This is a genomic window from Bifidobacterium parmae (genome assembly GCF_002860365.1).
Classification (GTDB): domain Bacteria; phylum Actinomycetota; class Actinomycetes; order Actinomycetales; family Bifidobacteriaceae; genus Bifidobacterium; species Bifidobacterium parmae.
The window spans coordinates 111,512-223,376 of the sequence record NZ_NMWT01000028.1 but is presented as its reverse complement, the minus strand read 5'-3'; the positions used below and the strand labels follow the sequence as shown (position 1 = coordinate 223,376).

Annotated in this window: 110 protein-coding genes, 4 tRNA genes and 3 pseudogenes (2 of these 117 cut by a window edge); 48 read left to right on the top strand and 69 right to left on the bottom strand. The window is 65.3% G+C overall.

Translation table 11 applies throughout. The annotated features are described in order from the left end of the window. The 4 genes and pseudogenes from Uis4E_RS10205 to Uis4E_RS10190 form a co-directional block, all read left to right on the top strand. Nucleotides 1-679, top strand: the 3' portion of a protein-coding gene (locus tag Uis4E_RS10205; RefSeq protein WP_101623038.1) for a hypothetical protein. The gene continues 320 nt to the left of window position 1, outside the view; only the last 679 of its 999 coding nucleotides appear in the window; its start codon lies off the left edge, out of view; its stop codon occupies nt 677-679. A gap of 69 nt (nt 680-748) precedes the next feature. Beyond that, nucleotides 749-1,132, top strand: a pseudogene (locus tag Uis4E_RS10200) (VOC family protein); the annotation flags it as partial. Between the two features lie 611 nt (nt 1,133-1,743). Next, on the top strand, nt 1,744-2,235 hold the full coding sequence (locus Uis4E_RS10195; protein WP_101623036.1) for a hypothetical protein: 492 nt from the start codon (nt 1,744-1,746) through the stop codon (nt 2,233-2,235). Nucleotides 2,236-2,317: 82 nt separating this feature from the next. Continuing rightward, complete coding sequence (locus tag Uis4E_RS10190; RefSeq protein WP_101623035.1) at nt 2,318-3,178, top strand: deoxyribonuclease IV; 861 nt, start codon at nt 2,318-2,320, stop codon at nt 3,176-3,178. Between the two features lie 51 nt (nt 3,179-3,229). Here Uis4E_RS10190 and Uis4E_RS10185 read toward each other — a convergent pair whose 3' ends face one another. Beyond that, complete coding sequence (locus tag Uis4E_RS10185) at nt 3,230-3,637, bottom strand: hypothetical protein (RefSeq protein ID WP_165784956.1); 408 nt, start codon at nt 3,635-3,637, stop codon at nt 3,230-3,232. A 127-nt stretch (nt 3,638-3,764) separates the two neighbouring features. On the opposite strand from Uis4E_RS10185, the gene Uis4E_RS10180 reads away from it, so the two are divergent. Then, nucleotides 3,765-4,379 (top strand): NAD(P)H-dependent oxidoreductase, encoded by a 615-nt coding sequence (locus Uis4E_RS10180; RefSeq protein WP_101623033.1) that lies wholly within the window; start codon nt 3,765-3,767, stop codon nt 4,377-4,379. Between the two features lie 21 nt (nt 4,380-4,400). Here the strand turns inward: Uis4E_RS10180 and Uis4E_RS10175 are convergent, their stop codons facing one another. After that, on the bottom strand, nt 4,401-5,987 hold the full coding sequence (locus Uis4E_RS10175) for a sensor histidine kinase (RefSeq protein WP_101623032.1): 1,587 nt from the start codon (nt 5,985-5,987) through the stop codon (nt 4,401-4,403). Continuing rightward, entirely contained in the window at nt 5,984-6,655 is a 672-nt protein-coding gene (locus Uis4E_RS10170) for a response regulator transcription factor (protein ID WP_101623031.1), read from the bottom strand. The genes Uis4E_RS10175 and Uis4E_RS10170 overlap by 4 nt, the downstream gene beginning before the upstream one ends. 139 nt (nt 6,656-6,794) lie before the next feature. Between Uis4E_RS10170 and Uis4E_RS10165 the strand changes: the two genes are divergently transcribed. From Uis4E_RS10165 to Uis4E_RS11750, 18 genes are all read left to right on the top strand, one after another. Beyond that, nucleotides 6,795-7,613, top strand: coding sequence for a hypothetical protein (locus Uis4E_RS10165; RefSeq protein WP_133125452.1), 819 nt, complete (start codon nt 6,795-6,797; stop codon nt 7,611-7,613). A gap of 145 nt (nt 7,614-7,758) precedes the next feature. Continuing rightward, the gene (locus tag Uis4E_RS10160; protein ID WP_101623029.1) at nt 7,759-8,598 is read left to right on the top strand and encodes a hypothetical protein; all 840 of its coding nucleotides are present in this window, start codon (nt 7,759-7,761) and stop codon (nt 8,596-8,598) included. A gap of 31 nt (nt 8,599-8,629) precedes the next feature. Beyond that, nucleotides 8,630-9,760 carry a peptidoglycan-binding protein gene (locus tag Uis4E_RS12270; RefSeq protein ID WP_101623028.1) on the top strand — a complete coding sequence of 377 codons (1,131 nt, stop codon included), beginning with the start codon at nt 8,630-8,632 and terminating at the stop codon, nt 9,758-9,760. Next, nucleotides 9,757-10,518 (top strand): ABC transporter ATP-binding protein, encoded by a 762-nt coding sequence (locus Uis4E_RS10150; RefSeq protein ID WP_207764579.1) that lies wholly within the window; start codon nt 9,757-9,759, stop codon nt 10,516-10,518. Before Uis4E_RS12270 ends, Uis4E_RS10150 begins: the two co-directional genes overlap by 4 nt. After that, a complete protein-coding gene (locus tag Uis4E_RS10145; protein WP_101623027.1) occupies nt 10,515-11,732 on the top strand; it encodes an ABC transporter permease in 1,218 nt (405 codons plus the stop codon). Before Uis4E_RS10150 ends, Uis4E_RS10145 begins: the two co-directional genes overlap by 4 nt. A gap of 143 nt (nt 11,733-11,875) precedes the next feature. Next, on the top strand, nt 11,876-13,963 hold the full coding sequence (locus Uis4E_RS10140) for a bifunctional indole-3-glycerol phosphate synthase/tryptophan synthase subunit beta (protein WP_101623026.1): 2,088 nt from the start codon (nt 11,876-11,878) through the stop codon (nt 13,961-13,963). Nucleotides 13,964-14,002: 39 nt separating this feature from the next. Continuing rightward, nucleotides 14,003-14,875 (top strand): tryptophan synthase subunit alpha, encoded by an 873-nt coding sequence (gene trpA / locus Uis4E_RS10135; protein WP_101623025.1) that lies wholly within the window; start codon nt 14,003-14,005, stop codon nt 14,873-14,875. Nucleotides 14,876-14,944: 69 nt separating this feature from the next. After that, nucleotides 14,945-15,886, top strand: a complete 942-nt coding sequence (gene lgt, locus Uis4E_RS10130; RefSeq protein WP_101623024.1) for a prolipoprotein diacylglyceryl transferase — start codon at nt 14,945-14,947, stop codon at nt 15,884-15,886. Nucleotides 15,887-15,960: 74 nt separating this feature from the next. Continuing rightward, complete coding sequence (gene rpe, locus Uis4E_RS10125) at nt 15,961-16,629, top strand: ribulose-phosphate 3-epimerase (RefSeq protein WP_101623023.1); 669 nt, start codon at nt 15,961-15,963, stop codon at nt 16,627-16,629. A 67-nt stretch (nt 16,630-16,696) separates the two neighbouring features. Then, nucleotides 16,697-16,960, top strand: coding sequence for a phosphoribosyl-ATP diphosphatase (locus tag Uis4E_RS10120; RefSeq protein ID WP_034528235.1), 264 nt, complete (start codon nt 16,697-16,699; stop codon nt 16,958-16,960). Nucleotides 16,961-17,040: 80 nt separating this feature from the next. Next, on the top strand, nt 17,041-17,892 hold the full coding sequence (hisG, locus tag Uis4E_RS10115; RefSeq protein ID WP_101623022.1) for an ATP phosphoribosyltransferase: 852 nt from the start codon (nt 17,041-17,043) through the stop codon (nt 17,890-17,892). 51 nt (nt 17,893-17,943) lie between these two features. Further along, complete coding sequence (locus Uis4E_RS10110; RefSeq protein WP_101623021.1) at nt 17,944-18,594, top strand: CDP-alcohol phosphatidyltransferase family protein; 651 nt, start codon at nt 17,944-17,946, stop codon at nt 18,592-18,594. Then, nucleotides 18,591-19,580 (top strand): DUF881 domain-containing protein, encoded by a 990-nt coding sequence (locus Uis4E_RS10105; RefSeq protein ID WP_101623020.1) that lies wholly within the window; start codon nt 18,591-18,593, stop codon nt 19,578-19,580. Before Uis4E_RS10110 ends, Uis4E_RS10105 begins: the two co-directional genes overlap by 4 nt. A gap of 2 nt (nt 19,581-19,582) precedes the next feature. Next, nucleotides 19,583-19,915 (top strand): small basic family protein, encoded by a 333-nt coding sequence (locus tag Uis4E_RS10100; protein WP_101623019.1) that lies wholly within the window; start codon nt 19,583-19,585, stop codon nt 19,913-19,915. A gap of 1 nt (nt 19,916) precedes the next feature. Then, a complete protein-coding gene (locus tag Uis4E_RS10095; protein ID WP_101623018.1) occupies nt 19,917-20,762 on the top strand; it encodes a DUF881 domain-containing protein in 846 nt (281 codons plus the stop codon). Between the two features lie 6 nt (nt 20,763-20,768). Continuing rightward, nucleotides 20,769-21,206 carry an FHA domain-containing protein gene (locus Uis4E_RS10090; protein ID WP_101623017.1) on the top strand — a complete coding sequence of 146 codons (438 nt, stop codon included), beginning with the start codon at nt 20,769-20,771 and terminating at the stop codon, nt 21,204-21,206. Between the two features lie 51 nt (nt 21,207-21,257). Next, complete coding sequence (locus Uis4E_RS10085; RefSeq protein ID WP_101623016.1) at nt 21,258-21,908, top strand: MerR family transcriptional regulator; 651 nt, start codon at nt 21,258-21,260, stop codon at nt 21,906-21,908. A gap of 140 nt (nt 21,909-22,048) precedes the next feature. After that, nucleotides 22,049-22,420 carry a hypothetical protein gene (locus Uis4E_RS11750; RefSeq protein ID WP_133125451.1) on the top strand — a complete coding sequence of 124 codons (372 nt, stop codon included), beginning with the start codon at nt 22,049-22,051 and terminating at the stop codon, nt 22,418-22,420. A 232-nt stretch (nt 22,421-22,652) separates the two neighbouring features. Here Uis4E_RS11750 and Uis4E_RS10070 read toward each other — a convergent pair whose 3' ends face one another. The 8 genes and pseudogenes from Uis4E_RS10070 to Uis4E_RS12090 all read right to left on the bottom strand — a co-directional run bounded on the left by Uis4E_RS10070 (nt 22,653) and on the right by Uis4E_RS12090 (nt 31,136). Further along, nucleotides 22,653-23,372, bottom strand: a complete 720-nt coding sequence (locus tag Uis4E_RS10070) for an HAD hydrolase-like protein (RefSeq protein WP_101623013.1) — start codon at nt 23,370-23,372, stop codon at nt 22,653-22,655. A 140-nt stretch (nt 23,373-23,512) separates the two neighbouring features. Beyond that, on the bottom strand, nt 23,513-23,857 hold the full coding sequence (locus Uis4E_RS10065; protein ID WP_034528258.1) for an RNA polymerase-binding protein RbpA: 345 nt from the start codon (nt 23,855-23,857) through the stop codon (nt 23,513-23,515). 108 nt (nt 23,858-23,965) lie between these two features. Continuing rightward, the gene (locus Uis4E_RS10060; RefSeq protein WP_101623012.1) at nt 23,966-26,569 is read right to left on the bottom strand and encodes a DEAD/DEAH box helicase; all 2,604 of its coding nucleotides are present in this window, start codon (nt 26,567-26,569) and stop codon (nt 23,966-23,968) included. A gap of 8 nt (nt 26,570-26,577) precedes the next feature. Continuing rightward, nucleotides 26,578-26,892, bottom strand: coding sequence for an ABC transporter permease (locus Uis4E_RS10055; protein WP_101623011.1), 315 nt, complete (start codon nt 26,890-26,892; stop codon nt 26,578-26,580). A gap of 48 nt (nt 26,893-26,940) precedes the next feature. After that, a pseudogene (locus Uis4E_RS12460) lies at nt 26,941-28,050 on the bottom strand (helix-turn-helix transcriptional regulator); the annotation flags it as partial. Between the two features lie 89 nt (nt 28,051-28,139). Further along, nucleotides 28,140-28,857, bottom strand: a pseudogene (locus Uis4E_RS12455) (helix-turn-helix transcriptional regulator); the annotation flags it as partial. Between the two features lie 124 nt (nt 28,858-28,981). Then, nucleotides 28,982-30,424: a UTP--glucose-1-phosphate uridylyltransferase gene (locus tag Uis4E_RS10045; RefSeq protein ID WP_165784955.1), complete on the bottom strand. Its 1,443-nt coding sequence runs from the start codon at nt 30,422-30,424 to the stop codon at nt 28,982-28,984. 187 nt (nt 30,425-30,611) lie between these two features. Further along, a complete protein-coding gene (locus tag Uis4E_RS12090; protein WP_207764578.1) occupies nt 30,612-31,136 on the bottom strand; it encodes a hypothetical protein in 525 nt (174 codons plus the stop codon). A 204-nt stretch (nt 31,137-31,340) separates the two neighbouring features. On the opposite strand from Uis4E_RS12090, the gene Uis4E_RS10035 reads away from it, so the two are divergent. Next, nucleotides 31,341-31,417: transfer RNA gene (locus Uis4E_RS10035), tRNA-Pro, on the top strand. Nucleotides 31,418-31,939: 522 nt separating this feature from the next. On the opposite strand, the gene Uis4E_RS12335 is transcribed toward Uis4E_RS10035, so the two are convergent. Continuing rightward, nucleotides 31,940-32,062, bottom strand: coding sequence for a hypothetical protein (locus Uis4E_RS12335; protein ID WP_279324957.1), 123 nt, complete (start codon nt 32,060-32,062; stop codon nt 31,940-31,942). 60 nt (nt 32,063-32,122) lie between these two features. Between Uis4E_RS12335 and Uis4E_RS10030 the strand changes: the two genes are divergently transcribed. Beyond that, entirely contained in the window at nt 32,123-32,788 is a 666-nt protein-coding gene (locus tag Uis4E_RS10030) for a hypothetical protein (RefSeq protein WP_101623007.1), read from the top strand. Between the two features lie 46 nt (nt 32,789-32,834). Here the strand turns inward: Uis4E_RS10030 and Uis4E_RS10025 are convergent, their stop codons facing one another. Further along, nucleotides 32,835-34,106 carry an MFS transporter gene (locus Uis4E_RS10025; RefSeq protein ID WP_101623006.1) on the bottom strand — a complete coding sequence of 424 codons (1,272 nt, stop codon included), beginning with the start codon at nt 34,104-34,106 and terminating at the stop codon, nt 32,835-32,837. Between the two features lie 151 nt (nt 34,107-34,257). Beyond that, the gene (locus Uis4E_RS10020) at nt 34,258-34,920 is read right to left on the bottom strand and encodes a TetR/AcrR family transcriptional regulator (RefSeq protein WP_101623005.1); all 663 of its coding nucleotides are present in this window, start codon (nt 34,918-34,920) and stop codon (nt 34,258-34,260) included. Between the two features lie 181 nt (nt 34,921-35,101). Here Uis4E_RS10020 and Uis4E_RS10015 point away from each other — a divergent pair, with 181 nt between their 5' ends. Next, nucleotides 35,102-35,695 carry a GAD-like domain-containing protein gene (locus Uis4E_RS10015; protein WP_101623004.1) on the top strand — a complete coding sequence of 198 codons (594 nt, stop codon included), beginning with the start codon at nt 35,102-35,104 and terminating at the stop codon, nt 35,693-35,695. A 73-nt stretch (nt 35,696-35,768) separates the two neighbouring features. On the opposite strand, the gene Uis4E_RS10010 is transcribed toward Uis4E_RS10015, so the two are convergent. The 3 genes from Uis4E_RS10010 to Uis4E_RS10000 form a co-directional block, all read right to left on the bottom strand. Continuing rightward, on the bottom strand, nt 35,769-36,176 hold the full coding sequence (locus tag Uis4E_RS10010; protein WP_101623003.1) for a GNAT family N-acetyltransferase: 408 nt from the start codon (nt 36,174-36,176) through the stop codon (nt 35,769-35,771). A 121-nt stretch (nt 36,177-36,297) separates the two neighbouring features. Further along, complete coding sequence (der, locus tag Uis4E_RS10005; RefSeq protein WP_101623002.1) at nt 36,298-38,427, bottom strand: bifunctional cytidylate kinase/GTPase Der; 2,130 nt, start codon at nt 38,425-38,427, stop codon at nt 36,298-36,300. Beyond that, a complete protein-coding gene (locus Uis4E_RS10000) occupies nt 38,424-39,197 on the bottom strand; it encodes a pseudouridine synthase (RefSeq protein WP_101623001.1) in 774 nt (257 codons plus the stop codon). Before Uis4E_RS10000 ends, der begins: the two co-directional genes overlap by 4 nt. A 148-nt stretch (nt 39,198-39,345) precedes the next feature. On the opposite strand from Uis4E_RS10000, the gene Uis4E_RS09995 reads away from it, so the two are divergent. Next, a complete protein-coding gene (locus Uis4E_RS09995) occupies nt 39,346-40,302 on the top strand; it encodes an MIP/aquaporin family protein (protein WP_101623000.1) in 957 nt (318 codons plus the stop codon). Here the strand turns inward: Uis4E_RS09995 and Uis4E_RS09990 are convergent. The 21 genes from Uis4E_RS09990 to holA form a co-directional block, all read right to left on the bottom strand. Further along, a complete protein-coding gene (locus Uis4E_RS09990; RefSeq protein ID WP_101622999.1) occupies nt 40,216-40,503 on the bottom strand; it encodes a DUF3017 domain-containing protein in 288 nt (95 codons plus the stop codon). The genes Uis4E_RS09995 and Uis4E_RS09990 overlap by 87 nt on opposite strands. A 13-nt stretch (nt 40,504-40,516) precedes the next feature. Next, entirely contained in the window at nt 40,517-42,148 is a 1,632-nt protein-coding gene (gene purH / locus Uis4E_RS09985; RefSeq protein WP_101622998.1) for a bifunctional phosphoribosylaminoimidazolecarboxamide formyltransferase/IMP cyclohydrolase, read from the bottom strand. Then, on the bottom strand, nt 42,123-43,682 hold the full coding sequence (locus tag Uis4E_RS09980; RefSeq protein WP_101622997.1) for a cell division protein PerM: 1,560 nt from the start codon (nt 43,680-43,682) through the stop codon (nt 42,123-42,125). Before Uis4E_RS09980 ends, purH begins: the two co-directional genes overlap by 26 nt. Continuing rightward, nucleotides 43,679-44,602: a succinate--CoA ligase subunit alpha gene (sucD, locus tag Uis4E_RS09975; protein ID WP_101622996.1), complete on the bottom strand. Its 924-nt coding sequence runs from the start codon at nt 44,600-44,602 to the stop codon at nt 43,679-43,681. Before sucD ends, Uis4E_RS09980 begins: the two co-directional genes overlap by 4 nt. Before the next feature lies 1 nt (nt 44,603). Further along, entirely contained in the window at nt 44,604-45,806 is a 1,203-nt protein-coding gene (sucC, locus tag Uis4E_RS09970; protein ID WP_101622995.1) for an ADP-forming succinate--CoA ligase subunit beta, read from the bottom strand. Nucleotides 45,807-45,898: 92 nt separating this feature from the next. Beyond that, nucleotides 45,899-46,480, bottom strand: a complete 582-nt coding sequence (locus tag Uis4E_RS09965) for an adenine phosphoribosyltransferase (RefSeq protein ID WP_101622994.1) — start codon at nt 46,478-46,480, stop codon at nt 45,899-45,901. Nucleotides 46,481-46,482: 2 nt separating this feature from the next. Next, nucleotides 46,483-46,929: a preprotein translocase subunit YajC gene (locus Uis4E_RS09960; protein ID WP_101622993.1), complete on the bottom strand. Its 447-nt coding sequence runs from the start codon at nt 46,927-46,929 to the stop codon at nt 46,483-46,485. Between the two features lie 48 nt (nt 46,930-46,977). Next, nucleotides 46,978-48,060 carry a Holliday junction branch migration DNA helicase RuvB gene (ruvB, locus tag Uis4E_RS09955; protein WP_101622992.1) on the bottom strand — a complete coding sequence of 361 codons (1,083 nt, stop codon included), beginning with the start codon at nt 48,058-48,060 and terminating at the stop codon, nt 46,978-46,980. 35 nt (nt 48,061-48,095) lie between these two features. Further along, nucleotides 48,096-48,719 (bottom strand): Holliday junction branch migration protein RuvA, encoded by a 624-nt coding sequence (ruvA, locus tag Uis4E_RS09950; protein ID WP_101622991.1) that lies wholly within the window; start codon nt 48,717-48,719, stop codon nt 48,096-48,098. Between the two features lie 88 nt (nt 48,720-48,807). Further along, entirely contained in the window at nt 48,808-49,392 is a 585-nt protein-coding gene (ruvC, locus tag Uis4E_RS09945) for a crossover junction endodeoxyribonuclease RuvC (RefSeq protein ID WP_101622990.1), read from the bottom strand. Between the two features lie 7 nt (nt 49,393-49,399). Then, on the bottom strand, nt 49,400-50,155 hold the full coding sequence (locus Uis4E_RS09940) for a YebC/PmpR family DNA-binding transcriptional regulator (RefSeq protein ID WP_034528304.1): 756 nt from the start codon (nt 50,153-50,155) through the stop codon (nt 49,400-49,402). Nucleotides 50,156-50,284: 129 nt separating this feature from the next. After that, complete coding sequence (gene thrS, locus Uis4E_RS09935; protein WP_101622989.1) at nt 50,285-52,336, bottom strand: threonine--tRNA ligase; 2,052 nt, start codon at nt 52,334-52,336, stop codon at nt 50,285-50,287. Between the two features lie 167 nt (nt 52,337-52,503). Further along, nucleotides 52,504-52,695, bottom strand: coding sequence for a hypothetical protein (locus Uis4E_RS09930; protein WP_101622988.1), 192 nt, complete (start codon nt 52,693-52,695; stop codon nt 52,504-52,506). A gap of 172 nt (nt 52,696-52,867) precedes the next feature. After that, nucleotides 52,868-52,940, bottom strand: a tRNA-Asn gene (locus tag Uis4E_RS09925). 49 nt (nt 52,941-52,989) lie between these two features. Then, a tRNA-Asn gene (locus tag Uis4E_RS09920) sits at nt 52,990-53,062 on the bottom strand. Nucleotides 53,063-53,111: 49 nt separating this feature from the next. Next, a tRNA-Asn gene (locus Uis4E_RS09915) sits at nt 53,112-53,184 on the bottom strand. A 134-nt stretch (nt 53,185-53,318) separates the two neighbouring features. Beyond that, nucleotides 53,319-54,362, bottom strand: a complete 1,044-nt coding sequence (gene tsaD / locus Uis4E_RS09910) for a tRNA (adenosine(37)-N6)-threonylcarbamoyltransferase complex transferase subunit TsaD (RefSeq protein ID WP_101622987.1) — start codon at nt 54,360-54,362, stop codon at nt 53,319-53,321. After that, nucleotides 54,359-54,976, bottom strand: a complete 618-nt coding sequence (locus tag Uis4E_RS09905) for a GNAT family N-acetyltransferase (protein WP_101622986.1) — start codon at nt 54,974-54,976, stop codon at nt 54,359-54,361. Before Uis4E_RS09905 ends, tsaD begins: the two co-directional genes overlap by 4 nt. Beyond that, the gene (tsaB, locus tag Uis4E_RS09900; RefSeq protein ID WP_101622985.1) at nt 54,976-55,782 is read right to left on the bottom strand and encodes a tRNA (adenosine(37)-N6)-threonylcarbamoyltransferase complex dimerization subunit type 1 TsaB; all 807 of its coding nucleotides are present in this window, start codon (nt 55,780-55,782) and stop codon (nt 54,976-54,978) included. The genes Uis4E_RS09905 and tsaB overlap by 1 nt, the downstream gene beginning before the upstream one ends. Before the next feature lie 109 nt (nt 55,783-55,891). Continuing rightward, nucleotides 55,892-56,485, bottom strand: a complete 594-nt coding sequence (tsaE, locus tag Uis4E_RS09895) for a tRNA (adenosine(37)-N6)-threonylcarbamoyltransferase complex ATPase subunit type 1 TsaE (RefSeq protein ID WP_101622984.1) — start codon at nt 56,483-56,485, stop codon at nt 55,892-55,894. Beyond that, entirely contained in the window at nt 56,482-57,450 is a 969-nt protein-coding gene (holA, locus tag Uis4E_RS09890; RefSeq protein ID WP_101622983.1) for a DNA polymerase III subunit delta, read from the bottom strand. Before holA ends, tsaE begins: the two co-directional genes overlap by 4 nt. Before the next feature lie 78 nt (nt 57,451-57,528). Between holA and Uis4E_RS09885 the strand changes: the two genes are divergently transcribed. Further along, nucleotides 57,529-58,395, top strand: a complete 867-nt coding sequence (locus tag Uis4E_RS09885; protein WP_101622982.1) for a D-hexose-6-phosphate mutarotase — start codon at nt 57,529-57,531, stop codon at nt 58,393-58,395. A 135-nt stretch (nt 58,396-58,530) separates the two neighbouring features. Beyond that, a complete protein-coding gene (gene bcp / locus Uis4E_RS09880) occupies nt 58,531-59,031 on the top strand; it encodes a thioredoxin-dependent thiol peroxidase (protein WP_101622981.1) in 501 nt (166 codons plus the stop codon). A gap of 540 nt (nt 59,032-59,571) precedes the next feature. Here bcp and Uis4E_RS09875 read toward each other — a convergent pair. After that, complete coding sequence (locus tag Uis4E_RS09875) at nt 59,572-60,348, bottom strand: hypothetical protein (protein ID WP_133125450.1); 777 nt, start codon at nt 60,346-60,348, stop codon at nt 59,572-59,574. Nucleotides 60,349-60,731: 383 nt separating this feature from the next. Further along, entirely contained in the window at nt 60,732-63,572 is a 2,841-nt protein-coding gene (locus tag Uis4E_RS09865) for a CAP domain-containing protein (protein WP_101622978.1), read from the bottom strand. 416 nt (nt 63,573-63,988) lie between these two features. Here Uis4E_RS09865 and Uis4E_RS09860 point away from each other — a divergent pair, with 416 nt between their 5' ends. After that, nucleotides 63,989-65,278: an alpha-amylase family protein gene (locus tag Uis4E_RS09860; RefSeq protein ID WP_101622977.1), complete on the top strand. Its 1,290-nt coding sequence runs from the start codon at nt 63,989-63,991 to the stop codon at nt 65,276-65,278. Between the two features lie 154 nt (nt 65,279-65,432). On the opposite strand, the gene Uis4E_RS09855 is transcribed toward Uis4E_RS09860, so the two are convergent. From Uis4E_RS09855 to Uis4E_RS11975, 3 genes are all read right to left on the bottom strand, one after another. Continuing rightward, entirely contained in the window at nt 65,433-67,373 is a 1,941-nt protein-coding gene (locus tag Uis4E_RS09855) for a DEAD/DEAH box helicase (RefSeq protein ID WP_101622976.1), read from the bottom strand. 141 nt (nt 67,374-67,514) lie between these two features. Next, nucleotides 67,515-68,222 (bottom strand): SDR family oxidoreductase, encoded by a 708-nt coding sequence (locus Uis4E_RS09850; RefSeq protein WP_423734935.1) that lies wholly within the window; start codon nt 68,220-68,222, stop codon nt 67,515-67,517. 156 nt (nt 68,223-68,378) lie between these two features. Continuing rightward, entirely contained in the window at nt 68,379-68,540 is a 162-nt protein-coding gene (locus Uis4E_RS11975) for a hypothetical protein (RefSeq protein ID WP_165784954.1), read from the bottom strand. 213 nt (nt 68,541-68,753) lie between these two features. On the opposite strand from Uis4E_RS11975, the gene Uis4E_RS09835 reads away from it, so the two are divergent. Next, nucleotides 68,754-69,815 (top strand): AraC family transcriptional regulator, encoded by a 1,062-nt coding sequence (locus Uis4E_RS09835; RefSeq protein ID WP_243394520.1) that lies wholly within the window; start codon nt 68,754-68,756, stop codon nt 69,813-69,815. Nucleotides 69,816-70,187: 372 nt separating this feature from the next. Here the strand turns inward: Uis4E_RS09835 and Uis4E_RS09830 are convergent, their stop codons facing one another. The 12 genes from Uis4E_RS09830 to Uis4E_RS09775 form a co-directional block, all read right to left on the bottom strand. Continuing rightward, entirely contained in the window at nt 70,188-71,489 is a 1,302-nt protein-coding gene (locus Uis4E_RS09830) for a uracil-xanthine permease family protein (RefSeq protein WP_101622972.1), read from the bottom strand. An 84-nt stretch (nt 71,490-71,573) separates the two neighbouring features. Next, nucleotides 71,574-72,404, bottom strand: a complete 831-nt coding sequence (locus Uis4E_RS09825) for a histidine phosphatase family protein (RefSeq protein ID WP_034528342.1) — start codon at nt 72,402-72,404, stop codon at nt 71,574-71,576. A 150-nt stretch (nt 72,405-72,554) separates the two neighbouring features. Then, on the bottom strand, nt 72,555-73,259 hold the full coding sequence (locus tag Uis4E_RS09820) for a L,D-transpeptidase (protein ID WP_101622971.1): 705 nt from the start codon (nt 73,257-73,259) through the stop codon (nt 72,555-72,557). Between the two features lie 119 nt (nt 73,260-73,378). Then, on the bottom strand, nt 73,379-74,356 hold the full coding sequence (locus Uis4E_RS09815; protein WP_101623140.1) for an AEC family transporter: 978 nt from the start codon (nt 74,354-74,356) through the stop codon (nt 73,379-73,381). 58 nt (nt 74,357-74,414) lie between these two features. Then, nucleotides 74,415-74,747 (bottom strand): branched-chain amino acid transporter permease, encoded by a 333-nt coding sequence (locus Uis4E_RS09810; RefSeq protein ID WP_101622970.1) that lies wholly within the window; start codon nt 74,745-74,747, stop codon nt 74,415-74,417. Continuing rightward, complete coding sequence (locus Uis4E_RS09805) at nt 74,744-75,535, bottom strand: AzlC family ABC transporter permease (RefSeq protein WP_101622969.1); 792 nt, start codon at nt 75,533-75,535, stop codon at nt 74,744-74,746. The genes Uis4E_RS09810 and Uis4E_RS09805 overlap by 4 nt, the downstream gene beginning before the upstream one ends. Nucleotides 75,536-75,618: 83 nt before the next feature. After that, nucleotides 75,619-76,167, bottom strand: a complete 549-nt coding sequence (locus Uis4E_RS09800; protein ID WP_243394517.1) for a TetR/AcrR family transcriptional regulator — start codon at nt 76,165-76,167, stop codon at nt 75,619-75,621. 258 nt (nt 76,168-76,425) lie between these two features. After that, complete coding sequence (locus Uis4E_RS09795) at nt 76,426-78,903, bottom strand: ABC transporter permease (RefSeq protein WP_133125449.1); 2,478 nt, start codon at nt 78,901-78,903, stop codon at nt 76,426-76,428. 9 nt (nt 78,904-78,912) lie between these two features. Then, nucleotides 78,913-79,614 (bottom strand): ABC transporter ATP-binding protein, encoded by a 702-nt coding sequence (locus tag Uis4E_RS09790; RefSeq protein WP_101622967.1) that lies wholly within the window; start codon nt 79,612-79,614, stop codon nt 78,913-78,915. 338 nt (nt 79,615-79,952) lie between these two features. Then, the gene (locus Uis4E_RS09785; protein WP_101622966.1) at nt 79,953-83,141 is read right to left on the bottom strand and encodes a type I restriction endonuclease subunit R; all 3,189 of its coding nucleotides are present in this window, start codon (nt 83,139-83,141) and stop codon (nt 79,953-79,955) included. A 9-nt stretch (nt 83,142-83,150) separates the two neighbouring features. Beyond that, nucleotides 83,151-84,257, bottom strand: coding sequence for a restriction endonuclease subunit S (locus Uis4E_RS09780; RefSeq protein ID WP_101622965.1), 1,107 nt, complete (start codon nt 84,255-84,257; stop codon nt 83,151-83,153). Continuing rightward, nucleotides 84,244-85,857, bottom strand: coding sequence for an N-6 DNA methylase (locus Uis4E_RS09775; RefSeq protein ID WP_101622964.1), 1,614 nt, complete (start codon nt 85,855-85,857; stop codon nt 84,244-84,246). The genes Uis4E_RS09780 and Uis4E_RS09775 overlap by 14 nt, the downstream gene beginning before the upstream one ends. Before the next feature lie 178 nt (nt 85,858-86,035). On the opposite strand from Uis4E_RS09775, the gene Uis4E_RS09770 reads away from it, so the two are divergent. The 3 genes from Uis4E_RS09770 (at nt 86,036) to Uis4E_RS09760 (ending at nt 89,162) form a co-directional block, all read left to right on the top strand. Further along, a complete protein-coding gene (locus Uis4E_RS09770; protein ID WP_101622963.1) occupies nt 86,036-86,635 on the top strand; it encodes a TetR/AcrR family transcriptional regulator in 600 nt (199 codons plus the stop codon). Between the two features lie 190 nt (nt 86,636-86,825). After that, entirely contained in the window at nt 86,826-88,214 is a 1,389-nt protein-coding gene (locus tag Uis4E_RS09765) for an MDR family MFS transporter (protein ID WP_101623138.1), read from the top strand. An 87-nt stretch (nt 88,215-88,301) separates the two neighbouring features. After that, nucleotides 88,302-89,162, top strand: coding sequence for a LysR family transcriptional regulator (locus Uis4E_RS09760; protein ID WP_101622962.1), 861 nt, complete (start codon nt 88,302-88,304; stop codon nt 89,160-89,162). Nucleotides 89,163-89,229: 67 nt separating this feature from the next. Here the strand turns inward: Uis4E_RS09760 and Uis4E_RS09755 are convergent, their stop codons facing one another. Next, nucleotides 89,230-89,628, bottom strand: coding sequence for a cupin domain-containing protein (locus Uis4E_RS09755; RefSeq protein WP_101623137.1), 399 nt, complete (start codon nt 89,626-89,628; stop codon nt 89,230-89,232). Between the two features lie 110 nt (nt 89,629-89,738). Here Uis4E_RS09755 and Uis4E_RS09750 point away from each other — a divergent pair, with 110 nt between their 5' ends. From Uis4E_RS09750 to Uis4E_RS09740, 3 genes are all read left to right on the top strand, one after another. Next, nucleotides 89,739-90,584: a hypothetical protein gene (locus Uis4E_RS09750; protein WP_101622961.1), complete on the top strand. Its 846-nt coding sequence runs from the start codon at nt 89,739-89,741 to the stop codon at nt 90,582-90,584. A gap of 515 nt (nt 90,585-91,099) precedes the next feature. Then, nucleotides 91,100-91,678, top strand: a complete 579-nt coding sequence (locus Uis4E_RS09745; RefSeq protein ID WP_101622960.1) for a sugar O-acetyltransferase — start codon at nt 91,100-91,102, stop codon at nt 91,676-91,678. A gap of 85 nt (nt 91,679-91,763) precedes the next feature. Continuing rightward, nucleotides 91,764-92,840, top strand: a complete 1,077-nt coding sequence (locus Uis4E_RS09740) for an aldo/keto reductase (protein WP_207764577.1) — start codon at nt 91,764-91,766, stop codon at nt 92,838-92,840. A gap of 159 nt (nt 92,841-92,999) precedes the next feature. Here Uis4E_RS09740 and Uis4E_RS09735 read toward each other — a convergent pair whose 3' ends face one another. Continuing rightward, a complete protein-coding gene (locus Uis4E_RS09735; RefSeq protein WP_101622959.1) occupies nt 93,000-93,479 on the bottom strand; it encodes a flavodoxin in 480 nt (159 codons plus the stop codon). Nucleotides 93,480-93,654: 175 nt separating this feature from the next. On the opposite strand from Uis4E_RS09735, the gene Uis4E_RS09730 reads away from it, so the two are divergent. After that, a complete protein-coding gene (locus Uis4E_RS09730) occupies nt 93,655-94,092 on the top strand; it encodes a GNAT family N-acetyltransferase (protein WP_101622958.1) in 438 nt (145 codons plus the stop codon). A 116-nt stretch (nt 94,093-94,208) separates the two neighbouring features. Here Uis4E_RS09730 and Uis4E_RS11970 read toward each other — a convergent pair whose 3' ends face one another. From Uis4E_RS11970 to Uis4E_RS09720, 3 genes are all read right to left on the bottom strand, one after another. Next, nucleotides 94,209-94,595 carry a type II toxin-antitoxin system YafQ family toxin gene (locus Uis4E_RS11970; RefSeq protein WP_165784953.1) on the bottom strand — a complete coding sequence of 129 codons (387 nt, stop codon included), beginning with the start codon at nt 94,593-94,595 and terminating at the stop codon, nt 94,209-94,211. Continuing rightward, nucleotides 94,588-94,791, bottom strand: a complete 204-nt coding sequence (locus tag Uis4E_RS11965; RefSeq protein ID WP_165784952.1) for a hypothetical protein — start codon at nt 94,789-94,791, stop codon at nt 94,588-94,590. Before Uis4E_RS11965 ends, Uis4E_RS11970 begins: the two co-directional genes overlap by 8 nt. Before the next feature lie 140 nt (nt 94,792-94,931). Further along, complete coding sequence (locus tag Uis4E_RS09720) at nt 94,932-95,162, bottom strand: helix-turn-helix domain-containing protein (protein WP_101622956.1); 231 nt, start codon at nt 95,160-95,162, stop codon at nt 94,932-94,934. Between the two features lie 504 nt (nt 95,163-95,666). Between Uis4E_RS09720 and Uis4E_RS09715 the strand changes: the two genes are divergently transcribed. Next, a complete protein-coding gene (locus Uis4E_RS09715) occupies nt 95,667-96,191 on the top strand; it encodes an NAD(P)H-dependent oxidoreductase (protein WP_101622955.1) in 525 nt (174 codons plus the stop codon). A gap of 14 nt (nt 96,192-96,205) precedes the next feature. Here the strand turns inward: Uis4E_RS09715 and Uis4E_RS09710 are convergent, their stop codons facing one another. Beyond that, nucleotides 96,206-97,105 (bottom strand): LysR family transcriptional regulator, encoded by a 900-nt coding sequence (locus tag Uis4E_RS09710; RefSeq protein ID WP_165784951.1) that lies wholly within the window; start codon nt 97,103-97,105, stop codon nt 96,206-96,208. Between the two features lie 249 nt (nt 97,106-97,354). On the opposite strand from Uis4E_RS09710, the gene Uis4E_RS09705 reads away from it, so the two are divergent. Next, complete coding sequence (locus tag Uis4E_RS09705) at nt 97,355-98,557, top strand: MFS transporter (protein WP_165784950.1); 1,203 nt, start codon at nt 97,355-97,357, stop codon at nt 98,555-98,557. A gap of 18 nt (nt 98,558-98,575) precedes the next feature. Here the strand turns inward: Uis4E_RS09705 and Uis4E_RS09700 are convergent, their stop codons facing one another. Then, a complete protein-coding gene (locus Uis4E_RS09700; RefSeq protein WP_423734934.1) occupies nt 98,576-99,967 on the bottom strand; it encodes an MFS transporter in 1,392 nt (463 codons plus the stop codon). A gap of 62 nt (nt 99,968-100,029) precedes the next feature. Continuing rightward, the gene (locus Uis4E_RS09695; protein ID WP_101623135.1) at nt 100,030-100,455 is read right to left on the bottom strand and encodes a winged helix-turn-helix transcriptional regulator; all 426 of its coding nucleotides are present in this window, start codon (nt 100,453-100,455) and stop codon (nt 100,030-100,032) included. Between the two features lie 168 nt (nt 100,456-100,623). Between Uis4E_RS09695 and Uis4E_RS09690 the strand changes: the two genes are divergently transcribed. Continuing rightward, nucleotides 100,624-101,139 carry a flavodoxin family protein gene (locus Uis4E_RS09690; protein WP_165784949.1) on the top strand — a complete coding sequence of 172 codons (516 nt, stop codon included), beginning with the start codon at nt 100,624-100,626 and terminating at the stop codon, nt 101,137-101,139. A gap of 39 nt (nt 101,140-101,178) precedes the next feature. Beyond that, nucleotides 101,179-101,898: an SDR family NAD(P)-dependent oxidoreductase gene (locus Uis4E_RS09685; protein ID WP_101622950.1), complete on the top strand. Its 720-nt coding sequence runs from the start codon at nt 101,179-101,181 to the stop codon at nt 101,896-101,898. Nucleotides 101,899-102,085: 187 nt separating this feature from the next. Here Uis4E_RS09685 and Uis4E_RS09680 read toward each other — a convergent pair whose 3' ends face one another. Next, nucleotides 102,086-102,523 (bottom strand): MerR family transcriptional regulator, encoded by a 438-nt coding sequence (locus tag Uis4E_RS09680; RefSeq protein ID WP_101622949.1) that lies wholly within the window; start codon nt 102,521-102,523, stop codon nt 102,086-102,088. Nucleotides 102,524-102,699: 176 nt separating this feature from the next. Here Uis4E_RS09680 and Uis4E_RS09675 point away from each other — a divergent pair, with 176 nt between their 5' ends. Both Uis4E_RS09675 and Uis4E_RS09670 read left to right on the top strand, forming a co-directional pair. Further along, the gene (locus Uis4E_RS09675; RefSeq protein ID WP_207764576.1) at nt 102,700-103,203 is read left to right on the top strand and encodes an RpiB/LacA/LacB family sugar-phosphate isomerase; all 504 of its coding nucleotides are present in this window, start codon (nt 102,700-102,702) and stop codon (nt 103,201-103,203) included. Nucleotides 103,204-103,412: 209 nt separating this feature from the next. Continuing rightward, nucleotides 103,413-103,937: an NAD(P)H-dependent oxidoreductase gene (locus Uis4E_RS09670; RefSeq protein WP_101622948.1), complete on the top strand. Its 525-nt coding sequence runs from the start codon at nt 103,413-103,415 to the stop codon at nt 103,935-103,937. A gap of 116 nt (nt 103,938-104,053) precedes the next feature. Here Uis4E_RS09670 and Uis4E_RS09665 read toward each other — a convergent pair whose 3' ends face one another. Continuing rightward, nucleotides 104,054-104,962: an SDR family NAD(P)-dependent oxidoreductase gene (locus tag Uis4E_RS09665; protein ID WP_101622947.1), complete on the bottom strand. Its 909-nt coding sequence runs from the start codon at nt 104,960-104,962 to the stop codon at nt 104,054-104,056. 120 nt (nt 104,963-105,082) lie between these two features. Here Uis4E_RS09665 and Uis4E_RS09660 point away from each other — a divergent pair, with 120 nt between their 5' ends. Continuing rightward, nucleotides 105,083-105,733 (top strand): TetR/AcrR family transcriptional regulator, encoded by a 651-nt coding sequence (locus Uis4E_RS09660; protein ID WP_101622946.1) that lies wholly within the window; start codon nt 105,083-105,085, stop codon nt 105,731-105,733. A gap of 34 nt (nt 105,734-105,767) precedes the next feature. On the opposite strand, the gene Uis4E_RS09655 is transcribed toward Uis4E_RS09660, so the two are convergent. Then, nucleotides 105,768-106,541, bottom strand: a complete 774-nt coding sequence (locus Uis4E_RS09655; RefSeq protein WP_165784948.1) for a potassium channel family protein — start codon at nt 106,539-106,541, stop codon at nt 105,768-105,770. A gap of 116 nt (nt 106,542-106,657) precedes the next feature. Here Uis4E_RS09655 and Uis4E_RS09650 point away from each other — a divergent pair, with 116 nt between their 5' ends. Then, nucleotides 106,658-107,326 (top strand): sugar O-acetyltransferase, encoded by a 669-nt coding sequence (locus Uis4E_RS09650; protein ID WP_207764575.1) that lies wholly within the window; start codon nt 106,658-106,660, stop codon nt 107,324-107,326. A 34-nt stretch (nt 107,327-107,360) separates the two neighbouring features. Here Uis4E_RS09650 and Uis4E_RS09645 read toward each other — a convergent pair whose 3' ends face one another. Both Uis4E_RS09645 and Uis4E_RS09640 read right to left on the bottom strand, forming a co-directional pair. Then, on the bottom strand, nt 107,361-108,326 hold the full coding sequence (locus Uis4E_RS09645) for an L-lactate dehydrogenase (protein WP_101622945.1): 966 nt from the start codon (nt 108,324-108,326) through the stop codon (nt 107,361-107,363). A 55-nt stretch (nt 108,327-108,381) separates the two neighbouring features. Next, the gene (locus Uis4E_RS09640; protein WP_101622944.1) at nt 108,382-109,167 is read right to left on the bottom strand and encodes a methyltransferase domain-containing protein; all 786 of its coding nucleotides are present in this window, start codon (nt 109,165-109,167) and stop codon (nt 108,382-108,384) included. Between the two features lie 113 nt (nt 109,168-109,280). Here Uis4E_RS09640 and Uis4E_RS09635 point away from each other — a divergent pair, with 113 nt between their 5' ends. Continuing rightward, entirely contained in the window at nt 109,281-110,576 is a 1,296-nt protein-coding gene (locus Uis4E_RS09635) for a PDDEXK-like family protein (protein WP_133125448.1), read from the top strand. Nucleotides 110,577-110,682: 106 nt separating this feature from the next. Here Uis4E_RS09635 and Uis4E_RS09630 read toward each other — a convergent pair whose 3' ends face one another. Beyond that, complete coding sequence (locus tag Uis4E_RS09630; RefSeq protein ID WP_101622942.1) at nt 110,683-111,639, bottom strand: 3-hydroxyacyl-CoA dehydrogenase family protein; 957 nt, start codon at nt 111,637-111,639, stop codon at nt 110,683-110,685. A 159-nt stretch (nt 111,640-111,798) separates the two neighbouring features. Between Uis4E_RS09630 and Uis4E_RS09625 the strand changes: the two genes are divergently transcribed. Further along, nucleotides 111,799-111,865 carry the 5' end (the start) of a type II toxin-antitoxin system RelB/DinJ family antitoxin gene (locus Uis4E_RS09625; RefSeq protein ID WP_101622941.1) on the top strand. 308 nt of this gene lie beyond the right edge of the window, so the window shows 67 of its 375 coding nt (coding positions 1-67); the start codon lies at nt 111,799-111,801; the stop codon falls past the right edge of the window.

Here is a 111,865-nt window from a genome sequence, read left to right as displayed (position 1 = left end):
CATCTGGGCCGCGACCTCGATCCGATGGACGAGCGGCCGCAAAGGGCGCATCACCCGCACCCGGTTCCTCCAGATCGCCGAACCGGTGTGCGAGGCGCTCGACTTCACCTACAAGCCGGTCCCCGAAGACCAATGGCCCACGATGCGCGACGAGGCGGCCTGCGCCTGCGAGACGCTGAAACTCAAATCCGCCGCGGACGGCAGACCCGCCCCCGGCAAGCGGACCGCGAACCCGACGGCCGAACCGTCCGCACCAGCCGCCTCGCAGGAGATCGCCACGGCGGACGGGACCGCCAAGGAGCTCCGCACACAGCCCGCCGCCGACCTGCCGACGATCGGACAAGTCTGCGAATCCCTGCACCGTGACTGGGTGCTCGTCTTCGCCACCATCGCCGGACTGCCCGACGAGGCGAAAACCGACTATGCGCGCCGGCTCGTCACCGACATCTTCCCCACGGCAATCGGATACGCGAAATGGCCGCAACCCGTGCAAAGCCGGTTCCAGGCGCTCGGCCAGCGCGCATTGGACGCCATCACCGTCCAACCGGGCGACACCGACGCGGAACGCACGCTCGCCGTCGTCGCCGCCCTCCAACAGGCGTACCGCCAATGCCGGGAGCACGCGAGGACCGCGTCCCTTGCGATGGGCTCCGCGGCCGCCGCATACCGGCTCGGCTGAACCGGGGGAGCGCGGGCTGCGCGCATGCCACGCCGTCCGCGCCACGAGCCTCCGCGCTACAGTGGAGGCATGCTCGACCATCTGACGCTCAAGGTACGTGACATCGACCGCAGCATCGCCTTCTACACGCAGGCGCTCGCCCCGCTCGGTTACATCGTCAAAGCCCACCACGAGCCCACGCTCGGATTCGGCGTCGACGACGGCACCCCGCACTCCGACTTCTACCTGTCGCCCGCCGACGGACCCGACACGACGCGGCGGCCGTGCCCGATCACCCACATCGCGTTCCTCGCCCCCGACAAGGCCGCCGTATGCGCGTTCTATACGCGCGCGCTCGCCGCCGGAGGCCGCGACAACGGCGCGCCCGGCCCGCGCCCCTACCATCCCGGCTACTATTCCGCGTTCGTCCTCGACCCGGACGGCAACAACATCGAAGCCGTCACCGACTGGTCCGGCTGGTACGGTCATCCGGAAACGAACGCACGCGAACATCCCGACCAGTCTGCGGCGAATCAATCGGACACGTCCCTCCCCGATATGCCTGACAATCCATTGACCGACGCCGGCGACGGGCCGGTCACGGCGCGCAATTCGTCCGAGTGAGAATCAGGATGGAGGGAACCTGTGGCTGTTCCTCGCCGAGCCGGTGGATGCGGCGCAGGTCGGGCGCATGGGAGAGGCGTTGCTGACGGAAACCCCGGGCTTGGTCCGCATCGGGTTCCGGCCCTACGGCCGCATGCTAGTTTGAGCGGTCGCTTCGCTGGTTTCCGTGAGTTTCGTCAGTTGCGTTCTCGTTGCAATGAAGCCGATTCTGTTATCTTCGACGGATTCGCTGATTGCCGTCGATTTCGCTGTTCCCAGGGGCATCGTGTTTGAATCGTGTCTGAGCCGCAGACACGATTCAAACTACAGAGACCAGGTCGGGACCTCCCGATGACTGGAGCTCGTCGAAAGCGCCAACGAGAACGAGACGATGAACACCTGAACATGGCGACAGCTTCCATCCAATCAGAGGAAAGCCCTAGACTATGAGAACCACGAATGACCCATAAGGAGGCGGAACGATGAAGGAGCATGACCGAGGGGCACGGTGGGGAGTCGTCATCGTCGCCATCATCGTCCTGGCCGTCGTGGGACTGTTCGCGTTCGCACTATGGTGGTCGGACAGGCCGGGCGATATCGCGCACGCGCGATACACGTACTCCGCCTCTGACCGGTTCACACGGCGACAGCTCGACGCCGCCGGCAAGACGATCGCGAACGCATTCACCAGCTTCAGCGGATGCACGCTGGACAAGGTCGCCTACGACGAGACGCGGACCGATCGGATCCTGGACCTGGAGGACAAGACCAAACGCGAATCCCCAAGCTACTCGTCCAGCATCTACGAGGCGTACAAACGCTACGGCCGCGACCGCATACTCATGGCCGACGTCGATTTCACCTGCGACGGCTCCGAACCGTCGCTCGGCCACGGATCCCAAACCATGACCTGGTATCTCCTGCTCGGCGACGACGGCACAACCTGGACCGAGATAGATCACGGCAACGGCTGACGGCAACGCGGCCGCCCCGCGGCACGCGGCCACGGAACACCGCATGGAAGACCATACGCGACACCACACGAAAGGCGACGATATGACGGAACTGCTCATCGGATCGCACCTGTCCACCGCGGGCGGATGGGACAAGCTCATCGAACGCTCCCACGCGGAACGCGGCACCACGTTCGCGTTCTTCCCACGCTCCCCATACGGCAGACGGTCGAAAGCCCTCGACCCGGACGGGGCGGCCGCGTTCGGCGCGCGACTGGCCGCGGAACACTACGGGCCGCTCGTCGTCCACGCGCCCTACGTGTACAACCTCGCCGGCAAGGACCCGGCCAAACGGGCGTTCGCCATCGACGCGCTCGCCGAAGACCTGCATCTGCTCGCCCCCATCCGCGCAGCCGGCCAGGAGACCTACCTCAACATCCACCCCGGCTCCCACGTGGGACAAGGCGCGGAAACCGGATGCCGGCTGATCGCCGAAGCCCTCGACCGCGTACGCGAGCAGGCGGCCGGCACGGGCATCACGATCCTCCTGGAGACCATGGCCGGCAAAGGCACCGAATGCGGACGCAGCTTCGAGGAACTCGCCTCCATCATCGACCGGCTCGCGGATTCCGATAACGTGGGCGTCACGTTCGACACCTGCCACGTGTGCGACGCCGGCTACGACCTCATCGACGACTACGACGAGGTGATCCGGAAACTCGACGACATCATTGGCCTCGACAAGGTCAAAGCCATCCACGCGAACGACTCCATGTACGGCCTCGCCTCCCACAAGGACCGGCACGCCAACATCGGCGACGGCAAGCTCGGCCTGCCGTTCTTCACCCGCCTCGTCAACGACCCGCGCATGAACACGCTGCCGATGATCCTCGAAACCAAGGAGACCACACCCGACACGCACCGCGAGGAGATCGCCCTGCTGCGCGGACTACGGAAGAACTAATCGGTCAGGGGGAGACGCCGTCGAAGCGCGCGCCCGGCCCATGCACCGTCGTCACACGGCCACGCCGCGCAGACCATCGGTGAAATCCCGGGCCCAACGCTCCGCCTCATCAAGCTCACGGAACGAACGATGATGCACCATCGCCCCACCCACGATCAACGCGCCCGGCGTGGTCTCCCTCAACGCCGGAAGCATGCCCTCCGGCACCGTGACGGCCACATCATAATCAAGATGCGGCGTCAACCGGGTGATCCGGACACGCACGCCCTCCGGCACATCAACCGCACGCGAATCATGATCGAACGTCGAATCGACAGCGATGAATCTCATATGGAACTCTCCTGAACGAACAAACAGCCGCCGGAACCCCGGCAGACGGAACAAACGGAATAACGACGGCGATGACCAACGCTTCGAACGGCTGCCATAGCCGCGGAACCTACATACTGACACCCGCATGCTACACGCAAGCCCTGCACGAAGTCAACCGACGACCACGCCACCCCACAAAACAACCACACACGCCACGGAACCACCAGCCACGCCACCCGCCCCAACCCGTCCGGCACGGCGAGACAATGGAACCATGAACACAACCACCACACGCACCGCGCTCATCATCACCGCCAACCCCGAACACCACAGCCTCACCAACGCCGCCGGCAACGCCTTCGCCGAAGGATTCCACGCACACGGCGGCGAAACCCGCATCCTCGACCTGTACGACGCCGGATTCAACCCCGTCTACACCAGCGCCGACCGCGCCCACTACCTCGGCAAAGCCGACATGCCCGAAGACGTCGCCGCCATCCAGACCCGACTCGCCCAAGCCGACGTGATCACACTCGTCTTCCCCATCTACTGGTACACCATGCCCGCCATGATCAAAGGCCTCTTCGACCGCGTCATCTGCCGCGGCTTCGCCTACAACGCCGACGGCACTCCCGGCGCGCTCGCCGGCAAGACGGTGCGCGTCATCATGCTCACCGGCGGCCCGGAATCCTGGTACGAGTCCGACGGGATCGGCGAGGCTCTGGACAACCAGATCCGCCGCCAGACGTTCATGAAGTACTGCGGCGTGAAGGACGTCGAGATCGTCTACGTCGACAACCTCTCGATGGGCGACGACGACCCCGCCAAGCGCGAGGCCGCCGCCAGGCAGCTCGACGGCATCAGGGAGCTCGGCGCCTCGCTCGCCTGAGCCGCCTCCATCGGATACGGCCTACGCCACGGGGATTCCGTCGATTCCAGCGAGGAAACGGTCAGCTCCCTCCCGTTCTTCCCTCCACAGGCGCAGCGTCACGTCCATCGCCTCGCATGCGGCGTCGGCGATGGACAGGCCGAGTCCCACGCCGGAGACGGCGCTGATGCGGGAGTTCGCGCCGCGATGGAACGGCTGGACGAGTTCGGTCAGATCGTCGGGCAGCCGTTCCGCGGTGGTGTTGCCGATCGTCAGCCGGAGGCGGTCGTCCTCACGGGTGAACGTCACGTCGACGGATCCTCCCGAGTCCATGTTGTGCATGACGGCGTTGCGGATGAGATTGCCGACGGCGAGCCGCATCAGCGTCGGGTCCGTCTTCGCCGCGACATCGTCATGCCCGCCCGTGTCGATGGCGACGGCGATGCCGCGTGCGGCGATCTCCTCGTCCATGTCCGCCAGGGCGTCTTTCACGCAGGCGACGATGTCCGTCGATCCGTCCGTGGCGTCGCCGGCATCCGCGGTATCGTCGTGCGCGAGCTTGCCGTACGCGCCGCTTTGGATGCGTGAGAGCGTCAGCAGCGCGCCGACCAGTTCGGCGCCGCGCCGGTTGGCGGCGAGCGCGCGACGTACGGAAGGTTCCACGTCGGCGGGGAAACGCCCTTGCGCGAGGGGCGCGTCGAGGTTCGTCTCGACGGCGGCGATGGGCGTGCGCAGCTCGTGCGACGCGTTCGACACGAACCGACGTTCCGCTTCGGAGGCGGCCTGGATGCGGTCGAGCATCCCGTTGATGGAATCGCCGAGACGGGTGACTTCGTCGTCGTGCACGTCCCGTCCCATCGCCTGTCGGCGGTTCCGCCGACGGCGTCGTCTCGCTGTGTCCCCGCGTCCCACGTCGATGCGCGTGCCGAGATCGGAGGGGTCGAGCGCGGCGGCCTGGTCGCTGATGGATTGCAGACGTTTCGCCATACGCGAGGTGACGATCCAGATGACGAGGATGCTGATCGCGCCGAAGGCGACGAAGATGATGGCGGCGCTGATGCGCAGCCCGTTGGCGATGGTGTTCTGGTTCCATACGGAGACCCCGTAGGGCGTGCGGATGGTGAACGATCCGTCGCCGCCCCAGTCGACGCGGTACGGTTCGCCGTTGATCCGTCCGCTGGCGCTTCCCTCGCCCTTCCCGTCGCTTGAGGAGCCGAGGAAATCGGGGGCGTCCCCTCCCGTGGAACGGTGCGATCGGATCCATGTGTCGGGATCGGGGTCCGTGGACCAGCCCTGGGCCGACAGATAGTCGTCGTTGTCCGACGACGATCCGTTCGAGCCGTTCCCCTTCCCGTCCTGACCGTTTTCATAGGTGATGGTCATCGCATAGGAGAACATGCCGTTGATGACGAACATCTGTACGATGGTGGCCGAGCCGAGGGCGATGAGAAACACGAGACCGATGGCGAGCGTGAGCTTCGCGCGGAACGTCCTGGGACGGATCCTGTCGCGTACCCCTCTGAGGCATGCGGCGATGCGACGCCGGACACCGGGTTTCCCTCCGGAGCCGGCGACGGGGAGCGTCCTGTCCTCGGCGGTATACGTCGTCTTGTCGGTTTCGCCGGTCATGCGAGTCGGTATCCTTCGCCGCGGGTGGAGACGATCAGGTCGCGGCCGCCGAGTTTGCGCCGCAGCGAGTATACGGTGGTCTTGACCACATCGGAGGGCTCTCCCGTGCCGTCGCCGTCCCAGACGCTCCGATAGAGTTCGTCCACGCCCACGTAGCCGCCGTCGGCGCGCATGAGCTCCAGGAGCACGCCGTACTCCTTGGGCGTGAGCCTGACGAGCGTGCGCCCGTGGTCGCGGAACACGAGCCGTCGCGTCGAATCGAGAGTCAGGTCGCCGCGCGTCAGGACCGCTTGGACGGCGAGCCCTTTGCCGGTCCGACGTTGCAGGGCGCGGATGCGGGCGAGCAGCTCCGGGTAGGCGAACGGTTTGGTCAGATAGTCGTCGGCCCCCAGGTCGAGCCCGCTGACCCGGTCGCCGATCTCGGCGGCGGCCGTGAGCATGATCACGGCGACCGGGATACGGTTCGCGGCGATCGTCGCCATGACCGCGTCGCCGGAGAGGACCGGCAGATCCCGGTCGAGCAGCACGATGTCGACATCCGTGTCGGCGAGCGCCGACAGCGCCTCCACACCGGTCGAAGCCACGTCGGTCGCGTACCCTTCGTATCGCAGCGCATCATCCAACGCGGCCGTCAGCTCACGGTCGTCCTCGACGATCAGTATCCGCATCCCCGTCTCCTTCCCGTCCAGGACGGACGTCATACCCGCCATTATCCTCCCCGAACCAAGGTAAGGCGAAAGTGAGAGCGCCGACCACCCGGACGCCACCGCGGACGGTGTTCGATGGATGGTGAAGGAGGGCCGCATCATGATACGCATATCCGCAACTTCCATCGACGTGCCGGGAATGGCCGTACGGTTCGCCGCGGTCATGGCGGCGACGCTGATGACGCTGTCGCTCATGTCCTGCACGGCGCCGTCCGCACGTCCCGCAGCGGACGGCGCCGGCGCGACGGATGTTTCGGCGCAAGCCGGCTTCGACGATACGACCGACACATATCCGATCCCCACCATCACGCGCCGGTTCGCCGCATGCCTCGTCTCGAAAGGATTCGACGCGCGCGTCGTGGGGGAACGCAACGACCAGGTCGCCCTGCTGGAGATCGACGCGGCCGGCAACCCCAAACGGCCCAAGATCATCGACGGCGGCGACGGCATCATCACACGGGATTGGACCACCGACCCGAACCTGTACCCGAACATCACGTCGACGGGCACCATCAGCAACGCCGTCACCGGCGACGATTTCCCGTACATCATCGCCGACGCCGCCACCGACCTGGCCGGCTCGCCATACGCGGCCAGACAGGGTGACTACGCGGCGTGCGAACAAGCCAACCCCGACTTCACCCAAGGCGTGGCCTCCACGGACATCGACGATTCCCACGCCGGCAAGAAGGACAAGGACGCGGTACTCGCATTCGCCCGGAAAGCCCGGGCCAAAGGCTTCACCTGGGTCGCCGACCCGACCGGCGACGAACCCCTGCACATCGTCATCCCCGACACCGTGCCCGAAAACGACGTGCGCCGCTTCTTCAAGGAATGCCCCGCCGACGGAGTGCCCGTCATCTTCAGCTGGATCGGCGACTACCCATACGACACCAACGCGGTCCAACAAGGACGATGACCCCAGCCGCCAACGAAGACTCTCGCCTGTCCGCAACACATATCCCGGAATCATGCCCCTATCATGGAACCAATGGGGACAGGTATCCGCCCATCCCATCCATCTATTCCGGTGAAGATGCCGGGACGATGCAAAGGAGCACACGATGGATAATCCACGACGAAGAATCACACGCGGCACCGCCATCCTGGCGACCGTCGTCTGTCTGCTCGCCACGGCCGCCTGCTCGGCCGGGGCAACGACCGACGCCGGACAATCGAATGATACGACCGCCGGCATCGACGACAAGACGAAAGCCGAGAACACCCGGCTTGAAACCATCGCCAAACGATTCGCCGCATGCCTGACCGACAAAGGATTCGATGCGAGGACCGTCGAATCCTACGCCAGCGCCACAGTCGGCATGAAAACCAAGGACATACCGCGCACCACCGTCGTCCTCAGACGCATCGACCAGGCCGGCAACTCCACCACCGCCGGCAATTCGGACGGCATCGACACGCTGTACCCCAACGTCGAACTCCACGCCACCATCGACGACGCGCCTTGGGTCGGCTTCGCCGGATCCGACGACCTCGCCGGCACCCCATACGCGGACAGGCAACAGGACTACGCCGCATGCGAACAAGCCAACCCCGACTTCTCACAACCCCCACTCGCCAAACAGGCACGCAGCGACCCCGGCGCACAACTCGCCATGCTCGAATTCGCCCGCAAAGCCCGCGCCGACGGATTCGACTGGTACCCCGACCCCGACCCCGCAGGCGGAGGAACCACAGGCTCCGTGAATATCCCGGACACCGTCTCCGCCGAAGAATTCCGACGATTTCTCACCACCTACTACACCAGCGGGAATTGGCCCAGTTACAACGGCATCCCCTTCGGCATGAGCCTGCCGGGAGACCGTGCCGATCTCGACGAGGTCCAACGCGAGATAATCCCCGATTACGATTCCTCCCGTCACGGCCTTGACGACACGCAATGACGACCATCAGACGCAACGAAAGAAGCCCGACATGACACGAACCGCAACGAGGAAGACCGGAAGAACCCGCCGCGCCATCACGGGCGTCACGGCGCTCGCCGTCGCCGTGGGACTGGCCGTGGCGTGCGTGGCGGTCAGGCCGTGGACATTCGTCGGGCATACGGCCGGCACCGGACGCCCGACGTCGGCCGCGAAGGTCGATGTGACCACGCTGCGCACCCAGCCGGTCGTCAAGGGCGTCCTCGACGCCGAGACCCGACTGGGAGGGACCCTGCAGTACGACGCGTCGTCCGACTTCCAACCGGCCTCCGGCGTCATCACCCGGTTGCCCACGCCCGGCGCCGAAATCGCCACCGGACAGCAGGTGTACGAGATGAACGGCACGCCCGTACCGCTCTTCCACGGCGAGCGGCCCTTCTGGCGTACGCTCCAGGTGGATGCGCCGGACGGCCCGGACGTGACCCAGCTCGAACAGAACCTCGCGGAACTCGGATTCTTCACCGGAACCGTCGACGGCCATTTCGACTGGCTGACCCGCGAGGCGATCCGGCAATGGCAGCGTTCGCTCGGCCTGACCGGCGACGCCGCCAATGGCGTGTTCGAGCCGTCCTCCGTGGTGCTGGCGCCATCGGCGCCGATCCGCGTCAAGACCGTGACCGCGAAACTCGGCGACCGGGACGCCAGCCCCGGCAGCTACACGGGTACGGCCCTGCACGTGGAGGCCACGCTGACCTCCACGCAGGCCGCCACCTTCAAAGCCGGCGACAAGGTGCAGGTCATCATGCCGGACAACACGACCATCGACACCACGCTCGCCGCGGTCGACCAAGGAGGCGTGTCCACAGGCAAGGACGGGCAGACCACCCAGCCCTCCGCACGCGTCGACTTCCCCGACCAGACCCAGGTGACACGCTTCGGCACGACATCGGTGCAACTCGTCATCCCCCACACGGCCGATTCCGACCAGGCAGGCTCCGGCGAATCGCTGATCGTGCCGGTGACCGCGATCATCGCGTCCGCGGGCAGCACGTACGCGGTCGAAGTGGTGCGCGGAGACACGGTCACACGCATCCCCGTCGAAATCGGGCTGGTCGCGAACGCGCGGGTCCAGCTGACGAAGGCCGACGGACTCGAAGCCGGAGACAAGGTGGTGGTGTCATGACGGGCAGAGGAACCGCACGGCCATTGACCACGCCCCAGCCGCTCCTCACCTTGGAGCGGGCGACGAAAAGCCATCCCGGACGGGACGGCGAACCACTGGAGATCCTGCACGAGACGACCCTCTCCATCGGACAGGGGGAGCGCATCGCGATCGTGGGACCGTCCGGCTCGGGCAAATCAACGCTCCTGTCGCTGCTCGGCACGCTCGACATGCCCACCAGCGGCACGTTGCGCTACGACGGCGACGACGTGGCCGCGATGGGGGAACGGAGACGCAGCATGCTGCGGGCCGCGCGAATCGGCTTCGTATTCCAGCAGTTCCACCTCATCCCGACGGTCTCCGCGCTGGAGAACGTGACGACGGGACTCCAATACACGTCCACGCCCCGCGCAACGCGCAGGGCACTGGCGATCGAGGCCCTGGAACGCGTCGGACTGGGAGAACGCCTCCACCACCGTCCATCACAACTCTCCGGCGGCGAACAACAGCGCGTGGCCATCGCCCGTGCCCTCGCCAAACGACCGGACATCATCTTCGCCGACGAACCGACCGGCGCACTCGACACCACGACAGGACACGCGGTCATCGACCTGCTGCTCGAAGCGGCGGACGACGGGGCGAGCCTCGTGGTCGTCACACACGACCCCGGCATCGCGGCCCGCTTCCCACGCCGCCTTCACATCCAGGACGGCAACGTGCGGGACGACACCCCACAAGACGACTCCACGACGGGACCGACGGAAAGAGAACGACCATGAACGACGGCACACGACCGACGCGGCCGATCGGCACACGCGTCATGGACCTCCTGCACACCGCATGGATCGGCGCCACCGGACAGGCGTCACGTACAGTGCTCGCCTCACTGGGCATCGCGCTCGGCGTCGCCGCATACGTGGCGCTGTCCGGCATCGCCGCATCGAACCAGACGGCGCTGCTCGCACGACTCGACGCGCTCGGCGCAAACCTGCAGGTGGTCACGCCGGGACAGGACGCCGCACGACAGCCGATCCCACTGCCGCAATACGCGCCGAAGACCATCGCCCGACAACCACAGGTCGAACAGGTCGGCGTCTTCGACACCCCGCCGGAGAACGCGCGGATCTTCAAGAACGAATTCGTACCCAAATCCAACGGCAACGCGTTGGCGTTGTCCGTCATGAGACCAGGCGCGCTCGCCGCGCTCGGCGCCTCCTTCGCACAAGGCCACGGCATCGACGCGGACAACGAGGACCTGCCCGTCGCGGTCCTCGGCTCCGAAGCCGCCTACCGTCTCGGCGTGACCACGACCGGAGACCGCATCCTCATCGACGACGCATGGTACGGCGTCATCGGCATCCTCGACCCGATACCGCAGGCGCAGAGCCTCGACTCGTCCGTGATCATCGGATCGGAATACGCGAAAGCCCACTACCCGGACCAATCACCAACCATCAGTCGGATCAGCGCCATCTACGTACGCACGAAACCCGGCGACGCGGAGACGCTGCGCCGCATGCTCGCCCACGCGGCGAACTTCACCGGAACCGGGGTAACCGTCAACGCGGCCGCCGACCTGTCCGAAGCCCGCAACGCCACCGACGGCTCACTGACCGCGCTGGGACTTACGATTGGCGCAATCGCACTCGCCGTGGGAGGCATGAGCATCGCCAACATGATGATCGTCACCGTGACGGAACGCCGCGGCGAAATCGGACTGCGCCGCGCACTCGGCGCGACCCCCGGCGCCATCCGCATGCAATTCGTCACCGAGGCGGCACTGCTCTCCACGCTCGGCGGATTCGCCGGCATCCTGCTCGGCGCGGGAACGGCGATAGGCGTCGCGCTATCCACAGGACAACCAATCGCACTCGACTGGACATCCCTGCCGACGGCATGGTGCGCCGCCATCCTCGTCGGCGCGCTCGCCGGCATCCATCCGGCCTCCCGTGCAGCGCGGCTCACCCCCACGGCAGCGCTTCGCGGCGATTGACGGCGGCGGCATGGAGCCACTGCGGGCATAGCGAGAGCGTGGAATGTGCGGACATGCCCGGAATGTAGGACGCGCGGGCCGGTCGCGGACATGGTTGGCCTATGGTGGCGCATGGTCACACTTCAGACATTCAAGGGAGGACCATGTCGGTACTGGACGAATTGGTGGCGGGCGCGCTGGAGGACCAGCGGACCCGTGAGCGCACCGTGTCATTGGAGGACGTGAGGAAGGCCGCGCTGGCGGCCCCGGCCCCGATCGACGCGAAACGATGGCTCAAGCGTGCCGACGGCATCCCCGTGATCGCCGAGATTAAGCGCGCCTCCCCGTCCAAGGGCCACCTGAGCGACATCCCCGATCCGGCCGCATTGGCCCGCGAATACGAGCGGGGCGGCGCGAGCGCCATCTCCGTGCTCACCGAAGGCCGTCGCTTCCTTGGCTCCCTCGACGACCTCGACAAGGTGCGCGCCGCAGTGCACATCCCGGTGCTGCGCAAGGACTTCATCGTCACCGACTACCAAATCTACGAGGCGCGTGCGCACGGCGCCGACCTGGTGCTGCTCATCGTCGCCGCGTTGGACGACGCGAAGCTGAAGCACCTGCTCGGTCTGGCGCACGAGCTGGACATGACTGTGCTCGTCGAGACGCACACGCGCGAGGAGATCGAACGCGCCATCGCCGTCGGCGCGAAGGTCATCGGCATCAACGCCCGCAACCTGAAGAACCTCAGGGTAGACGTCAACAAGTACGCCGAACTGGCCGACGACCTGCCGGACGATGTGATCCGCGTCGCCGAATCCGGCGTGTTCGGCGCGGTCGAGGTCGAGGACTACGGCCGGGCCGGCGCCGATGCGGTGCTGGTCGGCGAAGGCGTCGCCACGGCGGACGACCATGAACTTGCGGTTGAACGACTAGTGAAGGCAGGAACAAGAGTGAAAGCATCAGAAACCACCCCGTTGAGCGAACACCACGGCCCGTACTGGGGCCAGTTCGGCGGCCGATACGTGCCCGAGGCGCTCATCACCGCGCTCGACGAGCTGGAACGCGTCTACGATGAGGCCAAGAAGGACCCCGAATTCCACAAGGAGTTCATGACGCTACAGCAGCGCTACGTGGGCCGCCCCTCGCCGCTGACCGAGGCGCCGCGCTTCGCGAAGCTCATCCGCGAGAAGACCGGACTCGACGCGCGCGTCTTCCTCAAGCGAGAGGATCTCAACCACACCGGCGCGCACAAGATCAACAACGCGCTCGGCCAGGCGCTGCTCGTCAAGCGCATGGGCAAGACCCGCGTGATCGCGGAGACCGGCGCCGGCCAGCACGGCGTCGCCACCGCCACCGTGTGCGCGATGCTCGGCCTCAAGTGCCGCATCTACATGGGACAGATTGACGCCCGCCGCCAGGCCCTCAACGTGGCCCGCATGCGCATGCTCGGCGCTGAGGTCGTCGAGGTCACGCTCGGCGACAAGATCCTCAAGGACGCCATCAACGAGGCGCTGCGCGACTGGGTCACCAACGTCAAGGACACGCACTACCTGCTCGGCACGGTCGCGGGCCCGCACCCGTTCCCCGAGATGGTGCGCGACTTCCAGAAGATCATCGGCGAGGAGGCCAAGCAGCAGCTGAAGGACTGGTACGGCATCGACCATCCGGACGCGGTGTGCGCGTGCGTGGGCGGCGGCTCCAACGCCATCGGCGTGATGAACGCGTTCCTCGACGACGAACGCGTCAACCTGTACGGCTACGAGGCCGGCGGCAACGGCCCCGAATCCGGCAGGCACGCCATCCGCTTCGCCCCCGGCACCGGCCAGCTCGGCATGTTCCAGGGCGCCAAGAGCTACCTGCTGGAGACCGACGAGGGCCAGACGCTCGACACGTACTCCATCTCCGCCGGCCTCGACTACGCGTCCGTCGGCCCCGAGCACGCGTGGCTCAAGGACATCGGCCGCGTCAACTACTCGTGGGCCACCGACGAGGAGGCGATGAACGCGTTCCGCGACCTGAGCCAGACCGAGGGCATCATCCCCGCCATCGAAAGCTCGCACGCGGTCGCCGGCTCCTTCAAGGCCGCCGCCGACCTCAAGGCCAAGGGCTACGACAAGGCCGTGATGATCATCAACATCTCCGGCCGAGGCGACAAGGACATGGCCACCGCCGGCAAGTGGTTCGGCTATCTGACCGACGACCAGGCCGCCGCACTCGAAGTGACCGGCGCGCACGGGAACACGGTCGCCTGAGCGGCATCGGGTGCACAGCATCAAGAGGAGATTTTCGATATGACAAACGCAGCAACCACACCCTCCGGCCAGCCGCTGGGCATCAGCCACAGGCCCAGCCCCACCGAGGCCATGTTCGCGAAGTTCAAGGCCGAGAACAAGCCCGCCTTCATCGGCTACCTGCCGTACGGCTTCCCGAACTCCGAGGTCTCGCTCGACGCCTTCCGCACGATGGTCGAACACGGCGTCGACGCGGTCGAAATCGGCCTGCCGTACTCCGACCCGGTCATGGACGGCCCGGTCATCCAGGCCGCGTCCTCCATCGCCCTGAACAACGGCGAGACCATCCGACGCGTCTTCGAGGCCGTGGAGACCGTGGCCAACGCGGGCGGCGTGCCGCTCATCATGAGCTACTGGAACCTCATCTACCACTACGGCGTCGAGAAGTTCGCCCGCGATTTCGAGAACGCTGGCGGCGCCGGCCTCATCACCCCGGACCTCATCCCGGACGAGGCGGGGGAGTGGATCGAGGCGTCCGACCGCCACGGGCTCGACCGCATCTTCCTCGTGTCCCCCGACTCCGCCGACGAGCGCCTCGAAGTCGTCGCGAGGAACGCGCGCGGCTTCGTCTACGCGGCCGCCCGCATGGGCGTCACCGGCGAACGCGCGAGCATCGACGCGTCCCCCGAGACGCTCGTCGAACGCACCCGCAAGGCCGGCGCGAAGAACGTATGCGTCGGCATCGGCGTGTCCACCGCCGAACAGGGCGCGAAGGTCGGCTCCTACGCGGACGGCGTGATCGTCGGCTCCGCGCTCGTGCACACGCTGCTCGCCGACGACAACCGTTCGCCGCGTGACACCGCCGAAGGCCTGAAGCTGCTCGCCGCCAAGAGCGAGGAGCTCGCCGCGGGCATCCACGGTGCTCGCGCCTGACGTCCGCCGTTCCGCACGGGCGCGCCGGCCTCACGACGCGCCCGTCGTAGGATGAGAGCGATGAAAACCATGAATCTCGCATACATTCCCTCGCCGACGTTCTCGAAGTTCCAGATCGGACCGGTGACCATCCGCATGTACGCGGTGTGCATCCTCATCGGCGTATGCTTCGCCGTGTGGATCCTCACCCGCCGTTGGAAGCGTGTGGGCGGCACCTTCGACCAGGTGCTCGACACCACGCTCGTCGCCGTGCCCTCGGGGCTCGTCGGCGCGCGCCTGTACCACTGCATCACCACGCCGTCCGCGTACTTCCCGCCCACCGGCAGCCTCGTCAACATCCTCAAGGTGTGGGAGGGCGGCATGGCCATCTTCGGCGGCATCGGTGTGGGCGCGCTGGCCGCGTTCCTGTGGTGCCGCCACAAGCGCTACCCGTTCGCCCTGCTCGCCGACTGCCTCGCCCCGGGGCTCCTCGTCGCGCAGGCCATCGGACGTCTCGGCAACTGGTTCAACCAGGAGCTGTTCGGCTGGCCCACCACCCTGCCGTGGGGCCTGAAGCTCAACGACTCGGCCGACGCCATCGGACGCACCGAAGTGTGCTACCAAGGGGCCGCATGCCCCTCCGGCACGCTGTTCCACCCCACGTTCCTCTACGAGATGATCTGGAACCTCATCGGGGCTGCGCTCATCGTCTGGATCGGCCGCAGGTTCGCCGACCGGCTCAAGGCCGGCCAGCAGTTCGCCATGTACATGATCTGGTACGGCCTCGGCCGCACCTGGATCGAGAACGTGCGCATCAACTACTCCACCGTGATTCTGGGCCTCAGGACCAACGTGTGGACCGCGATCCTCGTCTTCCTCGCCGGATGCGTCCTGTTCGCCGTGCTGCACCGCGTGGGGCGGGAGACGGCGACGCTCGCCGACCGCCTCACCGCCATCACCGCGGACGAGCTCGAACGCCAGCGCCAGGCCGAGGAGCGTTCCGGAGACGAACGCACGAGGAACGACGACTGAACATCCGCCGCCCGCGGCGCGCAACGCTCCCGGACGCCGGCCATAGTCCCATTTGATGGATAAGGTATGGAACCATGAAGAAGATTGAAATCGCCCCCAGCATCCTGTCCGCCGACTTCTGCAACCTTGAGCGTGACCTCAAGGCGATCGCCAACGCGGACCTCGTCCACGTCGATGTGATGGACCATCACTTCGTCCCGAACCTGACGCTCGGCGAGCCGATTGTCAAGCGCATCTGCGAGGTCACCGACCTGCCGGTCGACGTGCACCTCATGATCGAGGACCCGGACCGCTGGGCCCCGGAGTACGCGCGTCTCGGCGCCTCCTCCGTGTCCTTCCACATGGGCGCCGCCCACGCCCCGGTCCGCCTCGCCCGCCAGCTGCGCGACATGGGCTGCAAGGCCTGCTTCGCCGTGCGTCCCGCCGAGCCGGTCGAGCCGATCTTTGACATCCTCGACGAGTTCGACATGATTCTCATCATGACCGTCGAGCCCGGCTTCGGCGGCCAGAAGTTCCTCGACAACCAGATGGCCAAGGTCCGTCGCCTGCGCGACGAGATCACCCGCCGCGGCCTCGACACCAAGATCCAGGTGGACGGCGGCGTGAGCCCGAAGACCGCGCACATCGTGGCCGAGGCCGGCGCCGACGTGCTCGTGGCCGGCTCCGCCGTGTACGGCGCCGACGACCGCGCGGCCGCCATCGACTCCATCCGCGAGAAGGCCGCCGCCGCGTACCGCGACTGAGCGTCGGCGCGCACGGTTCCCCGCGGAATCCCATATTCCGAAACCAAGAAGAAAGCATCACAGACACATGAAGACGTTCGAATCGCTGTTCGCCGAACTGAGCGAGAAGGCCAAGACCCGCCCGGAAGGCTCCCTGACCGTCGATGAGCTCGACAAGGGCACCCACTTCATCGGCAAGAAGATCGTCGAGGAGGCCTCCGAGACGTGGATCGCCGCCGAATACGAGGGCGCGGACCGCACCGCCGAGGAGATGAGCCAGCTGCTCTACCACGTGCAGGTCATGATGATCAAGCACGGTCTGAGCCTCGAGGACGTCTACAAGCACCTGTGACGCGTCGTCCCCGCACGGGGGCGTCACGTTCGCGGCGCGGGCGGCACCGTCCGCGCCGCACATCGATCAAGGGGAAAACCATGCTGAGAATCGCCGTGCCCAACAAGGGCATGCTGTCCGAACCCGCCTGGAACATGCTGGCGGAGGCGGGCTACCGTCTGCGCACCAACTCGCGCCAGCTCGTCGTCGAGGATCCGGACAACGACATCGAACTGTTCTATCTGCGTCCGCTCGACATCGCCGTGTACGTGGGCCGCGGCACCATCGACTGCGGCATCACCGGCCAGGACCTGCTCAAGAACTCCGGCACCGCCGCGCTCGAGCACATGCCGCTCGGCTTCGGAGCCTCCACGTTCCGCTTCGCCGCGCCGAACGAATCCTCCTTCGCCAAGCTGGAGGACATCGACGGCAAGCGCGTCGCCACATCCTTCGACAAGCTCGTGCACGACTATCTCGTCGACCACGGCATCAACGCGGAGACCATCCACTTGGACGGCGCCGTCGAATCGTCCGTGCAGCTGGGCGTCGCCGACCTCATCGCCGACGTCGTGTCCACCGGCACCACGCTGAGGAACGCCGGCCTGCGCATCTTCGCCGACCCGATCATGCACTCCGAGGCGTGCCTCATCCGCTCGCCGCGACTGGACGAGAAGGACGAGCGCCTGACCATCCTCAGCCGTCGTCTCGAAGGCGTGATCACCGCGCAGCGCTATGTGCTCATGGACTACGACATCCCCGTGTCCAAGGTCGCCGCCGCCATCGACGTGACCCCCGGCTTCGAAAGCCCCACCATCTCGCCGCTGCACGACAAGCAGTGGAACGCGGTGCGCGTCATGGTGCCCAAGGCGAAGGTCAACCAGCTCATGGACAAGCTGTACGATGTGGGCGCGCGCGGCATCATCGTGACCGCGCTGACCGCGTCCCGCATCTGACCCGCGCGGACGGCACAACCCATACGACCAGAGGCAAACGAAACCGACAGCATGACCGAACGCAACACCAAGTCGACCTACAGCCCGGAACCGCGGGACATCTATCTCACGATTCCGAACCTGCTCAGCCTGTTCAGGATCGTCTCGATCCCGTTCATCGCATGGCTGATGTCGAACCATGAGATGGTGAACGCGTTGATCGTGCTGGCGGTCTCCTCCCTCTCCGACGGGCTGGACGGCATCCTCGCCCGCAAGCTCGACCAGGTGAGCAAGATCGGCCAGATCCTCGACCCTCTGGCCGACCGTCTGCTCATCCTCTGCTCGATCATCGCGCTCGGCGTCGCCGGCATCATCCCATGGTGGATGCTCATCGTCATCGGCGTACGCGACCTGTTCATGGCCATCCAGGTGCTGTGGCTCGCCCAATACGGCTACGGGCCCCTGCCGGTCCACTTCGTCGGCAAGGCGGGCACGGCGCTGCTCATGATGGCGATCGTCGCGCTCACCATCGCCGACCTCGGCACCGGATCGCTGTTCCGGCTGCTGCATCTCGCGGCGTTGGCCACCGGCATCTGGGGCGTCGCCATGTACTGGCTCGCCGGCTACATCTACTTCCGACAGGGCGTCACCGTGTTGCGTCAGGAACTGCCGCAACGGCACGAACAGCGTGAACGGGAGCGGCGCGAGAAGGCCCGCGCATGAGCGCGGACGAGCCGATGCCGGCATCCTACCCGGCGGGGGAGGAGCCGACCACGGAAGGGACGAGACGACGCCGTTCCGCGTTCTCGCGCGCATACGGCGGCCTGCTGTCCCACCATACCGCCCGGTCGTCGACTCCGTTGAGCGAGCGCGAGCGTCGTCGGCGGATTCGTCAGGACGATTCGCTGAGACTCATCGACGACCTCACCAACCGTCCACTCGATCCGATCTATCTTGATGCGAGCCTCTCCGTCCATCGTGAATCGAAGGCGATGATGTGGGCGACGCGCGTGGTCTGCTTCATCGTCTGCATCGGCGTCGGATTCCTCGGCAGCCTGTTCGTGCAGCAGCTCCATGCCGATCCGCGCAAGGCGGTGAGAGCATCGCTCGCCGCCGAACTCGAATCCTCGCAGAAGAACGTCGACAATCTCACCGGAGAGGTGAACACGTTGCGGGGCAAGATCGAAAACCAGTCGAAGCGGCTCGACGTCGCCGGAGCCTCCGAAACCGTCCGCGACGACGAGATGGCCAGCGGACAGGTGAAGGTGACTGGGGAGGGCGTCACGCTCACCGTCTCCAATCCGATCGCCGCGTCCAACGGGTCCACGAACGGCGCCACGCCGCGTGAATCCGCCGGCGGTCATCTGCGCGTCGTCACCGACGCCGACCTGCAGCAGCTCGTCTCCCTGCTCTGGCAGTCCGGTGCCGAGGCGATTGCCGTGAACGGGCATAGGCTCGGCATCCAGACCTCGATCCGCACGGCCGGCGGCACGATTCTCATCGGATTGGACGCGGTCGACAGCCCGTACCGCATCGAGGCCATCGGGGACAGGACCGCACTGTCCCAGGTCGCCAATCCCGACAGGCTCGGAACCCTGTACGACGCGTACAAGGACGCGGGCATCACCCTGCAGATGAAACGGTCGAAGTCGATTACACTGGAAGCGGCCGTAGTCGGAGACATCAGCTACGCGAGGAAGGCGAAGTAGTAATGGCAGCAGTGCTCGGACTGATCATCGGCGTGGTGATCGGCGTGTTCGTCCAGCCGGACATTCCCGTATGGATACAGCCGTATCTGCCGATCATGGTGGTGGCGGCGCTCGACGCGCTGCTCGGCGCCGCTCGCGCCTACTTCGAACGCCGCTTCTCCGACCGCGTGTTCATCATCTCGTTCTTCGCGAACGTCATCACCGCCACGCTGCTCGTCCTGCTCGGCAACCAGCTCGGCGTCGGCTCGCAGCTGCAGACGGCCGTCATCGTCGTGCTCGGCATCCGCATCTTCTCCAACGTGTCCGCCATCCGTCGATTCATCTTCCGAGGCTGACATGGCGAGACGAGGCAGGAGCAACGCGGGACGCGGCGGCAACACCATCGGCGAGATGGAGGCGCGTGACGCCGCGGAGAAACGCAACGACTCGTTGGAGACCGGATCGTTCCCGCAGGTCGCCAAACGCCGGGACGGCAAGCGGGACCTCGACGGAACCGGGCTGAAGACCAAGTTCGCCTCGACGCTGCTCGTCGTGCTCATGTGCGCCCTCCTCGGCTTCGGCTACATGACGCAGATCAACAACACGCAGTCCACCTATGAGACGATGAGCGAGGACGAGCTCGTGCGGCTCATCAACGAGACCAGCACGCAGGCCAACAACCTCGAACAGCGCAAGAACGAGCTCACCAGCCAGCTGACCAGTCTCAAGGCCGCCGCCGACCAGCGCGACCAGGCCGAGAAAATCGCCAAGCAGAACGAGGAGGCCAGCGGCATCATCTCCGGCAGGCTGCCCGCGCAGGGGCAGGGCGTGGTCATCCGCATCACCAAGGGCACGAAGCAGAACATCGACGCGGCCACCCTGTTCACCCTCATCGAGGAGCTGCGCAACGCCGGCGCCGAGGTCATCTCCATCGGGAACGTGCGCGTCGTCACGTCCACCTCGATCGTCAAAGGCGAGGACGGCAAGCTGCAGTGCGACGGCGTCACGCTCGACACGCCGTACGTGGTGCGCGCCATCGGCAATCCGGGCGACCTGCAGAACGCGGTGAACATCGCGGGCGGCATCGGCTCCAGACTCAAGGTCATGTACGGTTCGCGCGTCACCGTCGAGCAATCCGACGATGTCGTCGTCAACGCCGTGCGCGGCGAAAAGCAATATAAGTACGCAAGGACGGTAGAATAGGAAATTATGACAGAACCAATTCCCAGCGCAGGCGAGACGACCATCATCGGTCTGCCCGCAATCACCATTCCCGTAACCGCGACCGGCGACCGTCCGCTCACCACGGAGGATCTCGACACCATCGCCCGACTGTCGGAGGGCACGGCGTTGCTGATCTCCACGCGAGGCGCGGTATCCGGTTCGCGTTACCTGCTCGACGAGGACGAGGTGACGGTGGGACGCGACCCGCGCGCCGACATCCTGCTCGACGATTCCACGGTCTCGCGTTCGCACGCCGTGTTCCGCCGCAACGGGGGAGTGTTCACCGTCGTGGACGCCGGCTCGCTGAACGGCACGTATGTGAATCGCCAGCGCGTCGACCAGGCCACGTTGAAGAACGGCGACGAGATCATGATCGGCAAGTTCCGTCTCGTCTTCTTCACGAAGTCGGCCGTCATCTCCTGACGATGGTCTGCAGGGCGTGACCGGACACGGAAACGAGCGAGGGGAGTGGCGATGGACGAGGACGAGCGCCGGCTTCATCTGCATGTGCGCCTCGAGGATCGTACCGATCTCAACGGGGACGCGGTGCAGGGGGAGCTGTTCGCCACTCCCGACGACGAGGACATCATGCGCGGCTACCGCGGTTCCATCGCATCCAAGATCGCCGGCATCACCTACCGTCAGCTCGACTATTGGGCGCGCAAGCAGATTCTGGAGCCGTCGATCACGCCGTCGCACGGTTCCGGCTCGCGTCGTCTCTACTCGTTCAAGGACGTCGTCATCCTCGCCGTGTCCAAGCGCCTGCTCGACGCCGGCGTGAACCTGCAGAACGTGACCACGGCGATCAGCTTCCTCACACAACGATCCGTCGGACAGCTCGAACACATCACCATCATGTGCGACGGCCAGCATGTACACGAATGCACCACCAGCGAACAGATGCTCGACCTGCTGCAAAGCGGCAAGGCGGTGTTCGCGGTGTCCGTCGGATCGTTGTGGCATCAGATCAGAGTGGCGTTGGAGGGGGAGGACTACGTCGATCTGACGAAATCCCCGGCGAAACGTTCCACCGGTCGGCCAATCGACGATCTGACCGCCGCGCGCATGCGCAGGAAGATACAGGAACGGCGTCTCCAGCGTGAGCAGGAATCGGCGCGACGCTGATTCATCGGACGTATGGTGCCGTTCACGCGTCATACGTGGTGGCTTGTCCTGACACGACTACGTTATGTCAGATTCGTTGTACTGTTGCGCCGACACCCGGCATCGACGGTATTCGTTACGGCAATTCAAGGGGGCAGTCAATGGTGGACATCCTTCCGGCGGCGCTATGGTGCGTCGACGTGGTGCTTTCGCTCAACATCATCGTGATCTGCCTGCGTCGAGGCGGCCTGCTGAAACGGTATGCGGGCGGCGTGGCACGGGTGAGCTGGCCGGTGACGATCGCGCACGTGGCATCGGCGCTGTTGGGGTTGACGCCGTATCTGGCGTTCACCTGGTTCGCCGATGGCGGATTCGATCCGGACGTGCGTGATTTCTACGTCCGGTACGGTTGGCCGTCCGCGACCGTGGTGGTTCTGCTGATTCTCGTGCAGCTCGTGTGCCTGTACCTGCAGGCGAAGCGTGCGATGATGAGTGAGATGGACGCGCGGCTGAACCGTGCGAAGCGGAAGTGATCGGGGAGTGCGGCGTAGGCAATGTCGCGCTGATGCGATGAATGAATGGTGACGGATGCGTGCCGGGGCATACGCGTATATTGCCAATCTGACATAACGTACATTATCGGATAAACAGAGATGGTGGTGGATACAGCCGTATATATAAGAAATAAGAAAACGGCGTGGTGTGCATCCAACGAACCAACTGAATGCACACCACGCCATCCGCCATCCGAAAGAACGGCTTTCTTTACTGCGCGAAGTACTCGTTCACCGCGGTCCGCAATTCGGACACGTGGTCGATGATGCGGTAGCATCCGTGTTCGGTCAGCTCGCCGGGTTCGGCGTAGCCCCAGCCGCAGCCCAAGCAGTCGAGTCCGCACGCCTTGGCGCCGTCCGCATCGGTCCAACGGTCGCCGACCATCAGCGCGCGGTCGCCCGCGGCGGCATCAAAACCGATGTTCTCGAAGCAATACCGGATGACCTGGTCCTTGTCGATGCGCGAGCTGTCCTTGCTGGCGCCGTAGATGCCGGACACCAGCGGCGTGACGCCGAACCGTTCGCAGATCGGCTTGGCCTGGTATTCGGGCTTGCAGGTGGCGACGGCGAGATAGTATCCGTCCTCGTCGCGCAGGTCGATGAGTTGTTCGGCGATGCCGTCGAACAACTTGTTGACGTAGCAGCCGGAGACCTTCTCCCCCGGATTGTTCGGATCGTCGAACACCTGCTTGTTGCCGTAGTAGTCGCGGTAGGTCTCCACGGCGAAATCGAGCCTGTCGTCGGGGACGCGGTTGAGCGTGAGCGACGTGCTGATGGCCGGGCCGACGAAACGGTGCAGGGCCTCGTCATCGGGCACCGGGATGCCCAGCGTCTTGTACGTCTCGGTGACGGCGGCGAGGATGCCGGGCGCGGAATCGGTAAGCGTGCCGTCAAGATCGAGCAGGACCACGTTTCTCGGATGTTCGGCCATTGGTGTCGCTCCCCCTGTGTTCTCTCATATTCGTCGATTATTCGTCGATGCCGTTCGGTCACGGCTTCCATATCATGCCAGTTACGTATTATGCCCGGTCGAGTTGACCGGGCATACAGTTCAGGTGTCGTTCACCTGCATCACTCGTAATCGGGAATCCAACCTTCGCGGTGCATCTTGAGCCGCTTCTCCAGCAGCTCCTTGAGCTCCTCCTCGCTACGGCGTTCGAGCAGCATGTCCCAGTGCGTGCGGGTGGGCTTGGCGATCTCGTTGGCAGAGGCGTCCTCGCCTTCACGGTGCGCGGTGGAACCGCAACGGCACTCCCACTCGTCGGGGATCTCCGCGCCTTCCGCGAACGGCAGGATCGTGCGATGCCCGTTCGGGCAGACGTAGGCGACTTCCTCACGTGCGGCGAAATCGACGTTGCTGTCGGATTCCAGCGATTTCGCACCGATGCTCATACCACGCAGACTGCGTTCGGCCATAGTACGGGTTCCTCCTTGTTTTTCGACATATCCACATTACGCAACAGTTCGGACGTGGCGGTTATTCCATGCGTGCGCGATGCGCCGGACCCGCATGGGACGCCGCCGTCAGTCGACGCCCGAATACGCGACGACGCCGCGGTTGACCATGTCCGCCGCGAGACGCGCCCGGTGTGAGAGATCGGCGTGACCCTCGCCGATGTACGGTTCGGCGGACGCGATCTGGTGGAGGATGTCCACCAAGCGTTTCGCGTTGCGCACGAAATCGCCGCCGGTGAGCTCGGTGCCGTGCAGCACATCGGCGAGATCCCGTCCGTCGGCCCACTCATACATGACATCCAGTATCCCGGCATCGACATCGGGCAGCGGGTCGAGCCCATGATCCTCGCACGACACGTCGATCTGGTCGCGCAGGGCCTTGAGCTCGCCCGCCGCGACGGCTATCGGGCCGTGGACGGAACCGGGATAGTACCGTGGCTCTCCCCCGCCGCCGCGCCGGGCCTCGTAGACGAGCGACGACAGGACCGCTGCGAGCCCCGCGGGCGGCAGCAGGTCCAGCGCGCCGGTGAGGATCGCCTGGGCGAGGACCACGTCGAGTTCGCTGTACAGGTGACGCAGCAGCTGGCCGCTTTCGGTGAGCCTCAGGTCGCGGCCATGCGTCGCGCCGGCGTCGACCTCCTCGAGATAGCCGAGTCCGGTGAGGATGTCGCAGATACGGTCGAACTGGCGTGCGACGGAACCGGTGCGTGAGTCGTAACGTTCCCTGACGCGTTTCAGCTCGCGCATCTCGCGCATCCAACGATGCCCCCATTTGAGATGCCGCTGCAGATCGGGGCATTCCCGGCACGGATGATGCTGGTCGGCCTTGCGCAGTTCGCCGATGCGACGGTCGAGGTCACGGAACGCCTCGGACCGCTCCTCATCGGAGCGGAACACGGTATGCTTCAGCCGGTTGCGTTCGTTCTTCTCCAAATCGCTCAGACGCATGCGCAGTTCCATGAACCCGCGGAAGTCGCCATGGTCGCAGGCGAACGCCTTCTCGTACCCGTCGATGGCCTGTTCGAGCGTGGTCATCTGCGATTCCAGCTGCCACGCGGAGGCGTTCGCCTCCCATTGCGCGAACGAATGGTCGAGAGTCACGCGCGAGGTCTCGTAGTCGCTGGAGTTGAGCAGGTTCACCGCCATGTTGAACGTGGCCTTGAAACTGGAGTGCAGCGGGTAGACGCGCTTGCTGGACAGCGCGGCCGCCGTGGCCGGCACGAACCCGTGATGGTCTACGACGATGGCGTGGCCGATGGTGTCGATGCCGCGACGTCCGGCGCGGCCGGTCAGCTGGGTGAACTCCCCCGGCGTCAGCGCGACGTGTCCGGTGCCGTTGAACTTCTCCAGCTTCTCCACGACGACGCAACGGGCCGGCATGTTGATACCCAGGGCCAGCGTCTCCGTGGCGAACACCATCTTGACGAGTCCCTCCTCGAAGAGCCGTTCGACGATCTGGCGGAACAGGGCGATCATGCCCGCATGATGCGACGCGAACCCCTCCTCGAGCGCGAACCGGAACCGGGAGAAGCCCAACGCCTTGAGATCGGCCTGGGAGAGCTGCCCCTCCACCATCTCGTCCACGATGCGGCGGATGCGGTGCATCTCCTCGTCGGTGGTGAGCTCCAATCCCGCGTTGATGCACTGTTCGACCGCCTGGTCGCATCCGTTGCGGGAGAAGATGAAGTAGATGCCCGGCAGCATGTCGAGATAGTTGAGTTCGTCCACGACTGCCCAGCGGCGCGGCACGTGGCGTTCCGGCTTGCGCGCGGGCGCGCCGCTGCGGCCACGGCCTCCGCGCGGCTCTCCCCTGCGGCGCTTGCGCGAACGCTCCTCGCCCTGGCGCCGCGCCGCGATGCGGTCGAACTGGTCGAGCCTGTTGGCGAGTTCCGGATTGAGTTTGGGGGTCTGGTCGCCGTTGCCGTCGCGACGGTACAGGTCGATGATCTCGGGTTCGGTGCGATCGTCCTTCTGCACGATCACATGCTGTTCCAGCGGCACGGGTCTCTTCTCGGACACGACGAGTTCGGTGTCGCCGCGCACCGAGGAGATCCACTGGCTGAAATCCTCCACGTTGGACACCGTCGCGGACAACGCCACGATGCGGACCTGTTCCGGTAGGTGGATGATGACCTCCTCCCACACGGGGCCGCGGAACCGGTCTGCGAGATAATGCACCTCGTCGAGGATGACGTAACGGAGCGCGTCGAGCGTCGTGGACCGCTCGTACAGCATGTTGCGCAGGACCTCGGTGGTCATCACGACGATGTCCGCCTCCGAGTTGATGGAGGTGTCGCCGGTGAGCAGACCGACCCGGTCCGCGCCGTAGACATCGACGAGGTCGTGGTATTTCTGGTTGCTCAGCGCCTTGATCGGCGTGGTGTAGAAAGCCTTGACGTTATGCTCCTGCGCGAGGAAGACCGCGAAATCCGCGACGACGGTCTTGCCTGCTCCGGTGGGCGCGGCCACGAGCACGTTGCGGCCGGCTTCGAGGGCCTCGTTCGCCTGCGTCTGGAAATCGTCCAGTTCGAACGGCAGCGTGCCGGCGAACCGTGCGGCGATGCTCGCCTGTCGTTGCTGTCGCTTGCGGAACGCCGCATACCGGGCGGACGGCGACGACTTCCCCGCATCCGTGTTGCGGTCGACCCGGTTCGTGTGGTGCTTCGATGCCATGATCGTGATTACAGAGCGTCCTTCCATCGCTTCCACGCCTGCACATGACGGTCGCGCGTCGCCTGACGACGTCTGACGACCTCGATGTGGGCATGTTCGTATCGTTCGGCCGCGACCTGCAGCGGCTGGGTGAAGATGGGGCTATCGTCCTCGTCGGAGTCCCCGGCGGGTTCGCCCATGGCGGCAAGACGATCGGACACCTGCTCCCCCGTGTCGGAGACGACGCGCAGCGCCGCCATGGCTCGTCTGAACGCGTAGATGCCGCCGATGACGATCATCGCGAGCATGAACAGCGCCAGCACCAGCCAAATCCACCAAGGCATGAAGACTCCTTCCTCCCGTCATGCCGTCATACCGGCATGACGTCCGGTTCAGACGGCCTCGTCGTCATGCGTGACGACGCTCAGCTCCCGTTGCGCACGCGCGACGATCATCGACCGAAGCGTCTCCGGGGCCACCGCCACGATGTGCCGCGCATGGGCGATGCAGAACGCCACGAACCATGAATCGGAGGACACGATGAGGTCGACCTTCTCGCCGTCCCCGTACGGTTCCACGGTGGCGCCGGGCAGGTTCTTGACGAATCCGGAGTCCTTGGCATCGGTGATGAACGTGGCGGCGGTGCCGTTGTCGAAGCTCCACTTGCGCAGTTCGCTCAACGGCATGTCCGGGATGTCGAGCGCCGTGGTCGGTTCGACCAGCCTGGCCTGCTCGATGCGGGCGATGCGCAGCACCTGCCACGTGCGCGGCTTGCCGTTCGCCCGGTTGACGGCAGGGTTCCTGAGCACCAGATTGAGCTTGTCTTCGGGGGCGGCCTTGGCCACATCGGTCCAGACGGCCACGTAGTACACGCCCTCGTCCACGTAGATCTTGACCGGGGCGACCAGGCGGCGGCGCGTGTTGCCTGCGCCGTCCGTGTAGGTCATGTCCAGCAGCGAGCCCGCGTTGATGGCGCGTTTGACGGTGCCGAAGTTGTGGGGTTCGAGCTCGTAGCCGGTCAGGCTCAGCCATGGCGTCTGGCCGGGCTTGACGTGCTGGTGCAGACGATGGTACAGGTTCTCCGCCTGGGCGCGTTGCGCGTCGGGAAGCAGCGGCGAATGGGCCAGATAGCTGACCGACGCGGTCAGCATGCTCAGGTACTGCGGCGAGATGCCGGCGAGACGTTCCAGCCCCAGGGAATTCGTGGCGGAGACGATGCCTTCGGCATCCAGCAGGGACCAGTCGATGTCGAAGAACTGGCTGCCGGCCATTTCGCCGTCATCGGAGACGGTGGTGAGCGTGTTGATGTCCTTGTGGATCACGTTCACCGACTTCTTGAGCTCCTCGGGTGTCTTCGCCTTGCCGATGAACCGGATGGCCAGCTCCTCGAGCGAGAATTCCTCGCCGAGATGCGCGGAGAGGAACAGCATGAGCCTCAGGCGGCGATCCACCTCGCTGCCCGTCTGGAACGACGATTTCTTGCCATGCGCCTTGCCGTTCTCGGTTTCGTCGGGATCGGCGGCGTCGGCTTCCTTCGTGGGAATCGACGCGGAGCCCGCGCCGAGCACGTCCTCGACGGAACGAAGGTTCTCCGCGGCCTTGAGACGGCGGTGGAACGCGTCCGCCGCCTCCTGCGGGCTGACGATGGACGCGCCGGGATGTTCCAGCACGTACATCGCCAGATCGTCGGAATCCGTGTACGCGACGTTGATGTGCTCGCCGTCCACGTCGATGGTGGCGGCGAACCGACGCGAGTCGATGACCTTCACCAAGGCGTCGGGAATGGTCTGCGTGCCGAGGCCGGGTGCAATCGAATCGAGACCGAGCCCGGGAATCGGAGTCTGCGGAACGCGCGGCGCGGTGCGGGAGGCGTGTGAATTGGAGGCCGCCTGCTGCTCATGGTCGTTGGACATGGACATGGACCGGGCGAGATAGTTCGCCGCGGCGAGCACCGACATGTCCTCGGGCTCGAACCTCAGGCGGATGCGGGGCTCGTCGCCGAGCTGGAGGCGATACGAGGCGAAATCCTGTCCCTCCGACTTGGAGGAGTATTCCGGCTGACGTGACTCGATGGCGATGCCCATGGCCGCGAGCTTCGCACGGTCACGCTGGAACTGTTTGGCGAACGCGGCCTTCGCGGCCTGATCCGCCAGCTCGCCATACGAGTCCGCGTACGCCTTCACGCGTTGCGCGATCTGGCGCGAGGTGAGCCATTGGGGGAACGCGGATGACAACACGGCCAACACGTCAAGCTCATGCTTGCCCCACTTGTCGGAAAAACGCCGCCTTCCGGTGCTACCCTCTGCCATTAGTCCTCACGTATCGTTAAGGTTAATTCTCAACTGCGCTTTGTGAGCGCAACCTCCATCTATATTACGGTGTTTTTTCCGGGAACGTCGGCTTTTCGCCAAAAATGTCCCCGTTTTTTCCGTTTCAGATCCAATCGTCGGGTTCTACGCCCTGCGGTCCCACGTATTCGCTGTTGGGCACGTAGCGCGCCTCCCCCGTGTCCTCCAGCTTCGCGTCGGCGAACAGGATGACGTCGCGGCCGAACGTCCAATCGCCTTCGATGGTCACCGAGTTCGCGGCCGCCAGGGACGGCACGTTGTACGGGAACCGTTCGTCGAAGTCGTGGATGTTCTTGTAGTAGCGCGGATCGAGCGTGACGTTCGGGAAGATGTAGTTGCCGTCCTCCATCTCATAGGAGTCCGTGAGGTGGAAACGGTCCGACCGCATGATGAACAGGTCGTCGGTGGTCTTCACCGGCAGGAACCGCATGCGGTCGACCTGCACGCAGATGGCGCCGTCGAACAGGCCGATGGCGGCGCCCATGGCGGTCTCCAGCTGCAGGACCGGCGTCGTGGACGAATCGGTCGGGTCGACGGTCTTATGGTTGAGGATCACCGGCAGCGGCAGCACGCCGTCATGCTCGGCGAGCAGTGCCTTCAACGCGTCGACGCGCACCCAGATCGAATTCGTGTTGAAATAGGGATGCTTGTCGATGTTCTGCGCGTCCTTCTTGTCCTCCGGCGCCACCTGGCTCATCTCGCGCAGCATGAGACGGCCGGTCCTGCGATCGCGCACGATATGGCCGCCCTTGCGGTCGGCCTCGGTGCGGCGTGCCACCTCGACCATGAACGGCGCCTCCGAATTCTCGAAGTACTGGGCGAGCGTGCGGGAGGGACGCGCGCCGAGATTGTCCGAGTTGGAGATGAACAGGTACTTGAACCCGTGCTCCTCCAGCTTGTCGAGCAGGCCGGACTCCCAGATGGTGGAGTACAGGTCGCCGTGGCCCGGCGGGCACCATTCGAGATCCGGATTCTGCGGGAACGAGACCGGTTCGCCGGTGGCCAGGTCGATCTTCGGCTCCACGTGCTGCACGATCTCCATCGGGATGTTCTCCTGATGGAACTTGCGGTTGTGATGCAGCACCTTCATCGTGTCCTTCGAGGTGCGGAACGAGTTCATCAACGTGAGCGGCAGCTCGACGCCGAGACGCGTGCGGGCGGTCAGCACCTGGCCGATGATGATGTCGATGAACCGCATCTGCTTCGCCTTGTGATGGCGCACCGGAAGCAGCGACTTCGCGCAGTCGAGGCCCATCGACGTGCCGAGACCGCCGTTGAGCTTCAGGAACGCGGTCTTGGAGAACGCGTCCACGGCCTTGTCGTGGTCGATCGTCTCGTAGATGTCATGGAAGCTCTGCACGCCGGTGAGCGGTTCGACGTCGCGCTCCCGGATGCATGTGGAGCCCTCGTCGTTGCGCCACACGTCATACAGGTGCTTGAACTGGCTGATGGCCACCTCGCTCATGCCGTGCTCACGCATCTTCGCGGCGGACTTGTCGAATACGTCTGACAACTGTCTCTCCTTCATGACTTGTTCGATAGACGACCAGTCTACCGGATGGCGGAAGGACGTGAAGGCCATGTGCGGAAACATGGCATGTAAATACGGTGAACGGTGATGGCCAATCGGCGGAAACCGTGTGTGAAAGCGCTTGTTCCCGCCGATTCATGTCCGGCATCGTGGCTGCGTCGATGCCGGGATGGATACCGGTCCGTCAGATGATCATCGCCGCCGCCGAAGCCGCGGATATGCCGATGACGATGATCACGATGACGAAGATGATGTACAGTACGACGAACGCCGCCCAGACGATGACCGACACGAGTGCGCCTTTGCCCGCCATCGTGGCGTCGCGCGGACGCTGGTCCTTCCACACCAGCCACAGGATGAGGCCGGCGACCGGGACGAAGAAACCGAGGACCGCCCATCCGAACGATCCGCTGTCCGCCGGATTCACATACCCCGGCTGCGGATAGCCGTAGGGTGTGCCGTATGACGGGACGGGCTGCTGCGGCGGGTACGGATAGGCCGTCTGGGCCTGCGGCTGCGGCGGATACGCGGGTTGGCCGTACTCCCCCGCCGTGTATGGCTGCGGTTCCGGTGCCGGAGTGCCATAGGGCTGTTGCGCGTATGCGTTGTACGTCTCAGGCTCCGGCGCAGCCGGCGTAGCCGGAGCGGGTTGGGGCATCGATGATTCAGGCAACGGCGCCTGAGGTGCTGTCGAGTTGGGTTCTGACATGACAGCCTCCCTTCTTTTGTCTAAGGATATTCCCCATGCCATGGATGACGCAAGCACTCGAAGGTGCTCGCAGGTGTTCGAAGGCGAAGGACGTGCATGGTTCCCCCTCTTGGCGGTCCGGTGGACAGTCCGGACGAAGGAGACACGCCGAGTTGCGTTTCCGGAATCATCTGGTAAATTATTCGACTGTTGCAAATGCAGCATCGGACCATAGCGCAGTTTGGTAGCGCACTTGACTGGGGGTCAAGGGGTCGCGGGTTCAAATCCCGCTGGTCCGACCAGAAAGCCCGGAATTTCAACGATTCCGGGCTTTGATTTTTTCGCGTGAAATCGTTCTGGACACGATAGGACACGATGACATACGCAACTTCGGACCCAAACTGTTCCCGACCGACGGCTGAACCCCAGTCATTCCGTTTCGATGGCGTTTCTGACTGAGTGATGCAGCATTACGCCGTCAATGGCCTCGAATCGTTGGAAATCCAACGATTCACATGTCGCGACACGCCCAAGAATCGTGTCTTTGGACACGATTCCAGACACGATGCTGGACACAACCGGACACAACACATCGCAACACGCCTCATATCGACGGCGTGTCATTCGGAATCCCAATCCCGGTGTGGGCCAGATTCCATGCGGCATCCACAACTTCTTCACTTGATTGTTGTCGGGGACATGTGAGCGGAAGCCCCTTCCCCTCCCCTACCATGGAGATATAGACAAGGAAGCCATCCGAGGGATGTAGGGCATGTCCGATTACAAGATCTAAGACCGGTACGCCGGGGCCATCTCGGCAAGGCTCACTCCGGTTTTTCTCGCGTCGCCTTCAGCTTCTTGCAGGCATCCCAATAGATATCGCGGTTCCTCATACCCAGTGCCTCGGCATCCGCGTCGTACGGTTCCAGTTCCTTCCAGCCGAGCATGTCACTCAGCTATAATCATCGGACACGCGTGCATCCTCGGGAGCACAAAGGGGGAAACCAATGAGCAACACCGACGCACCGCAATGGCGGGTGATCATTCCGGCCAATGCCGATATAGCCGGCCACCAGGATGACGATGTCATCGGAACCGAGACCTTCGGCACGGATGCCGATGTCGTCACGTTCACGGCAAGGCAGATCGACCGGACGATGATGACCCTTCGTGACATCGCCGGAACATCGGGGCCACCGTGGATCTCATACGAGGAGACAGGCGTGTTCGACGACGCGGCCGAGGCTCTCTCGCTGGTCCGACCGCGAATCGACAAGGCGTACGATTCCGATGAATATGACGGTCTGCTTCTGCTTGCCGACGCGTTGGACAAAGCGGTTCTTCGACGTTCCGTCCTCCTCTATGACTTCGGCGTCGATCCTCTCGTCACGTATCCGACCCCGATTCATCCGACCGGGGACAGGAACGTGCTGATTATCGGCACGGATGATGTGGATGTCATCTTCGATACTCCGGGAGCCCTGTGGAATCTCACACACACCATGGGCGGCCGCTTCGATATGGCGGTGATTCGTGATCGCATGGATGCCGGATTCCGTTCCACTCCGGCCGGCGTGATGCTCCGCACCCGCATGGAACTGCTCGCCGAGACGATCATGGGCTACGGTCTTTGGTGCGTGGTCAACGGAGGAACGCCCACCACGGCCGCGTGAATGGCGCGAAGACGCCCATGATCGATTCGGATGGCCGAAGCCGGGCTCAGAACCGCCGCGTCACATGTGCGACCAGCGGCAGCATCGCAGCGGCCAGCATGAACGTCATCGCCAGAACCGCTCCCGCCGGGTAGACGCTGTACGCCCAGCCGTATGCAATCTGTCCGAGAGGTTGGGCGCACATGCTCGCGGAGAGCGCGAGCGACATCACCTTGCCGGTCATGTCCTCGGGGCAGCTCATCTGGATTGCCGGCACGGCGATGAGGTTCGCGAGGGTGATAGCGACCATGGTTCCGCACGTGCTCGCCGTGAGCACCGCGAGGCGTACTCCCCCGCTTGCGGGAAGCGTCATGACGAGCGTCTGGGGCAGGATGGTGAGCGAGAACGCGGCGATCGACATCGGGAACCGCCGCATGGACAGCGACCTCGCGACTCTTCCGCCGACGATCGCGCCGAGCAGTCCGGATACTCCCACGAGACCATATGCAAGACCGTACGCCGTGGAGCCGAAGCCCAGCACGGTCCGCACCATGTAGGGGAAACCGACCTCCGCGTACCCTGTCACCAGGAAGTTGAGCGCGGCGCAGGTCAGCACCAGGTGCAGTACATGAGGGCGTTCGCGGGTGAGGAAACGTCCGGCCTCGCGCAGGTCGTCCAAAGCCGAGGTGCGCCCATCGTCACCGCGTTCGGGTGCGCCGAGCCGGATGAAGCACTCCACGACTGCGGCCACGCCGAACCCGACGATCGTGACACCCATCATGGGCATCACGCCCACCGCCGCGTAGAGCACGCCGCCAAGCACGGCGGGCACGAGCGTGCTCGTCTGGTTCACCACGTTCACCACGGCCATCGCGCGACGCATCACGTCCTCGCCGTGGGAGCGGAACATCTGCGGCAGCGCTGCCTGCACCGTGGGTGTCTCCATGGCATCGAGCACGGCGAGCACCACCTGCATCACGGCGATCGCCGCCAGATTGAAGCCGGCAACCGAGAAAATCGCCGCGCAAATGAGCACTGTCACGGCGGAGAGCGCGTCGAGCGCCACCATGACGGTCCGGCGGTTCGTGCGGTCCGCTACCACGCCGCCGAGGGGCGAGAGCAGGATCGTGGGCAGGATGCTTGCGGTGAGGATGGAGGCGAACGCCGCGGCCGACCCGGTCTCGTCAAGCACCCACATGGACATGGCGAACCGCAGCATGAGGTTGGCGAAGAGCGATATGCCGAGACCGGCGACGAGCAGATAGAAGTCGCGTGTGTGCAAGGGGTCGGCGATGCGGCCCGTTTGCGTATGGGCTGTGTATTCGGATGCGTTTGTCATCTTGGATTCCTTTTTTTCTTGGTGTTATTCACCGGCCACTCATTCGGACCGACCGTCGGTCTGTTGTGGTGATAAAACGCCCCATAAGGGGCGCAAACATCCCCACTGGGCACGGCATTTGCACGGCGGCGCACATGGGCGCCGCCGTGCCTTATGCGGATTCCTCTCCCCCATCTGGCGTCAGAGCCGCGAGACCCTGAATCGCCCGGGAGACGAGATCCTCGTCAAACACCGGCACATCGATGGCGTCAAGCATCGTGGCGAGGCAGCGGACGCGCCGTTCCATGTCGTCGTCTCCGACGGGATAGAAGCAGGGCATGAGCCAGTAGTTGCACAGGAGCGAGAGCAGCTGCGCCGCTTCCTCGGGGTATGCCGTGGGGATCGAACCGTCCTGTACGCCCATGTCGATGAGCGAACGGAAGGACGCCGGTAGTTTCGTTGACCAGAAGCGCATGTTCGAGGTGAAGAACGCAGGATCCTTGAGAAGCGCCAGCTGGGAGCGGACGAGATCCAAATGCTCGGGGTCGTCCACGGCGGAGGCGATGAGCGTGCGCAGCTTCTCGAGCGCGCTCATGTCCTTGCGCCCGATGAGCTCTCCAAGGAGACGCGAGGTGATGGCCCACTCGTCGGCGTTCAGCTGGTCGAGAATCGCCTCCTTCGATTTGAAATGGTGGTAGAGCCCGCCCTTGGAAAGTCCCAAATCGTTCAGGATGTCCTGGATGGATGTCTTCTCGTAGCCCTTCTCGGCGAAGAGCCTTCGGGCGGAATCAAGGATGCGCCGTTCGGTCTCCTCGGGATGTGCATTGCGTGCCATGTGGTCCTCCTTTCGTTCGCTATCTCCGACAGCATACAGACCGTCGGTCGGTCTGTCAAATGGGTCGGCCTGAAGATCGTCCGGCAGCGACTCGCATGTCGTAACCTCTCTTCGCGGGAGTCTCTAATATGGGAAACGGAGCCGCTTGAGTTGCAGCCAGTCACATGGCGAAAGGACGCGCATGATCGATCCGGATGACCGCAGCTGTTTCGATGATTTTGTGCCGTTCCGCCCGATGCCTCCAAGCTCGTACGAGCGGTGGCATGACAGACTGCCGCCCCAGATCGTCGATGTATGGGAACGCTGGGGTCTCGGCACCTTCTGCGACGGATACCTTCGCGTCGTCAATCCCGATGACTGGACCGGGTTGCTGGTCCGTCTATATCACCTGCCATGGAAGAGCCAGGTACCGATTCCCATCTTCGCGACCGCATTCGGCGATCTGATCGTGTTGGAGGCGCGGGATTCGGTGGCGACGCTCCAGTTCCGCAACAGCATCTTCCGATCATCCGCGCTCAAGTATTATCTGGCGGATATCCCCGATGAGTACTTCCGCCGGGATGTATTGGGCATCCGTGGGTATAAGACGGCAAGAAAGCGGTTGCCGATACCGAAGTACGGCGACTGCTATGCGTATGACCCCCTCATCTGCCAGGGCGGACCCGAACGCGCCGATCATCTGAGAATCAGCAACATGCGCGCCTATCTCAAGGAGATGATCGCGGTCGGCTACCAGCTCAACGAGAACAACATCCGCTTCGTCCAACTCGATTGAATGACGTCCTTGTGAATCGGCATGAGCGTATTCGGAAGAGGTCTCATCCTGTACGGCGGCCAACCGGTCGTTCTCACCAATCCGGGTTCACGATCTGCATGGCGACGCCGTCTGCCATGATGCGGAATCCGTGCCGTTCATAGAACGACGCGTTCCTGCTCTCCTCGGGCATGACCTCGATGTAGAAGTAGTCGCGGTATTTGTCCTTGAGCATCTCGATCATATGGCCGGCGATGCCGTTGCCCTGATACTCCGGATCAACCAGCACATAGTGCACATAGGCGAGCATCGACCCGTCGTCCAACGCGCGCACAAGTCCGACCAAACGGTCGCCATCCCATGCGGTGATGACGGTGGACGAGCCCATCAGCGCCTTATGCAGTCGCTCCGGATAGTCGGCGGACACCCATCCGACCGAGCGGAACAGACGGCGCACCTGCTCCTGGGTAAACGTCCTCTCTTCGGTGAACGTGATGGCCATGGCGCATCTCCTTATCGTCACTCCGGGTTGGAAGGCGATAATACCGGAATCGCCGTTCCCGATGATGGTGCATGTCCAATCACCGGGAACGGCGATCACTTGGTCGGTTCAACCTCGGCGGCTACTTGCGCTTCTTCTTCTCGCGGATGTTCACCGAGATCTGGATCGGCGAACCCTCGAAGCCGAACTCCTCGCGCAGCGAACGCTCGATGTAGCGGCGGTAGCCGTGCTCGAGGAAGCCTGTCGCGAAGATCACGAAACGCGGCGGACGCGTCGAGGCCTGCGTCGCGAACAGGATGCGCGGCTGCTTGCCGCCACGCAGCGGATGCGGGTGGGCGGCCTGCAGCTGGCCGAGGAACGCGTTGAGCTTGCCGGTCGGCACGCGCTTGTCCCACGATTCCAGCGCCTCGCGCATCGCCTTGGCGAGACGGTTCGTGTGCCAGCCGGTCTTCGCCGACAGATTCACGCGCTGCGCCCAGGTGACGCGGTCGAACTCGGTGACCCACAGGCGTTCGAGACGCTGCTTGTCGAACTCATCCATCGCATCCCACTTGTTGAACACGAGCACGATGGCGCGGCCCGCGTCCACGGCGGAGCTCATCACCTTGAGATCCTGGTCGGAGATCGGCACGGACGCGTCGAACAGCACGAGCGCCAGCTCGGAGCGTTCGATCGCCGCCTGCGTGCGCAGCGACGAATAGTATTCCGCGCCCTTGAGCTTGTGCTGACGGCGTTTGATGCCGGCCGTGTCGATGAACAGCCAGTCCTCGCCGTCGATGTCGATGACCTCGTCGACCGGGTCGCGCGTGGTGCCGGCCAGATCGTTGACGACCGTGCGCTCCTCGCGCGCCAGCTGGTTGAGCAGCGACGACTTGCCCACGTTCGGGCGTCCCACGAGCGCCACGCGGCGCAGGCCGGACGGCGTGAGATAGCCGGACGTCTTCTCCGCCTTGCGCAGTGAGTCGAGCGCCGCGTCGAGCAGGTCGCCCACTCCCCTGCCGTGCATCGCGGAGATCGCGTACGGCTCGCCGAGACCCAGCTTCCAGAATTCGGCGGCGAGATACTCGCTTTCGCGGTCGTCGACCTTGTTCACAGCGAGCGTGACCGGCTTGCCGGAGGCGCGCAGCATCTTCACGATGCGCTCGTCCGTGTCGGTCATGCCGACCTGTCCGTCGACGACGAGCACGACCGCGTCGGCCAGGTTCACGGCGACCTCGGCCTGCGAGGCGATGGCGGAGTCGATGCCTTCGACGTCCACCTCCCAGCCGCCCGTGTCGACGAGCTTGAAATCGGTGCCGGACCATTCCGCGTCATAGCTCACGCGGTCGCGCGTCACGCCGGGAGTGTCCTCCACGACGGCGACGCGACGGCCGAGGATGCGGTTGACGAGCGACGACTTGCCGACGTTCGGGCGTCCTACGACGGCGAGCACGCCCACCTGCTTCGGTCCGGGCCTGCCGGACGTCTCGTCGGCGCCGCGGCCCTCGATCAGCGCCTCGTCGCCCTCGTCCAACTCGTAGCCTTCGAGGTTGGCGGCGTAGCGCGCGTACTCCTGCTCCTCGATGGCCTCGTCGACGAGCCCGATCAGCGTGTCGAGCGTATGCGCGAAGTCCATGTCGGAATTGTCGACGGTGACGACGCCGTCCGCCGCGGTCGTGAAGTTCGTGACGCGCGAGTCCATGCGGTCGCGAGCGGCCACGTCCTCCGCGCCGACGCCGCCGGCCGCCTGGCCGGTGCGGCGCGCCTGGCGCACCTCCTCGCGGGCGGTGAGCAGCACGCGCACCTCCGCGTCCGGCGCGACGACGGTCGTGATGTCACGGCCCTCCGCGACGATGCCGAGCCCGCCGGAGAACGACTCCTTGTCCGCCTCGCGTGCGATGTACGCGCGCTGGGCGGCGATGAGCACGTTGCGCACCGGGATGATGTTCGACACCTTGGACACGTGCGTGGAGACCTCGGAGGACCGGATCGCCTCGGAGATGTCCACGCCGTCGGCGGTCACGGACGGCGCGTCCGGATCGACGGAGATGTCGAAATGGTCGCCGGTGAAGAACTCGCCCACCGCCTCGGTGACGATACGCTCGTCGACCTGCTCGGCGTCGAGGTCGATGCCCTGATTGAGGCACCACCACGCGCAGGCGCGGTACATGGCGCCCGTGTCGAGGTAGGCGAAACCGTAGTACTTGGCCAGCGCCTTCGACGTCGACGACTTGCCGACGCCCGCGGGCCCGTCGATGGCGACGCGGATCACAGGCCCACCGCCTTCGACAGGGAGCGGACCTCGGTCTGGCTGAGCACGCGGTAGGAGCCGGACTTGAGCTCGCCCAGCTTGATCGGGCCGATCTGCGTGCGCACGAGGCGCTTGACGGGGAAGCCGATCGAGCCGAAGATGCGGCGCACGATGCGGTTCTTGCCGGAGTGCAGCACGACCTTGACGATCGTCGCGTCGCGCTTCTGGTCGATGATCGCGCAGTGGTCGAGCTTGATCCAGCCGTCGTCCAGCTGCACGCCGGTCTTGACGAGACGGCGGCACACGGTGCCGGACAGCTTGCCTTCGACCGTGGCGATGTAGGTCTTCTCGACCTCGTACTTGGGGTGCATGACGTGCTGGCTCAGCTCGCCGTCGTTCGTCATGAGGATGAGACCCTCGGAATCGTAGTCGAGACGTCCCATGTGGAAGATGCGTTCGTACTTGTCGCCGACGATGTCGGCCAGCGTGTAGCGGCCCTTCGGATCGTCCATGGCGGAGAGCACGCGGCGCGGCTTGTTGAGCGCGAGCGTGACGTGGTTCGGGTTGATGCGCACACGCGATCCGTCGACGCGGACCTGCTGGCGCGACATGTCGACGCGGGTGCCGAGCTCGGTGACGAGCTCGCCGTCCACCTCGACGCGTCCTTCGGTGATCATCTCCTCGCACTTGCGGCGGGAACCGAATCCGGCCTGTGCGAGGATCTTCTGCAGTCGGATTCCTTCGTTGTTGCTTTCGTGCGCTTTCATGGCGCGGGAATAAGCGTTTGGCATCGTTCTCCCAACGTGGCCTAGGGGTATTTCCAACCTGAATATGGTACCGTACCCCCCGGATACGGCCCGATGTGCTACTGCTAGACTGTCAGTGCTCCGACGGGCCGCGCCCCCGGAACAACTCCGAACAAGAATCGAAGGAAAACACATGACATCTGAACAGAACATCACGAAGGAACAGCCGTGGCCGCTTCGCGTGGGGGCCGAGCTGGTCGGCACCTTCCTGATCTGCTTCGCCATCTACGTGTTCAGCACATTCGGCTCGATCGTCTTCCAGCTGAACCTCGCGTACATCGCGCTCGGCACGGGCCTCGTCTACGCGGCCGCGGTGTTCGCGCTCGGCGGCGTCTCGGGCGGCCAGTTCAACCCGGCGGTGACGGTCGCGGCCATGGTGACCGGCCGCACGAAGCTCGTGGACGGCATCCTCTACATCGTCTTCCAGGTCGTCGGCGCGACGCTCGCCGGCATGCTCGTCAAGTTCCTGCTGCCCACCTCCGAGAACGTCACGCTGGCCCAGTGGCTGACGACCACCGTCAACGGCTTCGACAAGGGTTCGGTCGCCTACAGCACGCTCACCCAGTACGGTCTCAACTTCTCCATCACCCAGGCCATCGCCGTCGAGCTCGTCGCCGGCCTGCTCATCGTGGGCGCCGCCATGGCCACCTACGGCACGAAGCGCTACGCGCTGGCCACCGGCGTGTCCTACACGGTGGGCGCCGCCGTCGCATTCCCGGTCACCGGCGCCGCGCTGAACCCGGCGCGCGCCACCGGCATCGCGCTGTTCGCCCAGAACCAGAAGCTCCAGGTCGAGCCGCTCAGCCAGCTGTGGGTGTTCTGGATCTGCCCGATCCTCGCCGCCGCGCTCGTCGCGCTCGTGATGGTGCTCCAGCAGATGATCGCCGCCCCGAAGGCGAAGGGCGACGATCCGGCGCAGCTCACCGCATACAACGAGGCCGCCGACTCCGCGCAGGATGCGCAGGAGACGACGGCCGACGGCGATGCGGACGGTTCCGCCACGTCACAGCGGAATGCCGTACACGCTGAAGTAGGTGGCGAGCAGTCCGATTCCAAGGCAGATGCCGATGAAGGAGTCGAACGCGACTGACCGCACCTTCCAGGGGCTGCGTTCGCGCATGACGAGGCGGACGAGCCCGGTCACGATGGCCGTCACGGAGATCAGCACCGTGGCGGCCATCGTGTATCCGAGGACCGCGAGCACGCCGGATGCGACCACCAGCGCGGCGACGATCCACTCGAACCACGGCTTGCCCTCATGGGCTTCGGAGACGAAGGGATGGTTCTTCATGCCTGTCCGTCGATCAGTGGAAGAAGTGGCGGGTACCGGTCAGGTACATGGTCACGCCGGCCTTCTTCGCGGCCTCGATGACCTCCTCGTCGCGGATGGAGCCGCCGGGCTGCACGATGGCCTTCACGCCGGCGTTCATCAGCGTTTCGGCGCCGTCCGCGAACGGGAAGAACGCGTCGGACGCGGCCACGGAGCCGGTGGCGCGGTCGGCGCCGTCCGCCAGCGTGTTGGCGCGTTCGACGGCCAGATGGCAGGAGTCGACGCGGTTGACCTGGCCCATGCCGATGCCGACGGTCGCCTGGTCGTGCGCGAGCAGGATCGCGTTGGACTTGACGCAGCGGATGGCGCGCCACGCGAACACGAGATCCTTGAGCGTGTCGACGTCGGCCGGCTCGCCGGAGACAAGCTTCCACGCGTCCGGATCGTCGCCGGTGGCGTTGATGAGGTCCATGTCCTGAACGAGCAGGCCGCCGTCGATCTGACGGAACTGCGTGTGGCCCTTCGGCGGCTCGGCCACCTTGAGGATGCGCAGGTTCTTCTTCTTGGTCTTCAGCAGTTCGAGCGCCGCGTCCTCGTAGGCGGGGGCGACGATCACCTCGGTGAAGATCGGGCGCACGCTCTCCGCCATCTCCAGGGTGACGGTCGTGTTGCAGGCGATGACGCCGCCGTACGCGCTCACCGGGTCGCAGGCGTGGGCCTTGCGGTGAGCCTCGGCCGCGGTGGCGCCGATGGCGAGGCCGCACGGGTTGTTGTGCTTGACGACGGCCACGGCGATGGACGGGGCGAGATCCCACACGGCGCGCCATGCGGCGTCCGCGTCCACGTAGTTGTTGTAGCTCATCGGCTTGCCGCCGAGCTGCTCGGCGTGCGCGAAACCGGTCTGGTCGAGCGGGTCGAGGTAGAGCGCGGCCTGCTGGTGCGAGTTCTCGCCGTAGCGCAGCGTGTGCGAGCGGTCCCAGGTGCGGGTGAACGCGGCCGGGAACTTCGCGTCGTCGACCGGCTGGCCCTCGTCGTCGTGGTCGGTCTCGTCGATGGTGGCGGGCTTCGGCCAGTGCTTCGCGGTCCACTCGTTGATCGTCGCGTCGTAGGCGGCGGTGTGCGCGAACGCCTTGCCGGCCAGCCAGCGGCGCTCCTCGAGGCTGAAGCCCTCGCCGTTCTCCACGCGTGCGGCGACGAGCGCGTAGTCGGCCGGGTCGGTGACGATCGCGACGGTGGCGCTGTTCTTCGCCGCGCCGCGCACCATGGACGGGCCGCCGATGTCGATCTTCTCGATGGTGGCGGCCTCGTCGGCGCCGGAGCGCACGGTGTCGGCGAACGGGTACAGGTTCACGACGACCAGGTCGAACGGCTTGATGCCGAACTTCTCGAGCTGGGCGGCGTGGTCCGGGTTGGTCATGTCGGCGAGGATGCCGGCGTGGATGTGCGGGTCGAGGGTCTTGACGCGGCCGTCGAGGCACTCGGGGAATCCGGTGACCTCGCTCACTTCGGTGACGGGCACGCCGAGTTCGGCGAGACGCTTCGCGGTCGAGCCGGTGGACACCACTTCGGTGCCGGCCTTGACGAAGGCCTCGGCGAGCACCTCGATGCCTTCCTTGTGGAAGACGGAGACCAGCGCCCGCTTAATCGGACGATTCGTTGTTGTCATCGGATTCCTCCTTGGTTGGTTGGTCAAGCTTGTCTGAGCGTACGGTGCGCGGTGCGCGCCGTACGACTGCGGCGCGTTCGAACGTCTCCGAACGCACGGACCGTTCGGACCGGATGGACCGGGGCTTGGCGCCTCCACGGCCGCGGGCCGACGCGTCGTCGTCACGGGCGTCGGATTCCCCGTCGTCCGGAGCCGCGGGCGCGGCATGATCCGCGTCGCCGTCCGAAGGCGAGGACGCGGGGACCCGTTCCGCCGTCTCCGACGCGGTCTGCGCGATGCGGGCCGCATGACGTCCGACAATCCAGTGTATCCCGTAGACGGCGGACAACACCACCGCCACGGCAAGCCACGCCGCGCCGAATCCGAACGCGACGGACCGGGCGACGAGCAGCGTGGACTGCGGGACGTCGACGCCCACATGGGCGAGCCTGTGCGCGCCGAGCGCGCCGTCCGACAGGGCGAAGCAGCCGCACCAGACGCCGACGGTCACGGTTCCCGCGAGAACCAGAACGACCAGATGGCAGGCCATGGCGACGACCGCGCGTTTCGCGGTGTCGGAGCCGTCCGCCGGTCTGACGGGACGTACCCGCATCAGCCCCGGCGCCAGCATGACGATCAGCGCGATGACGGATGCGAACGCGGGTATCAGGCATCGCAGGACGATGCGGACGCGATCGTCCGCGATCGCCTCGGGCATGAGGCCGAACACCGGCAGCGGCGGCAGTCCGGCCGACTGGCCCACCCACATGGTGAACGATCCGAGTTCGCCGATATGGAAGCCGGCGCCGGCGACCCAGGAAAGCGCCCACACGGCGAGGTTCGGCAGCCATGCGAGCGAGGAGACGGTGGTGAGGATGCGGGACCCGTTCTCCATCCCGTCATATTCGAACAGGGCCGTCATGGCGCTCCAGCCGCGCACGACCCATACGATCGTGACGATGAGGGCCGTCACGAGGAGCACGACGGACAGCATGCCGGTGACGGCACCGACGAGTGTCGCCATGCGGCGCGCCCGCGGCGAGATCCGTTCGTTCAGCCGGTTGCGGACGTTCGCCGTGACGGACGATCCGGGGACGGCCGCGAACGCATAGCCGATCGTCCACACGCATGCCGTCTTCACGGCTATGACCGCGGGCGTGTCATGCAGCTCCACACCGGTGCCGCCGGAAAGCATCAGATTGAGCGCGACCCATACGACCAGACCGCTCGCCCAGCCCAACGCCCCCGCGTCGGCACGTGACGCGCATTGCGCGACCAACGCGACGAGCAGCAGGGTGAGCAGCAGCGGCATGACGCCCACGACGATGGAACCGGCCGTGAAACCGGTCCCCTGGCTGAGCAGCACGATGGTCTCGGTCAGGGGCAACGCCGAGGAGGGCAGGCTTTCGCCGCCCTCCTCCATGGATATGACCAGCAGCATCAACGCGATGAAGCAGCCGAGCGAAACGGCGTACAGGGCCATGGCCCCCAGGGCGGTGAGCCCGCCCTTGAGCAGCGCGGAGATGCGTTTCGAGGTTGCTGCGGGACGATTCACCGTTCGATACCCGCAAGCACCTCACGCATGATGTCGGCGGCCTGGCCGGGCGTGCGCCCGACACGGATGCCGACCGCCTCCAGCGCCTCCTTCTTGTCCTTCGCGGTGCCCTTGCCGCCGGAGACGATGGCGCCGGCATGGCCCATCTGCTTGCCTTCGGGGGCGGTGAAACCGGCGATGTAGGCGACGACCGGCTTGGTCATGTGCTCGGCGGCCCACTGGGCGGCGTCCTGTTCGGCGTTGCCGCCGATCTCGCCGATCATCATCACGGCCTTCGTGTTCGGATCCGCCTCGAACGCCTGCAGCGCCTCGAGCAGCGTGGTGCCGACGATCGGGTCGCCGCCGGCGCCGAGGCACGCGGTGAAGCCGATGTCGCTCAGCTCGCCCATCAGCTGGTAGGTGAGCGTGCCGGACTTGGAGACGAGGCCGAGCGGGCCGCGTCCGACGATGCCGTCGGGGATGATGCCGAGGTTCACGCCATGCGTCTCGTCGGAGGAGGCGAGCGTCATGAGGCCCGGGCAGTTCGGTCCGACGATGCGCACGCCGTGGCGCAGCGCGAGCTCGACGAAGTAGGCGGAATCCGCGACCGGGATGCCTTCGGTGATCACGACGATGAGCTTGATGCCCGCCTCGATCGCCTCGACGACCGCGGCCTTGGCGAAACGCGGCGGCACGAACACGACCGACGCCTCGGCGCCGGTGGCCTCGCGCGCCTCGGCGCAGGAGGCGTAGACGTGGATGGTGGCGTCCTCGCCGTCGCGCGTGGCCGGGAAGGTGACGTCGAGACCGGCCTTGCGGGCGTTGACGCCGCCGACGATGTTGGTGCCGGCCTTGAGCATGCGCGCGGTGTGCGTCATGCCCTGATGGCCGGTCATGCCCTGCACGATGACGGGCGCGTCGTCTTCGATGAAGAGCGTCATATCAGTTGGCCTCCTTGGCTGCGATGGCGTCGGCCGCGATGCGGGCGGCCTGATGAGCCGCCTCCTCCATCGTCTTGGCGACGTGCACGTTCGGATTGTTGGATTCGGCGAGGATGGCGAGACCCTCGGCCGCCGCGTTGCCGTCGAAGCGGACGACGATCGGCTTGGTGCCGCCGAGCGTCTCGATCGCCTCGAGGATGCCCTTGGCGACCTGCTCGCAGGAGGTGATGCCGCCGTAGACGTTGATGAACACGGATTCGACCTGCGGGTCGGAGACGACGATCTCGAGGCTGGCGGCCATGACCTCGGCCGAGGCGCCGCCGCCGATGTCGAGGAAGTTGGCCGGCTTGATGCCGGTCCCCTGCTCCTCGCCGGCGCCGGAGACCGCGTCGAGGGAGCTCATGACGAGGCCCGCGCCGTTGCCGATCACGCCGACCTGGCCGTGGAGATGCACGTAGTGCAGGCCATGGTCCTTGGCGCGGCGTTCGAACTCGTCGTTGGCGAGCGGGTCGGCGAAGCGCTTCCAGCCGTCGTGGCGGAAGGCGGCGTTGTCGTCGAGGGAGATCTTCGCGTCGAGCGCGCACAGGCTCTTCGAGGATTCGTCGTCCGGATCGCCGATCTTGGCGAGCGGGTTGATCTCGACGAGCGTCGCGTCGTTCTCCTTGAAGCACTTCCACATCTTGAGCAGGATCTGCGCGGCCTGGTCGACGTCCGCATGGTAGAAGCCGATGCTCTCCGCCATCTTCGTGGCCGCGGCGAGGTCGAAGTCGTCGAGGGCCTCGATGTGCAGGCGCTTGACCGCCTCCGGATGCTCCTTGGCGATCTCCTCGACCTCGGTGCCGCCGTTGGCGGTGGCGAGCACGTCGTAGTCGCGGGAGGTGCGGTCCACGGAGATGGACACGTAGTACTCGTGGAGGATGTTCTTGCCTTCGGCCACGAGCACGCCGTTCACCTTGTGCTTGTGGATGGTCATCGGCAGGATGTCCTCGGCTTCGAGGATCGCCTCGTCGCGCGTCTTGGCGAGCTTGACGCCGCCGGCCTGGCCGCGGTGGCCGATCTTGACCTGCGCCTTGACGACGCAGGGGTAGCCGAGCTGCTCGGCGGCTTCGGCGACCTCATGGGAGTTCTGCGCGTAGATGGCCTTCGGAGTGGGGATGCCCTGCTCTTCGAGCAGCTGTCGCGCCTGGTATTCGTAAAGATCCATGACTCTTCCGTCTGCTTGTGACTGTTGACTATTGACATGGCCGCCACCAAGCCTTAGGGGCTTTGGCGGCGGCCGAAAACCATTGCGCCGGTTCAGGCCGGCATGGAGATGAGCGTCGAGATGGGGACGTCGCCGAGCTTGTCGACCCCGTCGAGTCCTTCGAGGCCCATGACGAAGCTGAATCCGGCGATCGCGCCGCCCGCCTTCTCGATCAGGTCGGCGCCGGCCTTCGCCGTGCCGCCGGTGGCGATCAGATCGTCGACGATGAGCACGCGCTCCCCCGGCTTGACGGCGGACGTCTCGATCTCGACGCTGGCCGTGCCGTATTCGAGGTCATAGGATTCGCCGATGGTCTCCGGCGGCAGCTTGCCCGCCTTGCGGATCGCGACGAATCCCTTGCCGAGATGGTGGGCGAGGGACGGGCCGAACAGGAATCCGCGGGATTCGAGGCCGGCGACCGCGTCGAACGCGTCGGCCGGGACCGGCAGCGCGGCTTCGATCGCACGCAGCAGGATGTCGAGGCCGCGCGGGTCGGCGAGCACCGGCATGAAGTCGCGGAAGATGATGCCTTCCTTCGGGAAACCGGGGACCGAGCGGATCAGGGAGACCAGATACGCGGCGTCCTCGGCGCCCACCTTGCCGAGATCGCGGATGGTGATGTCGTTGCCGGCCATGGTCACTCGGCCTTCTTCCCGTCGTCGGTCTGCTCCGCTTCGGCGGTTTCGGCCTCGGCGTTGTTCTGCGCGACGGACGCGTCGACGTCCACCTGGGCCTCGTCGTCGGCGGCGCCGTCGGCGGCGTCGTCCTGAGGCAGCGGGTTGCCGTTCTCATCCACCTCGTCGTCGGAGACGAAGGCGGGACGCTCGTACTCCTTGGCGATGCCGCTGAAGGAGAAGCGCAGCAGGGAGCCTTCGGAATCGATGACGATCTCCTCGTACTGCTCGTCCACGGACACGACCTTGCCGATGATCTGGCCGATGGTGATGACCTCGGTGCCGGGCTTGAGGTTGGCGCGGAAGTCCTTGACCTGCTGCTGGCGTTCCTTGTTCTTCTTGGACTGGAACCACATCATGCCGCCCATGACCACGACGAGCACGACGATGAAAAGCATATTGGCATCCATTGAGGGGAATTCCTTCCGATCGGAAACGACTAGTCCAACTTCTGAAGTCTAGAAAAGCTTGTTGACAACATCATCTTTCGGCCGTATGCCGAGATGGTCCCACGCCTTCTGCGTGGCCACGCGGCCTTTCGGCGTGCGCACGAGGAAGCCCTCGCGCACCAGATACGGCTCGCACACGGTCTCCACGGTCTCCGACTCCTCGCCCACCATGGCGGACAGGGTGTTGAGACCCACGGGGCCGCCGTTGAAGTTGCGAACGATCGCGTTGAGCACGGCGATGTCGAGACGGTCCAATCCCTCGGCGTCGATCTGGTAGAGGGCCAGCGCCTCCTTGACGTCGTCCGGTCCCGCCGACGGCAGATCGTGGACGATCACCCAGTCGCGTACGCGGCGCAGCAGACGGTTCGCGATACGCGGCGTGCCGCGGGAGCGCAGGGCGAGCTGATGCGCCGCCCCCTCCTCCAACGCGAGACCGAGCACGGTGGCGGAGCGTTCGACGAGCTTCTCCAGCTCGTCGACGGGATAGAAGTCGAGATGCGCGGTGAAGCCGAAACGCGCGCGCAGCGGCGAGGGCAGCATGCCTTCGCGCGTGGTCGCGCCGATCATCGTGAACCGCGGCAGGGTGAGCGGGATGGAGGACGCGCCGGGGCCCTTGCCGACCATCACGTCGACGCGGAAATCCTCCATCGCGATGTACAGGAGCTCCTCGGCGGCGCGCGGCAGACGATGCACCTCGTCGACGAACAGCACCTCCCCCGCGTCAAGCGAGCTGAGGATCGAGGCGAGATCGCCCGCATGCTGGATGGCGGGGCCCGACGTGATGCGGATCGGCACGCCGAGCTCGTTGGCGACGATCATCGCCAACGTGGTCTTGCCGAGGCCGGGAGGGCCGGCGAGCAGGATATGGTCCGGCGGCACCTCGCGTTTGCGCGCCGCGTCGAGGAACAGCTGGAGCTGCGCCTTGAGCCTGGGCTGGCCGATGAACCCGTCGAGGATGTGCGGGCGCAGCTCCTCGTCGCTCACCGGCTCGTTGCCGACCGGCTGGGAGGAGACCATGCGCAGCGACTCCTCGTTCGCGCCGATGTTCTCGTTGCCTTCCGTAACCGTTCCGCTGATGTAGGGTTCGTTCATCCGTTCACCTCCGTCCTTCGTCATGCGTCGTCATGTCAGATGCCGCGGTCCAGGGAGTTCAACGCGAGCTTGAGCACGCGCGGCACGTCCTCCGCGGCGAGCGGCGTGGCGATGCCGTTGGCCGCGCACGCCTCGTGCACGGCGTGTTCGGCGTCCTGCTGCCGCCAGCCGAGCGAGATGAGCCCCTCGACGACCTGCAGCGAGCCCTTGTCCTCCGGCTGGGCCGTGGTGACGGCCGCGGCCCCGGATTCGATGTCTTCGAGGTTGATCGAACCCTTGAGTTCGAGGATGATCTTCTGCGCGCCCTTCTTGCCCAATCCCGGGGCTTTGGCGAGGGCGGCGGCGTCGTTGTCGGCCACGGCCTTGGCGAGCTGGTTCGGGTTCAGCGTGGACAGCAGCGACAGCGCCACCTTCGGGCCGATGCCGGAGACCTTGAGCAGCTGCAGGAACGTGCGCTTCGCCGCCGGTTCGAGGAACCCGTACAGGGTGATGGCGTCCTGCGAGACGTTGAGATACGTGTATACGCGCGTCTCCATGCCGCCGTGCACACGCGACAGGTCGGCGGAGGGCATGCGCACCTCGTACCCGACTCCCCCGACCTCGATGAGCGCGGACGAGGCGTCGACCGTCTCGACCATGCCTGTCAACGAACCAATCACGGCGACTCCTTTCGAACAGCTGTTCGACAGTGTACACCATCATGCGCGATGACGCGACCCGGGCGCATGCCTTGGTCGCATGTTCCGGTCACATGCCGCGGTCGGCGTTGAACCGGCGTTTCGTCGCCTTCTTGGACGCCTCCGCCCACTGGCGTTGCGCCGGGGTGAGATGCTCCTCGCGTTCGCCGCCCTGCAGCGCGCCCGCCGGGCGCAGCGCGTGGCAGATCGCCAGCGCCAGCGCGTCGGCGGCGTCGGCCGGCGTCGGCATCGTGTTGAGATTGAGGATGCGCGTCACCATGCGCTCGATCTGGATCTTCTGCGCGTGGCCGTTGCCGGTGATGGCGAGCTTCGCCTCGGTCGGCGTGTGCAGGGCCACGGGGATGTTGCGCTGGGCGGCGGCGAGCATCGCGAGACCGGCCGCCTGCGCGGTGCCGAGCACCGTGTTGCGGTTCGACTGGGCGAACACGCGCTCGATGGAGACGGTGTCGGGCGCGTACGTCTCGATCTTCTCGACCAGCCCGTTGTAGATGGCGAGCAGTCGCAGATCCTGCGACATGTCCGGCGAGGAACGCACGACGTCCACGTGGATAAACGAAAGCCGGCGGTGGGCGCCGGCTTCGATCACGCCGACCCCGCAGCGCGTGAGCCCGGGGTCGACGCCAAGGATGATCACGTGCGGACTACTCCTCGTCCAGCTGGGCCATGACCTCGTCGGAGGCGGTCCAGTTGGAGTAGATGTTCTGCACGTCGTCGAGGTCATCGAGCTTGTCGATCAGGTTGGAGACCTTGCGGGCGTCCTCGAGGGAGAGCTCGACCTCGTTCTTCGGGGCCATGACCAGATCGGCGGAATCGTACTCGAAACCGGCGTCGACCAGAGCCTGACGCACGGTGTGCACGTCGGACGGGTCGGTGACGACGGTGAAGACCTCGCCGTCGTCCTGCACGTCCTCGGCGCCGGCCTCGGCGGCGGCCTCGAACAGCTTGTCGAAGTCCACGCCCTCGGACGGGACCACGATCTGGCCCTTGCGCTCGAAGTTGAAGGACACGGAGCCGGAGGTGGCCAGGGAGCCGTTGCCCTTGGTCAGGGTGGAGCGGACCTCGGCGGCCGCACGGTTGCGGTTGTCGGTCAGGCACTCGATGATGAGGCCGACGCCGGCGGGGGCGTAGCCCTCGTAGACGATGTCCTCGTAGTTGGCGCCGCCGGCCTCTTCACCGGAGCCGCGCTTGACGGCGCGCTTGATGTTGTCGGCGGGCATGGAGGCCTTCTTGGCCTTGTAGATGGCGTCGTACAGGGACGGGTTGCCGTCCGGGTCGCCGCCGCCCATGCGGGCCGCGATCTCGATGTTCTTGATGAGCTTGGCGAAGAGCTTGCCGCGCTTGGCGTCGATGGCGGCCTTCTTGTGCTTGGTGGTCGCCCACTTGGAATGACCTGACATAATGCTCCTAGCAGGTTATGAGACGGATATCTGACAAACGAAACGATTGTATGGCGTTAAGCCGACAACACGGACCGGCCGGGACATGGCGTCCACATCCCGGCCGGACCGTGGCGGATCGGCGGCGGATCACTCGGCTTCGACGGGCTCCTCGGCCACGGCGGCCTTGAAGTCGTCGGCGGAGTTGACCTGGACGCGCTTGGCGATCACCTTGAGGATCTCGGCGCGCGCCTCGTCCACCGGGACGCCGTTGAGCTGGCTGCCGTCGCGGAAGCGGAAGCTCACCGCGTTGTTGTTCATGTCCTCCTCGCCGACGATGAGGATGAACGGCACCTTGGACTTGGAGGCGTTGCGGATCTTCTTGCCGAAACGATCGTCGGAGTAGTCGATCTCGCAGCGGACCATCTCGTCCTCGAGGCTCTTGACGAAGCCGGCGAGATGCGGGGCGAACTCGTCGGCGACGGGCACGCCGAGCACCTGCACCGGGGCGAGCCACGCCGGGAACGCGCCCGCGTAGTGCTCGAGCAGCACGGCGAAGAAGCGCTCGATGGAGCCGAACAGCGCGCGGTGGATCATCACCGGACGCTGGTGCGTGCCGTCCTTCGCGATGTACTCGAGCTTGAAGCGCTCGGGCAGGTTGAAGTCGAGCTGGATGGTCGACACCTGCCAGGTGCGGCCGATCGCGTCGCGCGCCTGCACGGAGATCTTCGGGCCGTAGAAGGCGGCGCCGCCCGGATCGGCCACGAGGTCGAGGTGGGACGCCTCGGCGACCTCGCGCAACGTGTTGGTCGCCTCCTCCCAGATCTCGTCGGAGCCGACGTACTTGTCCGGATCCTTGGTGGACAGCTCCAGGTAGAAGTCGGACAGGCCGAAGTCCTTGAGCAGGTTCAGCACGAAGGTGAGCAGGCTGGTCAGCTCGTCCTTCATCTGCTCGCGGGTGCAGTAGATGTGGGAGTCGTCCTGGGTGAGGCCGCGCACGCGGGTCAGGCCGTGGACCTCGCCGGACTTCTCGTAGCGGTACACGGTGCCGAACTCGAAGAGGCGCAGCGGCAGCTCGCGGTAGGAGCGCTGGCGCGACTTGAAGATCAGGTTGTGCATCGGGCAGTTCATCGGCTTGAGGTAGTAGTCGGCGCCCGGCTTGGTGATGTTGCCGTCCGCGTCGCGCTCCTCGTCGAGGTGCATCGGCGGGTACATGCCGTCCTTGTACCAGTGCAGGTGGCCGGAGGTCTCGTACAGGCCGCCCTTGGTGATGTGCGGGGTCTGCACGAAGCTGTAGTGGTGCTTGCGGTGCATCTCGCGGGAGTAGTCCTCCATCGCGTTGATGACGGCGGCGCCCTTCGGGTGGAACACGGCGAGGCCCGGTCCGATCTCCTCCGGGAAGGAGAACAGGTCCATTTCGGCGCCGAGCTTGCGGTGATCGCGCTTGGCGGCCTCCTCGAGACGGGTCTGGTAGGCCTTGAGGTCCTCCTTGGAGGCCCAGGCGGTGCCGTAGATGCGCTGCATGGTCGGGTTCTTCTCGCTGCCGCGCCAGTAGGCGGCGGCGGAACGCTCGATCTTGAACGCCTTGATGAAGCGGGTGTTCGGCAGGTGCGGTCCGCGGCACAGGTCCTTCCACACGACGTTGCCGTCGCGGTCGACGTTGTCGTAGAAGCTGAGCTCCTTGCCGGAGATCTCGGTGGCGGTGGACGGGTCGAGGTGCGCTTCCTTGTCCTGGATCAGCTCGATCTTGAACGGCTGGTCGGCCTCTTCGGCGAGGGCCTCCTCCTCGGTCACGACGCGGCGGCGGAAGGACTGGGACGACTTGATGATGCGCTGCATGTGCTTTTCGATCTGCTTGAGATCGTCCGGCGTGAACGGCTGGTCGACCTGGAAGTCGTAGTAGAAGCCGTCCTTGATGATCGGGCCGACGCCGAGCTTGGCGTTCGGGAACAGTTCCTGCACCGCCTGCGCCATGACGTGCGTGGCGGAGTGACGCATGATGCCGAGGCCGTCCTCGGAGTCGAGCGCGACGGATTCGACGGAGTCGCCGTCGTTCAGCGGCGTGTACAGGTCACGCAGTTCGCCGTTGAGACGCACGGCGATGATGTTCTTGTCGTCCGCGAAGAGTTCGACGCCGGTGGTGGTTGCTTCCACCTCCTTCGCTTCGCCGTTGACTGTGATGGAGATGGAGCTTTGCGCCATGATGGTGTCCTTTGCTATCTGGGTCCGCGTTACCAATGTGCAGGCCTGGACGTGTAATCAACAGTTGCACACTGTAGGGCGGCGAGACGACATGCGCAAGCCGCGTTCACCAGACGAACGCATAGGTGAACCCGGGCCGTACGGCAGGTGTATGCGGTCCGACGCCGTCAGGCGCGCTGCACGAGCCACTGGGACGCGGTCTTCTTCTTCGAGGGGAACACGCCTTGTGCGCCGTTGGCGCCATCCGCCAGCCACATGCGTTTCAGACCGACGGTCTGCTTGCGTACGGTGCCGGCCCCGCTTCCGTTGTGGAGCACGGCGAACACGCCTCGTTCGATTTTCAGTATCCTCACGTCCATGATGACGGCCTCCTCGCCGTGATCGTTCCCGTTCGTCTTCGATGGTACCGCCGCCCGCGGCGTTGCCGTGGCTGACGCGCCGAATCCGTTGTGCCAAGGTTGCGGCTACGTTGTCACCTCGGTTTCGACATGCAGAAAGCCTCAGGCATGAACCTGAGGCTTTCCGTCAAAGCTCCTGCGACTGGGCTTGAACCAGTGACCGTCCGATTAACAGTCGGATGCTCTGCCAACTGAGCTACGCAGGAATATTCAGTTATCACGTCCCGTCCGGGCCGGGGCCCTTCCGGGGTGAAGCTCCTGCGACTGGGCTTGAACCAGTGACCGTCCGATTAACAGTCGGATGCTCTGCCAACTGAGCTACGCAGGAATATTCAGTTATCACGTCCCGTCCGGGCCGGGGCCCTTCCGGGGTGAAGCTCCTGCGACTGGGCTTGAACCAGTGACCGTCCGATTAACAGTCGGATGCTCTGCCAACTGAGCTACGCAGGAATATTCAGTTATGAACCGCTCCCAGCCGCAACCGGGCGCGTTCGCAACGAGTGATGAATATACGCGCCGGTTCCTGATAGCGCAACTCGGCGTGTCGCGTCATCGCAGCGCCATGCCGAGTCGCGCCGTCGCACCTACATCACCACTTTGGTGAGCGGCATGGCCGAGTCGATGGCGAAATCGGGCACGCTGGGAGCGACCCCGGCTTCGACGAGGTTCACGCCGAGCATCGCCACCATCGCGCCGTTGTCGGTGCACAGCTTCAGCTCCGGGATGCGCACGTCGACGCCGTTGGAGCGTCCGAATTCGAGCAGTTTCGCGCGCAACTGCGAGTTGGCGGAGAATCCGCCGCCCACGATCAGCGTGTCGGAATCGTACTGGCGGCAGCCGCGCATCGCCTTTTTCGCGAGCACGGTGGCCACCGAGTCGGCGAGCGAGGCGCACACGTCGTCGACGGGGATCTCACGCCCCGCGGCCTGCTCCCCCTCCACCCAACGGGCGACGGCGGTCTTCACGCCGGAGAAGCTGAAGTCGTACGGGTGCTTCGCGCCGGCCTTGCCTTGCGTGAGCCCCTGCGGCACGCGGATCGCATGCGGGTCGCCGTGTTGCGCGTGACGGTCGATGTGCGGGCCTCCCGGGTAGGGGAAGCCGAGCAGGCGCGCCACCTTGTCGAAGCACTCCCCTGCCGCGTCGTCGAGCGTCGTGCCGACCACGTCGATGTGCCGCGCCACGTCCTCGACGTGCAGCAGCGACGTGTGGCCGCCGGAGACGATGAGCGCGAGCGTGTCCTTGGGGAACGGCCCGAACTGGAGCTGGGTGACGGCGATGTGCCCGATCACGTGGTTGATGCCGTACAGCGGTTTGCCGCTCGCCCAGGCGAGGGCCTTCGCGCCGGAGACGCCGACGGCGAGGCAGCCGGCGAGTCCGGGGCCCGCGGACACGGCGATCGCGTCCACGTCGGACAGTTCGAGGTCGGCATCGGCCAATGCCTTGGACACGCACGGCACGAACGCTTCGGCGTGCGCGCGCGACGCGATTTCGGGGATGACGCCGCCGTAGCGCGCGTGCTCCTCCATCGAGGAGGCGACCACGTTGGAGCGCAGCGTGCGCCCTTGGACGATGGCGGCCGCCGTCTCGTCGCAGGTGGATTCGATGCCCAGTACGATCGGTTCGCTCATCGCGTCTTCTCCGTTCCTTCGTTCGTGTCCTGTTCGTCCGCCGTATCCGCGGCATCCACCGTCCGATCGTCGGCTCCCGCGAATCCGACGACGCGTGGGCTTAGTTCCAGCGCCATCACGTACGCGTCGATGCCTTCCGGCTGGTAGTAGCGTCTGCGCAGTCCGATGCGCTCGAACCCGAACCGTCGGTACAGCGCGATGGCGGGATTGTTGTTCACGGCGACTTCGAGCAGCATGCGCCGCGCGCCCTGTTCGCGCGCGTGGCCGATCAGCCAGGTGAGCATGCGCGCGGCGAGTCCGCGGCGCTGGTAGCGGTGTGCGACGCCGATGTCCATGATCTCCGCGTCCTCGCCGTCGTACCAGTATCCGGCGAATCCGCGCACCGTGCCCGGCACGCAGCCGTCGGGACCCGGCACGGCGCCTTCTCCCCCGTCGCCGGTTTCGCCGTCGCCTTCCTCGCGTTCGCAGTCGAACACGTAGACGCGTGCGGGCGCGTCGAGCTCCTGTCTCACCGCGTTCTCGCTCCACGCGTGGTTGCCGAACAGTTCGACCTCCAGCGTGCGCACGGCGGCGACGGCGGTCTCGCGGTCGAGGTCGTCCAATGCGACGAGCATCAGTCCTTCCTCCCTGCGCCCTCGTGGCCGAGCACGTGCTTGAGCGGCGCCGGCACTTCGGCGTCCGGACGGCGCAGGTACAACGGTTCGACGGGCGCCTGCGGATCGTGCGTATGCGCGAGGGCGGCGTCGGCGGCGAAGATCTCGACGCCCCGCCGTCCCTGGTCGAACACGGATGCGTCGGTCACGTCGCCGAGATGGTCGATGCCGTGCAGCGCGTCCGCGTATTTGGCCGCGCCGTGGCCGACGACGTCGACGACGATGTCGCCGCCCGTCGCCGCCGCGGCTTCGCGTACGACGGCGTTCACGCGGTCGACGATCGACGCCGGATAGTCGATGTCCATCGCGATGAGCGTGCGTGCGGCGCTCTCGCCGGTCCCGTCGCCGTCGAGCGGACTTTCGTACAACGCGAAGTAGAGCTGCTTGCGGCGCGCGTCGTTGACGGCGAGCGTGAGCACGCGGCGCGTCTCCGGGTCGCCGAGCGTGCCGGCCTCGCCGCGACGGATGAGATTCCACTGCGCCTGCGGCGCGAGCACGTCATGGCCGATGAGTTCCGCGCCGGTGGCGAACGCCAGCGCCTTGGCGGCGACGATGCCGGCGCGCAGTCCGGTGAACGGCGCCGGACCGGTGCCGACGATCACCGTGTCGATGTCGCGCGGTGCGTATCCGGCCTCATCGACCGCGCGCGCGATGTTCACCTGCAGCCGTTCGACGTGGGTGCGCGAGTCGGTTTCGACGATCGGCTCATGCCCCACGACGCCTACGATGGAGCCGTATGACGTGTCGATCACCAATGTGCAGCCCATGCATCCTCCCGACGTGTGCTCGTGATTCCTCCGATATGATTCTTCGGACCTGTAGTCAGACCTGTAGAGAGTGTACACCGCCGGGTGCGGGCCGCCTGTTCAGAGCTGTTCAGAGCGTGAATCCGTTCCAGCGCGCACCGACCGGCACCAGTGTGACGATGCGCGTGCCGTCGCTGGTGAGTTCGCCGTCGGCGTCCACGGCGGTGGAACCGGTCTCCGCCAGCGGGCGTGCGATGTGGATTTCGAGCCGTTCCGGCGCGAGGGCGGCGGCCATCTGCTCGCCCCATTCCATGAGCACGACCGTGTCGTCGCTGGTGTCTTCGAGTTCCTCGTCGAGTCCCAATGATTCGAGTTCGTCGAGCAGACGGTTCACGGCCGCCTGGCCGGGCGCGTAGTCGGAGCCGCCGAGACGGTACGCGTCCACGTGCACGAGATGCGCGGGGCTCCCGTCGGCGAACCGGCCATCGAGTTCACGGGCGATGGTGAACGTGGGCGAGACGATCGGCTCGCCGATGCCGAGGCCTTCGCCGAACCCTTGCGCGAGCGTGGTCTTGCCCGCGCCCAACGGCCCGGACAGGAGCAGCACGTCGCCGCCGCGCACGCGCGATGCGATGCGGTGTCCCAGCGCGCGCATGTCATCGCCCGTGGGCGCCTCGACGACGATCGTCCCGTCGTTTCTCGTCTCGTATCGTTCCCCGCTCATGCCCGTCCTTTCGTCGCGATCGTCTCGATGCTGCGCTCCAGCGCATACATGGGGTCTCCCCCGTTGGTCTTGCACTCCTCGTCCGCCCAGGCGAGCGTGCGGATGCACGTGGCCATACCGGCGGACGTCCAGCCGCCGAGCTTCACGTATTTGCGCGCCCACGGGTTCATGCCGAGTTCGGCGGCGCTGATCCTGCCCGCGTTGAACGCGGACACCTTCGCCACGGCACGGAGCTTCGACGCCAACGCGCCGATGAGCGCGACCGGTTCGACGCCCTGCTCGACGGCGGAACGCATCTTGACGATCGCGTCGGCCGTATGACCGGCCATGGCGGCGTCGGCCACGTTGAATCCGGTGACCTGCGCGTTGGCGGTCAGATACTGGTTGACCCGGTCCAATCCGATCGGATCGTCGTCGAAGTCGAAGCACAACTGCCCGCACATGGCGGTGAGTTCGCCGATGCTGCCGCCGAGCACGTCGACGAGCTGCTGCGCGGCGATCGGTTCGACGCGCCTGCCCTGCTTATCGAAGCATTGCAGCACGTAGTTGAGTTTCGCCTCCGGCTTCTTCAGATCGGGCACTTCGACCTTGTTCGCGCCGGCGCGGATGAGCCGGTCGAGCAGACGCTTGCCCTTGTTGCCGCCCTCGTGCCGGCAGATGACGATGCTGGAATTGTTCGGATCGGCGGCCGCCTGCGTGCAGTAGTCGACGATGCTGTCGCCGAGTTTCTCGTCCGCGGATTGCAGGTCGTCGACGCGCACGACGGCAACGTCGGCGAGCAGGGAGGGGCTGACGGCCTCGTCGAACGCGTACCGGTCCGTCGTGGCCGCGTCGAGTTCGACGAGTTCCGCGTCCGGACGGCGTTGCAACGCCGCCTCGCATTGTTCGCGCACGGTTTCGCCGTTGAGATACGGGTCTCCCCCGTACACCACGGTGACCGGCGCCTTGCCTGCCTGTCTTGCCATGCTCCCCATCACCCCACATCCGCTGGACAACTGGCATAATGGAACGGACCCGCCCATCATCTGTGGTTTGGAGGAAACATGGGTTCTGCATCGTTCACGATCCGCGATCTCGTCAACGCCGACGGTTCCGCTTCGATCAGCGATTACGGCGCGCACGTGCTGCGCTGGGCGCCGCAAGGCCAGTCGGACGTGGTCTGGCGTCCGCATGCGATTCATCTGTATGAGGGGAAGGCGATCCGCGGCGGCGTGCCGGTCATCTTCCCCTGGTTCAATTCCGGATTCGACCCGGCCAATACGGCCGCGAAGACGCCGAAGCACGGGTTCGCACGTTCGAGCTTCTGGCATCCTGTGGACGGTTCGGTCACGGATCGCCACGTCGAGTATGTGTTGGATTCCGGTGAGATCGACGATGCGACGCTCGCGCAGTTCGTCGGCAACGACGCCCCGCGCTTCCACGCGTCCTACACGGTGGACGCGGGCGAATCGATCACGATGGCGTTGACGGTGACGAACGACGGCGACGCCGAATTCTCCTACGAGGCGGCGCTGCACACGTATCTGGCGGTCGGCGACGTGACGCGCGCACACGTCGTCGGTTTGGACGGCGCGGATTATCTCGACACGACGCTGCCCGGCTTCCCGGTGCGCACGCAGTCCGGCGACGTGACGTTCGACGGCACGATGGTCGACCGCATCTACCTGACGGATGCGCCGCTCGAACTGCATGACGACGCGGCCGACCGCACGATCCTGAGCTCCTCCCAAGGCGCGACGGCGACGGTCGTGTGGAATCCGGGCGAGGAGGCCGGCAACGCAATCGGCGATCTGGAGACCGGCGAATGGCGGGGATTCGTGTGCGTGGAGGCCGCCGCGAACCGCGACCGCATGATCACGCTCCGCCCCGGCGAATCCCACACCCTCTCCCAGACCCTCGCGGTACGGTGATTTCGTCTTTGGCTCCCCTTGTCAGGCTGAGCCGACCATTCGTCTCCGGCTCCCCTTGTCAGGGGAGCTGTCGGCGAAGCCGACTGAGGGGTAGTCCCGTTGGGCCGCAACAATTCACACAACGAAGGGGAACACATGACCACTGAAACCGAACTGCCATCACGCCTCGAAGCCGGCCAACCCGCCCCGGACTTTACGCTGCCCGCGGTGGAGCCTGACGGCACCGAGACGACCATCACCCTGTCCTCGCTCACCTCACAGGGCAACAGAGTGCTGCTCTACTTCTATCCGGCGGCGATGACGCCCGGATGCACCACCGAAGCCTGCGACTTCCGTGACAACATGGCGCGTCTCGGCTCGCTTGGATACACGGTGCTCGGCGTCTCAAAGGATCCGCTCGCCAAACTGCAGCGCTTCCGCGAACGCGACCACCTGTCGTTCCCGCTGCTGAGCGACCCGGACCTGACGGTGCACAAGCTGTACGCCGCCTACGGGGAGAAGAAGTTGTACGGCAAGACGCACGTGGGCGTGATCCGCTCCACGTTCGCCATCGACGCGGACGGCACGATCACGCTCGCCCGCTACAACGTGCGAGCCAAAGGCCACGTGGACTCACTGCTGAAGAAGCTCGGCTGAAGGCGGCCGACTCCTCAAATTTCGGGGAGCCGGCCACAATGACTGAAGCGGATGGGCGCCCCCCCCCCACGGAGATGGTCGCTCCCGCTGGCGGGAGCTGTCTCGCGAAGCGAGACTGAGGGTGGTTCTCACTTGAACCTGTTCCCTGCAGCATTCTGCTTGTGGCGGCTCCCGCTATCAGCGTGCCCGCCGCGACGAGCGTGGCAATCGCGGCGCGCGCCGTGTGTTTCCACTCGAAACCCATACCGGTTTCCTTTCCCTGATCAGATGTTGCCATTGCAATGGCACGCCTCCTATGCGGATCGGGAAAGGGGACGGAACCGTCCCGCGGATACGAAAAGGGCGTCCTCCGACGATGACCCGTCGAAGGGCGCCCTTGGTGAATCGGGAAGAGGAAGGGGCGGGAGCGGTCTTTCCTCGCGTTCCGTCACAGACCATGCAACGCGGATTCCGATGCGCGGATATGCGTGTGGGGGCGGCATCCTTATGGACGTCGCCCCCACACGCGCGGAGAAGAAAGGAGAGTTTTGGCTCAGAGGGTTAATCCCACCATTCAATGCCACCGCTGCATTCGGGCTTGTCCTTGCTGGTGGTGCAGCCGATGCCGCCGTTCTCGATCTCCGCGTCACCCCAAGTCGTGTATCCGCCGCCGGAGCCGCTGTTCCCGCCGCCGTTGTTCGGGGTACTGGGCGCGGTGGCGCCGCCGCCCGAGTACGAGTAGCCGCCCGAATACCCGCCGTTGGAGTAGGAGTAGCCGCCACCCGTGTATCCGCCGCCCGAATAGCCGGTGTTCGCGTACGCCTGGCCGCCCGCCGCCTGGCCGCCGGCCGAAGCCTGACCGGCCGCCTGTTGCGTCTGCGCGTCGGCCTGCGCCTGCGCGTCCGCGTCCGACTTCGCCTTCACGGACGCGTTCACCGCCGCCGACGCCCTGCCGATCGCGTCCGCGTCACGCGCCTTGATCGCCTTCGCCAACTCGTCGCGCGTCTTCCCGTCGGCGACCTTCCCGTCGCTCGACTTGTAGAGCGCGTTCGCCGCGTCGACGGTCTTGTCCAGCTTCGACGACTCCACCGCCGCGACCGCCTTCGTCAGGCTCTTCCCATGCGCCTGATACCAGTCGGCCTGACCGTCCAGCTTCGCCGTGGCCGCCTCCAATCCCGCCTTGTCGTCGGCCACGCAGCCCATGTACCTGGGCGTCCCCGCCTTCAGCGTCTTCGCCAGCGCGTCCACGGTCTTCGCGTCCTTCACGTCCGTCGTCTTGATCTTCGACGCGTCGGCCGCCCTGCCGTTCACGAGCGCGGCGTACCCGTTCGCCGCCACGCGCACCGCGTCCGCCGACTCGGCGCACGCGGCCTTCGCCGCCGCCAGCCCGTGGGCGCTCCACGCCGCGTAGCCGCCGAACCCGCCGGCCGCCCACCACCACGCAGCCGGCCGCGACCGCCGGCACCAGCCATTTCGGACGGCGCTTCACGGCCTTCGCCGCCGATCCGGACGCATCCGGGTCGGAGGCATTCGGCATCGGCACCGGCGGCATGGTCTTCTTCTCGGGCATTTGGGCCCCTTTCTTGGATATGTATCCGTTGATCATGTATTTCGAACGACAAAGAGGAGACGCCGTTCGTCTGGAGGGAACGACGCCTCCTCGATCCGGTGGAACCGGACAACTCCTCCTTATTTCAGGAAGTGCTGGAACCGGCTAGAAGTCAGTCGGTCCAGTGATCCGCGTGCTTGGCCTGACGCTTGCGGATGAGGACGGCGCCGGTGCCGGCGACGGCGAGGATGGCGGTGAGCGTGAGCATCGCGTTCGCGTCGGCGCCGGTCGAGGCGAGCCCGTCCGTGGTGGTGCCGTTGAGCTTGGCGTCCGCTTCGGCCTTCTTCTTGGCGGCGGCCTCCTGCGCCTTCTTGGCCGTGTCGGCGTCGGACTGGGCGTCGGCCTGCTGCTTGGCGGCCTCGTCCGCGGCCTTCTTCGCGTCGGCCTCGGCCTGCTTGGCGGCCGCGAGCTCCTTGTCGGAGGCCTCCTTGTCGGCCTTCTTCGCCTCGTAGTCCGTCTTCGCCGCGTCCAGAGCCTTGTTGGCCTCGTCGAGCTTCGTGTTCGCGTCGGCCAGCTTGGCGTTCGCCTCGTCGAGCGCCTTGTTCGCCGCGTCGAGACGGGCCTTGGCGTTCGTGTAGCGGTCGATGTCCTTGTTCGCCTTGTCCAAGTCGTCCTGTGCGGCCTTCTTGGCGTCCGAGGCGTCCTTCACCTTGGCCTGCGCGTCCTTGACGGCCTGCTTCGCGTCCGAGAGAGCCTTGTCGGAGGCGGCCTTGTCCGCGTCGGCCTTCGACGCGGCCTTATCGGCGGCGTCGAGCGTCTTCTTCGCGTCCTTCAGCTCCGCTTCGGCCGCGGTCTTGTCGCTCGTGGCCTTGTCGATGCGCGACTGCGCGTCCTCGGCGCGCTTCGTGGCGTCGGCGATCCCCGCGTCCGCGTCAGCCACGTCCTTGGCGGCCGCGTCGACCGCGGCCTGCGCGGCCGACGCCTTGTCGGCGGCGTCCTGCGCGGCCTTCGCGGTCTTCTCGGCGGTCTTCTTCGCGTCCGCGGTGGCGGTCTTGGCGGCCGTGAGCGTGTCGGCGGCCTTGGTCTGCTCCTCCTTGGCCTGCTTCAGCGCGTTCGCCTTGTCGCCCTGCGCGGCCAAGGCGTCCTCGTACGCCTTCCTCGCCTCGGCCAAAGCCTTCTGGGCGTCCGACGCGGCGCCGTTCGCCTTGTCGAGCGCGGCCTGCGCGGTCTTGGCCTGTTCCGCGAGCTTCGCGTACGAGTCGGCGGCCTTGCCCGCGGCCTCGGACGCGCTCTTGGCGGCCGCGAGGGCCTCCTGGTATGCCTGCGGCGCGTTCTTAAGGCCGTTCATGTAGTCGGTGAGCTGCTTCTCGTACTCGTCGACCGTCAGATCGCCGTCGTCCATGCCTCCATTCATAGCATCAATGCCACGAGAGCCTGATGTATGGGCTTCGCCAATGGTAGTGGTTTCTTCATTGATGATGTTTAGATAGTGCCCAGTTTGTTGATAGACTGCATAGGGCACTTTGTTCGCTTGAAATTCATATTGTGCGAGATCAGGGTTGCTCCTAACGGCTGCATCCCAAATCGTTTTCTCGCTGTACCACCTATTTGCGGCGTTTACACCACCAGACGCCAAATTTTGTGAGTACGTATAATACTTGTGCTCCAAGAAGAGGGAGCCGTCATTGTAATTAGCGGCTAGCTGAGCATATGCCGTATTGACGCTAGACCAGCGTAATTGCTTCAGTGGATGCTCAGTTCGGCTGGCACGGAGTTCATTTATTTGCTTCATGTCGTCGATAGCTCTAAGCATATTATCCAATGACGTAGAGGATTTGGAATCACCAAGACGTGCTAATTCGCCATGATCTTGAAGAATCTGTGCGGCGTCCTTGTACCCGTACGTCTCGTAGAAGCCGAACGCGCCCTTGTCCCACTGGGCCTGCGCGTTGTCGGCGGCCGTCTTCTTCTCGTCCGCGGTCTTCTGCGCCGCGTCCGCCTTCGCCTGAAGGTCCTTCGCGTCCGCCTCGCCCTTCGCGGCCGCGTCGTCCGCCGCCTTCTTCGCGTCGTCCGCCTGCGACTGGGCGGCCTGCGCGTCCTTCAGTGCCTGCTCGGCTTGGGCGAGCTTCGCGGCGGCGTCGTTGAGGCCCGCGTCGCCGGACTCCAGCTTGGCGACCTTGTCGTCCGCCGCCTTCTTCGCGGCCGTCGCGTCCGCCTCCTCGGCCTGCTTCGCCTTGAGGTCCGCCTGCGCGGCCGCGTCCGCCTTGTCCGCGTCCGCCTTGTCCTTGTCGGCCTGCGTCTTGCCGGCGTTCGCCTCGTCGAGCCTCGACTGGGCCGAAGCCTTGTCCGCCTCGGCCGAAGACTTGTCCTTGTCGGCCTTGGCCTTGTCGTTCTCGGCCGCCGTCTTGTCCTTGTCGGCCTTGTCCGCCTTCGCCTGCGCGTCCGACACCGCCTGCCCGGCCGCATCCTGCTTCGCGTGCGCGTCCGCGGCCGCCTCGTCGTTCGCGTCGGCCTTCGCCTGCGCGTCCGACTGCTGCTGTTCGGCCTGCGACTGCTCGGCGGTCGCCGCGTCCAACTGCTTCGACGCCGCGTCCAGCGAGGACTGCGCGTCCTTGGCGGCCTGCTGGGCGGCCGCCAGCTTGTCCGGCGCGCCCTCGGCGTCCTGAGCCGCCTGGCTCTGCGTGGCCGCGGCCTGCTGCTGGGCGTCCTGCGCCGCCTGCTGCTGCGCGGCCGCCTGCTGCTGCGCCTGCTGGGCCTGACCCAGCGACTGGGCCGCCTGATCCAGCGCGCTCGCCGCCGCGTCCGCCTTCGCCTGCGCCTCCGGCACGCCCGACGGGGCCGCCGCGGCCACCTGAGCCTGCGCCTGCGTGACCTGCTGCTGGGCCTGCGTGACCTGCTGGGCGGCGCTCTCGTCGGCCGGCGTGGCCGTCTCGTCCGCCATCGCCACCTGCGGCGCCAACAGGGTGCCAGCCGTCACCGCGACCGCAAGGGCCGCCTTCGAACCGTTCCTCATCTCAAGTCCTTCCACTCGTCAGGGGTGATCTGTCCGGCACCCGGACGGCCACACCCCTATGCGCCCGTCCAGGCGGTCAGCCGATTGGATTTCGCATCCCGAATCAACCTGATATCCATCACAACCGGACAATCCCGTGAAAACTGCCAGAAACACCGTCGTTCGAGGCGTGTCGCGTTAGCAATTCCACCGAGTTCTCCGAGCCGGGTGAATCATCTCGACACGCCAATAATGCGAGCCCCCCCCCGACAACATATGAGTGGATGACCAATATCCGGAACGCTCACGGAATCGCGGGCGCGCTCTTCCATGTGCACGGCGCGTCATGCCCGGACGGACCTTCCGCCGTGCGAAAATAGACACGGTGTCAAAGCGGACGGGGTCATGGACCGTCCGAACAGGACAGGAGGTGCCTGATGGTTGCGAACAAGGCGAGCGAACTGCCGGACTGGGTGCGCTACGGCGTGTTCTGGCACGTGTACCCGCTCGGATTCTGCGGCGCGGACATCCGCCCCCAAGGCCCGCGCGAATTCCACGGCCGAGGACTCGACGCCCTGATCCCATGGCTGCCGTACATGCGCGACCTGGGCGCGTCCGGCCTGCTGCTGGGTCCGATCTTCGAATCCGCCACGCACGGCTACGACACGCTCGACCACATGCACGTCGACGTGCGGCTCGGCGGCGATGCGGCGTTCGACAGGCTCGCCGAAGCATGCCGCGGCATGGGCATGTCCATCATCCTCGACGGCGTCTTCAACCACGTGTCGCGCCGGCATCCGGCCGTCCAGGCGGCGCTCGACGAGGCGGCCGGCACGCTCTCCCCCACCGAGAACCCGTGGCACGGGCTCGTCAAGGCCACGACCGGCGCGGACGGCGCACCGACGCTCGACGTGTTCGAAGGGCACGGCGACCTCGTCGACCTCGACCACGACAGCGACGAGACGGTCGCCTACGTGACGCGCGTGATGAATCATTGGCTCGACCGGGGCGCATCCGGCTGGCGGTTGGACGCCGCCTACGCGGTGCCGAACGGATTCTGGGCGAAAGTGCTGCCTCAAGTGAAGGCCGCCCACCCGTATTCGTGGATCTTCGGCGAGGTCATCCACGGCGACTACCCGCGCATCGCGGTGGAATCCACGATGGACTCGATCACGCAGTATGAGCTGTGGAAGTCGATCCGGCACGCGCTCGAAACCGACAACTTCTTCGAACTCGACTGGAACCTCACCCGGCACAACGCGTTCCTCGACACGTTCATCCCGCAGACGTTCATCGGCAACCACGACGTGACCCGCATCGCCTCCGAGATCGGACCCAAGAAAGCCGCGCTCGCATTGGCGGTGCTGATGACGGTCGGCGGCGTGCCCAGCATCTACTACGGCGACGAACAAGGGTACGTGGGCGTCAAGGAGCAGCGGTTCGGCGGCGACGACGACGTGCGCCCCAAATTCCCGGACGCGCCGGAGCAGCTGTCAAGGCTCGGCGACCCCGTGTACCGCCTGCATCAGGCGTTGATCGCGCTGCGCCGCCGCAACCCGTGGCTGCAGGACGCGCGCGTCGAGAAGGACCTGCTCGAAAACAAACGCTACGTGTACCGTGCGGTCGCCGCCGACGGAAGCACGCACATCCGCGTGGAGATGAGCGTCGAGGATGAGCCGACATTCACGATTGTGGACGCGGATGGGCGTGTGATGTACCGGTATTAGCTTCGGCTGTACCCCGTAACGTCGGCTGCACCCCCTCAGACGGCTTCGCCGCCAGCTCCCCCTGAAGGGGGAGCAAGAGATAGAGTCAGCGCCCCCTTCAGAGGCAATAGAAAGATCCGGCTCCTGCTGAGGGGGGGGGAGCCGGGGAAGGGGCTCAGCGGTTGCGGAAGGGGACGGTCTTGCGCTTGGAGTGGCGGCGGTGCGGGCCGTCCGTGGAACCGTACTTGGCGATCATGCGGCGGTCGTGGCGCTTCGCGGCCTCGCCGCGCTCGTCCTGCACGACGCGGTTCTCGTCCCTGCGGTGGATGCGCTTGCCGCCGTCGCCGGCCTTGCCCTTACCGCCCTTGCGGTCCGAACGAGTCTCCTCGCGGTAACCGCCGTGCTTGGAACGGTGCGAGTCGCCGGTCTCGAAGCGACGGTCGCGGCGTTCCGCCTCGGCGTCGCGCATGCCGGCGCGACGCTCGGCGCGGTTCTTCCTCACCGGCTTCTCGCGACGGTCGCGGCCATGCTCGTCGCGGGAGGAACGCTTCGGCGAACGATCCGCACGACGATCATCATGCCCGCCGCGACGGTCTCGGCGCGAATCGCCGCCGTCATCCGCGAACGGATCGTCGAATCCGGTCTCGTCGGCCGCGTCGAAATCGTCGACGAACGTGATGTTCGCGGGCGTACGCGACTTGCCGGCGCCGCCGTCGCCGCGCCTGCCGCTCCGCGCCTTGCCGTTGCGGCCCTCGTCGCTTTGCGCCTTGTGGTTCCTGCGCTTGCGCGGGTTGCCGGCGGGCTGCGTGTCGTCGAGGCTCCAATCCTTGACGATCGGGGCGCGCTCCCCCACGAGCTCCTGCACTTCGGGCGAATCATGGCGCACGGCGATCGGCTTCACGTCGATGCCGGCGGCCTTGAGCATGCGCTTCGCCTCGCGGCGCTGGAACGGGAGCACGAGCGTCACCACGTCGCCCGTATGGCCGGCGCGCGCGGTGCGGCCGGAACGGTGCACGAACGATTTCGGATCGTCCGGCGGGTCGATCTGCACGACGAGTTCCACGTCGCTCACGTCGATGCCGCGCGCCGCCACGTCGGTGGCGACCAGCACGTTCACGTCGCCGTCCTCGAACGCGGCGAGGTTGCGGTCGCGCTGGTTCTGGTTGAGGTTGCCGTGCAGCTGGGCCGCGGGCACGCCGCTGTTCGTCAGGCTCTTCGCGAGCTTCTTCGCCTGGAACTTGGTGCGCGTGAACAGGATGCGCTTGCCGGTTCCGGCGGCCAGCTGGCGCACCACCTCGAACTTGTCGTCCTTCGCGACCTCGAACACGTGCTGGGTCATCGTGTCGACCACGGCGGCCGGCTCGTCCACGCTGTGCGTCTTCGGTTCGCGCAGGAACTCGCGCACCAGACCGTCGACGCCGTGGTCGAGCGTCGCGGAGAACAGCATGTGCTGCGCGTCCGGGCGGATCTGGCCGAGGATGCGGCGCACCGGCGGCAGGAAGCCCATGTCCGCCATCTCGTCCGCCTCGTCCATGACGATGACGCGCACGTCGGACAGGGTGAGCAGCTTCTGGCGCAGCAGGTCCTCGAGACGGCCCGGACAGGCGACGACGATGTCCGCGCCGGACTTCAGATCGCGCACCTGACGGTTCTGCTTGACGCCGCCGTACACGGTGGTCGTGGTCATGCCCATCATGCGGGCGAGCGGTTCGAGCACGTCGTTGATCTGGTTGGCGAGCTCGCGCGTCGGCGCGAGGACGAGCCCGCGCGGATGCGGCAGGAAGCCGCGCTCCTCGCGTTCGGCGAGACGTTCGCGGCGGATGAACTTGACGTTGCGGCGGAATTCGGACATCGCCATGCCCGGCTCCCACGCGGCCTCGCACAGGCGCGCGGCGAGCGGGATGCAGAAGGCGAGCGTCTTGCCCGATCCGGTGCGGCCGCGGCCGAGGATGTCACGGCCGGCGAGCGAGTCGGGAAGGGTGTCCTCCTGAATGGGGAACGCATCGGTCTTGCCGTCCGCGTCGAGCACGCGGCACAGCGGCTCGGGGACGCCGAGCTCGAGGAAGGTCTTGGCGCGCGTCTCGACGACGGGCGTGGGGAAGGTTGTATCTGGCACAACGGCCTTTCATGTCATATGGAATCATGCGCGGTTTGCGCAAACCATACGACAGTAGCGTAAGGCCGATACTTTGCGTGCGGCGGCGCACGCAAGGCATCGGCCCTGCGCAAGACGTCGGCGGCGTGGCCCGCCGCGGCGTCACACGTAGTTGCGTTCGATGAGGATGTCGGAGACGGTGAGGTTCGCGTCGTTGACGAGGTTGAACAGGATCACGCCGGCGAGCTGGGCCGGATCCATGAACGTGTGCTGCTTCTCCACGGACACGTAGTCGTGGCTGTCGCGGTAGAACGCGGTGTCGATGCCGCCCGGGTAGACGCCCACGATCTTCACGCTCGTGCCCTTGTAGGCGGCCTTGAGGCTCTGCGTGTAGCCCTTCTCGCCCCACTTGGTCGCGCAGTAGACGGATTCGTTGGCGTTGCCGCGCGTGGCGGCGGTGCTCATCACGTTCGCGATCTTGAGATCGGCCTCGCCGTCCGCCCTAAGCGTGGCGACCGACCACAGGATCATGCCCTTCAGTCCCTTGAGGCATTTGTCGACGTCGGCGGCCTCGTAGGCGGTGGGCGTCTTGAACGAGGGTTGCCCGGCGTTGTTGATGAGCAGGTCGACGTGGCCGAGCTCGGCGATCTCGGCGATGGAGGCGTTCACGAACGCCTCGTCGGAGACGTCGCCGACGAACGCCTTGTAGGATTCGGCGCCGAACTCCCCTTCGAGTTCGGCCTGGCGTTCGGCGTTGAAGTCGACGCCCGCCACGAACCAGCCTTCGGCGATGAGCTGCCTGGCCAGCTCGTAGCCGAGACCGAGCGCGCTGCCGGTGACGATCGCGATGTTCTTCCCGTTCGATTGCATTGCCATATCCGGTTCTCCCTCACGAGGATGGGTTCTTGGGTCATGGTTCAGGCTATCGAACCGTTCCGACGCGGTGTCGCGTTTCGCCCGGCGGCGCGCCCTCCCGGTCGCGTTCCGGCGTGCCATGGATGGTCTGATGGTCTGGGGACCGCTGGGTCACGCCATCTGCGCGACGCTCTTCGGATACCAGATGGCCAGCCAGTCGTCCTCGTACGGGGAGGCGAGACGCTCCTCCATCCACTCGCGACAGGCGGCGAAGAAGCGCGTGAGCATGGAGACGGCCTTGACGTTCATTTCGGTGTCGATGATGGTGCGCATGGGAATCACTCCTTTGGTTCCGACGGGCCGGGACATGGCGTAATCGTCCATATCCCGTCAGGTCTTGTTCCTTTTTCGTTCTTCCACTGCAGTGCGAAGATGCCTCAATCATATGGCTTCGAAACACGCCGCCACGGCGCCGTCATCGCGTCAACGGCGATGATAATATCAAAATCGTATATGACCGATATCGTCGGATGGAGGTCGGCAGCGATGCCGTCGAAGAAGATCACCGTGTTCTCGGACATGTCCGAACACATCTACTACAACGTCCCCGGTCTGCCGATCTACGCGCGGTGCGACCCGTTGTCCACGTTCGCCGACTACCGGTGCCCCTGCCATTGGCATCGCGACCTCGAATTCATCCGCGTGGTGAGCGGGGATCTGCACTATTTCGTCAACGGCCGCGTCACCGTGCTGCATCCGGGCGAGGGCATGGTCGTCAACTCCAGCCGGCTCCACTACGGCTTCTCGCCGGACCGGCGCGAATCATGGTTCTCCTGCGCGGTCGTCAGCCCGACTTTGTTCGAGGATCTCACACCGGCGACGAACGCGCGGTGCGCACGCGCGTTCTCGCAGGACATGGATGACTTCCTGACGCTGTCGCCGGGCGTCGGCTGGCAGCGCGACGTGCTGATGGGCGTCGAGGAGGTCGTCCGTCTTATGCCGGGAGGCGGCGTGAGACGCGACTCCCCCACGCGCGTCGCACGGGCGGCGGGCGTGGCGCCGCCGGACGACGACGTGGCCGCCGCGGACCCGCTGCCGGCCGTCGCCGCGTCGATCCGTCTGTGCGACATGGTGCTCGACCGGTTCGCGCCCCGCGTCGACGGCGACGGCGATGGTGACGAGACCGCGGAAGCCGGGAACGGCGGCAGGACGGACGGCGACGGTGCCGGCACGGCGGGCGTCGCGGGCTCGGTCTCCGGCAACGGCGGCGCGCGGGGCGCCAACCGGCGCGACCTGATGACCGTGCTCAACATGACCGGACTCGTCCAGCAGCGGTTCGCGGAACCGCTGAACCTGGACGACATCGCGGCCGCCGGCGGGGTGAGCCGCAGCCAATGCTGCATCCTGTTCCGCCGGTACGTGCGGCGCACGCCCAACGAGTTCCTCACCGAACGGCGTCTGGAGGAGGCGAAGCGCATGCTCGCCGGCACGGGCGCCTCCGTGGCGGAGACGGCGCGCGCCTGCGGATTCTCGTCGTCGAGCTACTTCATCAGCGTGTTTCGCCGCCGTTTCGGCCTCACCCCCAACGCCTACCGCGGCACGAGGTAACGCCTCATACGAACGCCCCGCGGACGGAATGCGGCACCACATATGAGGATGCCTCGCGGGCGGGGGCTGTGACGGGCAACTTGCGGCGCCACATATGAACGCGCCCCCGCTTGCGGCGGCTGTGCCGGACGACATGCGGCGCCACATACGAACGCCCCCGCTGGCGGGGGCTGTCCCGCGTCGCGGGACTGGGGGTGGTGTCCGGCAAGGGCCCGATCGGGCCGGCCGTACCACCCCCAGTCAGCTTCGCTGACAGCCCCCGCCAGCGGGGGCGAAGATGCCGCGCGCCCGCATGCGATACACCGGCGGGGGCGAAGATGCCGCGCGCCCGCATGCGATACACCAGCGGGGGCGACGATACCGGTCGACGGACTAGAGGATGTCGGGGTCGTCCTTCTCGATGGTGCCGGTCATCTTGCCGACGGCCTTGAGACCGTGGTAGGCGACGAGGATCACGATCGTGCCGATGGCGATGCCGTTGAACGAGATGCCGTTCACGGTGAACGCGAACTGGCCGATCGCGATGATCATCGTGATGGCGGCGACCATGATGTTGAGCGGCTTGTCGAAGTTGACCTTGTTCTCCACCCAGATGCGGATGCCGATCATGCCGATCATGCCGTAGAGCAGCGTGGTGACGCCGCCGAGCACGCCGGCGGGGATCGTGTTGATGACCGCGCCGAACTTCGGGCACAGCGACAGGATCAGCGCGAACGCGGCGGCGCACCAATAGGCGGCCGTCGAATACACCTTGGTGGCGGCCATCACGCCGATGTTCTCGCCGTACGTGGTGGTGCCGGAGCCGCCGCCGAAGCCGGCGAGCGTGGTGCCGAGACCGTCGGCGAGCAGGGCGGTGCCCATCTGGTCGTCGTAGTCGCGGCCGGTCATCTGCGCCACGGACTTGACGTGGCCGACGTTCTCGGCGACAAGCACGAGCACGACCGGCAGGAACATGGGCAGGATCGTGAAGTCGGCCTGCGGCATGTGGAACTTCGGCAGGCCCACCCATGCGGCGCTGGAGATGGCGGAGAAGTCCACCTGGCCGCGGAAGCACGCGTACGCATAGCCGACGATCACGCCGAGCAGGATGTTGAGACGGCCGAGCAGGCCCTTGAACAGCACGGCGATGAGCAGCACCGCCAGCAGCGTGACGATGGCCGTGTCCGGCGCGGCCTGGAAGTTGTTCCACACGCTGGGCGCGAGGTTGAAGCCGATGATCGCGACGATGGCGCCGTTGACGACCGGCGGCATGATGATGTCGATCCATTTGGCGCCCGCATAGTGCACGGCGATGCCGATCAGGGCGAGCAGGATGCCGGTGACCATGATGCCGAAGCTGGCGACTGCGATGCCCTTGTGCGCGGTGGTGACCGCGGTGATCGGCGCGATGAAGCCGAAGCTGGAACCCAGGTAGCTGGGCAGCACGTTCCTGTTGATGAGCAGGAACAGCGCGGTCGACATGGCGGTGAAGAACAGCGTGGTGGACGGGTCGAATCCGGTGAGGATCGGCACGAGGAACGTGGCGCCGAACATGGCGATCACGTGCTGCGCGCCGATGCCCGCGGTGCGCGTCCAGGTCAGGCGCTCGTCGGGTTCGACGACCTCGCCGGGCGCGAGCGTCTTGCCGTCGCCGTGCGGCTTCCACTGGAAGATGTTGCCTTTGGGTTCGCTCATAGGGCTCTCCTTAGCTTCTCTCTTGCGGGGTGTACCTCACCCCCGCGATTCGAAGCCATTGTAGCCGCCCTGTGCGTCAGCGCGTCACTTGCCGTAGTAGTCGAGCAGATGCGGGTCGACGGCGTGCACCACGTCCACCAGGTCGCCGTTGGACAGGTACGGGCGTTTGAACTCGCGCCACGGGTCCACCTTCACTTCCCATTTGCCGGTCTCCTCGTTGAGTACGGGGCGTGCGGTCTGCTCCCAGTGCATGCGCTTGGAGGTGCGTCCGGTCTCCGGGTCGCGGCGCGTGTAGTGCAGGCACGTGCAGTTGGTGATCGCCCAGTCCGGCGAGGCGGCCCGGTGCAGGAACTCCTCGTCCGAAAGATCCTCCAACGTGAGCATGAGCGCGAGCATGAAGTCGCCGTGCGTGACCATGACCACGCTGCCCAGATCGGATTTGCGCGACAGGGAGCTCAACACGTTGTGCACGCGGTCCTCGGCCACGTCGGCCACGGATTCGCCCGCCGGCGGACGCCAGTACAGCGGGTCCGTGTTCTTGAACATCCAGTTGCGCGCGTAGTTGGTCTTGAACTCGTCCTTGGTGATCGTGTTGATCTCGCCCCAGGAGCGTTCGCGGATGACGCGGTTCTCCTCCCATTTCGCCTTGGGCAGGGCCATGGTGGCGGCGGTCTCGCGCGTGCGCACGTACGGGGAGACGAGATACCGGTCGAACAGCTGCTGCTGGCCGACGAGCCACCGGCCGATGCAGTCGGCCTGCTTGCGGCCCGTGCCGGTCAGTCGCCAGGAGCGGTCGGGCACGGTCACGTTGTCCTGCGTGTACAGCGAATTGTCGCCCCGGTCCCCCGCCTGGACGATGATGTTCGCCTCGGATTCGCCGTGTCGGATCACATACAGGTCGAGCGGCATGCTCATGGGCGTCTCCTTGTCGTCGCTTCGTCATCGATCGTGTTCCGGGCCACCGGAACACGCGGGTTTCCAGCTTAATCGAAAACGCCGCCGCGCGTATGGGGGTCATACGCGCAGCGGCGGAAAGTTCACCGAGAATTCAGGCGACGATGGGTTTCAGGCGATGGTGACGGGCGTGCCGTCGGGCAGCTGCTCGTACAGCCACTTCGCGTCGGCGATGCTGAGGCGCACGCAGCCGTGCGAGGCGGGCTGGCCGAGCTTCGCGCCCTCGTCCTCCAGGTATTCGCCGAAGTTCTGCCCGGTGGGCACGGAGTGGAACAGGTACGGCCCGTAGAAGCGCACCCAATAGTCGGCGCCCATGCCTTCGGTCGCGTTGAAGAAGTGCAGTCCGCGCGCGTCCACCGTGTAGGTGCCGCGCGGCGTGGAATCGTCCATGCCGGAGCTGGTGACCATCGTGTAGATGGTCTGCCCGTTGGACTTGACGTAGGCGCGCTGGGCGGCGAGGTCGACGTCCACGCTGATGCCCGTGTACTGGGAGAGGTCGGGCTGGACGCCGCCGGTGGGGTTCGTCCAGCGGGCGCGCTGCTCCTCGGCCTCGCGCTGCTTGGCGAGCGTCTCGTTGACCTGCGGCACGGTCCTGCGCTTCAACGCCTTCGCGGACGCGCTTTCGACGCGGGCTATGCCGGCGCCGTTCCGCGATGCGGCGATCGCGGCGTCGCGCTCGGAGGCGCGCGCCTGCCAGAGCGCGATCGTGCCGCACAGCGCGACGGCGAGCACCGCGCACAACGCGGTCTCCCCCGCCAGCAGCCAGTCGGTGCGCTTGCGGTGCAGTCCGACGTATGCCGATCGACGTCCAGCCATGCGTGTCCCCCAGAGATGATTCGATGATGTGCCGGCATGCACGCGAAACCGCGCATACGCCGAAATTCCCCTCGATGATACCTGATTGCGCCGACCCGCGCACGCGGCAGCCGTATCCGTCAGAACACGAGGAACGAGACCGCGGTGAGCGTGAACAGGCTGGCGACGGTGGTGACGAGCACCATGCCGATCGCGTATTCGGGCTGGTTGTGTTCTCGTTCGGCGAACATGACCATGGTGCTCATGGTCGGCAGGCCCGAGACGAGGGTCATCATATGCACCATGTCTGGGTTGGCGGCGCCGAGGCCGAGCATCGGCGGCACGGCGGTGAGCAGTGCGTAGAAGCCGACGGGCACGAGCAGCATCTTGACGACGATGCCCACGTACAGTTCGTATTTCCTCAGGATGCCCGTCCAGTCGCGGATGGCGAACAGTCCGCCCAGGTACACCATGGACAGGGGCGAGGCGGTGGAGCCGAGCGTCTTCAACGGGGTGAGCACCACGTCGGGGATGGTCACGCCGGCGAGGATCAGCGTGACCGCGAGCACCACGGCGATGAGCGCGGGGCTGACGAGCGGGGCGAGACGGTCGAGCCAGCCGTGCGCGGGACGTTCGTCGGCGATGGACTGCCGGTCGTCGACCTTCTTGCACGTCCACACGCCGTACGTCCACAGGAGGAACTGGTCGACGATGGACATGAGCGCGAAGTAGAGCGCGCCTTTGCCGGGGAACAGGGCGAGGATGAGCGGCAGGCCGATGAATCCGGCGTTGCCGAACGCGAAGCAGCCGCGGAACATGCGCCCGCGTTCGCGCTTCAATCGCAGCACGTGGGAGAGCAGGGTGAACAGGCCGATGAGCAGCGCGTACATGACGAGCGTCATCGCGATGATCGCGTCGGATCCGATGAGGTCGGCGCGCGTCGTGCCGGACACGGCGTTCGAGAAGACGAGCAGCGGGATGCCCGCCTTGAGTATGAACGCGCAGATGCCGTCCAATGCGGCCTCGCCGAGCACTTTGGATTTCACGCAGATGTAGCCGACGACCATCATCACGGCCATGCCGATCATCTGGCCGAGCACGATGCCGAACTGCTGCACGGATTCTCCCTCTCTCATGGAACGCGCCTTCCGGACGCGCCCTTCCCGGACCGTTCTTCTAGAACACGAGCTGCACAAGCAGCATGTACACGATGGTGCCGCCGGCGATGGAGAGCAGCATGCTGCGCCGCCACAGGTGCAGTGCGACGATCGCGAGGCAGGCGATGAGCTCGGGCACGCCGTGGCTGCCGGTCAGGATGGGCGTGTTGCGCAGCGAGTAGACGACGAGCAGGCCGGTCATCGCGTATGGCAGCACCTTGCCGAAGTATTCGATGAGGCGTGGCGGCTGCTTCGACTCGGGGAACACGAGGAACGGCAGGAACCGGGTGAGCATCGTGCCCGCCGCCACCACGGCGACGGTGATCACCCCCTGGAGCACGGTCATCGTCATCGCGTCGTCTCCTTTCCTTCGTCTCCTTCATCGTTCCCCGCCGCGGCGGCGGCCTCCGCATCGCCATCGTGCAGGTCGTCGAGCCGCGGGCGCAGCAGGACGAACAGCACGATCATCGCGATCAGCGAGGGAATCATGAAGTCGTCCGGGCCGAACGTGACGAGGCAGGCGAGGGACGCGAGCACGCCGACGACGGCGCTGACGCGTCCGCGGCGGCCCGTGCCGGCGCCGAGCCACTGGTCGAGGAAGATGACGAGGAACAGCGCGGTGAGCACGAATTCGAGACCGTCGGTGTCGAACGGCAGGTTGGAGCCGATCACGCCGCCGAGCGTAGCACCCGTCACCCAGTACGCCTGGTTGAGCGCGGTGACCCACAGGTAGAACCAGCCGCGGTCCACGCCGTCGGGGATCCGCGTCGAGGAGTTGATGGCGAACGTCTCGTCGCACATGCCGAAGATCAGGTACGGGCGCTTCCAGCCGAGCCCGCGGAACCTCCCCAGCATGGACAGGCCATAGAACAGGTGCCTCGCGTTGACCATCAACGCGAGCAGGAACGCGGCCACGGGGTTGAACGCGGAGAGCAGCAGGTTCACGGTGACGAACTCCATCGAACCGGCGAAGATGAACGCGCTCATGCACATCGGCCAGACGAACGAGAATCCCTTCGTGCCCATGAGCATGCCGTAGGAGCATCCGAGGAACAGGAATCCGAGTGCGATCGGCACGGTGAGCGGGAACGCCGCCCTCAACGCCTCAAGGCGCATGCCGCGCCGTTCCTCCCGTGTCATGCCGCGTCTCTCCTTCGTCTCTCTTCCGGGATCGTTGCGGCGGATATGCTATCACGCCTTGGGCGTGGCGCAACGGCGGGCGTTCATTGTACGACGATGCGTCGGATGGCCTCGCGGATGGCGGCCGCGTCCAGCGTATCGTCGCCGAGCACGCGGTGCAGCGTGAGACCCTCGATGAGCGAGTCGAGGATCGCCGCGGTCGGCCTGTCGAAGAACCGTTCGAGCTGCGCGCGGCTGGCAGCCATCCATCGTTCGGTGATGTCGCGGTAGGCGGGGTCGCGCGCGGCGATCGTGTACAGCTCCATGGTGATGACGAGGTCGCGCTGCGTGCTCACCAGATCGGTCTCGATGTGACGGGCGACCGCCTCGCGCGCCTCGTCGATGCTCCCCACCCCGTCCATGCGTGCGGTGAACGCCGCCACGCAACGGTCCGCGTACCGTTCGAACGCCTGATGCAGCAGGTCGGCCATGCCGTCGAAATGGTAGGTCATCGAGCCGAGCGGCACGTTCGCGGCGGCGGCGATGACGCGGTGCGACGCGCCGGTCACGCCTTTGGCCGCGATGACGTCGAGGCACGCCTCGATGATGCGGTCCTTGCGTTCCGGGTCGAAGCGGCGGGTCGACTCCCCCATGGCGCACCTCCTCGCGGTCATAATCCGGTCGTGATGTCCGGTTGTGATGTCGATGTCGTCATCCAGCATACACGCCGTAATGTACGTTCGTACATACTGTTGTGTACGCTCGTACACAACGCCGTCGGCTTCCGTATTCCCGCCGGCGGCGCACCTTGTCTCGAACGCACGCGGCCCCCGCATCCTTGCCGCAGGATGCGGGGGCCGCGTGCGTTGCGCGCACGGACGCGCGAGTCACGCGCCGCGCGGACCGTGCCGTCACTCGGGGCTCTTCAACGCGCCGACCATGTCGATGCGGTCGAGCGCATGGTTCGTGGCGCGGCTCACCAGCAGCGTGAACAGGAACGCCAACGCGGCGGCGGCCGCATAGCAGTACCACAGCACGTTGGGCACGATGTTCATGCCGGGCAGGTCGAGCCGGCTCACGAGGAACCCGAGCAGCCCGCGCCCGCACGGCAGGCCGATTGCGATGCCGAGGGCGGCGAGCAGCAGCATCTCCTTGTTCACGTAGCCGTGCACCTCGCCGCGGCGGAAGCCGAGCACCTTGATGGTGGCGAGCTCGCGTTCGCGCTCCGAGATGTTCGTGGAGGCGAGTGTGTACAGCACGACGACGGCGAGGATCGCGGCCATGGCGACGATGAAGCCGATCATCGCGAAGAAGATGGCGAAGCTCTTCGCGAAATCACGCTCCTGCTTCGCCGAACTCGTCACCGACAGGTAATCGTCCTGCGAGGCGAGACGGTCGGCGAACGCGATCTGCGCGTCGTCGTCGCCCTTCACGTTGACGAGGTCGGCGTTGGGCGCATAGTCGGCGTCGAACGCCTTCTCGTACGCGGACTGCGTCATGAACACGACGTTGCCGGTGTAGTACTGCGCGACCACGTACACGGGCAGTTCGGCGGTGTTCGCCATCGCGTCGGTCACGTCGACCGTGGAGCCTTCGAGGAGCGCGAGCTTCCTCGCGGCGTTCTCGGTGACGACGATGCCGCCGCCGGTCAGGTCGTCGCCGTCCGAACCGTACAGTTCGATCGGCGTGCCGGACGGCGTCTGGATGTTGATGTGCCCGTCGGTCGATTCGCCGTCGGGGATGACCATGAGCTGGGCGGTGAGTTTCGCGTCATGGTCGCCGGCGTCCGCGTCCGGGGAGGCGAGGGTGACGGAGCCGAGCTGCAGCGGCAGCGCGGACTCCACGTCCTCGTCTGCGTCGAGGGCGCGTTGCGCCTTGTCGTGGTCGGCGGCGGAGGTGACGGCCATCACGTCGTAGACGGCGATCTCGCCGTGCTGGCGCGGCATGAGCGTCAACGCGGAGGATCCCATGCCGAAGCCAGCGGTCATGAGCGCGGTGCAGCCGAGCACGCCGATGATGACCATGAGCGCGCGCGACTTGTAGCGGAACAGGTTGCGGGCGGTCACCTTGCCGAGGAAGCTCAGATGATCCCATACGAATCCGATGCGCTGCAGCGCGATGGTCCTGCCGGCCTTCGGCGCCTTGGGGCGCATGAGCTCGGCGGGTTCCAGCCGCAGCGACCCCATGCACGCGACCATCGCCGAGCCGGTGATGACGACGACGAACAGGAGCACACCGCCGACGGCGAACCGCCAGTCGACGAGCAGCGGATAGTGCGGCAGCAGGTAGAGGTTCGTCAGCATCTTGCGGGTGAATGCGAACGGCAGTCCGACAAGTCCCAGCAGGTCGCCGAGCACGCCGCCCAGCAGGCAGGCCGCGACCGAGTAGACGAGGAACTTGAGCAGGATCGCATGGCGGCCGTAGCCGAGCGCCTTGTACGTGCCGATGAGCTGGCGGTCCTCCTCCACCATGCGCGTGATGGCCGTTAGGCTCACCAGCAGCGCGATGACGAGGAACAGCACGGGGAACATGGTGCCGAGGCGTGAGATCATCTTGCTCTGCGTCTTCACGTCCTCATAGCTGGCGATGGCGCCGCGGTCGTTGACGATCCACTTCGCGTCCGAGGGCGTGATGTCTTCGATGTCCGTCTTCACGGCATCGACCTTGTCGAGATAGTCGTCGCCGTACGTGTCCAACGCCTTCGCGCCGGCGACGGTGACGACGGCGGACGTGTACGGCAGGGCGTCGTTCACGACCGCGTCGCCCGCGACGAACATCGGATGGACGGTCTTCGAGGCGGTCACGAGGGCGAGCGGACCGGATGGGTTCACGATGTCGTTCGGGTCGATGACGACGCCGACGATCGTGTACGCGCCGCCGTCGAACATGGCGGGCGTGTGGGCCCCGGCGGCCGTCGCGGAACCGTCGGTGGCGAATGTCACCGCGTCGCCGACATGTTTGCCGGAATCGTCGAGATACTGCCGGGTGACGGCGATCTCGTGACCGGTCTTCGGCAGGCGTCCTTCGGTCAGGTACGGGGCGTCGATGCCGCGGTCGTCGAGCGTCGAGACGGTCACGGCGGCGCGCCTGCCGTCGATCTTCGTCGTGACGTTCTGCGAGCGGATGCCGTCCGCGTCGGCGACGCCGTCGACCCGCCGCAACGCGGCGATGTCGGCGTCGTCGAGGCCGAGCGTGGATACCACGGAAATGTCGTGCATGTCCGTCGCGTCGAAGAAGTCATCGAGACCGGCGCGGATGTCCCGGCTGACGGCGTTGAGGCCGCCGAGCATCATCACGCCGACCGCCACGATGATCGCGATCGCGGCGAAGCGTCGGCCGTTGCGGGCGATGGTGCGCCACGCGTCCTTCCAGAGTGCGGTGCTATGCAACGGCACCACCTACCATTCGATGTCGGCGATGGGCGTCGGATGCTCGTTCACGTCGATCTCGGTGACCTTGCCGGAACGGAAGCGGATCAGACGGTCGCCCATCGGCGCGAGCGCCGAGTTGTGCGTGACGAGCGCGACGGTGATGCCGCGCTGGCGGCAGGAGTCCTGCAGCAGCTGCAGCACCTCCTTGCCGGTGTTGTAGTCGAGCGCGCCGGTCGGCTCGTCGCACAGCAGCAGCTTCGGGTTCTTGGCGAGGGCGCGCGCGATGGACACGCGCTGCTGCTCGCCGCCGGAAAGCTGCGCGGGGAAGTTGTTCAGACGCTCCCCCAGGCCGACCTTTTCCAGTGTCTCCTTGGCGTCGAGCGCGTCGGGGCAGATCTGCGAGGCGAGCTCCACGTTCTCGAGGGCCGTCAGGTTGGGCACGAGGTTGTAGAACTGGAACACGAAGCCCACGTCGAAGCGGCGGTAGTCGGTCAGTTCGGCGTCGGACGCCTTTGTGACGTCGCGGTCCCCCAGCTTGACGCTGCCGGACGTGGCGCGGTCCATGCCGCCGAGGATGTTCAGCGCCGTGGATTTGCCGGCGCCGGACGCGCCGAGGATCACGGCCAGTTCACCCTGCTCGATGTCGAAGGTCGCATGGTCGAGGGCCAGCACGGCGGATTCGCCGCTGCCGTACTGACGGACCACGTCATGGAATTCAAGGAAGCTCATCGTTTTCACCTCTCTGGTCGGCACCGGTGCTGTCTTCCATTCTTCACCGGGCACCTGAGAGCGTAACCCATCACGCCGTAGGGTTAAATCCCCATATTTCGATACAGTGTGGGGTTATTGGAGGCGGGAGCCGCGCCGGGCAATCGCGAAATCGTCCCGTATCGGGTTGTATGGCATATCTTCCTGCCATACAACCCAAGAACCCGCCCACACGTGGTTGCCTGGCCGAAGTTCATGCCGGGCAACCGCGTAACAGCACACAATCAGCTTGTCCGGCGCATTGTTCCGCCGGACAAGCCAAGAGACCGCCCGCACGAGCTTGGCCGGCGGGTATCCCCTTAGGATTCATGCTCCTTGTAGTTCGTCGCCTGCGACATCACCTTTTCGAAGACCTCGTCGTTCCACTGGGGCGGGTAACCATTCTCGTACAGCAGGACGGTCAGATCCATGTCGAGCTCGTTCTTGATGTCTTCACGGGTCGACCAATCGGCGTACCTGGACTTGTCGTCCACCAACTCCCTGATCCGCATGGCCAGCGAACGGCATTTCTCTTCCTCATACGGGAATCCATGGTCGTCGCGCACCTTGACCAGAATGTCGTAGAACGCTTTCTCCTCGTAGGTGAGGCCAAGATCCTCGAAGGACCGCCGATCCGCCTCCAGATCCTTGAGCAGGTCGAGCAGCTGGACGGACAGGTCGTCCACGAAGTCGGCGACCGTGTCGCTGACGAACTGGAGATTGTCACGTGTGTTGTAGGCATCCACGATTCTCTGCAGCCGTTTGCCGAACTCCTCGGCCATGACGCCATTGGTGCGCCCGTACTCACGTATGCTGCGCCGAAGCAGCCTGATCAACGCGTTGTACTTGGTGATCGGCAGATCAATCGCCGCGAGATTGCGGAGGAATTCCTCGCTGAAGATGTTGCCACCTTCCGGCAGCCTCTGCGCGTCCACGACATTCTCGACGCCCGTGCAGGAGATGGCGCGTCGGACCATCTCCTCGACCGCCGCGTTCATGGCGTCGACGTCGGGTGCGTTGCCGGTCGTCTGTTTGCGGATGACGGATCGGACGGCGAGATAGAACTGGGCGGTCGCGATCTCGTCATCCGTGAGCTCGCCGGACGGAGCGCAGATGTCATACGCCTGACGCAGTATCCGGCTGAAATGCATGAACCGGTCCAAACGGTCCTTCAGCGTCTGAACGAACTCGGCCGCCTTGTTGAGGCAATCCAGCCGCGCCATGGGCGTGCCCGTGAAGAAGTCACGGGCGTCGAACCCGTGCATGATGTCTTCGAGTATGGACAGTTGGTTTCTGAATATGTTCAGCGTCGTCTGGAGCTGCTGCACCGGGTCGTCGCCGTCGTCGCCGTAGGCTTTGATGGCCTGTTCCATATTGTCCTTGATGCCGATGTAGTCGACCACGAGCCCCTGGTCCTTGCCCCGGTAGACGCGGTTGACGCGCGAGATGGTCTGAATGAGCGTGTGCTTCTGCAACGGCTTGTCGATGTACATGACGGACAGGCAGGGCACGTCGAATCCGGTGATCCACATGTCCACCACGATGGCGACGCGGAAGTTCGAATGCGGGTTCTTGAACTGTCTGTCGAGCATCCTGCGATGCTCCTTGGTGCCGCACAGGTCGTAGAGTTCCGGCTCATCGTCGGCGTCGCGCGTGGCGACGAGGTTCATCGCAGGCAGGGCCACGAGCCCTTCGGACTGTTCCTTGGTCAACCGTGTCCCCGAGGGAGCCTTCGCGGGGCTGCCCCATTCGGGTCGGAGCGCGAGGATCTCCTTGTAGAGCCTGTAGGCGTGTCGTCTGCTGGAACACACCACCATGGCCTTCTGGGTGACGGCCGGCTTGGCGGCGCATAGGGCATCGTAGTGCGTCACGAGATCCTTGGCGAGTTTATGCAGCCTGTCGGGGTTCTCGAGAATCACCGACAGCGAGCTCATGGCCCGCTGGCTTTTCATGATCTGCTGTTCGGTGGCGCCTTCCACGGCGCACTGTTCGTAGTATTCCTGGATGCTCCGGGTCTGTTCCTCGGACAGCTGCACGCGTGCGAGCCGCGGCTCGTAGCTGATGGGGACGGTGATGCCGTCCTTGGCGGATTGCCGCATGGTGTACCGATCCACCACCGGGCCGAACACGGCGAGCGTCTCGTCGATGGGCGTGCCGGTGAAACCGCAGTATGTGGCGTTGGGGAAGCTGTCGCGCAGGTATTTGGCGAATCCGTACACGGTGAACACACCGTCGTCGGTGCGCTTGAGCGTGGCATTCACGCCGGTCTGAGTGCGATGGGCCTCGTCGGAGATACAGATGATGTTGCTTCGTTCGGACAGGAGACCCGTCGATTCGCAGAACTTCTGGATGGTGGTGACGTAGATGCCGCCGCTTTCCCTGCCTTTCAGCGTCCGCGAGAGATCGGCCCGCGTCTCGATGCTGCGGACATCGTCGTCATGCAGATAGGTTATGGCCGATTCGAACACCTCGGCGGTCTGGTCGTCCAGGTCCTCGCGGTCCACGATGACGATGATGGTGGGGTTGGCGAGTAGTTTTCTTTTGCGCAGCATCATGAGTCGGCTGAGGAACAGCATCGTATAGGTTTTGCCGCAGCCCGTAGCGCCGAAGTAGGTGCCGCCCTTGCCGTCGCCGCCGACGCCCCTGCGCCGCAGGTGCCTGCTGATGCTGTCGAGCATCAGGTTGGCGCCGAAATACTGCGGGTACCGGCACACGATGGGTGTCTTGGCGGCGGCGTCACCATCCGGGTAGAAGATGAAGTCGCGGATGATCGGCACCAGACGGTCGGGTGCCAATGCGCCTTGGATGAGCGTGTCGAGCGAGCCGATGCCGTTCGTGTCCTTGTCGCCGTGGTCGATTCGGTTCCATGAGTAGAAGTACTCGTATGGGGTGAAGACGGTGCCCAACCGGTTGTTCACGCCGTCGCTGATGACGGCGAGACAGCAGTAGCGCGTGAGGTTGGGGATGTCCCTGTTGTATCGGACGGTAATCTGCTTCCACGCGTCGTGGATGGTGGCGTCCTCCTTGATGGCGGATTTGAACTCGCAGATGACCAACGGGATGCCGTTGACGTACAGCAGCACGTCGGGGCGTCGGCGCGTCCGGCCTTGGACGGTGAGCTGGTTGACGACCTTGAGAATGTTGCGGCGCTGTTCGTCGTAGTCGATGTAGTCGATGTGCACGGCGGGCATCGTGGGGTCGTCGCGCGTCAGGTCGAAGCCCTCGTTGATGAGTCGGAACGTGCGGCGGTTGCCGTCGTACAGGGGCGTGTCCGGAATATACCGGAGCCGGTTGATGATCTTCTCGGTTTCGGCGCCGCTCAGATGCAGATCGGCGTAGCGGGCGTCGAGATACGCTCTGAGGTCGTCGACGAGGAGGACTTCGTCCGGTTTGCGGTGAATGGTCTTGCCATTCACGTGCGTGTAGGTCTCCTGTTCGAATTTGCCGATGATCGCCTGTTCCAGCTGATCCTCGTCGAACACGCCGTTCCGCTGTGCGAAGTCCTCCATACGTTCTCCTTAACGCGAAGCCTCTTCCATCGATCCTTTGATAAGAACCGGACAAATGTCCTTCAGCTGGCGTTTCAGCCGTTCGTTGATGCTGACTCGTTCCTGATAACCATGACACAGGTCGGCGATTGATCGTATCAACGTGACGTCCGGTACCGGAATACGCAGACTGAGGAACTTGTCTAGATTCAGCCTGCCGCGTATGTCCACGTCGCAGATGAACCAGCCATGGCGTCCCACTTCGGAGCGCGAGAACCATCCCATAAGGTATTGGGCCGTATCGGCATCAGCCGCTTTCAGCACCGAATAGTCAGGCGAGACCAGGACCGGATCGTCCGACTGGTTCAATGCAATCGGATAGGCGGCGTCCCTCCCCACATGGATGAGATTCACCGCCATCTGGCCTGGCTGCACCAGCTTGTATTTCGACTTGTCTTTGATTTCCGCCCTTGAGATCTGAAACCGATGGTTCAGGGAGATGCCCATGGGGGCGAGGGGAAGCATGTCGACATTGCGGGCGTCGGTTTCGGTGAGTAAGTCGTCAAGGCGAACCAATAACCCCTCATGCTTGCATCTATCGAACAAAGCATCGATGGTGAGCTTCAGATCGTCGAGGCCTTGCTCGTAGGCGTGCTGGTTCCTGAGCATCGACTCGTAGATGGCGACGTACTTGCGCTGGATGTCGAGCGGCGGAAGATTAATCTCAAAATCGCAAAAAACCGTCCAATCGAGATTCGCTCTGATGCTTCCATCGCTGGAAAACCATCCCAGACGATCTCTCTCAGGAGACCGAAGCCACATGAACAGATATTCGGGAAGAACAAGATCAGGCATGCCGACTTCGAAGGTTATGTAAGCGGGAGAAACAATCATAGGCATCTCCCGTTGGGACATGCTAATACGAATGCACTTGTCTCGTCCCGTCTGCATACCGCTGAATGCGAAACGTCCACGTCGAACAACCTTGTATTTCGACTCATCAAGGCCGGACGTATTGGCGACGGTCGGAATGAACTCCTTATTGATGTTTAGCCCATAGAAATCCTTAATGCCCGTAGTATTACGCTCGTCTACGGCAATAATCAGCTCGCCGAGCTTGTGTTTACTCAAGGCCATAGCCGATTCCTTCGAACGCGGCCTTCAGCATGGCCTGGGACTCCTCCTCCATGCGCAGCGTCGTGCGCATCTCCTCGCGGATGCGCGTCATTTCGCCCGCATAGTCGATGTCGAGATCATGGTCGACGAATTCGATGTACTTGCTCGGCGTGAGCGTGAAACCGTTGGCGCGCAGCCCGTCCTCTCCCTCCAGCTTCACCGAGGCGCACAGTTCGGGGATGTCCTCATAGCCGTCGCCGGTCTGCCACGCGGTGTAGATGCCCTTGACCCGCGCGATCTGCTCCGGGGTGAGCACCACCTTCTTCTTGCGCTTGTTCTTGTCCAGCTTATAGGTTTCCACGTTCTGGTCCCACGTGCGCAGATCCATGAACAACACCTCGCCGGAACGGTCGCGCAGACGTCGTCCCTCATGGTCCTCGCCGGCGTGCTTGTTCATGCGCATGATCCACAACGTGACCGAGATGTCGGTCGTGTAGAACATGTCGCGCGGCAGCACGATGATCGCCTCCACCTTGTCGTTCTCCAACAGCTTGCGCCTGATTTCGGCTTCCGCGTCGCCCGCGTTCAACGCTCCGTTCGCCAGCAGGAATCCCGCGACGCCGTGGTCGACGTCCAGTTTGGAGAGCATGTGCAGAATCCACGCGTAATTCGCGTTCGATGCCGGAGGCACCGCATATCCGGCCCAACGCGGATCGTTGGTCAGCTCGTTCTCACCTCTCCAGCCTTTCAGGTTGAACGGCGGGTTCGCCATGATGAAATCGACCTTGCGGTCCCGGTGCTGGTCGTCGGTGAACGTGGACACGGCCCGTTCGCCGAGATCGTTGGAGATGCCGCGCACCGCGAGGTTCATCTTGCACAGACGCCACGTGTCCGGGTTGCTCTCCTGTCCGACCACGGAGATGCCGCGACGGTTACCGTGGTGGCTCTCCACGAACTTGTGCGACTGGACGAACATGCCGCCGGAACCGCAGCAGGGATCGTACACGACGCCCTCATACGGCTCCAGCAGTTCGGCGATGAGCTGCACCACGCTCGCCGGCGTATAGAACTCGCCGTCCTCCTTGGAACTGCCCACGGCGAAGCTCTGCAGGAAGTACTCGTACACACGGCCGATGAGGTCCTCCTCATGGAACCGCCCGCCTCCGATCTGGTTCACGCTGTCGATGAGCGTCTTGACCGACCTCGTCTCCGCACCCAGCGTGGAGAACAGGTTGAGCGGCAACGCCCCCCTGAGCGCCGGATTGCGTTCTTCGGCCTTCGCCATAGCGGTGTCGATTCTGACGGCGATGTCGTTGGCGCCCGCGTTCTCCACCAATGTGGACCAGCGGGATTCCTCGTCCAAGTAGAATACGTTCCGCGCGTTGTAGAACGACGATTTCTCCAGGAAAATGGGGTTGGCGCCGTACTGTTCGGCGATTTCGCGGCGACGCTTCTCGAACTTGTCGCCGGCGAACTTCAGAAAGGCCAGGCTGATGACAGCGTCGCGGTTCTTCTCGATGCTGCCCACGCCGCGTAATGCGACGCGGCAATCCCACAGCACCTCTTCGAGCGTCTTCTCCTTCTGCTGCCTGCGCTTCGCAACGGTCGTCTTCCTTGCCATGCTCCCCCATCATCATCTCAGGTTCATCCGGTCCGGGCTGACTGTCGATTCTAAAATACGGCGACGATATATGCATGATTGAGTCTTTCGGCGACGTTCCACCCATAGCGAAGTCAGAGAACCCGATATGCTGTCGAGTTAATGGCGATGCGATGCGGAAGGAAAGGAGAGGCCCGACATGGCGAGGCCGAAGGCCACCGAGCGAACGGCGCCGGAGCGGATGCAGGAGGCGTTCTGGACGCTGCTGGAGCGGAAGCCGTACGCGCAGATCACCATCAGCGACATCACGCGCGAAAGCGGATTGAACCGCAGCGCGTTCTACTACCATTACGCCAACATCCCCGAGCTCGCCGACGACGCGATCGCCGCGATCTACGAGGAGCCCGGCGTGACCGGATTCATCGCGCACATCATCCGCCAGGACGGCAGCATCGACTCGTTGCGCGACTACGCGCTGGAGTTCGTGGGGTCGCCCGAACATCTCGAGAGCATCCGCCACCTGTCGCTCATCGCCGGACCGCACGGCTCGACGGGACTGGCCGCACAGCTCAAGACGTACGTCGGCGGCGTATGGCTGTCCGTGCTCGGGATGGACGAGTCGCGGCTCAACCCCGGGCAACGCATCGTACTGGAGTTCGCGGCAAGCGGCATCCTCGGCGTGCTCGGCAAGGCGCAGACGCTGTTCACGCCGGAAAGCGTCGCATGGCTCGCGAATTCCGCCCTGCCGGACACCATCGCCCAACTCATCAACTCGCTGAAGGACGGGCAGGGAGACTGACGGAACCATCGGGACCGACGGAAGCGATGAGTCCGACGAAACCGGCCCATGTCCCATGTGACGGTACACTTGGGCTGTCACGCCGGCAGGGGCTACGGCGTCGCGCCCGTATCATCGGTTCCCGCGCGGCGACGACCGAAATCAGCCGGATCCGTTTTCCGACAGATTCGAGGTTCCCATGGATTCCGTCATGCCCGGACGCACGCCGTCGAAACGTTCCGTCATCCCGATCATCGTGATGATGGTCGGCAGCTTCACCGCCATCCTCAACCAGACGCTGATGACCTCCGCCCTGCCGCATCTCATGCGCGAGTTCGACATCACCAGCAACACGGCGCAATGGCTGAGCACCGGGTTCATGCTCACCAACGGCATCATGATCCCGATCACCGCGTTCCTCATCCAGAAGTTCACGACGCGCCAGCTGTTCTTCTACGCGATCGGCATGTTCCTGTTCGGCACGCTCGTCTGCACGTTCGCGCCCGGATTCTGGGTGCTGCTCGCCGGCCGCGTGCTGCAGGCGACCGGCGCGGGCATCCTCATGCCGCTCCTGCAGACCGTGCTGTTCATCACGTTCCCGCCGGAGAAGCGCGGCGCGGCGATGGGCTGGTTCGGCTTGGTCATCGCGTTCGCACCGGCCCTGGGCCCCACCCTGTCCGGTCTCATCATCGACTTCCTGCCGTGGCGCTTCCTGTTCGTGCCGCTGATCGCCATCGCCGTCGTCGTGCTCGCCGCCGCGGTCCCGACCGTGAGGAACGTGACCACGCGCACCGACCCGACCATCGACGTGTTCTCGATCGCGCTGTCGACGCTCGGTTTCGGCGGACTGCTGCTCGGCTTCAGTCTCGCAGGCCAGGAGGGCTGGACGTCGCCGCGGACGCTCGGCCCGCTCGCCGTGGGCGCCCTCGCCCTGTGCGCGTTCATCCACCGTCAGCTGCATCTCGCGCGTCCGATGCTCGACTTCCGCGTGTTCGCCAAACCGATGTTCGCCCTGTCGATGCTCGTCATCGTGCTCGTGTTCGTCACGTTCATCTCGACGATGAACATCCTGCCCATGTTCATCCAGGATTCGCTGGGGATGACCGCGCTGCAGTCCGGGCTGCTGCTCATGGGCGGCGGCGTGGCCGAAGGCGTGTTCAACCCGGTCGCCGGCCGCCTGTTCGACCGTGTTGGCATCCACCGCATCGCGCCGCCCGCGATCGCCGTGGTAGCCGTCGCCGCGTTCGCGCTCTCCCGCATGGATGCGGACACGCCCGCCTGGTGGCCGGCCGTGTTCTTCACGCTGATGATGGCGGGCGTCGCGTTCTGTCTGATGCCGTTGACCACCACCGCGCTCAACCAGCTGACCGGCCCGATGCTGCCGCACGGCACGGCGATGAACAACACGCTGCGCCAGACGTGCGCGGCGATCGGCATCGCCGTCAACTTCACCATCATGACGACGAACACGCGTCCCGCATCCGTCGCCGGCTCCGCGGCCGCCGGTCTCGCCTACGGCGTGGACGCGGTGTTCGTCACGGCGACCGTCGTGGCGTGCGTGGCGTTCGTGCTGTCGCTGTTCGTGCGCGACCGGCGCTGAGCGAGGGGATGACGCAGGCGGCGCATCTACAATGGTGACGTCCTGAATGGAGACGACCGGCCGATTCCGGTCATGGAGGGCGGAACCATGGAACTGCGCGTGCTCAAGTATTTCCTGGCGGTGGCCGAGGAGGGCAACATCACATGGGCGGCGCAGTTGCTGCGCATCTCCCAGCCGACGCTGTCGCGCCAGTTGAAGCAGTTGGAGGAGGAGCTGGGCGTCACGCTGTTCGAACGTGGGCCGCATGCGATCACGCTCACCGAGGAGGGGCGGCTGCTGCGCGACCGTGCGCAGACCATCGTCTCGCTGGCGGACAAGACCGAAGTCGATCTGAAGCGTTCCACCGGCGAATTGGCCGGCGACGTCACGGCCGGCTGCGGCGAAGTGGGCGGCATGTCGTATCTGGCGCGTCGCATGGCCGAATTCCGTGAGATCCATCCGGCCGTGCGCTTCCATGTGGTCAGCACGACGGCCGACGTGATCCAGGACCAGCTCGAACAGGGGCTCATGGATTTCGGCCTGCTCGCCGACCCGGTGGACACGGAACGCTATGAATACCTGCATACGGGCATCAGCGACCATTGGGCGGCGATGGTGCCCGACGGGCATCCATTGCAGGCCCGCGAATCATTGACGCCGTCCGACCTCGTGGACGAACCGCTGCTGCTGCCGTCGCGCGAACCGGTGCGGCGCGTGGTGATGCACTGGTTCGGCTCGCTCGCCCCGCGGGCCGTCATCGCCGGCACGTGCAATCTGCCGGCGAACGGCGCGGCGATGGCCGCGAACGGGTTGGGCCTGTACCTGTGCCTCGACTACGGCGCCTCGTATCCGGGTGTGCGCGCCGTGCCGCTTACGCCCATGTTCGAAAGCAGTTCCGTGCTCGTATGGAAGAAGCAGGGCGTCTCCTCCCCCGCGGCCGGCGCGTTCGCCCGGTTCCTGCGCGCATGACGGAGTCCTGTGCCCGGCCGGATGATGTCTCGGCCGGACACGGGGCTCCGCTCTATTCGGTCAGGACTCAGGCGAGGCTGCGGTAGGTCTCCTCGTCGACCGGTTCGAGCCATTCGTTGCTCGCGCCCTCCTTCTTCGGCATGATGGCGATGTGCGCGAACGCCTCGGTGGGGGCCGCGCCATGCCAGTGCTTGGTCTCCGGCGGGATGTAGGCCACGTCGCCGGGCTTGAGCTCCACGGGCTCCTGGCCTTCGATCTGGTAGTAGCCGCGGCCGCCCACGGCGAGCAGGATCTGGCACACGCCATGGTGGACATGCCAGTGGTTCGTGCAGCCGGGTTCGAAGGTCACGTTCGCGACGTTGACCTGGTCGTCGCCGGCGAGGGGCGCGAGGTAGCTCTGCCCCTCGAAGTACCGCGCGTACGCGTCGTTCGGTTCTCCAAGAGGGAATGCGCTCGGGTTCTCCATGATGTTCCGTCCTTCCTTGTCGTTGTCGGTATCCATTACATGACCTTCATCGTGTTTCCGCCAATAGCGTCCGCCCATGCACGGCCATGCCTCGGGCGTATGGTGGAGATATGCGCATCATCGAACGGTTCTGCCGGGGCAAGCATGCCGACCAGTCGTTGAACGAGGACGGTCTCGTCGTCACGGAGGATTACGCCGCCGTGGTGGACGGGGTGACCGGCAAAAGCGTACGGCACCTGTGGAAACCTAGTGGCGGCGTGGTCGCGAAGGACCTGCTGGCGAGCGCGGTCGCGGGTTTGCCGCGTGATGCTTCGATGCGTGAGGCGCAGCGGGCTCTTGATGGGGTGCTTCGTAGCGAGTATGCGCGGTTCGTGGCCGCTCATGGCGGTGTGTCGTCGCGTGTGTTCGAGGTGGAGCCGTGGGAGCGTCTTCAGGCGAATGTGGTGGTCTATAGCGTGTTTCGGCGTGAGGTGTGGCTGTTCGGTGATTGTCAGGTCATGGTGGATGGGGTGCAGACGCCGACGTTGAAGCGTGTGGACGAGTTGCTTGGGGAGTTGCGTTCGTTCGCCGCGCGGGCGTTGGCATTGCGGGCGGAGGATGCCGAGCGTGAGGATGCGCCGGTTTCTGCTGATTCGGCGCGTGACATGATCATGCCGTTCCTGCGGTTGCAGTCGGAGTTCGCGAATCGTCGTGGCGAGTATGGGTATTTCGTGTTCGATGGGTTCACCGATCCGGGGTATCCGGTTCGTGTCGTGCCGGTGGAGCCGGGTACCGAGGTGGTGCTTGCGTCGGATGGGTATCCGTTGTTGCGTCCGACGTTGGCGGGGTCGGAGGCGGAGTTGGAGCGTCTGCGTCGTGAGGATCCGAGGCTTATCGGCGAGTATCGGAGTACGAAGGGGTTCACGGCGGGGTTGGAATCGTTCGATGACCGCACGTATCTGCGGTTCGTCGTGTGACTTGTATGGTTCGGGGGGTTTATGTGTATGGTCCGGACGTGTTTGTGCATGGTTTCGGGGTGAGCCTGCAGGAACCGGAGTCGGATCTGTGGGGTGGGGTTCTGAAGAGGTGTCGCCCCGTGCGGGGCGACGGAACGGGATGTGGCGGCATTCCGGGCTTTTGGCGGTCTTGGATTATCTCTTGTTCGACGGTCTTCAGCGCATTACCGTGCAGGTTCATGTCGTCGGGCTGCAGGTTATGGCCTGGATTGCGCACGTTGGCCGCGAAACCGTGCACGTTGGCCTGCGAATCATGCACTAATGGTTCTGAACCAAGCACGTTCGTCGTCTGGCCCGGAGTGTTGTCGGCTTCTGCGTTCGAACGCCCCCTTGCGCGTGCTTTCACACTGCGGGCATGCGGCCTCATGCGGGTGCATTCCATACCTGTCGGACATGGCGGTGTATCGAACGACACTATTGGAGGGTTCGCTTCGTACGCGGTTCAATGGGGACCGACTTCGGAAAGGACCTTGAGCATGACCGACATCGACATCGCGACCGATATCCTCGCACGAGACAGGAACGGCGAGCCCGTCGACCCCGCCGAACCGGGGTATGCCGTCATCGGCGCGATCATCAATGAGACGAAGCGGCTGTGCGTGGAGCTCAATACGGGTGGTTATCACGAGGCGGATGAGATTCACGCGATGTTCGAGCGTATCGTCGGTCATCCGGTGGATTCGTCGTTCCGTTTGAATCCGCCGTTCTACACGGATTTCGGCCGGAACATCGAGGTGGGCCGGGACGTGTTCGTCAACTGGGGGTGCACGCTGATGGACCGTGGCGGCATTGCGATCGGGGACGGTTCGTTTCTGGGGCCGAACGTGCAGCTCATCACCATCAACCATATGCGCGATCCGATGCGGCGGGCGGTGACCGTTTCGAAGCCCATCCATATCGGTGAACACGTGTGGATCGGTGCCGGGGCTATCGTGCTGCAGGACGTGACGATCGGCGACGGCGCGATCGTCGGTGCCGGGGCGGTCGTCACGCATGACGTGCCGGCGGGGGCGATCGTCGCCGGGGTGCCGGCCAAGGTCATCGGGCACGTGTGACGGGTCCGGCGCCGCGACGCGATATACGGCCCGGGGACGGACAACCCGGAATCGCCCAAAGGAAATACAGGGAAAGGAAACGCATATGTCCATCAATGATGAGTACGGCGACATCACGCCGGTCGACCTGCCGAAGCGCACGCTCGGCACGGGCCCGGCGGCTCTTGAGGTCTCGGCGATCGGCTTGGGCTGCATGGGGTTCACGATGAGCTGGCCGCCGTTCCTGCCGCACGACGAGTCGATCCGCGTGATCCGCGCCGCCTACGAGATGGGCGAACGGTTCTTCGACACCGCCGAGGTGTACGGCCCGTTCGCGAACGAGGAGCTGGTGGGCGAGGCGTTGGAGCCGTTCCGTGATGATGTGGTCATCGCCACCAAGTTCGGTTTCGCCCTGCACGGCGGGTTCGGTGAGGATGAGGGTGAGGCGCGGTTGGATTCCTCGGGCCGCGTGCAGCAGACCGACTCCCGCCCCGCAACGATCCGCAAGGCGGTCGAGGAATCGTTGAAGCGTCTGCGCACCGACCACATCGACCTCTACTATCAGCATCGCGTCGATACGAAGGTGCCGATCGAGGATGTGGCCGGCGTGATGGGCGAGCTCATGGCCGAAGGCAAGATCCTGCACTGGGGACTGTCGGAGGTGGCTCCCGCGACCGTGCGCCGGGCGCATGCGGTGACGCCGGTCACGGCCGTGCAGAACGAGTATTCGATGTGGTGGAGGAAACCCGAGGAGGAGCTGATCCCCACGTTGGAGGAACTGGGCATCGGCCTGGTGCCGTTCAGCCCGCTCGGCAAGGCGATGCTGGCCGGACGGTTCGACGCGTCCACCCGGTTCGCCGCCGACGACTACCGCAGCCGCATCCCCCGCTTCTCCCCCGAACACATGGCGCACAACATCGCGATGAGCGAGTACGTCGAGTCGCTGGCGCGGGCCAAAGGCGTGGCGCCCGCACAGATCGCGCTCGGCTGGCTGCTCGCGCAGAAGCCGTGGATCGCGCCGATCCCCGGTACCAAGCATGTGGACCGTCTGCGCCAGAACCTGGGCGGCGCGGCCGTCACGTTCACATCCGACGAGCTCGCCGATATCCGCAGGCATCTCGACGCCATCCACATCGAAGGCGCCCGCTACCAGCCCACGCAGGAGGCGCTCACCAACCATTGACGTCTGGGAAACCGACGTTTGGGAAATATGCAACGGCCGGCTATGGATATGCCCATAGCCGGCCGTTGCACGTCATTACGCGACATCGTCATACCGGAGACTCACGATTGCTCCCCTGTCATCGCCGACGCCGGCTTCACCGTGCGCGACTGATCCGGTTCACAGGTCCAGGCCGTCGACCCACTTGGCGAGCTTGTCCTCGCTTTCGGAGGCGGCGACGCGGCGGCCCGCGACCCAACGGGCGGCGGGCGCGGAGTCATGCAATTGCACGCCGTCGGCGCCGCGCGTGCTGGAACCGGACGTGGCGAACGTCACGATGGTCCTGCCCGCCCAGTCCTCGCTTTCGAGGAACGTGCGCACCACGCGCGGCGCGGTCTCCCACCACAGCGGGTAACCGACGAACACCACGTCGTAGCCGCTGATGTCGATCGGTCCGGCGAGCGCCGGGCGCATGTCGCGGTTCCTGTGCTCCACGCTGGAGCGGCTGGAGGCGTCGCGCCAGTCGATGTCGGCGACCGTGTACGGCTGGGCCGGTCGCATCTCCTTGAGATCCGCGCCGATGGCGTGCGCGAGACGTTCAGCCACGCCGCGCGTGGTACCGGTGGCGGAGAAATAGGTGACGAGCATTCGCTTGCCCATGATGGTTCCTTTCCGTGAAGGTCATGGCTGCGTGCCACGGGTCTTGGACCGCATGCAGCTTCTATTCCGTATTACACCGCATCCTCATCATGTCGGCCAATAGCGTCGTTCGATGTCCGGTCATGCGTGGCGGGCATGGGGTTCGCGTTCCTGACCGGCCTATACGATGGCATGCATGCAGTTGACGGTGAAACGGTTCGAGGAGTTGAGCGCGGCGGAGCTTTATGAGATCTATCGGGTGCGCGTGGCGGTGTTCGTGGTGGAGCAGCGGTGCGCCTACCAGGAGGTGGACGGGGCGGACCGGCGCTGCTGGCACGTGTTCCTGCATGACGGGGACGGCATCGCCGCGTATTGCCGTGTGATCGATCCGGGCGTCACATTCCCGGAGGCGTCGATCGGGCGCGTGCTGGCGACCCGTCGCCGACAGGGGTTGGGCACGCGCATCGTGCGCGAGGGGCTCCGGGTGGCGCGGGAACGCATGCACGCGGACATGGTGCATATCGAGGCGCAGACCTACGCGCGCGGATTGTACGAGAGTCTCGGCTTCACGCAGGTCTCGGACGAGTTCCTCGAGGACGGCATCCCCCACATCGGCATGATGTGGCGGGCATAGCGGTCGACAGTGGCCACGTATGACATATGAAATCTCAATCCCGGTTCGGCGACCGTGTCCGGGCAATAGAAATCGGCGTGCCGCGATCAGGCCACGGCACGCCGATAGGAGAACGGTCAGTCGAACAAAGCAGCTTCTATCTTGCCGTCCGTCATATCACGCGCGGCTTTTTCCGCCGCCTCACGCTCGGGATCAGGCCATGTGTCGGAATCAAACCGGCACGTGTACAGCTCCCAATGAGTGCAGATGCGAACAAGCAGAACACGCAAGCCGACCACGCGATAGACCAACAGCACATCGTCTTCCACGTGACATTCCATGTACCCAGTAAGGCAACCATTGCCATGCGTCAAACGGTGAGGCTCGCATTCAACCGGAACTCCACCGTATTCCGCAAGATGATTGTTGATCAGGTCAACGACGGAATCAAACAGGTATGCACGGTAACGTCGCAACCGCTCCAAGTCCGCATAAAACCAGTCGGTGCCCGCGAACTCAAACACGCGCCGCCGCCTTTTCCGCGTCCACTTTATCCGCAACCGCACGAATCGACGCCATAAAATCAGCCTTCGACCGATACACGCGGACGCCCGTAGGCAGTTCCGAACCAAGGCTAGCCGCCTCGGACAGTCTCGCCACCTTGCGAAGACGAGCCGCCGCGAAACGCCGCGCCCGCCGCTCCATAGCGATAGTCGCCATAGCAACCACCTCCTAAACTCGATGATATCCAGCGTATCCCGTCCACCTTGGAACACACTATAGTCCCTTACCCACTTGTGACGGCGGGTGAGGGTGGCCGCGATATTTCAGGGCGCACGGCCACGCCACGCGGATAGGGCTCACACCTGACTATCGTCAGTGTTTTCTTTCGGACTAGTGTCCTCCAGCAACTTGCGAGGATTAGCTACACGCAACGCGTCACACAAATCAAGCGCTGTTCCCAGCGTCATATTGCGCAGGGGCTTCTTACCGTTCTCATATCGGCTAAGCTGTGCCCGATCCATGCCGGCTTTATCGGCCAGCGTCTGTATATCCAGTCCTCGCTTTTGTCGCAATTCCCTTAATCCCATTGACCCACCTCACCTACATTGGTGGGTCGATTCTATCAAGTGCGCAACCAAGGGGGACAGCCCGGCACAAGGCCGGGCCGCGTGTGCTATCTCACGTTCAGCGTCAGCATTCCCGCACCATCCACGTAGACTTCCAGCCAAGCATGCTCGACTAGAATCAGGAACACGTGGCCGTGTCCGTCAGGATGCGACCATGCGAAACCATAGCCATTCATGGTATTATCTCCCTTGGTTGAGGTTGGCGCACGTCTTATGATGTACGCCCAACCCGCAAGGGACAAGGGCCGCAAGTATTAGCAGTGCTTGCGGCTTCCGTTTTTATGGGTTAAGTAAAGAAAAGTGCGTCTTATTCGGGTTGCGAGAATGTCGACGCATCGCCTGTGTCCTATCGGACACTCGGTCGCCAGTGGCCACCATAGTCCGAAGGAGCCGCCGTGATGTGCGAAATCCCGGTATCATCGGCGGAGACGTTCATTCGACCATCAACCGTTGGAGGTGTCCATCATGAGGACTTTGGTCCTGGTGTTCCATCCCGATCTCGAAGGCGCATCACACGCCAACAAGGCGCTGGTCCGGGCGGCGCGCGAACTGCCGGCCGACGCCGTGACCGTGCGCGATGTGTATGCGCTGTACCCAGGCGGCGCGATCGACGTGGCCGCCGAACAGCGGCTCGTCGAGTCGCATGACCGCATCGTGCTGCAGTTCCCCATGTACTGGTATTCGGCGCCCGCCCTGCTCAAGGAGTGGGAGGACAAGGTGCTGGCGTTCGGCTGGGCGTACGGCCCGGGCGGCGAGGCGTTGCGGGGCAAGGAGATCGCGGTCGCCACCACTGCCGGTGGTCCGGAATCCGAATACGTGGAGCTGGATGGCGGCGCCACGATGCGCGAGGTGCTCTCCCCCTACCGGATGATGGCCCGCTACACGCACGCCGTGTGGCGTGAACCGTTCGTCGTCTTCGAATCCATGGAACTGTCCGACGAGGCGTTGGCCGAAGCCGGACGACGGTATCAGGCGTTCCTCACCGACTGATCGGCCACGCGGCTTCACCGCACGTGGCCGACGGCGTCCACGAACGCGGCGGTCGCCGGCGACGGATGCTCCGGATACATCAGCCCATATGGAATGGTCAGATCCCAGTCCACAGGCATGGGCCGGATCATCGGATGGATGCCGGTGCCGAACGTGCGGGCGAGGATCAGGTCGCCGTTGGCGGCGCACGCGTTGAATTCGTCGAATGTGTACTGTCGCATGTCGACCAGCGTGACGCCCGGGACCGCAGACAGCAGGGCGCGCGCCTTGTCCATCGCGTCGTTGTCGCCGGGTTCGGGGATGCGGATGCGCTGCCCCTCCAGATCGTCCAGCCTCAACGCGCCGCCGGAACGGACCGACAGCGGATTGGACAGGGGCACGCCCATGCGCAGCGGATACTCGCCCAATCCGAGCACGGCGCACCCGTGCCGCGGCCGGCTTGGCGAGTAGCCGCTGGCCGCCACGTCCACGGTTTCGCCGAGCCGGTCGAGTTCGGCCATGTACCCACCCGGCTCGTCGGACAACGACACCAGTTCCAGTCCCACCCTGCGGCCCCGGTTCTCCAACCATGCCGAGGCGTGCGGCCACAGTTCGAGCAACGGGGTCGCCGGGCGAAGCACGGAGACCGCAAGTCTGATCGTCTCCTCCGCGGAACGCTCCAGCGAGCGAGCGTGACGCAGCGCGCGACCGCTCTCCCCGATCAGGATGCGTGCGTCCTCGATCAGCGCAAGGCCCGACGCGGTCGGCGTCACGCCGTTGCCGGTGCGTGCGAACAGCGTCAGTCCATGGTCATGTTCGAATCCGGCTACCTGTTTGATCACGGCGGTCGCCGATAGGTGCAGCCGTCGCGCGGCCCGGTTGAAGCTGCCGCATTCCGCGGCGGCGATGATGGCGTCCAGCCGTCGGTCGTACATGCCGCCTCCATTCACTGCCGTGTGCCTATTCCCGTGTTTTCCACACCAGTTATAACCAGAAGAGCGTACCCACGTCATACGGGACTTCGGAAAGCGGATCCGGCACGCCGTCGGCGACCATACAATGCGGTATCGGAACCGCCCGTCGGACAAGGATCCGACACGCGGGAGGCATGGCGAAGGGAGCCCATCATGAGTGCGACGACAGGGAAACGACAATCAAACGGCACCCGAGGCGGCGGTGGGTTCATGACCTCCTCGATCCTGCTCATCATGGCGGCCGCGTTCTTCTACATGTCGGGCACGATGATGGGCACCACACTGATCGTCGGATACGCGCACACCTTGGGAGTGGGTGGCGAGTTCGCCGGCATGATCGCGGGAACGATGAACATCGTCTCCCTGTTCTGCCGCCCATGGGCGGGACGGTTCAGCGACCATGCCCCGCTGCGCCGGTTCGCGGCCTGCTCGCTAATGCTGCTGGCGGCCGCGAACGCCGGTTATGCGGTCGCCCCGAACGCCGTGACGCTCCTTGCCGCGCGAATCGCCAACGGCGTCGGATTCTCTTTGCTGTCCGTCTGCCTCGCGGCGTGGCTGACCGTGCTGATCCCCCTGGCCCATATCGGCAAGGGCATGGGATACTACGGCATGGTCAACGCGCTGGCCATGGCGCTCGGCCCCGCCGCCGGCATCCGCCTGCGGTCGGCTCTCGGATACCGGGCGGCATTCGCGGTCGCCGCCGCCGGGATGGCCGTCGCGCTCATACTGGTGATGTGCGTCCGCGACGGCGGCGCACGACGCATGGCCGACCCGACGGCGGAACGGACATCCGTGCCGTCGCACGTGCAGCCGTCCGTCGACGGCGTCCGCGGATTCCTCGAACGTGCCATTTCGGTGCGCGTGGTTCCGGTCGCGTTCACGTTCATGCTGTTCGCCATCCCCTACTGCGCCACGCAGTCGTACATCGTCACCATCGTGGAGGCGCGGCACCTGCCGGTGGACGTCGGCCTGTTCTTCCCGTTGTACGCGGCGGCGTTGCTGGTGCTGCGCGTCGCGATGCGGAACCTGTTCGACGCACGTCCGTTCCGCTGGTTCCTCTGGTTGTGCTCAGCGTGCATGATGGGTTCGCTCGGCGCGCTCGCGCTCATGCACGGCGACGGCATGATGTCCGTGGCCGCCATCGCCATGGCGGCGTCCTACGGCGTCATGAGCTCCGTCAGCCAGTCCGCCGCCGTGCGTCTGGCCGGCTCCGGCCACGGAGGGCGCGGCAACGGCACCTACTACATCGGCCTCGACCTGGGCATGGCGTTGGGGCCGATCATCGGCGGATGGCTGTACGCGAACCTTGACGCGGCATGGTTCTATCCGGCGCTGACGGCCACCATGCCGATCGCCGTCGTCTCGTATGCGATGGCGACACGTGCGACCGCCCGCCGGCTCGACGTCCGATGAGCGGTCGCACGCCCCCGTTCACGCCGCGACGGGTCGCTGCTTTCCGGGAACGCTTCGGCGGGACAGCACGAGCACGTACCATGCGACGGGCAGGGTGAGCAGGCCGCCGGCGACGAACACCCACACGATCGGGATCATGTCGGCGAGCGGCGCGAACACGAGCATGCCCAATGGCATGCCGAGCGTGGAAAGCGTGGTGTCGAGTCCGAAGACGCGTCCGGTCATCGACTCGTCCGATTCGGACTGCATGACCGTGCGCATCGGGCCGACGCAGACCGCGGAGGCGACGCCGTTCAACACGTCGATGACCAGATAGGCGAGCAGGTTCGGCGCGAGGCCGAGGCCGACGACGGTGAGACCGACCATGGCGATGCCGGCCGCGATCGCACGCACTTGGGCGAGCGCGTCGCCCAGCAGCCTGGGGCCGATCGCGGACATGACCGCACCGCCGAGCAGCAGGCCGACGCTCATCCCCAACTCGTTGGCGGCGAGCTTGTCCGATGCGGTCGTGAGGTTCACGAACCCCAGATCGAGGTTCATCCCATCGTATTCGCGGGTCATGAGCAGCAGGGTCAGGTTCATCGGCGCGACCGACATGAGACAGGTGAGCGCATCGCCCAAGACCGCGCCCTTCAGGTACGGGTGGCGCATCGTGTAGGCGAAACCGGCCCTGAGGTCGGCGAACGTGTGGCGCAGCACGGCGAGCGGCAGCGGTTCCGACGTCTGCCCCGTCTGCGCCATGGTGGTCGCGTCGCCGTCGGCCGTCGCCGTTCCGCGCTTCGCCGGCACGCGGATCAGGGCGACGAAGCCGACGCCGATGACCGCGGTGGTCACGTCGACCAGCAGGATCGACCACAGCGGCGCCACGTTGACGAGCACGGCGGCGATCGCCGGCGCCGCGATGCGGTTCGCCGAGTCGATGACGCCGAAGATCGAGTTGACGCGCAGGAGCCCCTTCTCCGGGACGACGTCCGGGATGAACGACTGCACTGCGGGTTGTTGGATGCCGCCACCGGCTGAACGGATGAGCAGCGCCACGAAGATCAGCGACAGGCTGGCCCAACCGGTCGCGAATGCGATGGACAGCATCACGGTCACGGCGGCGATGACGAGATCGGGCAGGATGATCAGCGCCTTGCGGTTGTACCGGTCGGCCATCGGCCCGCCGAATATGGAGACGAGCGCCTGCGGCAGGACGCCGAACAGGGTGGCCAGCAACATGGCCGAACCGGTGCGGGTCTGCAATACGATCCACCACCAGATGGCGAACTGGACGACGCTGGATCCGAGCAGCGAGAACGCCTGGCCGGTGAGCAGCAATGCGGCGCGGCGCTTCCACCCGCGTTCGGACGGGGCGGACGCGTCTTCGATGATGTTTTCGATTGTTTCTTCTTCTATTGCTTCTTCCAAAAGATATTGAGACATACGTGGCATATCATGCCCACCGGGTGCGGACATGCCACGTATGCGGGTCAGCCCTCGGCTTCGCCGCGGTCGGCGGCGCCTGCGCCGTCGAGCAGGAGCTGCCCCCATTTCTCGAATTCCCTCAACGCGGGGATGATGGCGTAGCCGTTGTCGGTGAGCGCGTATTCGACGCGCGGCGGCACCTCGTTGTATTGGGTGCGGCTGACGAGGCCGTACGCCTCGAGGTCGCGCAGCGTGTTGGTGAGCATCATGTTGGTGATGCCGAGTTCACGTTTGATCTCGTTGTACCGGGCGGAACCGTGCGTGGACAGCACGTACATGACCGGCAGCTTCCATTTGCCTTCGATCGCCTTGAACGCGTAGCCGATGGCGCAGTCGGGGGCGGTGACGCCCGCGCCGCCCTTCCCTCCGGATGCGGTCGTCGTGGCCGGCCCGGGGGTGCCGGCGTGCCCGTGTGCAACATGCTCGCTCATGGTCCCCCATCCTACATCGTCGCCGTATTCCAAAAATCAGTTTTTTATTCTAAGAACGAAAAGTATATGTACTCGTGCATACTGTCCTTATCGAAGCGCGGAGGACGGCACGTCCCCGTGACGAAGACCGCCGAAAGGCGACGGACACCGAACCGAAAGGACACCATCATGGCCAAGAACATCCTCGTCATCCAGGGCAGCCCCACCAAGGGCGGCAACGCCGACATGCTCGCCGACGCCTTCATCGAAGGCGTCGAGGCGGCCGGCAACACCGCGACCAAGCTCACGCTCGCCGACATGGACATCGCCCCGTTCACCGGCTACGACCAGCCGGCCGACGACATGACCGAGGTGATGGACGCCATGAAGGCGGCCGACGGCATCGTCATCGCCACGCCGACGTACTGGATGCAGTTCTCCGCGCAGATCAAGGCGATGATGGACCGCCTGCCGTTCGACGCGCACGACGACCTCGCCGGCAAGGAATCGGCCCTGCTGGCCGCCGGCGCCAGCCCCGAGGAGGTGCTCGCCAAGAACGTGCTCGGCTACTACGAGATGTGCTTCGGCGAAAGCCTCGGCTGGAAGATCAAGGGTTCGGTGCTCGCCGCCGGCGTGTTCGCGCCCGGCCAGGTCGCCGGCACCCCGTACCTCGACAAGGCGCGCGAACTCGGCCGCACGTTCTGAGGGACGACCGGCGGACCGGAGGAAAGGAAGGACATCATCATGCAGATCGCGCTCATCACCGGTTCCGGCCGCAAGGGCGGCCTCGGCTACGAGACCGCCCGCCAGCTCGGCGAGGCCGGATACCACGTCATCCTCGCCGCACGGAGGCCGGAGACCGCGCGGCTCGCGCAGGAGCTCGCCGACGAGGGGATCTCCGCCGGCCACGTGGTGATGGACACCACCGACGAAGCCTCCGTCGCCGCGGCCGCCGCGGAGGTCGACCGCAGGTTCGGCCGGCTCGACGTACTCGTCAACAACGCGGCCTCCATGCGCGCCGGCGCATCCGTCGAGCGGCAGGACATCGCCGAGATGCGCGCCGTGCTCGACACGAACGTCATCGGCACGTGGATCGTCACGCAGAGATTCATCCCGCTTCTGCGCAGGTCGGAGCACGGCCGCATCGTCAACGTGTCCAGCGGCGCCGGCTCGTACGGCGACCCGCGGTACGGGTTCCTGCGCGGTTCGATGGGCATTCCCGCCTCCGGCTACGGCATCTCCAAGCTCGCGCTCAACGGGCTGACCATCAAGACCGCGAAGGAGCTCGCCGCCGATCATATCCTCGTCAACGCGGTCTGCCCGGACATCACCGACACGTATGGCTCGGGCATGTTCGGTCGACCGGTCGAGGTCAGCGCGAAAAGCGTGACATGGGCGGCGACCCTGCCCGACGACGGCCCGACCGGCGGTTTCTTCCGCGACGGCGAACCGCTGCCGTGGTGAGGTCGGCGGCTCGCGTCTGTGACATCCGACGACACAGGCGCGAGCCGTTCGTCATATTCGAGTCGATGGAACTCTCCGACGAGGAGCTCGCCGCAGCCGCCCGGGATTACCTGCAGGTCCTTCTCCGGTAACGATCACGAAAGCGGGAACCGCGACGTTCATCGGCATCACGAACGTATCGACCCCATCAGGCCAGTCGGTCCGCGATGACGCGGATCGGGCGCTCTGGATGATCGCAGTCGCCCTCGATCAATGATTCCGAACCGGCCTTCACCGCCGCCTCGAAATAGCGGACCTTGTAGTCGAGTTTCGTCCAGCGGCGGCGCAAATCCTCGATCTGGCGTTCGACCACGGCACGTTGGCGCCTGAAGACCGCGAGCCTATCCGCAAGCGTGGCATCGCCTTTCGTCGTCATATCCACGAAGTCCCCGATCTCGGCCGGGCTCATGCCGGTCGACTTGAGGCATTCGATGAGATCGAGCAGCTCGACGTCATCATCATCGAAGCATCGCCTGCCGGAGCCGGTACGCGCCACGCCCGGCAGCAGGCCCTCCCTGTCGTAGTAGCGCAGCGTGTGTTCGGACAATCCGGTCCTGCGCGATACCTGACCGATCGAATATCCCATGAATCCTCCTCTTCATCCTCCGGACGTCCTTCACGCCGTACGACACGTTGCCGCGCGCTCAAGAACCCTGTTCGCTCTCGGCATACACAATATTTGACCTTGAGCCAACTCAAGGTTTTAGTCTGGCGCTCGTCATCACGACGAAACCAATACACACGGTACACAAAGGAGCATCCATGATGGACAACGAACGACACGTCACGCGAGTGGTGATGGCCGCCGACCCGCTCGGCTACGACCTGAAAGACATCGTGAAGGAACACCTCACGAGTCACGGCATCGCGGTGACCGACCTCACCCCCGACGCCCCCGACGACTACTTCTCCGTCGGCGAGGCCGTAGGGGAACGCGTCTCCTCCGGCGAGTTCGAACGCGGATTCGTCTTCTGCGGCACAGGCATGGGCGTCGACATCGTGGCGAACAAATTCACCGGGGTGTACGCCGCCCTATGCGAGAGCATCGAGACCGCACGCCTGTCGCGCGTCATCAATGACGCGAACGTGCTGGCGATGGGAGGCATCATCCTCACCCCATATCTCGCCAAACGGATGGCCGACGTGTTCCTCGACACCGGGTTTGCGCATGGCTTCTCCGAAGCCGACCCCGAGTTCCTCACGCAGGCGCTCGGACGTGTCAGGGACACGGAGGCGCGTATAGCGAAGCGCAACGCATCACGCTGAGCACGCATGTCTGATGCACCCGACTCCCCCTGCCGTCGAAATCCGTCTCGGATCGATGCGCTTCGTCGGCCGCCGTCCGCTGTTCGCCGAGAACGTAGTCGGCGACGGGACGCCGCATCTTCTGCGAAGATGGTGCCGAATGAAAAATCTCTCGTTTCGAGATATTCCATATCGAGACGAGACGAGACCACACAACAAGGAGACATCATATGAAGAAGACGCTGGTCCTCGTGTTCCACCCGTCCCTGAACGGCCAGTCCCACGTCAACAAGGCGCTCGCCGAGGCCGCCGGCGAGCTGGACAACGTGACCGTGCGCGACGAGTACGCGCTCTACCCTGACGGCAGGATCGACGTGAAGGCCGAGCAGGCGGCGGTCGAGGCCGCCGACCGCGTCGTGTTCCAGTTCCCGCTGTTCTGGTTCTCCTCCCCCGCCCTGCTCAAGGAATGGGAGGACGAGGTGCTCGAGCACGGCTGGGCGTACGGCGCCGAAGGCCACGCGTTCGAGGGCAAGGAGTTCGCGGTCGCCGTTTCCACCGGCTCCCCGGAGTCGAAGTACCAGCCGGAGGGCGACAACAAGTTCACCATCGACCAGGTGCTCGTCCCGTTCGAGGGCACGGCCAACCACATCAACGCCACGTGGGTCAAGCCGTTCGTCACCTTCGCCTCCTTCGGCATCACCGACGAGGCGCTGGCCAAGGCCGTCGAGGATTACAAGGCGTTCCTGACCAAGTGACGTCCGGGTCCGCCGCAAAAAGACCATGAAGGGCCGGTCTCCCCGTCGACAGGGAGACCGGCCCTTCCCATCCGTTCAGGCGACGCGACGTCCACACGCCGCCGAAGCATGCCGCGTCACAGGGCCGTGTCGCGCAGATACGGGGCGCACGCCCGTTCGCAGTATTCCCAGATGCGGCGCTCGCCCTCATCCGAGATCCACTTGGCGTTGATGCGCTTGCGTCGCATCCCGCCCCAGAATTCGCCGCTCACCCCTTCGACGTCCGGCGAGGAGGCCATGAGCACGCTCGTGCGCGCGCCATACCGCGCCGTGCGGATGAACGGCAGCCACAGCACGAGCAACGGCAGCATCCACGGCGTGGAGCGGAGCGATTCGCGTTGCAGCGAGGTCGCCGCCGACCCGGGCTCCACCGTGTTCACGGCGACGTTGCGCACGCCGGCAGCCTTGAGCTTCGCGTCGAACCGTCGCATGAGCCACCAGACGTACAGTTTCGAGAAGCCGTAGGCGCGCACCATCGAATAGTTCCGCTCCAGTTCGATGTCGTCGAGGATCGGACGGCCGGCCTGACGGTACGATTCGCTGGCGACGGTGACGACCCGTGCGGACGGGCTTTCCTCCAGTTTCGGCAGGAGCAGGTTCGTCAGCAGGAACGGCGCGAGTGTGTTGATGGCGAACGTCCGCTCATGGCCTTCGGCGGTGGTCCCGCGCGTGGAGCCGAACTGTCCGCCGGCGTTGTTGACGAGCACGTCGAGCCGGTCGTAGGTCGCGTCGATCTCGGCAGCGAACCGGGCGACCTCGCCCATCAGCGACAGGTCGGCGACGTGGGCGTGGACGTCCCGGTTGCCGGTCCGCGCGACGATCCAGTCGCGCACGTCCCGCGTCTTGTGCGGATCGCGGCCGTGCATGATGACCGTGTGCCCCTGTTCCGCGAGCGCGAGCGCGGTCTGTCTGCCGATGCCGCTGGATGCTCCGGTGACGAGGATGGTCTTCCTGGGGTTCGTCGTATCGGGTCGCGGGTTGCGCATGGTGATCGTATGCCTTCCGGTTATGATGGTACAAGTGTGACATCATCGACGGTAGGCGCCGTCGCCCGGGGCGCGCAAGCCGTGCGGGCACGGCGGTGACAGAGATCAAGGAACTGTGACATGGAACGCGACATCCGCCCGGCTTCATCCGATTCACGATCCGCCCCACGCGGCGACGATCGCGCCGCCGACCGCAGGCTGGCCACGCTGCACCGCAACAACGAGGAGTCGAACCTGTTCGTGCGCGGGTGCATCGAGGGCGCGCTCATCCGGTTGATGGAGTCGAAGCCGTTCGCCGCGATCACCGTCACCGACATCGCGCGGCGCGCCGGGGTCTCCCGCAACGCCTACTACCGCAACTACGCGTCGAAGGAGGCGATTCTCGACGGGTTCCTGAACACGGTCTTCGAGGAGATCAACCGTCGTATGCTGCGGTACGATCCGATGACGCAGACGCGCGAGGCGTGGCTGGCGCTGCTCGCCGGCGTGCGCCGCATCGCGCCGCAGTACCGGCTGATCCTGCAGGCCGGTCAGGGTGCGCGTATCCGCGAGCGGATGCGCGTGAGTCTGAACCGCGGCGCGCACCGCCTCGAGACCGGCCCGCGTTACGCCGCCGCGTTCTGGGCGGGCGCGTTGTGCGAAGTGGTGGACCAGTGGGTGCTTGCCGGCATGGATGTGTCCGACGACGAGCTGGCGGACGTGATGACCGATCTCATGCTCCACGGCGTGGCCACCGCCGACCGCTATCACACCGGCTGTCAGGCGCGCTGATCGGCATGGCGGCATGGCATGGCGCCATCATGACTCATCGTCGCCGTTCGCGCGACGCGAGCTCCTCGCGCAGGGCGGCGACGGACGCGGCGAGCTCGCGCACCTGCTCGCGCAGCGCGCGCAGCTCCTCGGCGGAGTCCGCCGCCGAAGCCGCCGCGCGCGTCTCGTCGGCCTTCCGTCCTGCCGTTTCGCGCCGGTGCGCCTCGAAGTTGACCTGGTCGACGATCCACGAGGCGAGCGTGGCGGTGACGATGCCAATCAATGCGATGCCGGCGAACATCAACGCCACGGCGATGAGCTTGCCTTCGAACGTGACCGGCGACACGTCGCCATAGCCGACGGTGGTGACGGTGACGAACGCCCACCACAGGGCCGTGCCGAACCCGTCGATCGTCGCGCCCGGCTCCCCGCGCTCCACCGAATAGACGGCGAGCGCGCCCACGTACATGAGCATGCCGACGGCGCCGAACGCGTAGACGGCGATGCGTCCGCGCACCGCCATGCCGGAGGTGCGGTTGAGCACGTGCAGCACGGTGAGCAGGCGCAGCAGGCGCAACGGTCTGAGCATGGGCAGGGCGATGGTCGCGAGGGCGAACAGGTTGCGTGTGAACCATCGCCATCGGTCTTCGGCGAGCCATAGCGACACGGCGTAGTCGATGACGAACAGGATCCAGATCGCGTTGATGACGGTCTCGCACAGGAGGATGTGCGTGCCGGCGAGGATCTCCCACGAGTAGGCGACGAGGAACACGACGGACAACGCCATCAGCGGCCAGTCCGTCCAACGCTTCCATGCCTTGAGATCCATGCGACGATTCTACCGGCCGGCGGACCGGCACATGCCGCGGGCGGGCCGGGCGGATGCGCATCAACGCGCTATGATGTACGAACGTACGTAAAACCGAGCGAAGGAGCTTCAGGGGCATGACCAAGGACGCGCAGGGCAACAATTACGACGTCACCGCGGATCTCACGCCGGAGGGGCGCGTCGAATGGGAGCGCATGGTGGGCGGCGAGGTCTACGAGGACTCCCATCCGGAGATCGAACGCAAGCGCGCGGAGGCGAAGCGTCTGTTCGTCGCCTACAACCGCACCGACTACGAGGACGTGGCGAAGCGCCGCGAGATCATGGAGCAGCTGTTCGCCTCGGTCGGCGAGGACGTGTTCATCGAACCGAACTTCCGCTGCGAGATGGGCCGCAACATCACGATCGGCTCGCACGCCTACATCAACTTCGACTGCGTGATGCTCGACAACGCGCCGATCACGATCGGCGACTACGTGTGGATCGCGCCGATGGTCGGCCTGTTCGCCACCAACCATGCGCTCGACTTCGAGGAGCGCAAGGCGGGCGCATGCCAGGCGAAACCGATTCGCATCGAGGACGGCGTATGGCTGGGCGGCCACGTGACCGTGCTCGGCGGCGTGACCATCGGACGCGGCTCGGTAATCGGCGCCGGCAGCGTGGTCACCAAGGACCTCCCGGCCGGCGTGGTCGCCGTCGGCAATCCGGCGCGCGTGCTCCGCCCGATCACCGAGGCCGACGGGACCGGGTTCCGCGAGCGCATCGCCGCCCGCGACGCCGCCCGTTGAGCGGGATCCGCGGTGGACGTCCGCCGCGAGCGGCCTACAGACGGTCGGCGATGAGCCGGCAGTGGTCGCGCACCACGGCGGCGGACCTATGGAACCTCGCGAGCTCCTCGTCGCTCAGGTGCAGGTCGACGAAGTCGCCCACGCCGTCGCCGTCGAGCGCGACGGGCAGGGAGAGGAACACGTCGCGCTCGCCGTACTCGTATTCGCCGTCGATGAGCGTGGACACGGATACGACGCCGCGCTCGTTCCACAGGATCATGCGCACGAGTCCCGCGACGGTGGCGGCGATGCCGTAGCTGGTGCCGCCGCGCAGGCCCTTGATGTCGAGGCCGCGACGGCGCGTCTCCTCCTCGATGCCGGCGAGCGTGACGCCCGGATAGCGCGAACGGTTGTCCTCCAGGTACTGCGCGAACGATTTGCCGATGAACGAGACCGTGGACCAGGGCACGAACTGGCTGTCGCCGTGTTCGCCGATCACGTAGCCGGAGACGAGACGCGGGTCGAGCCGCGTGGTCTCGCCGATGATCGTCTTCATGCGCGACGTGTCGAGCGCGGCGCCGGAGCCGAGCACCTGCGCGCGGGGCAGTCCGGTGCGTTTCCACGCGAACCAGCCGAGCACGTCGACCGGGTTCGACACCATGATGAGGATGCCGTCGAATCCGGAATCCCTGATGTGGCGCAGGATCGGGTCGACGATGTCGATGGCGGCGCCGAGCTCCTGCATGCGCGTCTCCCCCGGCTTCGGTTTCGGGCCGGCGGTGACGACGACCACGTCGGCGCGACGGCAGTCCTCCCAGCCGCCGGCGCGGATCGTCACGAACCTGCCGAGGTATTCGGATCCGTCGGCCAGGTCCATGGCCAGTCCCTCCGCCTTCTCCGGATGATGGTTGACGAGCACGAGCTCGTTGCACAATCCCTGCTGGACGATGGCGCTCGCCACCGCGGCGCCGACGCTGCCCGTGCCGACGACGACCACGCGGCTCCTGTTCGAAGTGACCATGATGCTGTTCTCCCTTTCCTCTCGAAATATCGCTCGCGTCGATGCCGTTCCCGGCTCACCTGACGGCGGTGAGGAAGAACCGGGGGAACGGGAAGATGATGCTGCCGTCGGACCGGGTCGGATACGCCTCGCGCACGCGGGCAAGCACCTCGCCCTCGAAGGCCGCGCGGTCGGCGTCGTCGGCGAGCGCCTGCAGGTAGGGGCGCAGTCCGGTGCCGCGGTACCAGTCCATGATGGCCTCGTGCGAGGGCAGCGTGTGCATGTAGGTGGTGGTCCACATGCGGAAACGCGCGGCGTGCGCGTGCAGCAGCTCCCAGTATTCAGGCGGTGTCAGGTTGAAGAACTCGCGGGCCTGCGGGAGCCGGTCCGTGTACGCCGGGGAGTGCACGAGTCCGCCGATGATGCGGTGGATGGGCTCCTCGTAGTTCATGGGCGTCTGCACGGCGAGCGTGCCGCCCTCCCGGAGCAGTCCGAGCATCGCGGGGATGAGACGCGCATGGTCGGGCACCCATTGGATGCACGCGTTGGAGAAGACCACGTCGAAGTCGTGCGGCAGAGCGGCGATCTGGTCCATCTTGGACATGTCGCACAGGGCGAAGTCGATGTCGGGGTGCGCTTGGCGGGCGGCGGCGATCATCTCGGGCGAGCTGTCCACGCCGAGGATCGAGGCGTGCGGGTAGCGTTCGCGCAGCACGGCGGTGCTGTTGCCCGGCCCGCAGCCGATGTCGATGAGGCGCGTGACCGTCCCGTCGTCCGGCGGCAGCTGCATCGCCAGATCGCGTGACGGCTGCGTGCGTTCCGTTTCGAATCGCAGATACTGTTCCGAATCCCATACGACCATGGGGCTCACGCTAGCGACGCACAGCCTTGTGTCGGCATTTGCGTCCGCATGACGAACGCAAATGCCGACTTGCAGGTCGGCGGCACGACCCCGCGTACTCGTTCGGCATCCGCATGACTTTTCGACTGAACCGTAGCGCTACAATAGGCATGTTTTGGACTTTCAAAGAGGAAAGGACACACATGGAGACGACACAGATAGAGGTGCAGGCGATGCGCATGCTCGCCGATGATGATTTCCTCGCGTTGAACTCACGATTAAACCGTCCCAACATATTCGAGGCGGTGAATCTCGGCCATGCGGAGATCCGGCATTCCGCGTTCATCGCATGGCTGGCGGATCCTTCCAATCCTCATGGCTTAGAGGATCTGTTCCTGCGACGTCTAATCGCGGAACTCTTCAAGGAGAACCCGAACCGAGGATTCGCCTCTCTCGCGGCGGACGATCTGACCGACGTGAATGTGATACGCGAATCGGAGTCTAACATCGATCTGCTGATCCGCACTCGGGACGACCGTTTGGCGCTCTGTCTCGAGAACAAGGTGTTCGCGGGACTGCACGACCATCAGCTCGACAAATACCATCGTTATGTGGAGGGCGCATATGGGGATAAGAGATTCCGGCTGTATGTGTTTCTGACGCCGGACGGGCATGAGCCCCCGGAGGACGAGTGCGATGATTCCGACGCGTGGATGACATTCTCGTATCCCGGCCTGGCCGGGATACTCGAATCGCTGAAACCCTACGCCAACGAACGTACCTGCATCTGCATCGAGGATTATATCGACGTATTGAAGAAGGAGAACATCATGGCCGATGACGAACTGGACGAACTCGCGAAGAAACTGTACGCACGCTACCGAGACGTCTTCGACCTCGTCAACGAACGATGCTCCGACCAGTCCGGCGTCGAGGGGCATCTGCGCAACCTGTATCTGGAAGTGCTCAACGAGTATCGGCGAGAAGGCCTGATCGCCGACTGTTCGCCAATGGATTTCACCGGCAAGTACCTGTCGTTCCACACCAAGGCCATGGACGAGTACCTGCACAACGACCGCACCAGACCGGGAACCTGGGGCAATCCGAGCGACACCTACCATTACTGGGTGTATCCGCCGTTGCTGAAGCCGACCATCAACCTCGAGCTCGGACCATTGGGCCAACCCGACTGGATCATCCGCCTCATGGAGAACGTCCGGCGGGTGGCCGGCGGCAAGAACAAGCCCATCAGCCCCCACAGCAAATACCGCACTCCGAAGAAGATCACGACGGACATCGACGCCACGGACGCCATGAACGTGGATGATCTTCCCGATGACAAGGACATCCAGGGAAAACTGCGGAAGGCCATCGATGAGATGCTGCGTTTCGAAACCGGAATCCTCGGCGGACTTCGCCCTTCCGTCTAGAAAGACCGCCACGCAACGGGAGAACCCGCATACTTTGTGTTGTCCGGCATGGATTCATGCCGGACAACACAAATCGACCGAGTCCGCACAGTATCCGGCACGGATTTCAGGCCGCCGCGTCGTTCTTCAGGGCGCGCAGCAGCGCCTGGTCGCGTTGTTCGATGACTCGTTTGCCGTCCTCGCCCTGCCAGGAGAAGAATCCCCTGCCGGTCTTCGCGCCGAGGTCGCCGGCTTTGACCTTCTCGGCGAGCAGCGGGCTCGGTCCGGTGCCGTTGTCCATGTCGTCGAACAGGTAGGTGCTGATGTTGTAGAACACGTCGAGCCCGCCCAGGTCGATGCTGGCGACCGGGCCGACGAGGTTCCAGCGCCGGCCGAGACTGTACTTCATCACGTCGTCCACGGTGGCGGCGTCGGCGATGCCCTCCTGGATGATGTGGAACTCCTCGCGCAGCACGGCCATCTGGAGACGGTTGCCGATGAAGCCGAGTGATTCCTTGTTGAGCCGGGCCGGTTTCTTGCCGATGCGCGTCATGAGGTCGAAGGTCACGTCGACCACGTCCGATGAGGTCTTCTCCCCCGGCACGACCTCGACGAGCGGCATGAGCTGTGCGGGGTTCCAGAAGTGGGCGACGACGAAACGCTCCGGATGTTCGAGCGCCGAGGCGATGGCGGTGGGGCTCAGACCGGACGTGTTGGTGGCGAAGATCGCGTCCTCGGGCGCGAACCGTTCCACCTCGGCCCACACGGATTTCTTGACGTCGAGGTTCTCCGCCACGGATTCGATGACGAAGTCCGCGCCGGCGACTCCCTGCTCGTAGCCGACGACCGGCGCGATGCGGGTGAGCACGTCGTCGACGGTCTCGCCCGTCTTCAGCAGTCCCGCGTCGGCGAACGCCGTCGCGTCCCTGCGGATGTTCGCCGTCGCACGGTCCAGCGACTTCTCGCTGCGGCCGACCAGTCGCGTCTCGTATCCGGCGAGCGCGAACTGGAGCGCGATGGCGTGCCCCATCGTGCCCGTTCCCACGTTCGCTATCGTCCTGATGTCGTCGATTCCCTTGCTCATCGTCGAACCTCCTTGCGCGCCTCCTGCGGGCGCATGACTCATCATGCAGGTCTCATACGCCATTGTATGACGTATGGCGCGGGGCATGAGCGCTCCGAAGCCCCCTCACCACATGCTGCTATACTGTATAGCAATATACGGCCTATGGAAGGAACCATCATGGCTACGGTGCAGTTGAACGTGCGCATCGACGCGCGGCTGAAGGAGGACGTCGATGCCGTGCTGC

Bases quoted from the DNA above. Each gene is read 5' to 3' on its own strand.
- Uis4E_RS10145 (WP_101623027.1), top strand. From the start codon at position 10,515: ATGAACGACGGCACACGACCGACGCGGCCGATCGGCACACGCGTCATG.
- Uis4E_RS09640 (WP_101622944.1), bottom strand. From the start codon at position 109,167: ATGGTCGTATGGGATTCGGAACAGTATCTGCGATTCGAAACGGAACGC.
- Uis4E_RS10010 (WP_101623003.1), bottom strand. From the start codon at position 36,176: ATGGCCATCACGTTCACCGAAGAGAGGACGTTTACCCAGGAGCAGGTG.
- ruvB (WP_101622992.1), bottom strand. From the start codon at position 48,060: ATGAACGAACCCTACATCAGCGGAACGGTTACGGAAGGCAACGAGAAC.
- sucC (WP_101622995.1), bottom strand. From the start codon at position 45,806: ATGGATCTTTACGAATACCAGGCGCGACAGCTGCTCGAAGAGCAGGGC.
- tsaE (WP_101622984.1), bottom strand. From the start codon at position 56,485: ATGAGCGGGGAACGATACGAGACGAGAAACGACGGGACGATCGTCGTC.
- Uis4E_RS09750 (WP_101622961.1), top strand. From the start codon at position 89,739: ATGCGCATCATCGAACGGTTCTGCCGGGGCAAGCATGCCGACCAGTCG.
- Uis4E_RS09995 (WP_101623000.1), top strand. From the start codon at position 39,346: ATGACATCTGAACAGAACATCACGAAGGAACAGCCGTGGCCGCTTCGC.
- Uis4E_RS10070 (WP_101623013.1), bottom strand. From the start codon at position 23,372: ATGGCCGAACATCCGAGAAACGTGGTCCTGCTCGATCTTGACGGCACG.
- Uis4E_RS09705 (WP_165784950.1), top strand. From the start codon at position 97,355: ATGACCTCCTCGATCCTGCTCATCATGGCGGCCGCGTTCTTCTACATG.
- Uis4E_RS09695 (WP_101623135.1), bottom strand. From the start codon at position 100,455: ATGAGCGAGCATGTTGCACACGGGCACGCCGGCACCCCCGGGCCGGCC.
- Uis4E_RS09660 (WP_101622946.1), top strand. From the start codon at position 105,083: ATGGAACGCGACATCCGCCCGGCTTCATCCGATTCACGATCCGCCCCA.
- Uis4E_RS10110 (WP_101623021.1), top strand. From the start codon at position 17,944: ATGACCGAACGCAACACCAAGTCGACCTACAGCCCGGAACCGCGGGAC.
- Uis4E_RS09905 (WP_101622986.1), bottom strand. From the start codon at position 54,976: ATGCTCGTCGCATTGGACGACCTCGACCGCGAGACCGCCGTCGCCGCC.
- purH (WP_101622998.1), bottom strand. From the start codon at position 42,148: ATGACAACAACGAATCGTCCGATTAAGCGGGCGCTGGTCTCCGTCTTC.
- Uis4E_RS10195 (WP_101623036.1), top strand. From the start codon at position 1,744: ATGAAGGAGCATGACCGAGGGGCACGGTGGGGAGTCGTCATCGTCGCC.
- Uis4E_RS10165 (WP_133125452.1), top strand. From the start codon at position 6,795: ATGATACGCATATCCGCAACTTCCATCGACGTGCCGGGAATGGCCGTA.
- Uis4E_RS09775 (WP_101622964.1), bottom strand. From the start codon at position 85,857: ATGGCAAGGAAGACGACCGTTGCGAAGCGCAGGCAGCAGAAGGAGAAG.
- Uis4E_RS09665 (WP_101622947.1), bottom strand. From the start codon at position 104,962: ATGCGCAACCCGCGACCCGATACGACGAACCCCAGGAAGACCATCCTC.
- lgt (WP_101623024.1), top strand. From the start codon at position 14,945: ATGAATCTCGCATACATTCCCTCGCCGACGTTCTCGAAGTTCCAGATC.
- Uis4E_RS09755 (WP_101623137.1), bottom strand. From the start codon at position 89,628: ATGGAGAACCCGAGCGCATTCCCTCTTGGAGAACCGAACGACGCGTAC.
- Uis4E_RS10120 (WP_034528235.1), top strand. From the start codon at position 16,697: ATGAAGACGTTCGAATCGCTGTTCGCCGAACTGAGCGAGAAGGCCAAG.
- Uis4E_RS10095 (WP_101623018.1), top strand. From the start codon at position 19,917: ATGGCGAGACGAGGCAGGAGCAACGCGGGACGCGGCGGCAACACCATC.
- Uis4E_RS09930 (WP_101622988.1), bottom strand. From the start codon at position 52,695: ATGGACGTGAGGATACTGAAAATCGAACGAGGCGTGTTCGCCGTGCTC.
- Uis4E_RS11965 (WP_165784952.1), bottom strand. From the start codon at position 94,791: ATGGCGACTATCGCTATGGAGCGGCGGGCGCGGCGTTTCGCGGCGGCT.
- Uis4E_RS10190 (WP_101623035.1), top strand. From the start codon at position 2,318: ATGACGGAACTGCTCATCGGATCGCACCTGTCCACCGCGGGCGGATGG.
- Uis4E_RS09630 (WP_101622942.1), bottom strand. From the start codon at position 111,639: ATGAGCAAGGGAATCGACGACATCAGGACGATAGCGAACGTGGGAACG.
- Uis4E_RS09785 (WP_101622966.1), bottom strand. From the start codon at position 83,141: ATGGAGGACTTCGCACAGCGGAACGGCGTGTTCGACGAGGATCAGCTG.
- Uis4E_RS10090 (WP_101623017.1), top strand. From the start codon at position 20,769: ATGACAGAACCAATTCCCAGCGCAGGCGAGACGACCATCATCGGTCTG.
- Uis4E_RS09800 (WP_243394517.1), bottom strand. From the start codon at position 76,167: ATGGGGGAGTCGACCCGCCGCTTCGACCCGGAACGCAAGGACCGCATC.
- Uis4E_RS10020 (WP_101623005.1), bottom strand. From the start codon at position 34,920: ATGGCACGCAATGCACATCCCGAGGAGACCGAACGGCGCATCCTTGAT.
- Uis4E_RS10065 (WP_034528258.1), bottom strand. From the start codon at position 23,857: ATGGCCGAACGCAGTCTGCGTGGTATGAGCATCGGTGCGAAATCGCTG.
- Uis4E_RS09860 (WP_101622977.1), top strand. From the start codon at position 63,989: ATGGTTGCGAACAAGGCGAGCGAACTGCCGGACTGGGTGCGCTACGGC.
- Uis4E_RS09650 (WP_207764575.1), top strand. From the start codon at position 106,658: ATGACCAAGGACGCGCAGGGCAACAATTACGACGTCACCGCGGATCTC.
- Uis4E_RS09675 (WP_207764576.1), top strand. From the start codon at position 102,700: ATGATGGACAACGAACGACACGTCACGCGAGTGGTGATGGCCGCCGAC.
- Uis4E_RS09830 (WP_101622972.1), bottom strand. From the start codon at position 71,489: ATGAGCGAACCCAAAGGCAACATCTTCCAGTGGAAGCCGCACGGCGAC.
- sucD (WP_101622996.1), bottom strand. From the start codon at position 44,602: ATGACGCTCTTCATCGAAGACGACGCGCCCGTCATCGTGCAGGGCATG.
- Uis4E_RS09780 (WP_101622965.1), bottom strand. From the start codon at position 84,257: ATGGCCTTGAGTAAACACAAGCTCGGCGAGCTGATTATTGCCGTAGAC.
- rpe (WP_101623023.1), top strand. From the start codon at position 15,961: ATGAAGAAGATTGAAATCGCCCCCAGCATCCTGTCCGCCGACTTCTGC.
- Uis4E_RS10060 (WP_101623012.1), bottom strand. From the start codon at position 26,569: ATGGCATCGAAGCACCACACGAACCGGGTCGACCGCAACACGGATGCG.
- Uis4E_RS10000 (WP_101623001.1), bottom strand. From the start codon at position 39,197: ATGCCAAACGCTTATTCCCGCGCCATGAAAGCGCACGAAAGCAACAAC.
- Uis4E_RS09645 (WP_101622945.1), bottom strand. From the start codon at position 108,326: ATGGTCACTTCGAACAGGAGCCGCGTGGTCGTCGTCGGCACGGGCAGC.
- Uis4E_RS09685 (WP_101622950.1), top strand. From the start codon at position 101,179: ATGCAGATCGCGCTCATCACCGGTTCCGGCCGCAAGGGCGGCCTCGGC.
- Uis4E_RS09760 (WP_101622962.1), top strand. From the start codon at position 88,302: ATGGAACTGCGCGTGCTCAAGTATTTCCTGGCGGTGGCCGAGGAGGGC.
- Uis4E_RS10055 (WP_101623011.1), bottom strand. From the start codon at position 26,892: ATGCCTTGGTGGATTTGGCTGGTGCTGGCGCTGTTCATGCTCGCGATG.
- Uis4E_RS09765 (WP_101623138.1), top strand. From the start codon at position 86,826: ATGCCCGGACGCACGCCGTCGAAACGTTCCGTCATCCCGATCATCGTG.
- Uis4E_RS09990 (WP_101622999.1), bottom strand. From the start codon at position 40,503: ATGAAGAACCATCCCTTCGTCTCCGAAGCCCATGAGGGCAAGCCGTGG.
- Uis4E_RS09820 (WP_101622971.1), bottom strand. From the start codon at position 73,259: ATGGCTGGACGTCGATCGGCATACGTCGGACTGCACCGCAAGCGCACC.
- Uis4E_RS09825 (WP_034528342.1), bottom strand. From the start codon at position 72,404: ATGAGCATGCCGCTCGACCTGTATGTGATCCGACACGGCGAATCCGAG.
- Uis4E_RS09770 (WP_101622963.1), top strand. From the start codon at position 86,036: ATGGCGAGGCCGAAGGCCACCGAGCGAACGGCGCCGGAGCGGATGCAG.
- Uis4E_RS09680 (WP_101622949.1), bottom strand. From the start codon at position 102,523: ATGGGATATTCGATCGGTCAGGTATCGCGCAGGACCGGATTGTCCGAA.
- Uis4E_RS10180 (WP_101623033.1), top strand. From the start codon at position 3,765: ATGAACACAACCACCACACGCACCGCGCTCATCATCACCGCCAACCCC.
- Uis4E_RS09730 (WP_101622958.1), top strand. From the start codon at position 93,655: ATGCAGTTGACGGTGAAACGGTTCGAGGAGTTGAGCGCGGCGGAGCTT.
- Uis4E_RS09865 (WP_101622978.1), bottom strand. From the start codon at position 63,572: ATGAGGAACGGTTCGAAGGCGGCCCTTGCGGTCGCGGTGACGGCTGGC.
- Uis4E_RS10085 (WP_101623016.1), top strand. From the start codon at position 21,258: ATGGACGAGGACGAGCGCCGGCTTCATCTGCATGTGCGCCTCGAGGAT.
- Uis4E_RS09810 (WP_101622970.1), bottom strand. From the start codon at position 74,747: ATGACGATGACCGTGCTCCAGGGGGTGATCACCGTCGCCGTGGTGGCG.
- Uis4E_RS12335 (WP_279324957.1), bottom strand. From the start codon at position 32,062: ATGCTCGGCTGGAAGGAACTGGAACCGTACGACGCGGATGCCGAGGCA.
- Uis4E_RS09655 (WP_165784948.1), bottom strand. From the start codon at position 106,541: ATGGATCTCAAGGCATGGAAGCGTTGGACGGACTGGCCGCTGATGGCG.
- holA (WP_101622983.1), bottom strand. From the start codon at position 57,450: ATGGCAAGACAGGCAGGCAAGGCGCCGGTCACCGTGGTGTACGGGGGA.
- Uis4E_RS09710 (WP_165784951.1), bottom strand. From the start codon at position 97,105: ATGTACGACCGACGGCTGGACGCCATCATCGCCGCCGCGGAATGCGGC.
- tsaB (WP_101622985.1), bottom strand. From the start codon at position 55,782: ATGGGCTGCACATTGGTGATCGACACGTCATACGGCTCCATCGTAGGC.
- Uis4E_RS09720 (WP_101622956.1), bottom strand. From the start codon at position 95,162: ATGGGATTAAGGGAATTGCGACAAAAGCGAGGACTGGATATACAGACG.
- thrS (WP_101622989.1), bottom strand. From the start codon at position 52,336: ATGGCGCAAAGCTCCATCTCCATCACAGTCAACGGCGAAGCGAAGGAG.
- Uis4E_RS09960 (WP_101622993.1), bottom strand. From the start codon at position 46,929: ATGGATGCCAATATGCTTTTCATCGTCGTGCTCGTCGTGGTCATGGGC.
- trpA (WP_101623025.1), top strand. From the start codon at position 14,003: ATGACAAACGCAGCAACCACACCCTCCGGCCAGCCGCTGGGCATCAGC.
- Uis4E_RS12090 (WP_207764578.1), bottom strand. From the start codon at position 31,136: ATGTCAGAACCCAACTCGACAGCACCTCAGGCGCCGTTGCCTGAATCA.
- Uis4E_RS09790 (WP_101622967.1), bottom strand. From the start codon at position 79,614: ATGAGCTTCCTTGAATTCCATGACGTGGTCCGTCAGTACGGCAGCGGC.
- Uis4E_RS09735 (WP_101622959.1), bottom strand. From the start codon at position 93,479: ATGGGCAAGCGAATGCTCGTCACCTATTTCTCCGCCACCGGTACCACG.
- Uis4E_RS10160 (WP_101623029.1), top strand. From the start codon at position 7,759: ATGGATAATCCACGACGAAGAATCACACGCGGCACCGCCATCCTGGCG.
- Uis4E_RS10170 (WP_101623031.1), bottom strand. From the start codon at position 6,655: ATGCGGATACTGATCGTCGAGGACGACCGTGAGCTGACGGCCGCGTTG.
- Uis4E_RS09940 (WP_034528304.1), bottom strand. From the start codon at position 50,155: ATGTCAGGTCATTCCAAGTGGGCGACCACCAAGCACAAGAAGGCCGCC.
- Uis4E_RS09690 (WP_165784949.1), top strand. From the start codon at position 100,624: ATGGCCAAGAACATCCTCGTCATCCAGGGCAGCCCCACCAAGGGCGGC.
- Uis4E_RS11975 (WP_165784954.1), bottom strand. From the start codon at position 68,540: ATGCGCACCATCATCGACACCGAAATGAACGTCAAGGCCGTCTCCATG.
- Uis4E_RS10015 (WP_101623004.1), top strand. From the start codon at position 35,102: ATGATCGATCCGGATGACCGCAGCTGTTTCGATGATTTTGTGCCGTTC.
- Uis4E_RS09805 (WP_101622969.1), bottom strand. From the start codon at position 75,535: ATGACACGGGAGGAACGGCGCGGCATGCGCCTTGAGGCGTTGAGGGCG.
- Uis4E_RS10100 (WP_101623019.1), top strand. From the start codon at position 19,583: ATGGCAGCAGTGCTCGGACTGATCATCGGCGTGGTGATCGGCGTGTTC.
- Uis4E_RS09740 (WP_207764577.1), top strand. From the start codon at position 91,764: ATGTCCATCAATGATGAGTACGGCGACATCACGCCGGTCGACCTGCCG.
- Uis4E_RS10105 (WP_101623020.1), top strand. From the start codon at position 18,591: ATGAGCGCGGACGAGCCGATGCCGGCATCCTACCCGGCGGGGGAGGAG.
- Uis4E_RS10025 (WP_101623006.1), bottom strand. From the start codon at position 34,106: ATGACAAACGCATCCGAATACACAGCCCATACGCAAACGGGCCGCATC.
- Uis4E_RS09965 (WP_101622994.1), bottom strand. From the start codon at position 46,480: ATGGCCGGCAACGACATCACCATCCGCGATCTCGGCAAGGTGGGCGCC.
- Uis4E_RS12270 (WP_101623028.1), top strand. From the start codon at position 8,630: ATGACACGAACCGCAACGAGGAAGACCGGAAGAACCCGCCGCGCCATC.
- Uis4E_RS10150 (WP_207764579.1), top strand. From the start codon at position 9,757: ATGACGGGCAGAGGAACCGCACGGCCATTGACCACGCCCCAGCCGCTC.
- tsaD (WP_101622987.1), bottom strand. From the start codon at position 54,362: ATGAGCGAACCGATCGTACTGGGCATCGAATCCACCTGCGACGAGACG.
- Uis4E_RS09850 (WP_423734935.1), bottom strand. From the start codon at position 68,222: ATGCAATCGAACGGGAAGAACATCGCGATCGTCACCGGCAGCGCGCTC.
- Uis4E_RS09715 (WP_101622955.1), top strand. From the start codon at position 95,667: ATGAGGACTTTGGTCCTGGTGTTCCATCCCGATCTCGAAGGCGCATCA.
- Uis4E_RS10140 (WP_101623026.1), top strand. From the start codon at position 11,876: ATGTCGGTACTGGACGAATTGGTGGCGGGCGCGCTGGAGGACCAGCGG.
- Uis4E_RS11750 (WP_133125451.1), top strand. From the start codon at position 22,049: ATGGTGGACATCCTTCCGGCGGCGCTATGGTGCGTCGACGTGGTGCTT.
- bcp (WP_101622981.1), top strand. From the start codon at position 58,531: ATGACCACTGAAACCGAACTGCCATCACGCCTCGAAGCCGGCCAACCC.
- Uis4E_RS10030 (WP_101623007.1), top strand. From the start codon at position 32,123: ATGAGCAACACCGACGCACCGCAATGGCGGGTGATCATTCCGGCCAAT.
- Uis4E_RS09835 (WP_243394520.1), top strand. From the start codon at position 68,754: ATGCCGTCGAAGAAGATCACCGTGTTCTCGGACATGTCCGAACACATC.
- Uis4E_RS10045 (WP_165784955.1), bottom strand. From the start codon at position 30,424: ATGAAGGAGAGACAGTTGTCAGACGTATTCGACAAGTCCGCCGCGAAG.
- Uis4E_RS09885 (WP_101622982.1), top strand. From the start codon at position 57,529: ATGGGTTCTGCATCGTTCACGATCCGCGATCTCGTCAACGCCGACGGT.
- Uis4E_RS10175 (WP_101623032.1), bottom strand. From the start codon at position 5,987: ATGACCGGCGAAACCGACAAGACGACGTATACCGCCGAGGACAGGACG.
- Uis4E_RS10185 (WP_165784956.1), bottom strand. From the start codon at position 3,637: ATGCGGGTGTCAGTATGTAGGTTCCGCGGCTATGGCAGCCGTTCGAAG.
- Uis4E_RS09670 (WP_101622948.1), top strand. From the start codon at position 103,413: ATGAAGAAGACGCTGGTCCTCGTGTTCCACCCGTCCCTGAACGGCCAG.
- Uis4E_RS09745 (WP_101622960.1), top strand. From the start codon at position 91,100: ATGACCGACATCGACATCGCGACCGATATCCTCGCACGAGACAGGAAC.
- Uis4E_RS09635 (WP_133125448.1), top strand. From the start codon at position 109,281: ATGACTTTTCGACTGAACCGTAGCGCTACAATAGGCATGTTTTGGACT.
- hisG (WP_101623022.1), top strand. From the start codon at position 17,041: ATGCTGAGAATCGCCGTGCCCAACAAGGGCATGCTGTCCGAACCCGCC.